102 protein-coding genes and 2 pseudogenes (1 of these 104 cut by a window edge) are annotated in these 113,819 nt (G+C 66.2%); 58 read left to right on the forward strand and 46 right to left on the reverse strand.

Annotated elements, in window-relative coordinates:
- Positions 1 to 235 precede the first annotated feature (235 nt).
- Together rpsT and ACW179_RS04855 are read right to left on the reverse strand one after the other, a co-directional pair.
- Positions 236 to 511, reverse strand: a complete 276-nt coding sequence (gene rpsT, locus ACW179_RS04850) for a 30S ribosomal protein S20 (protein WP_492063171.1) — start codon at positions 509 to 511, stop codon at positions 236 to 238.
- A 149-nt stretch (positions 512 to 660) separates the two neighbouring features.
- Positions 661 to 1,449: an enoyl-CoA hydratase gene (locus ACW179_RS04855; RefSeq protein WP_492063172.1), complete on the reverse strand. Its 789-nt coding sequence runs from the start codon at positions 1,447 to 1,449 to the stop codon at positions 661 to 663.
- Positions 1,450 to 1,666: 217 nt separating this feature from the next.
- On the opposite strand from ACW179_RS04855, the gene ACW179_RS04860 reads away from it, so the two are divergent.
- Positions 1,667 to 2,791, forward strand: coding sequence for an IS481 family transposase (locus tag ACW179_RS04860; RefSeq protein ID WP_492059470.1), 1,125 nt, complete (start codon positions 1,667 to 1,669; stop codon positions 2,789 to 2,791).
- A 438-nt stretch (positions 2,792 to 3,229) separates the two neighbouring features.
- Positions 3,230 to 4,612, forward strand: a complete 1,383-nt coding sequence (locus ACW179_RS04865; protein ID WP_492063173.1) for an ApeA N-terminal domain 1-containing protein — start codon at positions 3,230 to 3,232, stop codon at positions 4,610 to 4,612.
- 21 nt (positions 4,613 to 4,633) lie between these two features.
- On the opposite strand, the gene mutM is transcribed toward ACW179_RS04865, so the two are convergent.
- Complete coding sequence (mutM, locus tag ACW179_RS04870; RefSeq protein WP_492063175.1) at positions 4,634 to 5,497, reverse strand: bifunctional DNA-formamidopyrimidine glycosylase/DNA-(apurinic or apyrimidinic site) lyase; 864 nt, start codon at positions 5,495 to 5,497, stop codon at positions 4,634 to 4,636.
- 82 nt (positions 5,498 to 5,579) lie between these two features.
- Between mutM and ACW179_RS04875 the strand changes: the two genes are divergently transcribed.
- Together ACW179_RS04875 and ubiB are read left to right on the forward strand one after the other, a co-directional pair.
- On the forward strand, positions 5,580 to 6,338 hold the full coding sequence (locus ACW179_RS04875) for a class I SAM-dependent methyltransferase (RefSeq protein WP_492063177.1): 759 nt from the start codon (positions 5,580 to 5,582) through the stop codon (positions 6,336 to 6,338).
- 3 nt (positions 6,339 to 6,341) lie between these two features.
- A complete protein-coding gene (ubiB, locus tag ACW179_RS04880; RefSeq protein ID WP_492063178.1) occupies positions 6,342 to 7,844 on the forward strand; it encodes a 2-polyprenylphenol 6-hydroxylase in 1,503 nt (500 codons plus the stop codon).
- A 49-nt stretch (positions 7,845 to 7,893) separates the two neighbouring features.
- Here the strand turns inward: ubiB and ACW179_RS04885 are convergent, their stop codons facing one another.
- Positions 7,894 to 8,868, reverse strand: coding sequence for an NAD-dependent epimerase/dehydratase family protein (locus ACW179_RS04885; RefSeq protein WP_492063179.1), 975 nt, complete (start codon positions 8,866 to 8,868; stop codon positions 7,894 to 7,896).
- Positions 8,869 to 9,354: 486 nt separating this feature from the next.
- On the opposite strand from ACW179_RS04885, the gene ACW179_RS04890 reads away from it, so the two are divergent.
- From ACW179_RS04890 to ACW179_RS04945, 12 genes are all read left to right on the forward strand, one after another.
- Positions 9,355 to 12,942 carry an FG-GAP-like repeat-containing protein gene (locus tag ACW179_RS04890; protein WP_492063180.1) on the forward strand — a complete coding sequence of 1,196 codons (3,588 nt, stop codon included), beginning with the start codon at positions 9,355 to 9,357 and terminating at the stop codon, positions 12,940 to 12,942.
- 504 nt (positions 12,943 to 13,446) lie between these two features.
- Complete coding sequence (locus ACW179_RS04895; RefSeq protein WP_492063181.1) at positions 13,447 to 13,929, forward strand: hypothetical protein; 483 nt, start codon at positions 13,447 to 13,449, stop codon at positions 13,927 to 13,929.
- 164 nt (positions 13,930 to 14,093) lie between these two features.
- On the forward strand, positions 14,094 to 15,128 hold the full coding sequence (gene gmd / locus ACW179_RS04900; protein ID WP_492063182.1) for a GDP-mannose 4,6-dehydratase: 1,035 nt from the start codon (positions 14,094 to 14,096) through the stop codon (positions 15,126 to 15,128).
- 197 nt (positions 15,129 to 15,325) lie between these two features.
- Positions 15,326 to 16,687: a glycosyltransferase family 4 protein gene (locus tag ACW179_RS04905; RefSeq protein ID WP_492063183.1), complete on the forward strand. Its 1,362-nt coding sequence runs from the start codon at positions 15,326 to 15,328 to the stop codon at positions 16,685 to 16,687.
- 2 nt (positions 16,688 to 16,689) lie between these two features.
- Positions 16,690 to 17,910 carry a glycosyltransferase gene (locus tag ACW179_RS04910; RefSeq protein WP_492063184.1) on the forward strand — a complete coding sequence of 407 codons (1,221 nt, stop codon included), beginning with the start codon at positions 16,690 to 16,692 and terminating at the stop codon, positions 17,908 to 17,910.
- A 65-nt stretch (positions 17,911 to 17,975) separates the two neighbouring features.
- Positions 17,976 to 18,674 (forward strand): class I SAM-dependent methyltransferase, encoded by a 699-nt coding sequence (locus ACW179_RS04915; protein ID WP_492063185.1) that lies wholly within the window; start codon positions 17,976 to 17,978, stop codon positions 18,672 to 18,674.
- Between the two features lie 62 nt (positions 18,675 to 18,736).
- A complete protein-coding gene (locus ACW179_RS04920) occupies positions 18,737 to 19,540 on the forward strand; it encodes an ABC transporter permease (protein ID WP_492063186.1) in 804 nt (267 codons plus the stop codon).
- 56 nt (positions 19,541 to 19,596) lie between these two features.
- Positions 19,597 to 20,271, forward strand: coding sequence for a hypothetical protein (locus tag ACW179_RS04925; protein WP_492063187.1), 675 nt, complete (start codon positions 19,597 to 19,599; stop codon positions 20,269 to 20,271).
- Positions 20,268 to 21,182, forward strand: coding sequence for a hypothetical protein (locus ACW179_RS04930; RefSeq protein WP_492063188.1), 915 nt, complete (start codon positions 20,268 to 20,270; stop codon positions 21,180 to 21,182). The genes ACW179_RS04925 and ACW179_RS04930 overlap by 4 nt, the downstream gene beginning before the upstream one ends.
- A 62-nt stretch (positions 21,183 to 21,244) precedes the next feature.
- On the forward strand, positions 21,245 to 21,961 hold the full coding sequence (locus ACW179_RS04935; RefSeq protein ID WP_492063189.1) for an ABC transporter ATP-binding protein: 717 nt from the start codon (positions 21,245 to 21,247) through the stop codon (positions 21,959 to 21,961).
- Positions 21,962 to 22,138: 177 nt separating this feature from the next.
- On the forward strand, positions 22,139 to 23,344 hold the full coding sequence (locus tag ACW179_RS04940) for a glycosyltransferase (protein WP_492063190.1): 1,206 nt from the start codon (positions 22,139 to 22,141) through the stop codon (positions 23,342 to 23,344).
- A gap of 67 nt (positions 23,345 to 23,411) precedes the next feature.
- Positions 23,412 to 24,614: a threonine ammonia-lyase gene (locus tag ACW179_RS04945; RefSeq protein ID WP_492063191.1), complete on the forward strand. Its 1,203-nt coding sequence runs from the start codon at positions 23,412 to 23,414 to the stop codon at positions 24,612 to 24,614.
- Between the two features lie 377 nt (positions 24,615 to 24,991).
- Here ACW179_RS04945 and ACW179_RS04950 read toward each other — a convergent pair whose 3' ends face one another.
- Complete coding sequence (locus tag ACW179_RS04950; RefSeq protein WP_492063193.1) at positions 24,992 to 25,540, reverse strand: hypothetical protein; 549 nt, start codon at positions 25,538 to 25,540, stop codon at positions 24,992 to 24,994.
- Between the two features lie 147 nt (positions 25,541 to 25,687).
- Here ACW179_RS04950 and coaBC point away from each other — a divergent pair, with 147 nt between their 5' ends.
- Positions 25,688 to 26,884 (forward strand): bifunctional phosphopantothenoylcysteine decarboxylase/phosphopantothenate--cysteine ligase CoaBC, encoded by a 1,197-nt coding sequence (gene coaBC, locus ACW179_RS04955; protein ID WP_492063195.1) that lies wholly within the window; start codon positions 25,688 to 25,690, stop codon positions 26,882 to 26,884.
- A gap of 76 nt (positions 26,885 to 26,960) precedes the next feature.
- Complete coding sequence (dut, locus tag ACW179_RS04960; RefSeq protein WP_492063196.1) at positions 26,961 to 27,428, forward strand: dUTP diphosphatase; 468 nt, start codon at positions 26,961 to 26,963, stop codon at positions 27,426 to 27,428.
- Here the strand turns inward: dut and ACW179_RS04965 are convergent, their stop codons facing one another.
- Positions 27,429 to 27,560, reverse strand: a complete 132-nt coding sequence (locus tag ACW179_RS04965; protein ID WP_492063197.1) for a hypothetical protein — start codon at positions 27,558 to 27,560, stop codon at positions 27,429 to 27,431.
- Between the two features lie 350 nt (positions 27,561 to 27,910).
- On the opposite strand from ACW179_RS04965, the gene ACW179_RS04970 reads away from it, so the two are divergent.
- The 3 genes from ACW179_RS04970 to ACW179_RS04980 are packed head-to-tail and all read left to right on the forward strand — an operon-like array spanning position 27,911 to position 31,230.
- A complete protein-coding gene (locus ACW179_RS04970; protein ID WP_492063198.1) occupies positions 27,911 to 29,020 on the forward strand; it encodes an HlyD family secretion protein in 1,110 nt (369 codons plus the stop codon).
- Between the two features lie 12 nt (positions 29,021 to 29,032).
- Positions 29,033 to 30,622, forward strand: a complete 1,590-nt coding sequence (locus tag ACW179_RS04975; protein ID WP_492063200.1) for a DHA2 family efflux MFS transporter permease subunit — start codon at positions 29,033 to 29,035, stop codon at positions 30,620 to 30,622.
- Positions 30,622 to 31,230 carry a TetR/AcrR family transcriptional regulator gene (locus tag ACW179_RS04980; RefSeq protein WP_492063201.1) on the forward strand — a complete coding sequence of 203 codons (609 nt, stop codon included), beginning with the start codon at positions 30,622 to 30,624 and terminating at the stop codon, positions 31,228 to 31,230. The genes ACW179_RS04975 and ACW179_RS04980 overlap by 1 nt, the downstream gene beginning before the upstream one ends.
- 22 nt (positions 31,231 to 31,252) lie before the next feature.
- Here ACW179_RS04980 and ACW179_RS04985 read toward each other — a convergent pair whose 3' ends face one another.
- From ACW179_RS04985 to ACW179_RS05010, 6 genes are all read right to left on the reverse strand, one after another.
- The gene (locus ACW179_RS04985; protein WP_492063202.1) at positions 31,253 to 32,068 is read right to left on the reverse strand and encodes an enoyl-ACP reductase FabI; all 816 of its coding nucleotides are present in this window, start codon (positions 32,066 to 32,068) and stop codon (positions 31,253 to 31,255) included.
- Positions 32,069 to 32,149: 81 nt separating this feature from the next.
- Positions 32,150 to 33,076, reverse strand: a complete 927-nt coding sequence (locus ACW179_RS04990) for a phytanoyl-CoA dioxygenase family protein (protein WP_492063203.1) — start codon at positions 33,074 to 33,076, stop codon at positions 32,150 to 32,152.
- Positions 33,077 to 33,116: 40 nt separating this feature from the next.
- On the reverse strand, positions 33,117 to 34,010 hold the full coding sequence (locus ACW179_RS04995; RefSeq protein WP_492063204.1) for a hypothetical protein: 894 nt from the start codon (positions 34,008 to 34,010) through the stop codon (positions 33,117 to 33,119).
- Between the two features lie 73 nt (positions 34,011 to 34,083).
- Entirely contained in the window at positions 34,084 to 35,301 is a 1,218-nt protein-coding gene (fabB, locus tag ACW179_RS05000; RefSeq protein ID WP_492063205.1) for a beta-ketoacyl-ACP synthase I, read from the reverse strand.
- A 66-nt stretch (positions 35,302 to 35,367) separates the two neighbouring features.
- The gene (gene fabA / locus ACW179_RS05005) at positions 35,368 to 35,883 is read right to left on the reverse strand and encodes a 3-hydroxyacyl-[acyl-carrier-protein] dehydratase FabA (RefSeq protein WP_492063206.1); all 516 of its coding nucleotides are present in this window, start codon (positions 35,881 to 35,883) and stop codon (positions 35,368 to 35,370) included.
- A gap of 94 nt (positions 35,884 to 35,977) precedes the next feature.
- Positions 35,978 to 36,454: an SH3 domain-containing protein gene (locus ACW179_RS05010; RefSeq protein ID WP_492064253.1), complete on the reverse strand. Its 477-nt coding sequence runs from the start codon at positions 36,452 to 36,454 to the stop codon at positions 35,978 to 35,980.
- Between the two features lie 133 nt (positions 36,455 to 36,587).
- On the opposite strand from ACW179_RS05010, the gene ACW179_RS05015 reads away from it, so the two are divergent.
- A complete protein-coding gene (locus tag ACW179_RS05015; protein WP_492063207.1) occupies positions 36,588 to 37,574 on the forward strand; it encodes a 2-hydroxyacid dehydrogenase in 987 nt (328 codons plus the stop codon).
- Positions 37,575 to 37,695: 121 nt separating this feature from the next.
- Here the strand turns inward: ACW179_RS05015 and ACW179_RS05020 are convergent, their stop codons facing one another.
- Both ACW179_RS05020 and ACW179_RS05025 read right to left on the reverse strand, forming a co-directional pair.
- Positions 37,696 to 38,688, reverse strand: a complete 993-nt coding sequence (locus ACW179_RS05020) for an alpha/beta fold hydrolase (protein WP_492063208.1) — start codon at positions 38,686 to 38,688, stop codon at positions 37,696 to 37,698.
- Between the two features lie 70 nt (positions 38,689 to 38,758).
- The gene (locus tag ACW179_RS05025; RefSeq protein WP_492063209.1) at positions 38,759 to 39,499 is read right to left on the reverse strand and encodes a HesA/MoeB/ThiF family protein; all 741 of its coding nucleotides are present in this window, start codon (positions 39,497 to 39,499) and stop codon (positions 38,759 to 38,761) included.
- A 5-nt stretch (positions 39,500 to 39,504) separates the two neighbouring features.
- On the opposite strand from ACW179_RS05025, the pseudogene hslV reads away from it, so the two are divergent.
- From hslV to trpS, 4 genes and pseudogenes are all read left to right on the forward strand, one after another.
- Positions 39,505 to 40,103 (forward strand): annotated as a pseudogene (gene hslV, locus ACW179_RS05030) (ATP-dependent protease subunit HslV).
- Positions 40,104 to 41,399 carry an ATP-dependent protease ATPase subunit HslU gene (hslU, locus tag ACW179_RS05035; protein ID WP_492063210.1) on the forward strand — a complete coding sequence of 432 codons (1,296 nt, stop codon included), beginning with the start codon at positions 40,104 to 40,106 and terminating at the stop codon, positions 41,397 to 41,399.
- Positions 41,400 to 41,651: 252 nt separating this feature from the next.
- Positions 41,652 to 43,289, forward strand: a complete 1,638-nt coding sequence (gene murJ / locus ACW179_RS05040; RefSeq protein WP_492063211.1) for a murein biosynthesis integral membrane protein MurJ — start codon at positions 41,652 to 41,654, stop codon at positions 43,287 to 43,289.
- A 167-nt stretch (positions 43,290 to 43,456) separates the two neighbouring features.
- Complete coding sequence (trpS, locus tag ACW179_RS05045; protein ID WP_492063212.1) at positions 43,457 to 44,494, forward strand: tryptophan--tRNA ligase; 1,038 nt, start codon at positions 43,457 to 43,459, stop codon at positions 44,492 to 44,494.
- 165 nt (positions 44,495 to 44,659) lie between these two features.
- Here the strand turns inward: trpS and ACW179_RS05050 are convergent, their stop codons facing one another.
- Positions 44,660 to 45,943 carry a cytochrome P450 gene (locus ACW179_RS05050; RefSeq protein WP_492063213.1) on the reverse strand — a complete coding sequence of 428 codons (1,284 nt, stop codon included), beginning with the start codon at positions 45,941 to 45,943 and terminating at the stop codon, positions 44,660 to 44,662.
- A gap of 120 nt (positions 45,944 to 46,063) precedes the next feature.
- Between ACW179_RS05050 and ACW179_RS05055 the strand changes: the two genes are divergently transcribed.
- Positions 46,064 to 46,633 (forward strand): NifU family protein, encoded by a 570-nt coding sequence (locus ACW179_RS05055; RefSeq protein ID WP_492063214.1) that lies wholly within the window; start codon positions 46,064 to 46,066, stop codon positions 46,631 to 46,633.
- Positions 46,634 to 46,697: 64 nt separating this feature from the next.
- Here ACW179_RS05055 and ACW179_RS05060 read toward each other — a convergent pair whose 3' ends face one another.
- Together ACW179_RS05060 and ACW179_RS05065 are read right to left on the reverse strand one after the other, a co-directional pair.
- Positions 46,698 to 48,701 carry a TonB-dependent receptor plug domain-containing protein gene (locus ACW179_RS05060; protein WP_492063215.1) on the reverse strand — a complete coding sequence of 668 codons (2,004 nt, stop codon included), beginning with the start codon at positions 48,699 to 48,701 and terminating at the stop codon, positions 46,698 to 46,700.
- A 24-nt stretch (positions 48,702 to 48,725) separates the two neighbouring features.
- Positions 48,726 to 49,256: a hypothetical protein gene (locus ACW179_RS05065; RefSeq protein ID WP_492063216.1), complete on the reverse strand. Its 531-nt coding sequence runs from the start codon at positions 49,254 to 49,256 to the stop codon at positions 48,726 to 48,728.
- A gap of 443 nt (positions 49,257 to 49,699) precedes the next feature.
- Between ACW179_RS05065 and ACW179_RS05070 the strand changes: the two genes are divergently transcribed.
- On the forward strand, positions 49,700 to 50,287 hold the full coding sequence (locus tag ACW179_RS05070) for a malonic semialdehyde reductase (protein WP_492063217.1): 588 nt from the start codon (positions 49,700 to 49,702) through the stop codon (positions 50,285 to 50,287).
- A gap of 210 nt (positions 50,288 to 50,497) precedes the next feature.
- Here ACW179_RS05070 and ACW179_RS05075 read toward each other — a convergent pair whose 3' ends face one another.
- Both ACW179_RS05075 and ACW179_RS05080 read right to left on the reverse strand, forming a co-directional pair.
- On the reverse strand, positions 50,498 to 51,907 hold the full coding sequence (locus tag ACW179_RS05075) for a sensor histidine kinase (protein ID WP_492063218.1): 1,410 nt from the start codon (positions 51,905 to 51,907) through the stop codon (positions 50,498 to 50,500).
- Positions 51,908 to 52,073: 166 nt separating this feature from the next.
- Positions 52,074 to 53,996, reverse strand: coding sequence for an HWE histidine kinase domain-containing protein (locus ACW179_RS05080; protein WP_492063219.1), 1,923 nt, complete (start codon positions 53,994 to 53,996; stop codon positions 52,074 to 52,076).
- 171 nt (positions 53,997 to 54,167) lie between these two features.
- On the opposite strand from ACW179_RS05080, the gene ACW179_RS05085 reads away from it, so the two are divergent.
- The 4 genes from ACW179_RS05085 (at position 54,168) to ACW179_RS05100 (ending at position 55,849) form a co-directional block, all read left to right on the forward strand.
- Positions 54,168 to 54,518, forward strand: a complete 351-nt coding sequence (locus tag ACW179_RS05085) for a hypothetical protein (RefSeq protein WP_492063220.1) — start codon at positions 54,168 to 54,170, stop codon at positions 54,516 to 54,518.
- A complete protein-coding gene (locus tag ACW179_RS05090) occupies positions 54,515 to 54,913 on the forward strand; it encodes a hypothetical protein (RefSeq protein WP_492063221.1) in 399 nt (132 codons plus the stop codon). The genes ACW179_RS05085 and ACW179_RS05090 overlap by 4 nt, the downstream gene beginning before the upstream one ends.
- Before the next feature lie 58 nt (positions 54,914 to 54,971).
- Positions 54,972 to 55,592: a superoxide dismutase gene (locus tag ACW179_RS05095; RefSeq protein WP_492063222.1), complete on the forward strand. Its 621-nt coding sequence runs from the start codon at positions 54,972 to 54,974 to the stop codon at positions 55,590 to 55,592.
- 86 nt (positions 55,593 to 55,678) lie between these two features.
- The gene (locus tag ACW179_RS05100; protein WP_492063223.1) at positions 55,679 to 55,849 is read left to right on the forward strand and encodes a DUF1328 domain-containing protein; all 171 of its coding nucleotides are present in this window, start codon (positions 55,679 to 55,681) and stop codon (positions 55,847 to 55,849) included.
- 36 nt (positions 55,850 to 55,885) lie between these two features.
- Here the strand turns inward: ACW179_RS05100 and ACW179_RS05105 are convergent, their stop codons facing one another.
- Together ACW179_RS05105 and ACW179_RS05110 are read right to left on the reverse strand one after the other, a co-directional pair.
- Positions 55,886 to 56,680, reverse strand: a complete 795-nt coding sequence (locus ACW179_RS05105; RefSeq protein ID WP_492063224.1) for a metallophosphoesterase family protein — start codon at positions 56,678 to 56,680, stop codon at positions 55,886 to 55,888.
- Entirely contained in the window at positions 56,677 to 57,540 is an 864-nt protein-coding gene (locus tag ACW179_RS05110) for a diacylglycerol/lipid kinase family protein (RefSeq protein WP_492063225.1), read from the reverse strand. Before ACW179_RS05110 ends, ACW179_RS05105 begins: the two co-directional genes overlap by 4 nt.
- 121 nt (positions 57,541 to 57,661) lie before the next feature.
- Here ACW179_RS05110 and ACW179_RS05115 point away from each other — a divergent pair, with 121 nt between their 5' ends.
- The 3 genes from ACW179_RS05115 (at position 57,662) to ACW179_RS05125 (ending at position 59,290) form a co-directional block, all read left to right on the forward strand.
- Complete coding sequence (locus tag ACW179_RS05115; RefSeq protein ID WP_492063226.1) at positions 57,662 to 58,003, forward strand: YMGG-like glycine zipper-containing protein; 342 nt, start codon at positions 57,662 to 57,664, stop codon at positions 58,001 to 58,003.
- An 85-nt stretch (positions 58,004 to 58,088) separates the two neighbouring features.
- Positions 58,089 to 58,550, forward strand: coding sequence for an OmpA family protein (locus ACW179_RS05120; protein WP_492063227.1), 462 nt, complete (start codon positions 58,089 to 58,091; stop codon positions 58,548 to 58,550).
- 482 nt (positions 58,551 to 59,032) lie between these two features.
- On the forward strand, positions 59,033 to 59,290 hold the full coding sequence (locus ACW179_RS05125) for a hypothetical protein (RefSeq protein WP_492063228.1): 258 nt from the start codon (positions 59,033 to 59,035) through the stop codon (positions 59,288 to 59,290).
- A gap of 76 nt (positions 59,291 to 59,366) precedes the next feature.
- On the opposite strand, the gene phyR is transcribed toward ACW179_RS05125, so the two are convergent.
- A complete protein-coding gene (gene phyR / locus ACW179_RS05130; RefSeq protein ID WP_492063229.1) occupies positions 59,367 to 60,167 on the reverse strand; it encodes an anti-anti sigma factor/receiver protein PhyR in 801 nt (266 codons plus the stop codon).
- A 229-nt stretch (positions 60,168 to 60,396) separates the two neighbouring features.
- On the opposite strand from phyR, the gene nepR reads away from it, so the two are divergent.
- The 5 genes from nepR (at position 60,397) to ACW179_RS05155 (ending at position 64,399) form a co-directional block, all read left to right on the forward strand.
- A complete protein-coding gene (gene nepR, locus ACW179_RS05135) occupies positions 60,397 to 60,582 on the forward strand; it encodes an anti-sigma T factor NepR (protein ID WP_492063230.1) in 186 nt (61 codons plus the stop codon).
- Between the two features lie 2 nt (positions 60,583 to 60,584).
- The gene (locus ACW179_RS05140; RefSeq protein ID WP_492064254.1) at positions 60,585 to 61,190 is read left to right on the forward strand and encodes a sigma-70 family RNA polymerase sigma factor; all 606 of its coding nucleotides are present in this window, start codon (positions 60,585 to 60,587) and stop codon (positions 61,188 to 61,190) included.
- Positions 61,187 to 62,881 carry a sensor histidine kinase PhyK gene (gene phyK / locus ACW179_RS05145; RefSeq protein ID WP_492063231.1) on the forward strand — a complete coding sequence of 565 codons (1,695 nt, stop codon included), beginning with the start codon at positions 61,187 to 61,189 and terminating at the stop codon, positions 62,879 to 62,881. Before ACW179_RS05140 ends, phyK begins: the two co-directional genes overlap by 4 nt.
- Positions 62,882 to 62,949: 68 nt before the next feature.
- Complete coding sequence (locus ACW179_RS05150; RefSeq protein WP_492063232.1) at positions 62,950 to 63,087, forward strand: entericidin A/B family lipoprotein; 138 nt, start codon at positions 62,950 to 62,952, stop codon at positions 63,085 to 63,087.
- 229 nt (positions 63,088 to 63,316) lie between these two features.
- Positions 63,317 to 64,399, forward strand: coding sequence for a hypothetical protein (locus tag ACW179_RS05155; RefSeq protein WP_492063233.1), 1,083 nt, complete (start codon positions 63,317 to 63,319; stop codon positions 64,397 to 64,399).
- A 137-nt stretch (positions 64,400 to 64,536) separates the two neighbouring features.
- Here ACW179_RS05155 and ACW179_RS05160 read toward each other — a convergent pair whose 3' ends face one another.
- The 3 genes from ACW179_RS05160 to chpT all read right to left on the reverse strand — a co-directional run bounded on the left by ACW179_RS05160 (position 64,537) and on the right by chpT (position 66,506).
- Entirely contained in the window at positions 64,537 to 65,367 is an 831-nt protein-coding gene (locus ACW179_RS05160; RefSeq protein ID WP_492063234.1) for a CheR family methyltransferase, read from the reverse strand.
- Positions 65,364 to 65,729 carry a response regulator gene (locus ACW179_RS05165; RefSeq protein ID WP_492063235.1) on the reverse strand — a complete coding sequence of 122 codons (366 nt, stop codon included), beginning with the start codon at positions 65,727 to 65,729 and terminating at the stop codon, positions 65,364 to 65,366. Before ACW179_RS05165 ends, ACW179_RS05160 begins: the two co-directional genes overlap by 4 nt.
- Positions 65,730 to 65,822: 93 nt before the next feature.
- Positions 65,823 to 66,506, reverse strand: a complete 684-nt coding sequence (chpT, locus tag ACW179_RS05170; protein ID WP_492063236.1) for a histidine phosphotransferase ChpT — start codon at positions 66,504 to 66,506, stop codon at positions 65,823 to 65,825.
- 61 nt (positions 66,507 to 66,567) lie between these two features.
- On the opposite strand from chpT, the gene ACW179_RS05175 reads away from it, so the two are divergent.
- Together ACW179_RS05175 and cysQ are read left to right on the forward strand one after the other, a co-directional pair.
- Entirely contained in the window at positions 66,568 to 66,756 is a 189-nt protein-coding gene (locus ACW179_RS05175; protein ID WP_492064255.1) for a DUF3553 domain-containing protein, read from the forward strand.
- 13 nt (positions 66,757 to 66,769) lie between these two features.
- A complete protein-coding gene (gene cysQ / locus ACW179_RS05180) occupies positions 66,770 to 67,552 on the forward strand; it encodes a 3'(2'),5'-bisphosphate nucleotidase CysQ (RefSeq protein ID WP_492063237.1) in 783 nt (260 codons plus the stop codon).
- Between the two features lie 8 nt (positions 67,553 to 67,560).
- Here cysQ and ACW179_RS05185 read toward each other — a convergent pair whose 3' ends face one another.
- Both ACW179_RS05185 and ACW179_RS05190 read right to left on the reverse strand, forming a co-directional pair.
- Positions 67,561 to 68,448 carry an EamA family transporter gene (locus ACW179_RS05185; RefSeq protein WP_492063238.1) on the reverse strand — a complete coding sequence of 296 codons (888 nt, stop codon included), beginning with the start codon at positions 68,446 to 68,448 and terminating at the stop codon, positions 67,561 to 67,563.
- Between the two features lie 49 nt (positions 68,449 to 68,497).
- Positions 68,498 to 69,373 carry a bifunctional regulator KidO gene (locus tag ACW179_RS05190; protein WP_492063239.1) on the reverse strand — a complete coding sequence of 292 codons (876 nt, stop codon included), beginning with the start codon at positions 69,371 to 69,373 and terminating at the stop codon, positions 68,498 to 68,500.
- A gap of 99 nt (positions 69,374 to 69,472) precedes the next feature.
- Between ACW179_RS05190 and ACW179_RS05195 the strand changes: the two genes are divergently transcribed.
- Positions 69,473 to 70,459, forward strand: coding sequence for an XdhC family protein (locus ACW179_RS05195; RefSeq protein WP_492063240.1), 987 nt, complete (start codon positions 69,473 to 69,475; stop codon positions 70,457 to 70,459).
- Here the strand turns inward: ACW179_RS05195 and ACW179_RS05200 are convergent.
- Positions 70,456 to 71,652, reverse strand: coding sequence for a CaiB/BaiF CoA transferase family protein (locus ACW179_RS05200; protein ID WP_492063241.1), 1,197 nt, complete (start codon positions 71,650 to 71,652; stop codon positions 70,456 to 70,458). The genes ACW179_RS05195 and ACW179_RS05200 overlap by 4 nt on opposite strands.
- A 124-nt stretch (positions 71,653 to 71,776) precedes the next feature.
- Here ACW179_RS05200 and ACW179_RS05205 point away from each other — a divergent pair, with 124 nt between their 5' ends.
- A complete protein-coding gene (locus ACW179_RS05205; RefSeq protein WP_492063242.1) occupies positions 71,777 to 72,373 on the forward strand; it encodes a DUF4142 domain-containing protein in 597 nt (198 codons plus the stop codon).
- A 172-nt stretch (positions 72,374 to 72,545) separates the two neighbouring features.
- Here ACW179_RS05205 and ACW179_RS05210 read toward each other — a convergent pair whose 3' ends face one another.
- The 3 genes from ACW179_RS05210 to ACW179_RS05220 are packed head-to-tail and all read right to left on the reverse strand — an operon-like array spanning position 72,546 to position 77,489.
- Positions 72,546 to 72,971, reverse strand: coding sequence for a PaaI family thioesterase (locus tag ACW179_RS05210; protein WP_492063243.1), 426 nt, complete (start codon positions 72,969 to 72,971; stop codon positions 72,546 to 72,548).
- A complete protein-coding gene (locus ACW179_RS05215) occupies positions 72,968 to 76,597 on the reverse strand; it encodes an ABC transporter permease/M1 family aminopeptidase (RefSeq protein WP_492063244.1) in 3,630 nt (1,209 codons plus the stop codon). The genes ACW179_RS05210 and ACW179_RS05215 overlap by 4 nt, the downstream gene beginning before the upstream one ends.
- A gap of 13 nt (positions 76,598 to 76,610) precedes the next feature.
- Positions 76,611 to 77,489: an ABC transporter ATP-binding protein gene (locus ACW179_RS05220; RefSeq protein ID WP_492063245.1), complete on the reverse strand. Its 879-nt coding sequence runs from the start codon at positions 77,487 to 77,489 to the stop codon at positions 76,611 to 76,613.
- A 184-nt stretch (positions 77,490 to 77,673) separates the two neighbouring features.
- On the opposite strand from ACW179_RS05220, the gene ACW179_RS05225 reads away from it, so the two are divergent.
- Genes ACW179_RS05225 through ACW179_RS05235 form a run of 3 tightly spaced genes read left to right on the forward strand, consistent with a single transcriptional unit; the run spans position 77,674 to position 79,657 of the window.
- A complete protein-coding gene (locus tag ACW179_RS05225) occupies positions 77,674 to 78,354 on the forward strand; it encodes a fumarylacetoacetate hydrolase family protein (RefSeq protein ID WP_492063246.1) in 681 nt (226 codons plus the stop codon).
- A gap of 10 nt (positions 78,355 to 78,364) precedes the next feature.
- Positions 78,365 to 79,021 (forward strand): maleylacetoacetate isomerase, encoded by a 657-nt coding sequence (maiA, locus tag ACW179_RS05230; protein ID WP_492063247.1) that lies wholly within the window; start codon positions 78,365 to 78,367, stop codon positions 79,019 to 79,021.
- A gap of 9 nt (positions 79,022 to 79,030) precedes the next feature.
- Complete coding sequence (locus ACW179_RS05235) at positions 79,031 to 79,657, forward strand: carbonic anhydrase (protein WP_492063248.1); 627 nt, start codon at positions 79,031 to 79,033, stop codon at positions 79,655 to 79,657.
- A gap of 143 nt (positions 79,658 to 79,800) precedes the next feature.
- On the opposite strand, the gene pbpC is transcribed toward ACW179_RS05235, so the two are convergent.
- The 4 genes from pbpC to ACW179_RS05255 all read right to left on the reverse strand — a co-directional run bounded on the left by pbpC (position 79,801) and on the right by ACW179_RS05255 (position 88,542).
- Positions 79,801 to 81,876, reverse strand: coding sequence for a penicillin-binding protein 1C (pbpC, locus tag ACW179_RS05240; RefSeq protein WP_492063249.1), 2,076 nt, complete (start codon positions 81,874 to 81,876; stop codon positions 79,801 to 79,803).
- Between the two features lie 122 nt (positions 81,877 to 81,998).
- The gene (locus ACW179_RS05245) at positions 81,999 to 87,050 is read right to left on the reverse strand and encodes an alpha-2-macroglobulin family protein (RefSeq protein WP_492063250.1); all 5,052 of its coding nucleotides are present in this window, start codon (positions 87,048 to 87,050) and stop codon (positions 81,999 to 82,001) included.
- Positions 87,051 to 87,177: 127 nt separating this feature from the next.
- Complete coding sequence (locus ACW179_RS05250) at positions 87,178 to 87,987, reverse strand: carbonic anhydrase (RefSeq protein WP_492063251.1); 810 nt, start codon at positions 87,985 to 87,987, stop codon at positions 87,178 to 87,180.
- A gap of 81 nt (positions 87,988 to 88,068) precedes the next feature.
- Entirely contained in the window at positions 88,069 to 88,542 is a 474-nt protein-coding gene (locus tag ACW179_RS05255) for an Lrp/AsnC family transcriptional regulator (protein ID WP_108490277.1), read from the reverse strand.
- A gap of 119 nt (positions 88,543 to 88,661) precedes the next feature.
- Here ACW179_RS05255 and ald point away from each other — a divergent pair, with 119 nt between their 5' ends.
- On the forward strand, positions 88,662 to 89,774 hold the full coding sequence (gene ald, locus ACW179_RS05260) for an alanine dehydrogenase (protein WP_492063252.1): 1,113 nt from the start codon (positions 88,662 to 88,664) through the stop codon (positions 89,772 to 89,774).
- Between the two features lie 165 nt (positions 89,775 to 89,939).
- Here ald and ACW179_RS05265 read toward each other — a convergent pair whose 3' ends face one another.
- The 5 genes from ACW179_RS05265 to dapB all read right to left on the reverse strand — a co-directional run bounded on the left by ACW179_RS05265 (position 89,940) and on the right by dapB (position 95,486).
- Positions 89,940 to 90,644 carry a glycosyltransferase family protein gene (locus tag ACW179_RS05265; RefSeq protein WP_492063253.1) on the reverse strand — a complete coding sequence of 235 codons (705 nt, stop codon included), beginning with the start codon at positions 90,642 to 90,644 and terminating at the stop codon, positions 89,940 to 89,942.
- Between the two features lie 123 nt (positions 90,645 to 90,767).
- A complete protein-coding gene (locus ACW179_RS05270) occupies positions 90,768 to 91,124 on the reverse strand; it encodes a YdbL family probable chaperone protein (RefSeq protein WP_492063254.1) in 357 nt (118 codons plus the stop codon).
- 14 nt (positions 91,125 to 91,138) lie between these two features.
- Positions 91,139 to 91,318, reverse strand: coding sequence for a YnbE family lipoprotein (locus ACW179_RS05275; protein ID WP_492063255.1), 180 nt, complete (start codon positions 91,316 to 91,318; stop codon positions 91,139 to 91,141).
- A gap of 34 nt (positions 91,319 to 91,352) precedes the next feature.
- On the reverse strand, positions 91,353 to 94,640 hold the full coding sequence (locus ACW179_RS05280; protein ID WP_492063256.1) for an intermembrane phospholipid transport protein YdbH family protein: 3,288 nt from the start codon (positions 94,638 to 94,640) through the stop codon (positions 91,353 to 91,355).
- Positions 94,641 to 94,697: 57 nt separating this feature from the next.
- Positions 94,698 to 95,486: a 4-hydroxy-tetrahydrodipicolinate reductase gene (gene dapB, locus ACW179_RS05285; protein ID WP_492063257.1), complete on the reverse strand. Its 789-nt coding sequence runs from the start codon at positions 95,484 to 95,486 to the stop codon at positions 94,698 to 94,700.
- A gap of 245 nt (positions 95,487 to 95,731) precedes the next feature.
- On the opposite strand from dapB, the gene ACW179_RS05290 reads away from it, so the two are divergent.
- From ACW179_RS05290 to ACW179_RS05300, 3 genes and pseudogenes are all read left to right on the forward strand, one after another.
- The gene (locus ACW179_RS05290; RefSeq protein ID WP_492063258.1) at positions 95,732 to 98,008 is read left to right on the forward strand and encodes an NADP-dependent malic enzyme; all 2,277 of its coding nucleotides are present in this window, start codon (positions 95,732 to 95,734) and stop codon (positions 98,006 to 98,008) included.
- Positions 98,009 to 98,062: 54 nt separating this feature from the next.
- Positions 98,063 to 98,202: pseudogene (locus ACW179_RS05295) on the forward strand (hypothetical protein); the annotation flags it as partial.
- Positions 98,203 to 98,245: 43 nt separating this feature from the next.
- Positions 98,246 to 98,572, forward strand: coding sequence for a GIY-YIG nuclease family protein (locus ACW179_RS05300; RefSeq protein ID WP_492063259.1), 327 nt, complete (start codon positions 98,246 to 98,248; stop codon positions 98,570 to 98,572).
- Positions 98,573 to 98,758: 186 nt separating this feature from the next.
- Here ACW179_RS05300 and ACW179_RS05305 read toward each other — a convergent pair whose 3' ends face one another.
- Together ACW179_RS05305 and ACW179_RS05310 are read right to left on the reverse strand one after the other, a co-directional pair.
- The gene (locus tag ACW179_RS05305) at positions 98,759 to 99,628 is read right to left on the reverse strand and encodes a methylated-DNA--[protein]-cysteine S-methyltransferase (protein ID WP_492063260.1); all 870 of its coding nucleotides are present in this window, start codon (positions 99,626 to 99,628) and stop codon (positions 98,759 to 98,761) included.
- Between the two features lie 47 nt (positions 99,629 to 99,675).
- On the reverse strand, positions 99,676 to 100,152 hold the full coding sequence (locus ACW179_RS05310) for a DUF2244 domain-containing protein (RefSeq protein WP_492064256.1): 477 nt from the start codon (positions 100,150 to 100,152) through the stop codon (positions 99,676 to 99,678).
- An 81-nt stretch (positions 100,153 to 100,233) separates the two neighbouring features.
- Between ACW179_RS05310 and nth the strand changes: the two genes are divergently transcribed.
- Entirely contained in the window at positions 100,234 to 100,929 is a 696-nt protein-coding gene (gene nth, locus ACW179_RS05315) for an endonuclease III (RefSeq protein WP_492063261.1), read from the forward strand.
- On the opposite strand, the gene mtaB is transcribed toward nth, so the two are convergent.
- The 3 genes from mtaB to dapF are packed head-to-tail and all read right to left on the reverse strand — an operon-like array spanning position 100,926 to position 103,926.
- On the reverse strand, positions 100,926 to 102,254 hold the full coding sequence (mtaB, locus tag ACW179_RS05320) for a tRNA (N(6)-L-threonylcarbamoyladenosine(37)-C(2))-methylthiotransferase MtaB (RefSeq protein ID WP_492063262.1): 1,329 nt from the start codon (positions 102,252 to 102,254) through the stop codon (positions 100,926 to 100,928). The two genes, nth and mtaB, sit on opposite strands and share 4 nt — an antisense overlap.
- Positions 102,251 to 103,162 (reverse strand): SDR family NAD(P)-dependent oxidoreductase, encoded by a 912-nt coding sequence (locus ACW179_RS05325; protein ID WP_492063263.1) that lies wholly within the window; start codon positions 103,160 to 103,162, stop codon positions 102,251 to 102,253. The genes mtaB and ACW179_RS05325 overlap by 4 nt, the downstream gene beginning before the upstream one ends.
- Positions 103,075 to 103,926, reverse strand: a complete 852-nt coding sequence (dapF, locus tag ACW179_RS05330) for a diaminopimelate epimerase (RefSeq protein ID WP_492063264.1) — start codon at positions 103,924 to 103,926, stop codon at positions 103,075 to 103,077. Before dapF ends, ACW179_RS05325 begins: the two co-directional genes overlap by 88 nt.
- A 139-nt stretch (positions 103,927 to 104,065) precedes the next feature.
- Between dapF and ACW179_RS05335 the strand changes: the two genes are divergently transcribed.
- The 4 genes from ACW179_RS05335 (at position 104,066) to ACW179_RS05350 (ending at position 110,467) form a co-directional block, all read left to right on the forward strand.
- Complete coding sequence (locus ACW179_RS05335; RefSeq protein WP_492063265.1) at positions 104,066 to 104,845, forward strand: hypothetical protein; 780 nt, start codon at positions 104,066 to 104,068, stop codon at positions 104,843 to 104,845.
- A 64-nt stretch (positions 104,846 to 104,909) separates the two neighbouring features.
- Positions 104,910 to 107,105: a prolyl oligopeptidase family serine peptidase gene (locus tag ACW179_RS05340; RefSeq protein WP_492063266.1), complete on the forward strand. Its 2,196-nt coding sequence runs from the start codon at positions 104,910 to 104,912 to the stop codon at positions 107,103 to 107,105.
- Positions 107,106 to 107,108: 3 nt separating this feature from the next.
- On the forward strand, positions 107,109 to 109,259 hold the full coding sequence (locus ACW179_RS05345; RefSeq protein WP_492063267.1) for a prolyl oligopeptidase family serine peptidase: 2,151 nt from the start codon (positions 107,109 to 107,111) through the stop codon (positions 109,257 to 109,259).
- A gap of 113 nt (positions 109,260 to 109,372) precedes the next feature.
- Complete coding sequence (locus ACW179_RS05350) at positions 109,373 to 110,467, forward strand: GNAT family N-acetyltransferase (protein ID WP_492063268.1); 1,095 nt, start codon at positions 109,373 to 109,375, stop codon at positions 110,465 to 110,467.
- A gap of 224 nt (positions 110,468 to 110,691) precedes the next feature.
- Here ACW179_RS05350 and ACW179_RS05355 read toward each other — a convergent pair whose 3' ends face one another.
- A complete protein-coding gene (locus tag ACW179_RS05355; RefSeq protein WP_492063269.1) occupies positions 110,692 to 111,588 on the reverse strand; it encodes a hydrogen peroxide-inducible genes activator in 897 nt (298 codons plus the stop codon).
- A 125-nt stretch (positions 111,589 to 111,713) separates the two neighbouring features.
- On the opposite strand from ACW179_RS05355, the gene ahpC reads away from it, so the two are divergent.
- Both ahpC and ahpF read left to right on the forward strand, forming a co-directional pair.
- Positions 111,714 to 112,277, forward strand: a complete 564-nt coding sequence (ahpC, locus tag ACW179_RS05360; protein ID WP_492063270.1) for an alkyl hydroperoxide reductase subunit C — start codon at positions 111,714 to 111,716, stop codon at positions 112,275 to 112,277.
- Positions 112,278 to 112,430: 153 nt separating this feature from the next.
- Positions 112,431 to 113,819, forward strand: the 5' portion of a protein-coding gene (gene ahpF / locus ACW179_RS05365; RefSeq protein WP_492063271.1) for an alkyl hydroperoxide reductase subunit F. Its footprint extends 201 nt past the window's final position; the window shows 1,389 of its 1,590 coding nt (coding positions 1-1,389); its start codon is at positions 112,431 to 112,433; its stop codon lies beyond the right edge, outside the window.

Consider the following 113,819-nt stretch of genomic DNA (forward strand, 5'->3'; position numbering starts at 1 on the left):
TAGCCAGCAGCCCCTGCTGGTCAAACGGAAAACTTGCGTCCGATCGCGGATATTTCTGTTGACTCGCGAGCGCCCCTCGCCCGGCAAGGGAATAGTTAAGTCCACTAATTTTCGGACGTTGTTATTTCGCCGATGCGTGCATTTCAACGCAAAGCAAAAGCCGGCTGGATCGCTCCAGCCGGCTCCTGTAACCACTTGAAACTATTGAACGAACCGAGTTCGTCCAGAGTTTTGACTAGGCGGCGGCCTTGTCCAGCTTCTTCAGCCGGGCGGCCAGGCGCGACACCTTGCGCGAGCCCGTGTTCGGATGAACCACGCCCTTGGAAACGGCGCGCATCAGTTCCGATTGAGCCTCGATAAAGGCAGCCTTGGCGACGGCGACATCACCGGCCGAGACGGCGTCTTCGAACTTGCGGAGGAAGGTGCGCACGCGCGAACGACGCGCGGTGTTGACCTCGGTGCGACGAGCGATCTTGCGGATCGCCTTCTTGGCGCCGGGATTGTTGGCCATGGAGTTGGACCTCGAAACGGACAGCCGCGCGGGACAGCCGCGAAGCAGGGAAAATCTTGAGCGCGCGGATATACGGGAACCCTGGCCCCGGGTCAACGGGCTGGTGAAACCAATCTCGCGCAGGTGCGACCAGAAGCCGCATCCGGATATCAGCGGCCCTTGAAGTCGGGTTTACGCTTCTCGACGAAGGCGGCCATGCCCTCCTTCTGATCCTCGAAGGCGAACAGCGAGTGGAACAGGCGCCGCTCCAGGGCCACCCCGGTGGTCAGGGTTGTCTCATAGGCGGCGTTGACCAGCTCCTTGTTCATGGCCACGGCCAGGGGCGACTGGGCGGCGATCTTGCCGGCGACGGCCAGGGTTTCGGCCAGCAAGGTGTCGGCCGGGAAGATGCGGCTGACCAGACCCGAGCGCTCGGCCTCCTCGGCGCCCATCATCCGGCCGGTCAGGATCATGTCCATGGCCTTGGACTTGCCGACAAAGCGGGTCAGGCGCTGGGTGCCGCCGATGCCGGGCGCGACGCCCAGATTGATCTCGGGCTGGCCGAACTTGGCCGTATCCGAGGCGAAGATGAAGTCGCACATCATGGCCAGCTCGCAGCCACCGCCCAGGGCATAGCCCGACACCGCCGCGATGATCGGCTTGCGGCACTGCTCGATGGCGCGGGCCCCGGCCGTGAAGAAGTCGGCCTTGAACATCTGGGCATACGACTTTTCCGACATCTCCTTGATATCGGCGCCCGCCGCGAAGGCCTTGGCTGAGCCCGTCAGCACGATGCAGCCCACGGTCTCGTCAGCCTGGGCCGCCTCCAGCGCCTGGGCCAGCTCGCCCAGCAGGGCCGCGTTCAGGGCGTTCAGCGCCTCGGGCCGGTTCAGCCGGATCAGGACGACGCCGGCGGCGCCTTCCGGGGCGGTTTCGACGATCAGGGTTTCGTAGGCCACGCGCGCGCTCCTTGAGGATGTGGCATGTTTATAGAGCGGTGCGCGGCGAAGGGGAGGGGCCTGGATGGTTTGCCCGTCCATCGCCCTTCCAATTCTCGTCATTCCCGCCCTTGTGGCGGGAACCCCTCTATCCACCGCAGTGTTTGGACCGGGGACATCCGTGACAGGTGTTCGGAGACATCCGTGACACATTTTCCGATCTCAGAGGGAGGTCGGGATGCCGTTCACGGGGGTGTCTGCGATGGATCGCAAACGGGAGTTTGTACGGCTGGCCTTGGTTGAAGGCTGTAACAGGCGGGAGCTTTGCCGGCGGTTCGGGGTCAGCGCGACGCTGGGCTACCGGCTCATGGCGCGCTATCGGGAGCAAGGCGATGCGGGCCTTGAGGCGCGATCTCGCCGACCGCGGACCTCGCCCCGGCGCACGGAGACGGCGGTTGAGGATGCGACGCTTCAGGTCCGTGCGGAGCATCCGGCCTGGGGTGGCCGCAAGATCGCGGCGGTGCTGCGGCGTGAGGGGCTTGAGGCTCCAGCCCCCTCGACGGTAACCCAGATCCTGCGCCGGGGTGGTGTGGCGCTGGGCGGTGAAGGCGGCGGCGCTCAGCCTTTCATCCGCTTCGAGCATCCCCAGCCCAACGATCTGTGGCAGATGGACTTCAAGGGCCACGTGGCCCTGGGCTCAGGGCGACTGCATCCCCTGACGGTGCTGGACGACCACTCGAGGTTTGCCGTGGTCTTGGCCGCCTGCGCCAACCAGAAGACCCAGACCGTCAAGGATCAACTGATCCAGGCCTTTACGCGCTATGGTCTGCCCTGGCGCATCGCCACCGACAACGGCTCGCCCTGGGGCAACGGCCCCGGCGATCCCTACACCCCGCTGGGCGTGTGGCTGATCGAGCTGGGCGTGCGCATCAGCCACTCCCGGCCCTATCATCCCCAGACCTTGGGCAAGGACGAGCGCTTCCATCGCACCCTAAAGGCCGAGGCCCTGAGCACCCCCTTCGAGACCCTCGACCATGCGGCCCGCGCGCTCGATCACTGGCGCGACATCTACAATCTGGTCCGGCCTCACCAGGCCCTGGACATGGCGGTTCCCGTCGATCGCTACCGACACAGTCCAAGGCCCTACCAGCCCGTCATCCCGCCCTTCGAGTACGGACCCGACGACCAGGTTCGCCGGGTCCAGCAAGGGGGCCATCTCAGTTTTGCCAACCGTCCGCTCAAGGTCCCAAAAGCCTTCGCTGGAAAAGCTGTCGCCCTGCGAGCCACCCAGACCGATGGCGTCTTCGACGTCTTCTTCCAGACCCAACGTCTCAAAACCATCGACCTGAGGACCGCAAAATAGCATCCTCAACCTGTCACGGATGTCTCCGAACACCTGTCACGGATGTCCCCGGTCCAAACACGCAGGGGCGGGAGGGGCGGGGTGCGCGCGCACCCCGCTGGCGCTTCACGTGACGGCTGAACCAGGGGTTCCCGCCACAAGGGCGGGAATGACGGTGCTTTATTGGAGATGTGCCCCGCCCGCCTTCGCGCCGAAGGGAGCCCTCCTTAAATCTCACGGCGAGACGATCGCCGGTCTGTCCAGGTCACTCAAGGACGGCCCTCCGGGCCGCCGCCGCGCGGCTGGCCTGCAAGGCCAGTCCTTGACTGACCTGGACAGACCGGCACGCTGCAGCCTCCAGGAGATTTAAGGATGAGCGGGACGCGGGGCGTCCGACTTGTTGGATTGAATAGCAAGCATCACCACGGGACATGTCAAAGGTTCACGATGACGACTTGGATGCGCATTGCCGACCCCGACCAAAGCAAGGAAGCATGGACCGGGACAGTGACACCCCCGGCCAAGCCGGGTGACTGCTGGAGGTTCGAGTTAGCCCGGCAGCGCAAATCGCTTACCGAATTTTATGATCAAACGCCGTTTGAATGGGATCAGCCTGTCGTCGGCCTAGTCAACTTTGAACGCGACTGCACGCTCGTCCGCCCTAGAGTGCTGCAGGTCAAGGCTGGCTCCCTTGGCATAAAGACAAGAGGCACGCCCACGATCATCTCTGGTGAGTTCGACGGCTTGCTCAGCGACCTTGCCATCCCGGATCTGGAAGTCCCCACCATCGCTGGCTTTGCCTTCGAATGCGAGGCACTCGGCGTTTGGCTTGGCCATGATACGATAAACACCGACCGATCCACCGAAGGCGTCGTATCGATTTCGACCAATCGGCCGGAAGAAGAATACGTCGGCCTGCCGGGCGGCGGCGAACTGACCGTCAAGTCGCAAGTTAGTGATGCTGGCTCCCGCCGCTCACTGTCCTACAGGCCTAGAACCTTCGTACAGATCAAGTTTCCCAATTTGTCATCGCTCAATGATGTGATGACACTTTTCGTTGATCTGCACCGACTATTCGGCTTCCTCATCGGCCACCAAAGCCGCTTGCCTCCGCTACGGCTTTGGATTGCGGACAGTTACAAGGTCGACGGGCATGAGTTTCCGAAGGATGGGGAATTGGAGCTCAGCGGATACGAATGGCGTGAACGCAGCCTGCCTTACCGTCACGAATGTCTGAGCCTGCGGCAGGAAGATCTAACGCTGAACAACATTCTTGGCCGATTCTTTGCTGCGCGTGAGGATTTGACTGCCCGCATCCATGCTGCAGAGTTCGCCCGCTTGCGTTCTACGAATCTGAACGACAGGTTCTCGATAGTGATGCCGATCTTGGAGCGTTATCTCCAAACACGCTACGCCACCGAGGAGGAGACCTCGTTCTTGGCCCACCAATCGAAGTTTTTCGCTTGGATCGACAGCGCTGAAGACCCAAGTATCCTGCAATTTTCCAACAAGCACATTAGGGTCGTCGATCAAAAGTCACCTGCTTTGCGAAATCTCCTCGACCGGGCAATTCTACACATTAATAGTCGCGGCTTCCGAACTCCGGGCGAAATGGCCAAACGCATTCAGAAACGGCGAGCCAGCCTTTTCCACGCCGCATTTGATCGTGCGATCAATGATGGCGCTGCGTTCGTCGCTGAAGAGGGGGTAGCGACTGCTTTGTTGCTTCTGCACACGCTCGAAGATCTTGGCGTGGATGTTACCCGTTTGGCGGCCGATCCACACCCGATCCGCGATCTCGCACGTTTTCTAGTCCCTTCCGGCGATGCAAGTGTGCCCTGAACCCTGATAAGATCGCCCCTCCTAAACCTGACACACCGGACAGAAAAACGTCGACCGCCCCGCCTGGACCTCCCGCGCGATCACGCCCTTGCACCCGGCCGTCGGGCAAGCCTCGCCCTCGCGGTCGTAAACCCGGAAGCGGTGCTGGAAATAGCCCAGCGCGCCGTCGGCGGCGGCGAAGTCTTTCAGGGTCGAGCCGCCCACCGCGACGGCCTCTGCCAGGACCTCCTTGATGATCGTGGTCAGCGGCCCCAGCCGTTTGCCGGCGATCAGGCCTGAGGGCTTGAACGGAGAGATGCCCGCCCGGTGCAGGGCCTCGCAGACATAGATATTGCCCAGGCCCGCCACGGTGCGCTGGTCGAGCAGCAGGGTCTTGGGGCCCTGTTTGCGACCGGCGAAGGCCTTGATCAGGGTCTGGGCGGTGAAGCCCTCGCCCAGGGGCTCGGGACCCATGGTGGCAAACCACGGGTGCTGTTCGACGGCGTCGGTGGCGATCAGGTCCATAAAGCCGAAGCGCCGGGGGTCATGATAGGTGACCACCGCGCCCTCTTCCGTTTCGAAGACGATGTGGGCGTGCTTGTCGTCGGGCTTGACCTCGCGGGCGAAGTCGCCGGGGCGGATGGTTCCCTCAGGGGCGGCGATCTCGAACCGCCCGGTCATCCCTAAGTGCATCACCAGGGTGTCGCCGCGATCCAGCGGAGCCAGCAGATATTTGGCCCGCCGGTCCAGCCGCAGGATCCGGGCCCCCGTCAGCCGCTGGACGAAGCCCTCGGGCAGGGGGAAGCGCAGGTCGGGGCGGTTGGCGCGCACGCGGCTGAGGCGCGCGCCGCTGAGGGTGGGCTCCAGGCCGCGCCGGACGGTCTCGACTTCGGGCAATTCGGGCAACGGACGACCTCAAGAGGATGACGTGACGCAGGGAGCGGTCTAATAGCGGACGACCCTATATAGAGCCTGGCCGAAAGACGTCATGAGCAAGCCCGCAGCCACATTCGGTTTCAAGGACGTTGATCCTTCGGTGAAGGCCGGCCTGGTGCGGGGGGTCTTCGACCGCGTCGCCAAGAACTACGACCTGATGAACGACCTGATGAGTGGTGGCGTCCACCGCCTCTGGAAGGACGCCGTCGCCGCGCGCCTCAACCCGCAGCCGGGCGAGGTGATCGTCGATTGCGCCGGCGGCACGGGCGACATGGCCCGGCGGTTTGCGAAAATGGCCCGCAAGGCGCAGGAGCGTCGCGGCGGCCCCGACGCGCTGATCAATATCATCGACTACAATGCCGAGATGATCGCGGCCGGCATCGAAAAGGGCGGCGAGCCGGAGATCACCTGGACGGTGGGCGACGCCCAGCGCCTGCCCCTGCCCGACGCCTATGCCGACGCCTATGTCATCTCGTTCGGGATCCGCAATGTCACCGATATCGACGCGGCCCTGCGCGAGGCGCGCCGGGTGCTCAAGCCCGGCGGCCGCTTCATCTGCCTGGAGTTTTCGCGGCCGGTGACCGAGGCGCTGGCGAAAGCCTATGACGCCTACAGCTTCAAGGTCATCCCCCAGGTTGGCGAGTGGGTGGCCAAGGATCGCGAGGCCTATCAGTATCTGGTCGAAAGCATCCGCCGCTTCCCCGATCAGCGCACCTTTGCGTCGATGATGGAAAAGGCCGGATTCAAGCGGGTGACCATCACCAACTTCACCGGCGGCGTCGCGGCCATGCACCAGGGCTGGGCGCTCTAACCCATGAGCCGTTTCTCCGCGTTCCGGCGCCTGATCGGCGCGGGCTGGGTGCTGGTCCGGGCCGATGCCCTGATCCCGCGCGAGATCGACCCCGTCCTGCCGCCCTCGGCGCGGCTGGCGGCGCGAACCCTGCGCCTCTTTGCCGGGCCCCGCGCCCGGCTAGGCCGGCCCGGTCAGCGTCTGGCCACTGCCCTGGAGGGCCTGGGTCCCGCCGCGATCAAGATGGGCCAGTTCCTGTCGACGCGGGCCGACATCTTCGGCACGCCGTTCGCCGACGACCTGTCGCGCCTGAAGGACCGCCTGCCGCCCTTCCCGCTCATCGAGGCCCGCGCCGAGATCGAGCGTAATCTGGGCCGGCCGATCGAGAGCCTGTTTTCACAGCTGGACGAGCCCGTCGCCGCCGCCTCCCTCGCCCAGGCCCATCCGGCCCGGCTGCTGGACGGTACGCCTGTGGCCGTGAAGGTGCTGCGCCCCGGCATCGAACGCCAGGTGGCGCAGGACAGCGCCGTGCTGCGCCTGGCCGCGTCCCTGGCCGAGCGGCTGGTGCCGCAGGCCCGCCGCCTGAAGCCGACCGACTTCGTCGAGGTGGTGATCCGGGCGCTGGACCTGGAGATGGACCTGCGCTTCGAGGCCGCCGGCTGCGCCGAGCTGGGCGAGGTGATGGCCCGCGACGCCTATATGACCGCCCCGGCGGTGATCTGGGACGGAGTCGGCAAGCGGGTCCTGACCCTCACCTGGGCCAATGGCGTTGCCCTGTCAGATCCTCAGTCGCTCGACCTGCCGGGTCTGGACCGCAAGGCCCTGGCCGACAATGTCACCCGCGGCTTCCTGGCCCAGGCCCTGGACCACGGCCTGTTTCACGCCGACCTGCACGAGGGCAATCTGTTCGTCGCAGCCCCCGCCCAGCTGGTGGCCATCGACTATGGCATCATCGGCCGCCTGGGGCCGGGCGAGCGCAAGTATCTGGCCGAGATCCTGTACGGCTTTCTGAACCGCGACTATGCGCGGATCGCCCGCATCCATTTCGACGCCGGCTATGTGCCGGCGCATCACGACGTCGATGCCTTCGCCCAGGCCCTGCGGGCGGTGGGCGAGCCGATCTTCGGCCGCGACGCCCGCGAGGTGTCGATGGGCAAGCTGCTGGCCCAGCTGTTCGAGATCACCGCCCTGTTCGAAATGGCCCTGCGGCCCGAACTGGTGCTGTTGCAAAAGACCATGGTCACGGTCGAGGGCGTGGCCCGCCGCATCGACCCGGCCCACGACATCTGGGCCGCCGCCGATCCGGTGGTCCGCCGCTGGATCACCCGCGAGCTTTCCCCCGCCGCCAAGGTGCGTGACCTTGCCGAAGAGGCCCTGAAAGCCCTGCGCGCCATGGTCCGCCTGGCCGAGACGCCGCCGGTGGCCGTCGCGCCGCCTCAGAAGACGGGGAGCCCTCTGCTGTGGTTTGCGGCCGGGGCCGTGATGGCGGCGCTGGCCTTCACGGCCGGGGCGCTGGCGGTGGGGTAAGCGGGAACAGGATTCCTGCAAAACGCATGGAAAACAAGATGATAGGGCTCTAGGCCTGCTCGGCCAGCCTTTGGCGCCAATAGTTCAGCAGGCCTCGCAACGTATGCTGCAGCGGCGTGCTGGGGGCCCAACCGGTTGCCGCGCAAAGCGCCGCGTTCGAACCGCAGGCCCGCGCAATTGCCGATGGCCTTAGCCGCGCAGGATCGACCTCCACAACGACATTCGCCTCCGTCATCGCCAGAAGCTCATCGAGCACCGACCTGACCGAACGCGTCTGGCCAGAGCAGATATTGAAGGTGGAGTTGCTATCCAGATCACCCGCCCTGCCCAACAGACGCGCGAGTGCATCGATCATGTCGTCGATATCGCAGAAATCCCGTTCTGCCGACAGATCGCCCACCATCAAACTGGCCGGCCCATCGCCCCGCTCGATGCGCGCCAACTGCGCGGCGAAAGACGAGGTGACGAACCGCTCATCCTGACCGGCCCCGATCTGGTTGAACAGACGCAGAATGATGTAGGGGCCTTTGTGGACGTCTCGTATCAGATATTCAGATGATGACTTGGATCGCCCATAGGCATTGTTGGGCTGAAGCGGGGCATCTTCAGCAACGCACATGTTGGTTATAAACGTGTTGCCATAGCACTCGCCACTACTCGCAAACACCAAAAGGGCGTCTTTGGCGTGAAGGCTTAGCCCTTCAACAAGATTGTAAGTCGCCTGGAAATTCCCGCGCCACATCGCCAGCTGATCCGTAGAAGCCAGATGGACACTCGCCTGGGCCGCGAGATGAATCACAATAGTAGGCTTGAACTGCTCAATGATCGGCGTGATCGCCCCCGGCGAGCACAGGTCGACACTTACGGACCTGACGCGATCGCAGACGTCGATCATGCCGCCACCGCGGGTCGTGGCCAGAAACTGCGCCTGCGGCCACAGGACCTTCAACTTTGCGAGCAAGGCGCGACCGATAAAGCCGCCACCTCCTGTCACCAGAACCCGTTGATCTTCTGTCTTAGTCACGCGTCTATCCCAGCCACCATTTACAGCAAAGCACACGGGGAAGCGCCGCCCCGGGGACCTTGCCCTTTGGGCGTAACGAAACCTATGCCTTGCGGTCAACCGCTGCGCCGACCACCGGTCAACCCGCTCAGGCAAACCGCCAGCCACTGCTCGTATCGCATCAATGATCAAGGCGCATCGACAAATTAGGGCGCGCTGGATCAATGTCACGACCCTGGCGAGCATCGCATGCGCTGCATCCAAGCTAACCAAAATCATCGCGCGGACCGGCGCGAAAGATCACAATGAGGGCGTGCTGGCGACGAACGGCCACGCCCTAAACTAGCAATTCCTGTCGGCGGTTAGCCTCTTGGACACCAAGAGCGTTTATAGACACGCGCGTGCAGCCGGTCCGATATCCTCGGGTCGCCGGTTGACCACGCAGGGCGTCGGAAAGGATTTCTGCGCCCCCGGCCGGATCAGTTTCGTTAACGGGAGATGGCACTCTTGGCTCAGGTTACAGGCACAAGCGCCGCCAATTTACTTCTCGGGACCTCCGGTGACGATACGATCTCCGGCCTGGCCGGAAACGACACCCTTGCTGGTTTGGGGGGCGCCGACGACCTTGACGGGGGCACCGGAGAGGACACGATCACCTACCAGGCGGCGATGTCGCATGTGCACGTCTATCTTTCCGGCGTGCCCAGCCAGAACGTCGGCGACGCCTTTGGCGATAAGTTTACCTCCATTGAAAACGTCATTGGTACGAACTTCGATGACGCCATCTATGGGAATGACGGCGACAACAAGCTCTACGGCCTTGCGGGCAGCGACACCCTGTACGGAGGCCCGGGCGTAAACCATCTGGTCGGCGGCGCAGGCGACGACAATCTGGTCGGCGGCTCGGGTGTGGACCATTTCGACGGCGGCGATCACGACGATATTGCGAGCTACCAGCTCGCAACGGGCGCCGTCATAGCGTCCCTCGCCGATATCTCGATCAACACCGGCTGGGCGTCCGGCGACACCTATAGCGCTGACCTCGAGAACCTTACCGGCTCGGACTACAACGACGCGCTGTACGGCAACGAGAAGCCCAATCAGCTCTGGGGACTGGCGGGCGCCGATACGCTGATCGGCGGCGGCGGCTATGACGTGATCATTGGCGACGCCGGCGCAGACTCGATGGATGGGGGCGAGGGCGGCAACTATCTCGACTATGAGACCTCGCCTGTCGGCCTGACCGTTTCCCTGAAAGACCCATCAATCAACACCGGCCACGCCGCCGGTGATGTCTATGTCAACTTCCGTGATCTCGCCGGTTCGTTTTTCAGCAACGACCGCCTCTATGGCGACGACAAGAGCAACAACATTCTGGGTCTGTCAGGCGACGACTTCCTGTACGGCGAGGGCGGCGACGACATCCTCTCGGGAATGGCCGGCGCCGACTTCATGGACGGCGGGGCAGGTTTCGACTGGGTTTCCTATGCCAGGGTGACCCCGGCCGCCGCCCTGGCCGTGACGGTGCTCCTTGACAACCCAGGGCTGAACACCGGCGATGCTGCGGGCGACACCTATGCCAATATCGAAGGCATTCTGGGCAGCGGCTTCGACGATACGCTGGGCGGCAGCGCCAGGGGCACAGTCATCCAGGCCGGCGACGGCGCCGACAAGCTTTACGGCCTTGGCGGTTACGACACGTTCCTCGGCCAGAATGGTGACGACCTTATCGAAGGCGGCGGCGGCGGCGACAATCTCGATGGCGGGCTCGGCTCGGACACGGCCAGCTTCCGACGCGCGACGACGGGCGTCTATGTGGACTTCAACAATCTGGCGTTCAACACGGGCGACGCCAGGGGCGACACCTACACGTCGATCGAGAACCTCGCGGGCTCGGACTTCGCTGACGTGCTGCGGGGCGACGGCGAGTCCAACATCCTCAGCGGCTACGATGGAAGAGACACCCTGTTCGGCGGCGACGGCGCGGATCGGTTCGTGTTCAACCGGCCGGGCGATGCAGTGGATGCGATCCTCGACTTCCAAACGGGAACCGACAAGATCGTTCTGGATCACACCGGCTTCGGTGTGGCCGGGCCTGGTGGCCTGGCGGCTTCGGGCATAGCCTATGTGGTCGGCTCAGCGGCGACCAGCACCGCCCCGACCGTAATCTACACCGCCTCGACGGGCGCGCTGTTGTGGGACGCCGACGGCTCAGGCTCCGGAGCCGCCGTACAGTTCGCGCGGCTCGGTTCGGCCACCCTGCGCGTGGCCGAGACCAATGTTCAAACCTCGCGCTCCATCGGAAGCGATGCGCCCGCGACCCGCGGTCAAGGCTGGAAGGTTGCTGCCACCGGTGACTTCAACAAGGACGGCCATGACGATACCCTGTGGCTCAACACCACGTCGGGCGAGTTGGATCTCTGGCTGATCAACGGGCTGGAGTGGCGGCGCTCGACCAATCCTGGAAACCACGGTGCCAACTGGGACGTCTTGGCGACCAGCGACTTCAACAAGGACGGCACCAGCGACCTCCTGTGGCGCAACAGCAGCACCGGTGAGACCGATATCTGGTTCCTCAATAACGGCGCCTGGGCCGGATCGGTCAATCCGGGCAACCATGGCGCAGGCTGGACAATCGCGGCGGCCACCGACTTCAACAATGACGGTGCCGCCGACATTCTGTGGCGTAACGCCACCACAGGCGCGCTCGATGGCTGGCTGATGAACAACGGCGTCTTCCTCGCCAACTTCAATCCAGGCGACAGCAAGGGGACCGACTGGAAGCTGGCCGGAACCGGGGACTTTAACGGCGACAACAACGCCGACCTGATCTGGCACAACACCTCCAATGGCCAGGTCGAGGCCTGGCTGATGACCAATGGCGTCAAGACCAGTTCATTCATTCCCGGCGCCTACAGCGTGGACTGGAACGTCCAGGGCGTGGGCGACTTCAATAACGACGGGGTCGATGATGTGCTTTGGCGCAATCCCACCACCGGCAAGGTCGATGGCTGGATGCTGAAGAATGGAGCCTGGGCAGGATCATTTTCGCCGGGCTTCTACAACACCGACTGGCAGATAGGCGGGGTTGGCGACTATAATGGTGATGGCAACAGCGACGTGCTGTGGCGCAACGCCGCGACCGGCCAGACCGATGCCTGGCGCCTGCGCAGTGGAAACTGGACGGGCTCCTACGACCCCAAGACCCATGGCTCGGACTGGTCGTTGGCGGCGACCGGCGACTTCAATGGCGACGGCACCCAGGATGTGATCTGGCGCAACAACTATTCCGGCGCGACCGACGGATGGTACATGCGCAACGGCCTGCAGTCGGCCAGTTTCAGCCCGGGCGGACACGGCCTGTTCGAGGTGGTGGCGGTCGGTGACTTCAATGGCGACCGCACCGACGACATCCTCTGGCGAGATCCGGAAACCGGGGCCCTGGATGGCTGGTACATTGCAGCAGGGGGCTATGCCGGCCAGTTCACACCGGCTTCGCCCGGGGCCGAATGGAAGCTGTTTGGGGCCGGCGACTTCAATGCCGACGGTACCAGCGACCTACTGTGGCGTCATCAGACCACCGGCGTCACCCAGGCAACCCTGATCAGCAACGGCCAGCAGACCGGCTCCTATATCCTGGGCGCCTACAATCTCGAGTGGCAAGTGCAGGGGATCGGAGACTTCAACGGTGACGGCACGGCCGATGTCTTGTGGCGCAATCCGCAAACGGGCCAAGTCGACCTTTGGCTGCTGAAAAACGGCACCTGGGCGGGCTCCACCGCGCCGGGATTCTATAATACGGACTGGCAGTTCGCTGGCGTTGGCGACTTCAACGGCGACGCCACCGACGACATCCTGTGGCGTGAGCAGTTCACCGGGCAGATGGATCTCTGGCTGCTCAAGGACGGAAACTGGGCGGGATCGTTCGATCCGGGATCGATGCCGGCCGGCTGGACCGTGGCAGGCGTCGGCGACTTTAATCAGGATGACGTCGACGACGTGATGTGGCTCAACCCCTCCAATGGCGCCGTCACCGAGTGGATCATCTCGGCACCGACCAAACCGCCCACAATCGACGATTTCGCGCTGATCTAGAGCGGGTTGCGATCTGATGGAATCCGATCACCCGCTCTAGCCTCTTGTTTTCACGCGCGTTTCATTCCGAAAACCGGTTCCCACTTTTCGGAACGCGCTCTAGACACCCGCCTCGGGACCCGTGTCCGCACAGGCGTACCGGGAACGGGCGGGTGGATCAAAACTGCGCCCGAGGCGTTGGCGCTTCATGCCTCACGGAAACAAGTTCGACGACCTGCGGTCTCGTCACCCTCATTGGTGGATCATTCTTCTGATCGCCGGCATCACGCTCTGCGTGGCGGGGTGGGTCAGGCTTTATGGCCACCCCGCTCAGGACATGTCGAAATCAGGCCTGGCGCCTCCGGAGAGACATCGCGAAATCACGCGATAGACGACGGGAGACCCGGCGCTGCGGAGGGCGTGGCGAGAGCCTGGGCCAAGGCCTTGGGTCTGGCTGTTGCGCCCACAATGGTGATAGTGGTCAAGGCACGCAGGGAGCGCCCTGGTGGTGCGCAGGAGTGTGGTATGCGTTTGGGAATTGCGTTAGCGGCCCTTGTCGCCCTGACCGCAGTCACGGCCTGCGAAGAGCCCATCAACGTTCCGACCTCGCCAGATAACCTGCCGGCCCCGCCCGCCTGGTCCGCGACGATGATCGGCAAGCCGGTACAGGATCGGTTCTCCGTCGGACTGGACTGCAACGGCTTCATCGATGTCGTGCGCGTCCTCTACCAAGGCGAGCGCCCAGGCACCGGGCTGGAAGGCTGGGGCTGGGATGGCGCAGGCAAGCGCCGCATGGACCACGTGCTCGTGGTTGACAGCAAGGGTATCGTGGTTGGAGCCGGCGAAGGCGGGCGATCAAGGGTGGATGTACCCAAGAACATGCCCACGGTCACGGCGACCGATACAGGGTGGTTCGCAACCAGCCCGATCACGCGCGGCGCAGTTGAAGTCTGGGGACTTCAGAACGGCGACACGCAAGTATGTAAACTTGCAACATTTCGCATCTAGAACGCAAAAATAGCGTTTCGGAGCTAGGGCTGATGAAACTGGGCGCTTCAAACGCATCTCGGTCATTTTGACCGCTGCGGCGGCGAGGTTCAGGCTTGGAATTTTGGCCCGCCTCTTGTAAGCGCTCATCAACACAGAGCTATTCTGCATCGTAAGGGGCTAGTATGAAAACGGCTTTGGTTACCGGGATCACCGGACAAGATGGTGCGTATCTGACCCGGCTCTTGCTGCAGCGAGGCTACAAGGTCTTTGGCACCTATCGCCGGGGCAGCTCCGTGAACTTTTGGCGCCTTTCCGAACTCGGCGTTCTGGACTCCGAAAATCTAGAGCTTGTTGAATACGACTTGCTCGATATCGGTGCCGCGTTCCGTCTGATTGAAAAGTGCAAGCCTGACGAGGTGTACAATCTCGCGGCCCAGAGCTTCGTCGGCGTGTCTTTCGACCAACCGGTTGCGACGGCTCAAATGACCGGCGTCGGCCCGCTCAACCTGCTCGAAGCCATCCGGATGGTCGATCACAAGATCAAATTCTACCAGGCTTCCAGTTCCGAGATCTACGGCCTGGTTCAGGCCGTGCCGCAGAACGAAGACACTCCGTTCTACCCGCGCAGCCCCTATGCCGCCGCAAAACTGTTCGCCCACTGGCTGACGGTGAACTATCGCGAATCCTACGATATGTTCGCCTCGAGCGGCATCCTTTTCAATCACGAGTCCCCCCTGCGTGGACAAGAGTTTGTGACGCGCAAGATCACCAACACCGCTGTAAAGATGGTCTTGGGTCAAGTTGACGTTCTCGAACTTGGCAATCTCGACGCCAAGCGCGACTGGGGCTACGCTGAAGAATACTGCGCTGGCATGCACCTGATGCTGCAGCACGACAAGGCCGACACTTTCGTTCTGGCGACCAACCGTACGGAAACCGTTCGCAGCTTCGTCGAAATGACCTTCAAGGCGCTCGACATTGCGATCGTCTGGAAGGGCGAAGGCATCGACGAGATCGGCGTCGACAGCAAGACCGGCAAAACGCTCATCACGATCAACCCCAAGTTCTTCCGTCCTGCGGAAGTGGAGCTGCTGCTGGGCGACGCCACCAAGGCCCGGGCGACCCTGGGTTGGGAACCCAAGACCACGCTTGAAGAACTGTGCCGCCTGATGGTGGAAGCTGATATGCGCCGCAACAAGGTTGGCGTGTCGTTCTAGTCGATTTGCCCGGTCCCTGGCCCCATAGCGGGCCAGGGACCGGCGCATTGGCTGGCCTAAGCACAAGCGCCCAGAGGGCGCGCAGCTGGGACTGGCATCCCTATTACCGAGCGTGGATGCAAAGCCTGGAGCAGCAGGAGATCTACTCCGTCAGCTGCTACCGGAAAGCCAAGAAAATCAATTGGTAAAGGCCCAGCTTGAACTACTTTTTTGATCTCTCGACTGCGGCGCGCTGGGCGGGCCATGCCGTTGGCATCGTCCGCGTCGAGCGCGAACTGGCCCGACGCGCGGCCCTGATCGACCCCTCGCTTAAATTCTGCGTCTACGTGCCTCGCGAAAACGCGTTCCGTCAGCTGCGGCCGGAAATCATCGACGACATTCTGTCCGGACGCCTGAGCCTGGAGTTCAACGCCGGACCACCCGCACTCCTTCCCGCTGCGCCGCGTACGGCGCGCTATCGGATGCGCGAGGCCGTAATGGCCCATCCTCGACTCTACCAGCTCGTTCAGCGCCTGAAGGGCCGGTCCTTCACCTTGGGGCAGATCGCAGAGATCAAGCGCGACGAGGCCGCCCGCCGCCAGGCCCCCGCAGCGGAGCCAACGGTTGCAAAACAATCCCTATCGGACGCTTCGACCGGTCAGATTGCCCTAGGCCCTGACATCACGATCATCTCCGGCGGTCTTGATTGGGAGTACAAGGATCTACGGGCGATCTACGATCTCAAGCAAACCTACAAGTTTCGCTACGCCGCTGTTGTCTATGATCTCATTCCACAGATGTTCCCACATTTTGTGGTGCCGTCTTACGTCGGCTTGCTGAAGGATTACTTCGGCGAACTTTTCTGGACCGCCGATATATGCATGTGCATTTCGGAATCTACGCGCCGCGACATGCTGGCCTACTGCGCTGAGAATGGCGTTACCCCTCCGCGCTCTGCAGCATTCCCCCTGGGCTGCGACATTCCCGACACCGACACCGACATTGGCACCTTGCCGCTGGAACTGGTCGGCAAACGCTATGCGATTTTCGTCTCGACGATCGAGCCTCGAAAGAACCACCGGACGCTCTATTCGGCCTGGGCGCGCTGCATAGAGCAGGGCCTTGTGGATCCGGATCAATGCCGGCTGGTCTTCGTCGGTCGCACAGGATGGGCCACAGGCGACCTGTTGCAGGAGATCGAGAACAACCCGTTGGTCCAGGACACCATCGTGCGGCTCTCGAACATCTCGGATGCTGATCTCAACGCGCTCTATCGCGGCGCCGCGTTTGGCCTGTTTCCTTCATTTTACGAAGGCTATGGGCTGCCGCTGGCCGAGATGCTCAATCACGGCAAGGCCTGCATCTCCAGCCGTTCCGGGTCGCTGGAAGAGGTTGGCGGCACGTTTGTCGAATATGTCGATCCCATCGACACGATCGCCTGGAGTGCGCAATTGGCGCGCTATTTCAATGATCAGGCGGCGCGGGCCGATCTCGAAAATCGCGTTGCGACGACCTATCGTCCCGTCACCTGGGATGACGCGGCGTCGTTGTTCTTCACGCGACTCAAGGCGCTGAACTAGCCATGCCCCGCATTCTAAGCCTCTCGACCTATCCTATTGTAAAGCCGGTTCACGGCGGTCAGCGGCGGATCAGTGCCTTTGGCGAGCAACTTCAGGCCCAGGGCTGGGAGTTCCACTACGCGTCGGTCTTCGAGGCTCCGCACTATCCCAAGGCTCTCACCACAAAGAACGACATTCCGTTGCACTACATCGGTTCGGAATGGCGAGACATTCCACTGATCGGGGATTTGCAGTCGGGAGCCTTCGCCGCGACTGCGCCCAACGCCTATGAACACTTCATGGCGATCTTCAAGTCGGTCGCTCCAGATGTCATCCAGCTTGAGCAGCCGTTCCTGTGGCCCCTGGTCAAGGCCATTCAGAAAGCCGGCGTCGCGACCACCACGCCGGTGATCTATTCATCGCAAAACTGGGAGCCGCCCCTCAAGTACGACATGCTGAGGAAAAGTGGCGTGTCGGAAGCTTGCGCCCGCAAGGTTCGAGATCATATCGCCGATCTGGAAGCTGAACTGGCCGCCGCTTCGGTCGCTGTCGTGGCGGTTTCGGCCTCTGACGCCACCCACTACAAGGCCTACGCCAAAGGCGCGCCCGTCTTCGTCGTACCCAACGGCGTGGCGCGTCCCACGACGCCCAGCGCCGAAGATGAGCAGACCGTTGCCGATGTCTACAAGGGCGCGAAGTATCTGTTCTTCGTCGGCAGCGCCTATCCGCCCAATATCGATGGCTTCCTGAATCTCGTCTTGAAGAAGGGGCTGTTTTTCCGCCCACCGACCAAGAGTCTGGCGATCTGCGGCGGCGTCTCGCACGGGATCTTCAATTCGTCGCAATACCAGGCGCACATTCACGCCAACAGCCGCAGGGTCCAGTTTTACCCTGAAATCTCCGACGGGGGGCTAGAAGCCCTCAAGCGCGGTGCCCACGCGATAATCCTCCCCATCGAATTCGGCGGCGGAAGCAACCTGAAGACCGCGGAGGCCCTCGCCTCGGGCAAGTGGGTCGTCGCGACCTCCGTCGCCATGCGCGGCTTTGAGCAATTTTTGGATCAGCCTGGCGTGATCATCGCCGATACGCCCGACACGTTTCGCGCCGCCATCATCAAGGTTCTTGCAGAAAAGCCCCTCAAGCTCACCAAATCCGCCGCAAAGCTGCGAGAAGCCGTGTATTGGGATCGTAGTTTCCGGGACAGCGGGTATCTCGAGTTCATTCGCGGCCATGCAAAAGTCTAATATAAATCAAATTCTTAGGCTCTGCGCCAGCGATCGTCCGCCAATGTGGGGGCGTTGATATCGCCATGCCCTTGCCCACCTCCCGCCGCGCTTCGTTCGTCGCGGAATATAGCGCCATTGTCAGGGAACTTGTCGCGCAGCGCACCTACCCGTTGCCAGACGGATTCCTGCACGGGGTAATGGCGGGCTATGATCGAAGCGAGGAGTACGAAACGGCCATCACCTCCGTGCCCATAGATATGGGCCGGCGGGCCATGGAGATCGGCGCGACCGAAAGCTTCTTCAGCCTCTATGCCAGCGCATTCTACCTGGACTTCAAGGTCGTGGATGGCCGGTCAGCGGACAACAGTGGCGACCCCGAGGTGCGGGCGCGCTGGCTGGATGCCTTGCGACAGTTTCCTGACCGGATTGACGTCTTGCCGTCGCTCGAAGCAGCGCCCGACGCCGGCCCGGGAGGAACAGATGTCGTCTTCGCGTTCAGAGTGCTGGAAAACATCCGCGACGACATGGCGGCCGCTGCCCAGATCCGCCGGTTGATCGCCCATGACGGCCATCTGGCGCTTTCGCTTTCCTATTCCCACGGCGGTCCGTTCGAATTTGATGAGGGCGCGGGCTTTCGGGTCTATGACGAGGCACGGGTCCTCAGCCTTCTTGAGGGGTTCGAGATAACCTCATGGCGCCCCTTGGAAAGCGCCGCCGAGGTTGCTAACTCGCCTCGACCGTTCGACCTGACGACGCTGCATGTCAGCGCCAGACGGGCATGATGTTCGCGCTGATGCATATGTTTGAGTATTCGAGCTCCGATAACGGGCTCGCTGGAGGTTAAATGATCGGCGCTGGCCCATACATCCGCTTCAAGAACGGCCTAGCGGATCTGTTTGCAGTTCCCGCAGATCTTCGCGCCATTTTTATAATGGCCTGGGATGATGTTACCGCGAAGTACAAGCGGACCATTCTTGGTCCCTGGTGGCTGGCCCTGGCTCATCTCGTCATGATGCTTGGGATCGGGTTTCTTCTAGGAGCTGTATTCAAACGTCCGTTCCTTGAATACTGTGTCTATGTGGGTCTTGGAATAACAATGTTCACGCCGGTCGTCGGCGCAATCGCCGATGGCCCCAACGTCTTCCTGCGTTACAAGACGTGGATCCTGGGCAGCAGCTTTCCGCTGGCGTCCTATATCCTCAGAAGCATCCTCAACATGCTGGTGACCATGCTTCACCAGTTGCCCGCGATCATGCTGTTCTGGATCCTGGCCAAGTTGCCGATCCACCCCCAGAGCCTGTTGGTGATCCCTGGCCTGGCCTTGATGCTGCTCTTTTCCGCCGGCGTCATGCTGTGTCTTGCGCCCCTGGGTGTGCGCTATCGCGACCTTGCGCCTGCGACCCAGGCCCTGACATCCGTTCTGACGATCCTGACGCCGATCTACTGGGACAAGGGTTCGCTCTCGAGCAGCCCGTTGCTGTTGGTCAATCCCGGCTACCACCTTCTGCAGTTGGTCAGGGGCCCGCTTCTGGGCGACCCCCCCACCATGATCAACTGGGTCATTGGCGGTACATCGGCGGTCGTACTGTTCGTTCTCGGAACCATCATCTTCAACAAGTCCTACTGGCGCATATCGGTCTCGCTCTAGGCTGGCCGATACGACAGGGCGTCCGCGAGTTCGCGCGTCACAGGGAACGACAGAGCATGGGCTCACTGCCAGAAGCCATCTATCGCGAAGACGCGTTTCACGACGCTGCTTTGCGATTGCAGGACGAGCTCATTCAGGGCTCAGAGGCGGCTGTCACCGAACAGCCCAACTACCCCTTTGACGGTCAGGACCTGTGGGACACCTATTTCGTGCGCCAGGCTCTCAGTTGTCTTGATAGCCCGCGCCGACGGATCCTCCTGCACGCACGCCCGAACGTGCCCCTGCGCACCATTCTGGCGAAGACAGGGGCTGAAGTCGTTGACTATGCTCCGGCAATTCCTGGCCGGCTTCTGAGCGTCCTTCCGAAACGCTGGAGTCGCGCTGCGGGCGATATGGTTCTGAGCGCTCGAATCGGTCGGGTCCATCGCGACGATACGGTCGTCATTGATAGCCTGATCAATGAGGTGGCCGACCCCATCGGAGCCCTGCGTGATTTCGGCGAACAGATCGGTCCGGACGGCGCCGTGATTGCGGTGATGCGGCTGGGCATCGACGACGGCCACGATCACTTCGAGGAACTGGGCTTCGTCATTCCGCCAGCTTCTGAAATTCGCAAGCTCCATACAGCGGGTTTCCGCGTGGAAATGGTCCCGAAAACCCGGTTGGATAACGACAACCACACCTGGCCCAGCTTCAAGCTGATGGGCGTGCTCTTGAGGCGTGCCTCGTGATTATCGACGCGGTCACCTTCTACAACGAAATCGGCATGCTCAAGCTACGCATGGCGACCCTGGCTGAATCCGTCGATCAATTCGTCGTCGTGGAGATGGGCGTCACCCACTCAGGCGTCCGCAAGGGCTTTGTCCTTGAGGACCATCTTCACGAAATGCCGGTGGCGCGCGACCGGATCCACTATGTCAAGCTCTGCGACTGGCCGCGCGTGGATCCTCGCCACGAGGCCAACAGGTGGATCCTCGAGAACTTCCAGCGCAATGCGATAACGCGAGGCCTCAAGGCCGCCGGAGCGACCCCCGACGATATGGTCATCATCTCGGACGTGGATGAAATCCCCGACCCTGGGGCTATCCCCGTCGCGCAGCAGGCCCTGCGCTCGAAACCTTTCGCGGTGTTCAGCCAGGTCTATCGGAAGCACTTCCTCAACGGCCTGCCCCGCGACTACGTCAATACCCCACTCTGGCTGGGGTCGGTCGCCTGCAAGGTCGGTGTGCTGGCGACTCTGGACGCGACGGCCTGTCGCCGGGGCGACGGCGACCGGGCTGCGTTTGTGTGGACAAACGGCGCGCTGCGTAGCGACACGGCCTATATCACCCGCGGCGGGTGGCACCTGACCTATCTGGGCGGCCTCGACGCGGTTCGCGTCAAGGCCGAGAGCATCGCCGAAGGCCTCAGCGCCCACGAGCCTTCAGCCTTCTTTGTCCCCCAAAGAAGCCGCCATAACTTCAGCGACGGAAGGACGCCACAGGTCGAGGCCTGGGTCGCTGGAGCGGACATCATAATCGTCCCGCGAAGACCCTTGTGCACGCCTGAATTGGAATACATACCGGCCCCCATCAAGTCGGATCCTGACGAGTGGGAATGGCTTTGGTGGTATTCGGACGTTATCGACTCGTGGCCGGCCTGACCCGGTCGAGAAAATTTTGAGGTAGAATCTTGTCTATCGGAATTAGAGCTCACGGCCTTGAGGTGACGTTTCCTGTCTACGCTTCTGGGCGGGAAATGTCTCTATTCTACACGCTGGCGCGCTCGGGAGCCCAGAGATTCAAGAAAGAGCGCGGGCAGGGCCCGGTTCTTGTCGAAGGTCTGAAGCGTATCTCTTTTTCCCTCGCACAAGGTGATCGTCTCGGCATCATCGGTCGCAATGGCTCGGGCAAGTCCACCTTGCTGCGGACGGCTGCGGGTTATCTGAAGCCCTCGGGTGGACGTCTTGAGGTCGAAGGTAGCGTTGGCACGCTCATCGACCTCGGTATCGGCGTGAACGGCGAGCGCAGCGCCAAGGAAAACGTCCATTTCACAGGCAAGCTGGCCGGTCTGACCAAGGCGGAAATTCAGGCGTTCGACGATGACGTCCAGGAATTCGCCGACATCGGTGCCTTCTACCACCTGCCCTTCGACACCTATTCGTCGGGCATGAAGTTGCGGGTGATGTTCGCCATGATCACTCATTTCAAGCGTGACATTCTGATTGTCGACGAGGTCTTTGGGGTGGGCGACACCCACTTTGCCGAGCGCGCCTATCAACGGATGACGGGCTTCGTGCACACCTCCAAGACCATGATGCTGGCAACCCACTCGGAGTCACTGCTCAAGCAGTTCTGCAACAAGTGCATGTGGCTTGAGGACGGACAGATCCGGGCCCTGGGCGATCCGGACGAAGTGCTGGCGGCTTACCACAAGGGATAGTTTCCGGCGGTCTGTCCGCAAGGATCGTCGCCGTCGGAAGAATTCCAGATCTGAGAGTCACGTCCTGGCACCGGGTGCCCGGTTGGGCTGGACTCTGAAAGAGGTTCGACCTTGGCGAACACCACGGCAGGCAAGCAACCCCTCAGGGCACGTTTCAAACCCTGGCTTGGCGGGCTGTTGAGTCAGGGCCGGACGCGCATCGCCCTTATGGGCCGGAGCCGGCCTTCGCCGACGATCTCGGCGAGGGCCAGCCCGATCGTCGTCTCGATCTTCGTGGGGGGAGCCTTCGGCATAGCGCGCGCTGGCCTGCTGACCGTCCAGGCCCTCAGGCGCGCCGGCTTCGAGGTCCTGGTTCATGATCTCACACCCGTCCTTGGCGCGCCTCTGACGTTCTCCATGGATCTGCCGGGCGAACCCGACAGCCTCTGGATCATCCATTGCAATGCGCCGGAAGCAGAAGCCACCCTGGCGCGAATTCCCCGCCGCCAATGGAAACGTCGCTTCATCATCGGATACTGGGCTTGGGAGCTCCCCAAGGCACCCCCCGCGTGGCTGCGCGCCTCGCGTCATTTCCACGAAATCTGGACGCCCAGCCAGTTTACCCGTGAAAGCCTCGCGGCGGCCAGGACCACCGTTAGGGTCATGGCCCATCCTGTGGCCGTCCCACTCTCGCCTCGCTCAGAAAACCACGCGCGCTTTGGGCTCGACCGGAACCAGCTGCACGTTCTGGCCATGGCTGATTTCAATTCCACTCTGGAACGAAAAAATCCGGCGGGCGCGCTGCACGCCTTCCTGACCCTGTTTCCAGAGCCCCAGTCGAAATGCCGTTTGATCCTCAAGATCCTGTCGTCGGAGATCGCGGCCCCAGCCCTGGTCAAGCTTCGTGAGACGCTGTCCGCCCGTGCCGACATTGCCCTCCTGGAGTCCCGACTGGACGACGACGCCATGGCCAGCCTGGTCGCGACCTGCGATGTCACCATCAGCCTGCATCGCTCGGAAGGCTTTGGTCTCGTCGCCGCCGAGGCTTTGGCGGCCGGCAGGCCCGCGCTCTGCACAGGCTGGTCCGGCGTCATGGACTTCATGAGCGATCTGCCCGAACTGCTGGTCAATTATCGCCTGACGCCGGTGGCCGCATCGGTGCCTTTCTATGGCGACAAGCGCGCGGAGTGGGCCGATCCGGATACCGACGACGCGGCGTCGAAGCTTGGCCTGCTCCTGGCCAGCCAAGGCCTGAGGGACCGACTGGGAGACGCTGGCCGGGAAGCCATCTTCGCCCTGGGTCAGGCCTGGAGCGCCGCCAGACTGCTGGAAAAGCCAGGGTTCGACAGGGCTGCACGCACACCGTCACCCCAGCTTCCGACACCTTCGCCGATCAAGGGCTAAGGGCCACCGTCAGCCGTCTGCGACATCAAGGGTTGCGGCCATTGGAGGCTAGAGGTTACGTGCGCGCATGACCGTCGACATCAACACCATCCGCGCCGCCGCCACTCGCCTTGCCGGCCACATTGAACGGACGCCGTGCCGCTATTCGCGCACCCTCTCGAAGATCACTGGCGCCGAGGTGTGGGTGAAGTTCGAGAACCTGCAGTTCACGGCCGCCTACAAAGAGCGCGGCGCGCTCAACAAGCTGATGCTGCTGTCCGATGTCGAGAAGGCGCGGGGCGTCATCGCGGCCAGCGCCGGCAACCATGCCCAGGGTCTGGCCTACCACGCCGCCCGGCTGGGCGTGCCCGCCACCATCGTCATGCCCAAGACCACCCCCTTCGTGAAGGTGCAGCACACCCGCGACTTCGGGGCCAATGTGGTGATCGAGGGCGAGACCTATGACGACGCCAACGCCCATGCGCGCAAGCTGTGCGACGAACAGGGCCTGACCTTCGTCCATCCGTTCGACGACTACGACATCATGGCGGGCCAGGGCACCATCGCCCTGGAAATGCTGGAAGACGCCCCGGACCTGGAAATCCTGCCGGTGCCGATCGGCGGCGGCGGCCTGATCAGCGGCGTCGCCACGGCGGCCAAGGCGATCAATCCCGACATCCGGATCATCGGCTGCGAGCCGGCCATGTACCCGTCCTTCACGGCCAAGATGCGGGGCATCACCGCCCATTGCGGCGGCCAGACGATTGCCGAAGGCGTGGCGGTCAAGCAGGTGGGCGAGCTGACCTATGGCGTGGCCCGGCCGCTGATCGAGGACGTGCTGCTGCTGGAAGAGCCCCATATCGAACAGGCTGTGGCGCTGTACTGCAATGTCGAGAAGACCATTGCCGAAGGCGCGGGTGCGGCCTCGCTGGCGGCGCTGCTGGCCTATCCCGAGCGTTTCCGGGGCAAGAAGTGCGGTCTGATCCTTTGTGGGGGCAATATCGACACGCGACTTCTGGCTTCGGTGCTGACCCGCGAACTGGTGCGGGCCCAGCGCCTGGTCAGCCTGCGCATCGTCGGCGACGACCGTCCCGGCCTGCTGTCGACCGTCGCCAATGTGATCGGCGTCATGGGCGCCAATATCATCGAGGTGAACCACAACCGTCTGGCGCTCGACGTGCCGGCCAAGGGGGCGGAGTTCGATATCACCATCGAGACCCGCGACGCCCAGCACACCCAGGAGATCATCGACGCCCTGCGCGAGAAGGGCTATCCGCCCCGCGCCGTCTGATAGCGCTCTGCACCCCCGGGACGACCCAAGACGGGCCCCGAAAACAGCGACACCCAAGACCCTGATACGATCATGGATCACAGAGGCGGGCGCGATCTGACAAGGCCGCGTTGCCTTCGCCTGGAGCGCGTTCCGAAAAGTGGGAACCGGTTTTCGGAACGCGCGTGAAAACAGAAGACTAGAGCGGGTGATCTGATTCCCTCAGATCGCAACCCGCTCCTAGTCCGCGCCAAGTTTAAGTGTACGCTGTCGACCCGCCCGGGCGCGCTCTAAGTGTTTAAGGATAGAGCCTTTTTAGACGCCTCACATGCTTCCATGTGAGGTTAAAAGGCTCTGGAGGGCGGCGCGGAGCCTTGTCGGCCTCGCCATGCATTGTCCTACCCGCTGGTCGAAGACTCCCGCTCCTGCGCCGCCGTGGTGCGGCGGGCTTCGCGGGCTTTTTGTACGTCCCAATAGGCCTCGCCGTCGTCGGGCTTGAACAGGGCTCTGGGCACGCCTTCTTTTGAGACCACCGCGAAGACGTTGCCTTTCGGGTCGTAGATCAGCGTGTCGCCATTGGCGCGCTTCAGCGTCTCTGCGCCCTTGGGCGGGGCCGTGGTGAAGCGGTGGGCGACGGCGACATAGTCATCCACCGTGGCCGCGCCAAAGGCTTGGCCGTTGCGATCGAAGGCGCGCTGGGCGTTCTCTTCGGCGGTCCGGGTGCGGTTGGCCGCCCAGAACGGTTTGCCCGCCACCAGCCTGACCGGGGCGTCACGCGGATCGGCGCGGCCCGTATCAGCGGCGACAGGCGGCGCGGTGGTGTCGGCCGTTGCGGCGCGATCTCCCGCCTTGGGCGCGCGAACCGCAGACGCACCGCCGTCGCAGGCGGCCAGGGCCAGCGCTCCGGCGACGAGAAGTGACGCCGTCGCGGCGCGAAAAAGCTTCAACCCCATGATCCCATTGCCTCATTCTTTCAACCTTGACGATTGATGAACGAAAACGGAACAGGAGTCGAGTCCCTTCGACAAGGTTCGGCTTTGGCGGATCGCCGCGCATGGGCCATAAGGACTTCAGGACAGGCGGAGACCACCACCGTGAGCGACAAGCGGGTTCTTCTGATCGTCGGCGGCGGGATCGCCGCCTACAAGGCGCTGGAGCTGACGCGCCTGCTGCGCAAGGCCGGCGTCGGCGTGCGGCCGATCCTGACCCGGGCGGGCTCGGAGTTTGTCACGCCGCTGTCGCTGGGCGGACTGGCCGGCGACAAGGTCTATCAGGAGCTGTTCGACCTGACCGACGAGGCCGAGATGGGTCACATCCAGCTGTCGCGCTCGGCCGACCTGGTGGTGGTGGCGCCGGCGACGGCGGACCTGATCGCCAAGGCCGCCCATGGCCTGGCCGGCGACCTGGCGTCCACCACGCTGCTGGCCACGGACAAGCCGGTGATGATGGCCCCGGCCATGAATGTGCGGATGTGGCAGCACCCGGCCGTGCAGCGCAATGTCGCCGCCCTGAAGGCCGATGGCGTAACCTTTGTCGGCCCCGACGAGGGCGCCATGGCCTGCGGCGAGTTCGGCCCCGGCAGGCTGGCCGAGCCCGAAGTGATCTTTGCCGCGATCATGGAAGCGCTTGACGGCAAGGCTGCCCGGCCGCTGGCCGGAAAACGCGCCCTGGTTACCGCCGGTCCGACATTCGAACCCATCGATCCGGTGCGCGGCATCACCAATCGCTCCAGCGGCAAGCAGGGCTTTGCGATCGCCGGGGCCCTGGCCGAACTGGGCGCGGAGGTTACCCTGATCGCGGGACCGGTGGCGCTGAGCACGCCGCCCGGTGTCACACGGGTCGATGTCGAGACCGCACGCCAGATGCTGGCCGCCAGCCAGGCCGCCCTGCCCGCCGACGTGGGCGTGTTCGTGGCCGCCGTCGCCGACTGGCGCGTGGACGAGGCGTTCGGCACCAAGCTCAAGAAGGAAAAGGGCGGCCCGCCGGCCCTGACCTTCGTCGAGAACCCCGACATCCTGGCCACCGTCTCGGCTACCGGCCCGCTGCGGCCCCGGCTGGTGGTCGGCTTCGCCGCCGAAACCAATGATGTCGAGGCCCATGCCCGGGCCAAGCTGTCGCGCAAGGGGTGCGACTGGATCATCGCCAATGACGTTACAGAGCCCGGCGTGATGGGCGGTGAGGACAATGCCGTGCTGCTGGTCACCCGCGACCAGACCGAGCGCTGGGACCGCGCGCCCAAGGACGCGGTGGCCCGGGCCATTGCCCTGCGCATCGCGCAAGCCCTGGCCTGAAGCGCCCGACTTTCGCGGGGCGGACGAACAGGCTAAAGGCGGCGCGACCCGCCAGACGTGACCAGGATCCTGTTCCATGACCGCCAACGCAGAAACCCGCGCGATCCTGTTCAAGCGCTGGGAAGGCAATGCCGACCTGCCGGTTCCCACCTACGCCACGGCCGGGGCGGCGGGTTTCGACCTGCGGGCCCATGTGCCGGATGACCAGCCGATGGTGCTCAAGCCCGGAGCCCGGGGCATGGTCCCCACCGGCTTCTCGGTGGCGATTCCCGACGGCTACGAGATGCAGGTGCGGCCGCGCTCGGGCCTGGCCGCCAAGAACGGCGTGACCGTCACCAATGCGCCGGGCACAGTCGACAGCGACTATCGCGGCCAGGTCTGCGTGCTGCTGGTCAATCTGGGCGAGGAAGACTTCACGATCCGGCGCGGCGACCGGATCGCCCAGGGCGTGATCGCGGCGGCTCCTCAGTGGGCGCTGGTCGAGACCGACGACCTTTCAGCGACGGATCGCGGCACAGGCGGCTTCGGCTCGACCGGGGTCTGATCAGTTTCCGGCGGCGCGCAGGCCGATCAGCAGATAGCCGCCAAAGCCCACGGCGAAAGCCACGGCGGCAAGCCACAGCACGGGCCGGAACATCCCCAGAGGCGACTGTCCAAGCGGGGGTTGAACGGTCATCGGCGCATCCCTTCAGCGCGGGCTTGGCAAGGGCGACAAACGCTCGCCTGGTACAAATACGCGGACACCGGGACATCGGTTGCGGTGGGGAACGGCTTTTAGTCTCTATCCCCATCCGCGCAAGACGAAATTGCGACGGGTTGTCACACCGCGCCGAGCGCCTTTTGGCCGGGCAAGGCCACATTGACCGACACTGCGACGCCGCCCGGCCCGCCGGGCCGCTCAACAGCGTCTTGCCGACCCGTTCGTGAATGGCGTGTTGATTTTTGGACGAATGCGTCCATTTATCACTTGCCGAGCGCCCCAGTCCCTTCTATCGGGCGCGTCGACGTCTTTCGATTAGCCGGGGTTTGGTCATGGCCGCACCACAAAACAAGAAGCTCGTCCCGATGCTGGTCGGCGGGGTCGCCGCCATCGCCATCGTGGTGGGCGGGACGCTGTGGTTCATCGACAAGCAGCGCTTTGAGGCCACCGACAACGCCTTCGTCCAGGCCGACACCGTGCAGGTCAGCCCGCAGGTCTCGGGCAGCATTGTCGAGGTTCTGGTCGCCGACAACCAGCGGGTCGAGCCCGGCCAGGTGCTGGCCCGCATCGATCCGGCCACCTTCCAGGCGAGACTGGACCAGGCCATCGCCAACGCCCAGGCCCTGGACGCCGCGATCAACGCCGTGGATGACAAGGCCAGCCTGGAACAGGCCCTGATCGCCCAGAAGGCGGCCGGCGTCTCCAGCGCCCAGGCCGACGCCGGCCGCGCCAAGGCCGATCTGGACCGCTATGACAGCCTGGCCCACCAGGGCTGGGTCTCGCAGCAGAAGGTCCAGACCACCCGCGCCGCCGCCACCCAGTCGGCCGCCGCCGTGACCAGCGCCCAGGCCGCCCTCGAGGCCGAGCGCCGCGCCGCCCAGTCGCTGGGCTCGGCCAAGGCCCAGACCATCGCCCAGGCCGCCGCCGCCCATGCCGCCGTGGCCCAGGCCCGGCTGGACCTGGACCGCACTGTGATCCGCGCGCCGGTCGCCGGTGTCGTGGGCGCCCGCGCCGTACGGCCTGGCCAACTGGTTCAGCCCGGCGTCTCGCTGATGTCGGTGGTGCCGCTGGGCCAGAGCTATGTGGTGGCCAACTTCAAGGAAACCCAGGTCGCGCGCCTGCGCGTGGGCCAGCCGGTCGAGATCAAGGCCGACGCCTTTGGCAAGCAAGTCATCCATGGCAAGGTCGACAGCTTTGCCCCCGCCACCGGTCAGGAATTTGCCCTGATCCCCGTCGAGAATGCGGTGGGCAACTTTACCAAGATCACCCAGCGCCTGCCGGTCAAGATCGCCGTCGATAGCTCGCCGCTGGGCGCGGCCCTGCGGCCGGGCCTGTCGGTAGAGGTCAAGGTCGATGTACGCGACCGGTCGGGCCCTTCGTTCGCCGAAGCCGGTCAGGCCTCGCCGCAGGTCGCCCGTCAGGGCGCAGCGCGCTAAGGCGCCGGGGCCATGACCGCCGCAGCTCCACCCGCCAGCAGCGCCGCCAAGACCATGAGCCAGGCCGACTGGAACAAGCTGTTCCTGGGTTTCGGCGCCATGGTGATCGGCCAGTTCATGGCCATTCTCGACATCCAGATCGTCGCGGCCTCGCTGCCGCAGATCCAGGCCGGGGTGGGCGCCAGCGCCGATCAGGTCAGCTGGATCCAGACCGCCTATCTGATCCCTGAAGTCGTGATGATCCCGCTGTCGGGATACCTGTCGCGCCTGTGGGGCACACAGCGCCTGTTCCTGGCCTCGTGCACCGGATTTATCGTGATGAGCGTGCTGACGGGCCTCAGCTCGTCCATCGACATGATGATCCTGACCCGGGCCCTGCAGGGCTTCATCGGCGGCGCGATGATCCCGACGGTGTTCGCCGTGGCCTTCACCGCCTTCCCGCCCGAGCGCCGGATCACCGCCAGCGTCATCATGGGCCTGATCGTCACCCTGGCCCCGACGGTGGGTCCAACCCTGGGCGGACACCTGACCGAATGGCTCAGCTGGCGCTGGCTGTTCTTCATCAATGTGCCCACCGGCCTGATCGTGCTGTTCGGCGTGGCCCGCTGGGGCAAGTTCGATGAGGGCGACCCCAGTCTGTCCAAGGGCTTTGACTGGTTTGGCCTGGCGGTGATGGCCACCTTCCTGATGAGCCTGCAGTTCGTGCTGGAAGAGGGTGCCAAGAACAGCTGGTTCCAGGACGACATCATCCTGGGCCTGGCCGTGCTGGCGGTGGTGACCGGCGTCGTCTTCATCTGGCGACAGCTGACCTATCGCAACCCCATCGTCGAGCTGAAGGCCTTTGCCAACCGCAACTTCTCGATCGGCGTGCTGATGACGGCCGTGTCGGGCGCCAGCCTGTTTGGCGGCACCTTCCTGCTGCCGCAGTTCCTGGGGCGGGTGCGTCACTATTCGGCGTCGGAGGTAGGCACCACCATGGTCATCTCCGGCCTGTCGATGTTTCTGACCGGTCCCATCGCCGGCCGCCTCGTGCGCAAGACCGACCCGCGCATTCCGATGTTCATCGGCTTCCTTCTGGCCGGCTGGGGCATGTACATGGCCCACGGCGTGACCAAGGAGTGGGGATTCTGGGAATTCGCGGGGGTTCAGGCTTGCCGCGGCGTCGGCGTCATGATCGCGATGATCGCAACCCAGCAAATCACGATGAGCACCTTGCCGCCGCACATGGTCAAGAACGCCTCCGGCCTCGTGAATCTCTCGCGCAACACCGGCGGAGCCATGGGCCTGGCCCTGCTCGCCACCAGCATCACCCAGCAGACGGCGCTCTATTACGCCGACCTGTCTTCGCGGATCGCCAGCAGCAACGTCGCGGCCCAGGGCATGATGGCGGGCCTGGCCGAACGCATGACCATGCTGGGCCTGTCCGACCCTGAAGGCGCAGCCCGCAAGGCCTTTTCAGGCATGCTGCAGCAGGAAGCCACGGTGCTGGCCTTCGGCGACAGCTTCACCCTGCTGGCCTATGGCTGCTTCGCCGCTGCGGTGATCTCCCTGCTGGCCAAGCCGGCCAAGAATGCGCCCCCACCGCCCTCGGACGCCCACTGATGCCCAGGATCGCCGGACAGATCGACGTCGCCAAGACCGAAGCCATACTGGACGCCGCCATCGAGGTGATCGGTGAACGCGGCCTGGCCGCGCCGATGGAGGCCATCGCCCGCCGGGCCGGCGTCTCCAAGCAGACCGTCTATAACCACTATGGCTCCAAGGCCGAGCTGGTCACCGCCCTGATCGAGCGGCGGGTGGACAGCATCACCGCCTCGCTGCGCGACCCCAGCGCGGCCGACAATCCCCAGCAGACCCTGGAGGCCTTCGCCCGCTCGATGCTGGAGACCGTCGTCTCGGCCAACGGCTATTCGATCATGCGGGTGATTGTTCAGGGCGCCGGCGAGATGCCGGACGTGGCCCATGACGTGTTCGAGGCCGGCCCGCGCCAGACCCGGGCCCAGCTGGCGGCCTTCCTGCGGACCGAGACCCGGCTGGGCCGGCTGCGGGTCGAGGATTTCGACCAGGCCGCAGAGATCTTTTCGGGCATGGTCATGGGCCAGAGCCAGCTGCGCGCCCTGCTGCGCCTGCCGTCAGACAAGACACCCGCCCAGTTCGACGCGATGGCCAGGGAAGTGGCCAGCCGCTTCCTGCGCGCCTACGCGCCCTGAGGTCAGGGCGCGTAGGTAGGGCCTAGGCTTCAGCTTCGTCAGGCATGCCCATCATGTGGAAGCCGGCGTCCACGTGGACGACTTCGCCGGTGGTCGAGCGCCCAAGGTCCGAGACCAGCCACAGGGCTGCGCCGGCGACGCCTTCCATCGAGGTATCTTCCTTCAGGGCGCTGAACGCCCGGCCCTGGGCGATCATGCCCCGGCCGCCGGCGATGCCGGCCAGGGCCAGGGTGCGCATGGCGCCGGCCGAGATGGCATTGCAGCGAATGCCCTTGGGACCCAGGTCGCGGGCGATATAGCGCGTCGCCGCTTCCAGGGCGGCCTTGGCCACGCCCATGGTGTTGTAGTTGGGGATGGTCCGCTCCGACCCCAGATAGGTCATGGTGATCAGCGACCCGCCATTGGGCATGATCTTCGCGGCGCGCTTGGCCACGTCCACGAAGCTGTAGGCCGAGATGTTCATGGCCAGCAGGAAACCCTCGCGGGTGGTGTTGTCGACGAACGAGCCCTTCAGCTCGTCCTTATTGGCGAAGGCCACCGAGTGGACCACGAAGTCCAGCGTGCCGAACTTGGCTTCGATGGCGGCGAAGGCAGCGTCCATCGAGGCGTCGTCAGTGACGTCGGCCGGGATCAGGGTATCGACCCCGATGCTCTCGGCCAGCGGCCGCACGCGGCGCTCCAGCGTCTCGCCCTGATAGGTGAAAGCCATTTCTGCGCCCTGGGCGGCCAGCTGGCTGGCGATGCCCCAGGCGATGGAGTTGTGATTGGCCACGCCCATGACGAGGCCCTTCTTGCCCCGCATCAGCTCGCCCTTGGGGAATGCGTAATCGTCGGCCATGGGTTGGCTCTCCTGGAATCCTTGAGCGCTGGTTAGCAGGCCCGTCGCCTGTGCGGAACCCTCACGACGCTTTGACCCTGCCTAGTAGGTGGGGCTGTGGCGGGTCAGACGATAGTAGATCGCCGCCGCAAACTGCTTGAACGGCACCGTTACCCGCCGCCCCGCCCGACGCGGCCAGGTCCAGCCGCCCGTAGCAATATTGGCCGGCAGGCGGCGCGCCTGGCGGTCGGGGCGCGACAACATCGGCGTGAAATAGACGCAGTCGTCGAAATAGTAGTGCAGCACCAGCGAGCGTCGGGTGGACTGCGGTTCGAGGATCGGCGAGCCGCCATGGGCCAGATTGGCCGCCCAGACGGCGATCTGCCCTTTCTTGAGCACAGCATGGGTCGGCGTCAGACCGGCCGCGTCCAGTTGTCTCAAGACCGCAGGGCCATAAAGGTCGTTATAGTTGACGGCCGTGGTGGCGCCCGGCGCCGCGCCGGCGGCCTCCATGGTCATCACCGGCAAGCGATGGCTGCCCGGATAGTAGCAAAGGGGGCCCGAGCCCGGCGTCACGTCCTCCAGCGCCAGCCACACCCCGCACATGAAGCCCGCCGGCTCGGCGTGAAAATGCAGGGTGTCGGCGTGGATATCCTGCTGACTGCCGCGCAGGAAGTTCAGGCTCTGGAACGGGAACGGCTTGCGCCCATAGGCCAGCTCAAGGCGCGACAGGATCTCGGGATGGGTCGCAACGGCCCTGATGGCGTCGGAGCGCCGCCAGGCGTCGTGCACCCGCGTCACGCCGGCCTCGAAATGGTGCTCGGTCTCGCGATTGATGCGGTCGCAAAGCCCGACCAGCCCCTCCCCCAGGTCGATGATCGCCAGGCCGTCGCGCGCCAGGTCCCGGGCAAAGGTCTTGTGGGCCTCATCAGCGCCGCTGGCCGCCAGTCGGGCTTCCAGAGCCCCGGACTCGACCCAGGGCGTTTCGGGCCTGGACGAAAGGGCCGGATCGGCCGGCAAAGCGCTCACGGGCATGACGCTGATGGAATCCGTCTGCTGTGCGGCTGGATCATTCGAGGATCGGCCAGAGCTGGTCAAGCGCGGTGCGGCGCGCGGCGTGGAAGTCCAGATGATGGTCACGGCCCGCAGCCTTGCCCCGCCATCGGGTGTGCAGCACGCCCCCGGTGCCCAGATAGGGCGTGAAGTCGTCTCCCCAGCCAAAGCCCTTTTCAGAGACGGCCGCCTGCAGCCGCGCATTCACGGCGGCGTGCAGGGCCGTGCGTTGCGCCAGGTTGGGGATTTCCAGCCGCTCGAGCCGCGCGGTCAGGCCGACGGTATCGGCCGGGCCGTGCACGGCCACCATGTGTGCATTGAGATAGCCAATCCGCCATGCGGCATCGGACAGGGCCGGTGGAAACAACGACATCACCCGCACCCGGCTTCGCTGGGCAAGCGGAACGACCTGCGCCAGAAAGGCGACATACAGCTGGATGGTTTCATCGGCGAAGGCGTCGAAAGCCGGCAGGTCGAACCCGGCCTGTTCCGCCGCCAACCGCTTGAAGACCTGCACGAACTCAATGTCGACCTGTCCGAATTTCAACAGGATCGGCAGGCCCGCAATACCCAGCAGGCGCTCGAGATCGGCCCGAATTCGCAGCCCCGCGCCGGAGCGGCCATCGGATCGACCCAGGCCTCGCGCAGAAGCGCTGCTGGTCAGGGTGGCGATCGGTGCCAGCCAGGCACCGTTGCGGCGGTCGCGACGGATCAGATGGCGGCCATGGCTGTCGCCCAGAACGCCATAGGGCAAAGCGCCGAGGCGCCGGAGGCCCTCCACGCGCTGTTCGAGGGCAGATCCCGGTTCAAGGGCAGCGCGGGCTACATAGGTCCATAGACCCTCCAGCGGACGAACGCCCGCTGACGGGGGGGCTCCGCCCAGTCCTGCCAGGACCGCAAGACCCGCCATGGCCGGCGTCTGTTCCGCCCAGGGAAGTCGGGCAGCGGCCTCGACCAGGGCGAGACTGCGGGCCGAGAGCAGCCTAGTCGGCCTTGCTGATGATCAACGTGCCGTTGGTGCCGCCAAAGCCGAAGCTGTTGGACATCACCGTGGTCATCGGCTTGTCCGAGCGCTGCAGCAGGATCGGCAGGTCGGCGAACTCGGGGTCGAGAGTCTCGATATTGGCGCTCTGGGCGGCAAAATCGTTGTTGAGCATCAGGATCGAATAGATCGCCTCCTGCGCGCCGGCGGCGCCCAGGCTGTGGCCGGTCAACGACTTGGTCGAGGAGATCAGCGGGGCCTTGTCGCCGAACACCTCGCGCACCGCGCCCATCTCCTTGCTGTCGCCGACCGGTGTCGAGGTGCCGTGCGGGTTCAGATAGTCGATGGTCCGGTCGCCGGCCTGGGCCATGGCCAGACGCATGCAGCGGGCCGCGCCCTCGCCCGACGGAGCGACCATGTCGAAACCGTCGGAATTGGCGGCATAGCCGACCACTTCGCCATAGATCTTCGCGCCGCGCGCCTTGGCGTGCTCGTACTCTTCCAGCACCACGATACCGGCGCCGCCGGCGATCACGAAGCCGTCGCGATCCTTGTCATAGGCGCGGCTGGCCACCGTGGGGCGGTCGTTGAAGTTGCTGCTCATCGCGCCCATGGCGTCGAACAGGTTGGACAGGGTCCAGTCCAGTTCTTCGCAGCCGCCGGCGAAGACGATGTCCTGCTTGCCCATCTGGATCTGTTCGGCACCCGCGCCGATACAGTGGGCGCTGGTCGCGCAGGCCGAGCTGATCGAATAGTTGATCCCGCGGATCTTGAACCAGGTCGACAGCACAGCCGAGGGGCCCGAGCTCATGGCCTTGGGCACGGCGAACGGACCGATCCGCTTGGGGCCCTTTTCGCGGGTCGTGGCGGCAGCCTCGACGATCACACGGGTCGATGGGCCGCCCGAACCGACGATCAGGCCGGTGCGCTCATTGGAGATATCGCCCTCTTCCAGCCCGGAATCGGCGATGGCCTGCTCCATGGCGATATGGGCATAGGCCGTGCCGGGCGCGAGAAAGCGCGCCGCACGGCGGTCGACCAGCGACTCCCACGACTCCAGCTTGACGGTGGCGTGCACCTGGCAGCGGAATCCCAGTTCGGCATATTCCGGCGCGGAAACCACGCCCGACTTGGCTTCACGCAGTGAGGCAAGCACCTCATTGGCGTTGTTGCCGATGGACGAGACGATCCCAAGTCCGGTGACGACGACGCGACGCATGAACAATCCTCTTTCTTCCCCACGATCCAGAAGGGGGCGGCTCTGAGCGGCCACCCTACGGCTGGATCACGACGCCATTTGTTCTGCGGTGAACAGGCCGACCTTCAGGTCCTTGGTCTCGTAGATGACCTTGCCGTCAGCTTCCAGAACCCCGTCGGCGATACCCATGACCAGCTTGCGCATGATCACCCGCTTCAGATCGATCTTGTAGGTCACCTTCTTGATGTCCTGGGTGACCTGGCCGGTGAACTTCACTTCGCCGACGCCCAGGGCGCGGCCGCGGCCGGGACCACCCGACCAGCCCAGGAAGAAGCCGACCAGCTGCCACATGGCGTCCAGGCCCAGGCAACCGGGCATGACCGGGTCGCCGATGAAGTGGCAGCCGAAGAACCAGAGGTCGGGATGGATGTCGAACTCGGCCTCGACATAACCCTTGCCGTACTTGCCGCCTTCGGCCTCGATCCGGACGATGCGGTCGAACATCAGCATCGGCGGGGCCGGCAGCTGGGCGTTGCCGGGACCAAACATTTCGCCCCGACCGCAGGCCAGGAGTTCGTCGAAGGTGTAGGAGCTTTGTTGCATGCGCACGCCCTAGCACGACGCAGGGGCGGGCCTCAATGTTACTTTCAGTAACGCTTGTGAACACCCAAGGCTCGCCGGGGCGACGGGCCCGGCGTCACGACTTGCACTGGACGGCCGACGACGCGCCCCAGATCTCGGTTTCCCGCGCCCAGCCCCGCGATCCTTCGGCCTTCAGCCGGCACCAGCCCTTGTCGCACTTGTCGAGATTGGCAGTGGAACGGCTGCGCAGCCAGGCCGTGACCCGCGCACCGTCCTTTGGGCTGGCCAGAAGGGCGAGGGGGGTGGGCTGCACCCGCATGACGGTGCGCCGCCCGTCGGTCACCCGTTTGTGAACCCAGGCCAGACCCCCTTCGGGATCGCAGATCCGCCGCCATTCGCGGGTTTCGGCCACCACCTGCACCGGCATGCCCTTGGCGCGATACACCCAAAGCAGCCGGTGGGCCTCATCGGGGCCGTTGCGGGCGTTGATCTTGGCATATTTCAGCGAGACGTAGCGCGGCACCTCCAGGCCTGACGGTGTGACACGCGGCGCATCGGCAGCTGTCGCCTGCGTGGCGAAGGTGCCGACCATCACGGCGATCACCAGCCCGAGCGCCGATTCCATTGAACGATGTTTGCAATTCGACGGCATCTTGCTTGGCCCCACCGGGCCCCTTTGCTACAGCTTTTCAAACGCCCGTCAGAGAGAGCTTTTCAAACCGCCCATGGCAGCCCGCAAGCTCAAAGTCATCGTCACCCGCAAACTCCCCGATCCGGTGGAGACGCGCATGTGCGAACTGTTCGACACCGAACTCAACGTCACCGACAAACCGTTGACGGCGGATGAACTTGTCGACGCCATGGGTCGGGCCGATGTGCTCGTGCCGACGATCACCGACCGGATCGACTCGCGTCTTCTGTCGCGATCCGGCGACCGGCTCAAGCTCATCGCCAATTTCGGGGCCGGCGTCGACAATATCGACGTGGCCACCGCCAATGCCCGGGGCATCATCGTCACCAATACGCCGGGCGTGCTCACCGAAGACACCGCCGACCTGACCATGACCCTGATCATGGCCACCTCGCGTCGCGTCGTCGAGGGCGCAGAGGTGGTCAAGTCGGGCGGCTTCCATGGCTGGTCGCCGACCTGGATGCTGGGTCGCCGCCTTTGGGGCAAGCGCCTGGGCATCATCGGCATGGGCCGCATCGGCCAGGCCGTGGCCCGCCGCGCCAAGGCCTTCGGCATGCAGGTGCACTATCACAACCGCAAGCCCGTCAGCCCGCGCATCGCCGAAGAACTGGGCTGCACCTACTGGGAAAGCCTGGACCAGATGCTGGCCCGGATGGACTTCGTCTCGGTCAACTGCCCGCACACGCCGGCCACCTATCACCTGCTGTCGGCCCGCCGCCTCAAGCTGCTGCGACCCCAGGCGATCATCGTCAACACCGCGCGGGGCGAGGTGATCGACGAAGGGGCTTTGGCCAACATGCTGGCCCGCGGCGACCTGGCCGGCGCCGGCCTGGACGTCTACGAGCACGAGCCGGCGATCAATCCCAAGCTCTTGAAGCTGCCCAATGTCGTGCTGCTGCCCCACATGGGCTCGGCCACGGTCGAGGGTCGCATCGACATGGGCGAGAAGGTCATCGTCAACGTGAAGACCTTCATGGACGGCCACAGGCCCCCGGACCGGGTCATCCCGTCGATGCTCTAAACCGAGCCCTCGTTTATGCGTTTGTCACTGCAGTTCGGCGGGGGGGCAGACAGGGACATGTGATGGAAATGTGGGCTTAGGACGACGACCGGCTCATTGAGCAAGCCCATCGCCCAGGCCTTCAGCGCATAGCCGGCAGTGGCGTCGGCGCCGCAGGAGGATAGACGCTCGCGGTCAGCCAGGCCTTCAGGTCGGCGGCCGAGCGCTGGGGGATCTGCTCCATCGGCGCATGGCCGACCTGGGGATAGACGATCAGTTTGGCACCCGGAATGGCGTCGGCGAAGCGCTTGCCGTCGGTGGCGGGGATCAGCTTGTCCTGCTCGCCAAACATCACCAGGGTGGGCGTACGGATCTTCGCAAGGCGCGTCGCCGTGGCCTCGTCGCGACGCCCGGTCTGCAGGCCCAGAAGAATGTCGCGATGGCCCGGTGCCCGGGCCAGTTCGGTGTAGCGGTCGATCAGCGCCGGGGTGACCAGGGCGGGATCCAGGTAGCCGGCTTCCAGACCCTGTTTCACCAGCGGCCGGGTTTCGATGTTCTTGAGCACCGCCCGGCCGACCGGGTTCTTCAGGATCGTGAAGATCAGGGCCTCGTTCTTACCCGCAGACGGCCAGCCGGCGGCATCGACCAGCACCAAGCCGTCCAGGCGGTCGGGATGCTTGAGGGCGTAACGCCAGGCGACGCCGCCGCCCATGGAATTGCCGCCCAGGGTGAAGCGCGCAACGCCCAGGCGACGGGTGACCGTGTCGACCACCGCCTCAAAGCCGCCGGGACCCACCTGATAGCCGGCCGGGGCGCTGGTCAGGCCATGGCCAGGGAGGTCCAGAGTGATGATCCGGTAGTCGGACGAGAGGGCTTTCACCCAGGGCTCCCAGGCGTGGAGCGAAGCCGAAAAGCCATGGACCAGCACCAGGGCCGGCGCATCCCGCCGCCCCTCGTCACGATAATGCACGCGCACCCCGTCGGGCAGGTCCATGTATTGCGAGGCCGGGCTGGCATAGCGAACGGCCAGATCCTCGTAGGGGATGTCGGGCCGCTGCATCAGGATCCAGGCGATGCCCAGGATCGCTGCGACCACGGCGACGCCGGTCAGCGGATGGCTCTTCCTGCGCTTCATGCGCTCTCCCCGAACTTTTCTTGTTTCACGACAGCAAATGACGCGACGAGCGCGCGGTCAAGCTGGGCTTTCAGTCCCGTCCGCAGGCCGGGCAGGCCGGATCGGCGCCGATCCGCACGGTGCGGGTCTCGGCCGACAGGGCATCATAGATCAGCAGGCGGCCCGCAAGAGACTGGCCCGCCCCGGTGAGCACCTTCACAGCCTCCAGCGCCATCATCGAGCCGATCACCCCGGCCAGGGCCCCGACGACACCCACCAGGGCGCAGGTGTCGGCGTCGGGCGGAACCTCGGGCACCAGGCAGCGATAGCAGGGCTGGCCCTGGAACACCCCGACCTGACCCGTCCAGCGGCCCAGGGCGCCGCTGACCAGCGCCTTGCCATGAGCCACGCAGGCGTCGCTGACGGCAAAGCGGGTGGAAAAGTCGTCGGTGCCGTCCAGGATCAGGTCGTACCGGGAAACCAGGTCGCCGGCATTGGCGGCGCCCAGCCATACCGGATGGGTTTCGACGACGACGTGCGGGTTGATCGCCATCAGCCGCTCGGCCGCCACCTCGACCTTCGGCCGGCCCACATCGGCGGTCTGGTACAGAACCTGGCGCTGCAGGTTGGACAGCGAGACGGTGTCGGCGTCGGCCAGGCCCAGGGTTCCGACCCCGGCAGCCGCCAGGTAGAGCGCGGCCGGGGCGCCCAGTCCGCCCAGTCCGACCAGCAGAACGCGGGCCGCCTTCAGCCTCTGCTGACCGGACCCGCCCACCTCGCGCAGCACCAGATGGCGGGCGTAGCGTTCGACCTCGCCGTCCGAAAAACTCATGGCGCTTGATCTCCGCAGTCAGCCTCGCCACATGCGAGACATGCAAAACAGCAATTCATTCCCAGACTGGCACGGCACAACCATTCTGGCGGTGCGCAAAAACGGACAGACCGTGATCGCCGGCGACGGACAGGTCTCCATGGGGCCAACCGTCGTCAAGGGCAATGCCCGCAAGGTGCGGCGCCTGGCCGGCGGCAAGGTGGTGGCCGGTTTCGCCGGAGCCACGGCCGACGCCTTCACGCTCATTGAGCGCTTGGAAGCGAAACTGGAACAGTATCCCGACCAGCTGGCCCGCGCCTGCGTCGATCTGGCCAAGGACTGGCGTACCGACCGCTATCTGCGCCGGCTGGAAGCCATGCTGCTCGTGGCCGACGCCACCGCCATCTACACCGTCACCGGCGTGGGCGACGTGCTGGAGCCGGGCGAAAGCGCCGGTGGCGGCTCGGTGGCGGCCATCGGCTCGGGCGGCAACTATGCGCTGGCCGCCGCCAAGGCCCTGATCGACCTGGACCTGACCGCCGAGGAGATTGCCCGCAAGGCCATGGCGATCGCCGCCGAGATCTGCGTCTACACCAACGGCAATCTGACGGTTGAAAGCCTGTAAATGACCGAGTTTTCCCCCCGCGAGATCGTCTCCGAACTCGACCGCTACATCGTCGGCCATACCGAGGCCAAGAAGGCCGTCGCCGTGGCCTTGCGCAACCGCTGGCGCCGCCGCCGCGTGCCCGCCGACCTGCGCGACGAGGTGACGCCCAAGAACATCCTGCTGATCGGCCCCACCGGCGTCGGCAAGACCGAGATCGCCCGCCGCCTGGCCAAGCTGGCCCAGGCCCCGTTCCTGAAGGTGGAAGCCACCAAGTTCACCGAGGTCGGCTATGTCGGCCGCGACGTCGACCAGATCGTCCGCGACCTGGTGGAAAGCGCCTTGGGCATGGTGCGCGACAGGCGCCGGGCCGGGGTGCGGGCCCGCGCCGAGGCTGCCGCCGAGGAGCGCATCCTCGACGCCCTGACCGGCCCCGGCTCGACCGCCGCCCGCGAAAGCTTCCGCAAGAAGCTGCGGGCCGGCGAGCTGGACGACAAGGAAGTCGAGCTGCAACTGGCCGACACCGGTGGCGGCGGCATGTTCGAGATCCCCGGCCAGCCCGGTGCCTCGATGCTGAACCTGTCGGAGATGATGAAGTCGTTCGGCGGCGGGCGCACCAAGACCCACAAGACCACCGTGGCCGGTGCCCATGCGCCGCTGATCGCCGAGGAAAGCGACAAGCTGCTGGATCAGGAGGCCCTGACCCAGGAAGCCCTGGAACTGGCCGAGAACCACGGCATCGTCTTCCTCGACGAGATCGACAAGGTGGCCTCGTCGAGCCAGCGGGGCGGGGCCGATGTGTCGCGCGAAGGCGTGCAGCGCGACCTGCTGCCGCTGATCGAGGGTACGACGGTCTCGACCAAGCACGGCCCGGTGAAAACCGACCACATCCTGTTCATCGCCTCGGGCGCGTTCCACGTGGCCAAGCCGTCGGACCTGCTGCCCGAACTGCAGGGCCGCCTGCCGATCCGGGTAGAGCTGAAGGGTCTGACCCGCGACGACCTGCGGCGCATCCTGACCGAGCCGGAGGCCAATCTGATCCGCCAGCATCAGGCCCTGCTGCTCACCGAGGGCGTCACGGTGATCTTCACCGACGATGCCATCGACGCCCTGGCCGACGCGGCCGTGGCGGTGAACAATTCGGTCGAGAACATCGGCGCGCGGCGGCTGCAGACCATCCTGGAAAAGGTGGTCGAGGAGATCAGCTTCTCGGCGGCCGATCGCTCGGGCGAGACCGTGACCATCGACGCGGCCTATGTCGCCGACCGGATCGGCGCCCTGGCGGCCAATGCCGATCTGAGCCGCTTTATTCTCTGAAGTCATCCGCGCGTGAGTGCGAACTCGCGCGCTCAGAACGCCCCCTCCGTCACGCTGCATATCTGCAGCGCGCACCTCCCCCGTACGCTTCGCTACAGGGTAGGAGAGTTCGGCTGCTTCTTCTCCTGCCCCGTGAAACGGGGGAGGTGGCGCGGCGCGGATACGCGACGTGACGGAGGGGGCCCCGAGCGTTGACCGGGCCATCTGGGCCCCGCCCTTGACGCCCTCCCCGGCGCGTCGCAGAAGCCGCAGGTGACCCAAACCGCGCCCCCGCCGTCCGCCCAGCCCGCATCCTCGCCCGAGGTGCCGCCGAAAAAGGCGCCCGGCATGATCCGCTCGTCGGCGATCTATTCGGGCCTGACCCTGGTCAGCCGGCTGATGGGCTTCGTGCGTGATCTGGTGATCTCGTACTTCCTGGGGGCCAGCGCCAATTTCGCGGCCGACGCCTTCAATACCGCCCAGATGTTCCCCAACCTGTTCCGGCGAATCTTCGCCGAAGGGGCCTTCGCGGCGGCCTTCGTGCCGGCCTATTCCAAGACCCTGGACCGCGACGGGGCCGAGGTGGCCGACAAGCTGGCGGCCGACGCCATGGCCACCATCGCTGCCTTCACGGTCGGCCTGACCCTGATCGCCCAGGCGGCCATGCCGTGGCTGATGATGGTGATCAGCCCGGGCTTCGGCTTTGGCACCGACAAGTACAAGCTGGCCGTGATCCTGACCCAGATCACCATGCCCTATCTGCCCTGTATGGCCATTGTGGCCCTGCTGTCGGGGGTGCTGAACGCCCGGGGCAAGTTCATCGTCTCGGCCGCCGCGCCAATTCTGCTCAACCTGGTGACCCTGATCGCGGTGATCCCGACCCGCAATGCCCACGATGCGGCAGTGGCGGCCTCATGGGGCATTCTGGCCGCCGGGATCGCGCAGGTGCTGCTGCTGGTCTGGGCGGTGCGCAAGGCCGGGGCGACGATCCGCTGGCGGCTTCCGCGCCTGACGCCCGAGATCAAGGGCCTGATCGCCCTGGCCATACCCGGCGCCATCGCCGCCAGCGCCAGCCAGATCAACATCACCATCTCGGGCGTGCTGGCCAGCCATGTAAACGGCGCGCGCACCTGGCTGGCCTATGCCGACCGCCTGTACCAGCTGCCGCTGGGCCTGGTGGGCGTGGCCATCGGGGTGGCTCTGCTGCCGCGCCTGTCGCGGGCCGTGGTGGCCGAGGATCGCCGCGAGGCCCAGACCGCCATGGACCAGGCCATCGTCTTTGCCCTGGCCCTGACCCTGCCGGCCGCCGTGGCGCTGTTCAGCATTCCGTTCTTCCTGATCGACGGCCTGTTCACCCGCGGCGAGTTCACGGTGTTCGATGCCCGTCAGACCGCAAACGCCCTGCTGCACTATGGCTGGGGCACTCCGGCCTTCGTGCTGGCCCGCATCCTGTCGCCGGCCTTCTTCGCCCGGGGCGACACCAAGAGCCCGATGCGCTTCGCCCTGGTTTCGGTGGCCGTGAACATCGGGCTGGGTCTGGCCCTGTTTCCGTTCATGGGCGTACCGGGTCTGGCGGCCGCGACCAGCGCCGCCTCATGGATCAATGTGCTGCAGATGGTGCTGACCCTGGGCAAGCGTGGCGACTACACCCCCAGCACAGCCGCCTGGGGCAAGATCATCCGGGTTCTGGCGGCCAGCGTGGCCCTGGGCATGATCCTGGCGGCGATGTCGCACTGGCGCGCCGCTCTCGAGGCGCCGATCCTGGCCATGGGCCTGGGCTCAGCCAAGGAACTGGCCATCCTGGCGACCTGCGCTGTAGCAGCGGGGCTCTATCCGCTGCTGCTGCTGCTGTCCGGCGGGGTGACGATCGCCGAGGCCAAGACCGTGCTGCGACGCGGGGCGGGCCGCTGAGCCGGCTTGCCCTGGGCTGCGTGGAGCGCTAACCAGCGCTCATGGCCTTGATCGGACCCTTCGCGCCGCGATGGCGCGGCTCCTGCTGACCCTGATCGCCGCGTCTCCGGATGCGGTTTGCGCTACCGCGCTCGCCATTCCAAGTTTCGAGATCCAAGGCTGAAGCCATGACCGACCAAGCTCCCGTCGTCGCCTATGCGGGTCCCGCCCGTGTGCTCTCCGGCGTGCAACCCTCCGGCGCCCTGCATCTGGGCAACTATCTGGGCGCGCTGGTGAAGTTCGCCCGCCTGCAGCACGAGATCGACACCTTCATCTTCGTGGCCGACCTGCATGCCATCACGGTGTGGCAGGAGCCGGCGGCCCTGGCCCAGCAGACCCGCGAGATCGCTGCCGCCTATCTGGCCGCCGGCCTCGACCCGGCCAAGGCGACCATCTTCCCGCAGTCGGCCGTGCCCGAGCATGCCGAACTGGCCTGGATCTTCCAGTGCGTGGCCCGCCTGGGCTGGCTGGACCGGATGACCCAGTTCAAGGAAAAGAGCGGCAAGAACAAGGAGCGCAGTTCGGTCGGGCTCTACACCTATCCGGTGCTGCAGGCCGCCGACATCCTGATCTACAAGGCCACCCACGTGCCGGTCGGCGAGGACCAGAAGCAGCATCTGGAACTGACCCGCGACATCGCCGCCAAGTTCAACCACGACTTTGCCGCGCCGAACTTCTTCCCGCAGCCCGACCCGCTGATCCAGGGCCCCGGCGCGCGGATCATGAGCCTGCGCGACGGCTCGGCCAAGATGAGCAAGTCCGATCCGTCGGACTACAGCCGCATCAACCTGACCGACGACGCCGACGCCATCGCCACCAAGGTGAAAAAGGCCCGCACCGATCCCGAGCCCCTGCCCGAGACCCTGGAAGAGCTGGCCACCCGCCCCGAGGCCGACAACCTGGTCGGCATCTTCGCGGCGCTGGACGGTCGGACCAAGGCGGAAGTCCTGGCCGACTATGCCGGCAAGGGCTTTGGAACCTTCAAGCCGGTCCTGGCCGAGCTGGCGGTGGAAAAGCTGGCCCCGGTCGGCGAGCGCATGCGCTCACTGCTGGCCGACCCGGCCGAGATCGACCGGATTCTCACCAAGGGCGCGGAGCGGGCCCGCGAAGTGGCGGCCCCGACCGTGGCCGAGGTCAAGAAGCTGGTCGGTTTTTGGGGGGCTTAGGAGGCATCCCTCTCCCATAGGGAGAGGGCGGGGCCCATGCGAAGCATGGGAGGGTGAGGGGTTAAGGCGTCTGACGGCGTGCCGGCACTCCGGCTGCCGCTGTAACCCCTCATCCTCCCACGCCTTTCGGCGCGGGCCCCTCCTTCTCCCTATGGGAGAAGGTAATCAGACCCGCTCCGGGATCCTTACCGTCAGGGTCTCGTAGCCCTTCACGAAGCTGGAGAACACGCGGCGCGGTTCGTCCAGCACTTCGATCTTCGGGAAGCGCTTGAGGATCTCTTCCCAGACGATCTTCAGCTGCATTTCCGCCAAGCGGTTGCCCACGCAGCGGTGAATGCCGAAGCCGAACGACAGGTGGCGGCGGGGGTTTTCGCGGTCGATGATGAAGCTGTCGGCGTCTTCGATCACCGTATCGTCGCGGTTGCCCGAGACGTACCACATGATGACCTTGTCACCCTTCTTGATGGTCTTGCCGGCCAGTTCCACGTCTTCGAGCGCCGTGCGGCGCATATGGGCCAGGGGCGTCTGCCAGCGGATGATCTCGGACACCATCGAGGGGATCAGGGCCGGATTGGCGCGCAGCTTGGCTTCCTGCTCCGGGTTCTTGGACAGGGCGTAGAGGCCGCCGGTCAGCGAATTGCGGGTGGTGTCATTGCCGCCGACGATCAGCAGGATGACATTGCCCAGATATTCCATGGGCGGCATGTCGCGCGTGGCCTCGCCATGGGCCAGCATCGAGATCAGGTCGCTGCCCGGCTCGGTGCTGTTGACCCGCTCGTTCCACAGGCCGGTGAAATAGGTCAGGCATTCCAGCAGTTCGGCCCGGCGGGCGTCCTCGCTCTCGACGATACCGCTCTCGGGCGAGGCGGTTGCGACGTCGGACCAGCGGGTCAGCTTGCGGCGCTCTTCCCAGGGGAAGTCGAACAGGGTGGCCAGCATCTGGGTGGTCAGTTCGATCGATACCCGGTCAACCCAGTCGAAGGGCTCCCCGATGGGCAGGCCGTCCAGGATCAGCCCGGCCCGCTCGCGGATCACGCCCTCCAGCTTGGCCAGATTCATCGGCGAGACGATCGGGCTGACCGTCTTGCGCTGGATGTCGTGCTTGGGCGGGTCCATGGCGATGAACATCGGCAGGACGAAGTCCTCGTCGAAGTCGCGAATGGTGATGCCGCCCAGGTGAGCGTCTGACGAGAACACCTGGTGGTTGGTGTCGACGGCCATGATGTCGTTGAAGCGCGTGACTGACCAGTAAGGGCCGGTCTCTTCATTGCCCCTGGACAGATGGACCGGGTCTTCCTTCCGCAGGCGCTCGAAATAGGGCCACATCTCGTCGGCCTGGAACAGCGCCGGATCGGCGACGTGATAGTCTTCGAGCGGTGTCGACCAGGCCCTGGCGCGCGCGTCGGCGCGCAGGTCGGCTCTGCTCAGGTCAGTTGCCCCGTCACTCATGGAGACCCTCCCACGGATCGTTGTTTTCCGCATCACGCCAGAAAATGACGCCTGTGTCACCTTTCTTTCTCAGCGACCTCGCATCTTGCGCCGAAGGGCGCCCGGGTCCATTTGTCGGGCATGTTCATCCAGACCGAAACCACGCCCAATCCCGAGGTGCTGAAGTTCCTGCCCGGCCGTGAAGTGCTCGGCGAAGGCGCACGGGAATTCAAGACGGCAGACGAGGCCGAGTCCTCGCCCCTGGCCCAGGCCCTGTTCAGGCTGGGCGACGTGACCCGGGTGTTCTTTGGCCCCGATTTCCTGACCGTAACCAAGGACCCGGACGCCGAGTGGCCACACCTGAAGGCGCCGATCCTGGCGGCGATCATGGACCACTTCACCAGCGGCCGCGCCCTGCTGCTGGACCAGGTCGAAAGCGGCCATGACGACGACGGCGTCTATGACGCGGAAGCGACCCAGATCGTCGCCGAGATCAAGGAACTGCTCGATACCCGCATCCGCCCGGCCGTAGCCCAGGACGGCGGCGACATCGTGTTTTCGAAGTTCGAGCCCGCGACGGGCGTCGTCTGGCTGCACATGCGCGGCGCCTGCTCGGGCTGTCCATCCTCGTCGGCGACCCTGAAGTCCGGCGTCGAGAACATGCTCAAGCACTATGTGCCTGAAGTGACGCGGGTCGAGCAGACGCTGTAGGGCGTCGCGCAAGGAAAAAGGGCCGCGCCAGGCGCGGCCCTTCCCGTGTCTCAGGCTGTGCTGATCACCAGCGCTTGCTGACGCTGAACAGCACCCTGCGTTCGGCCTTCAGACCCGAAATCCCCTTGGTCTGGGCCTGCCGCTCCTCCAGCAGGTTCTGACCGGCCAGGGCCAGGGTCACGCCGGACTTCATGTCGTAGCCCACACGTCCGGCGACCGTGGTGTAGCCCTTCACCGGTTCCAGGGTCTGGGTCGCGGTGTAGGAATTGAACTTCGACACCGAGCGGACATAGGTGTCTGCGGTCCAGCGGCCATCGGTCCAGCCCAGGCTCAGATTGCTTCTCCATTTCGGCGAGGTGTCCCCGAAGGCGATCAATCGACGAACGGCGCTGTAGCCGGGGATCGTGGTGTCGGTGATGTCGACATAGGTCGTGTCGGCGCTCCAGCGGAAGCCTTTGCCGAACTTGCCGGCTCCCGACACCTCGACACCCTTCATCTCCGACTTGCCGATGTTGAAATAGGTCAAGGCAGCATAGGTCGTGGCCGTGGCCGGGATATCAATCTGCAGCCTCGAGACGCCGCTCTTCACGTCTTCGGTGCGCTGGGCCATGAGCTTGACGGCCATGCTAGCGCCCAGCTGGGGAATGGCACGCTCATAGGCGATCTCGTAGCTGGTGATCATCGCAGGCTTCAGATCGGGATTGGCCAGGGTGGCGATGCCGACCGGCGGAGCTGTGGCCGGGATGACCTGGCGAGACCCCAGTTCGACAAGGGTCGGAGCCTGCACGCCGCGCGCCGCGATCAGGCGGACGGTGTCGAGATCCGTGGCGCTGATCACCGCGCCCAGATTGACGCTGACCTTCCTGATCGAGCGGTCCCAGTCGCTGTTCTGGTTTCGGGTGACGCCAGCCGGGAACGAACCTGTCCGGCTAAGCTCCAGACTGTCCAGACGAGCGGCGGCCGTCAGCGCGACCTTTTCCGAGGTCTGCCAGTTCCACATCGCAGACGGCGCCAGCACGCGATAGCGCACCATGGCGCCCTTGACCGGGGTCGTGTTGACCTCGTTGTCGCGATATTCGAGCGCGACGCGCAAGGTATGGTCCGAGCCGATCTTGATCAGGTCCTGCACCTTGGCGACCATGATCTTGTTTTGATAGTGCAGGGGCAGGGCGGTGGAATCGAGCTGGTTGACATAGATCTGGGCCTGGATGGCACCAAAGCGGGTGTCTGAATCCAGCGTCGCCTTGATCGAGTCAGTCTTCACCTTGTGGCCGACATAGGTGTAGCCCGACAGCATTTCGGACTGACCCGAGTTTGACCATGAGGCCTCGACCCGAAGGTCTGTGGTCGGCGACAGCGCCGCCACCGCGTCGATCGCGGCATGCACCTTCCAGGGATCGGCCAACAGCGAAGAGGCCACCGTTGTGCCGGTATTGCTCCATTCGTCCTGCTGGTCTGCGCTAAGCGACAGTCGGGCTTTCACCGGTCCAAGGCTCATGGTGTTGACCAGGGTCGCGGAGGCATAGCCCAGGCCGCCGGCCTGGACGGTGACGCTGTTGGTCTTGTCGTACTTGGGGTTGAACGTGATGATGTTGATCACGCCCGAGACGGCGTTGAAGCCGAACAGGGCGCTGTTGGGGCCCCGCACCAGTTCGATCTGGCGGATTTCCTCAAGGGCCACCGGCAGGGTGTGCCAGTCGGTATAGCCGAAGTGGTCCAGATAGACCTGACGACCGTTGATCAGCACCAGCATCCGCGGCGAACGCGCCTGATTGTAGCCGCGCACGCTGAGTTCGGCCGCGCCTGCGGCGAAGGGCAGGATATCGACGCCGGCGCTTCGGGACAGGATGGTTGGAATATCCGTCGCGCCTGATCGACGGATGTCCTCAGCCGTGATGATGGTCATGTCGACCGGCGCCTGGGATGCGCGCTGCGGCGAGCCAGTGGCCGATGTGGTGACGGGCTCGTTGAACATCGCTTCCAGCGAGCCATAGTCGATCGATTGGGCGTGGGCGCTGCTTGTGGCGAACGCCAGTCCAGCAGCCGCCATCAGGATGGATTTTTTCATGGCTTTGTCCTCCAGGGGGCTGACCTAGATCTCGCGGATCATCATGCGGAAGGCGGCCTTGAAGGTCGCCCCGACCGCCGCGGCGGCGGCGCGATTGACGACGATCTCGACCTTGGGATCCGCCGACACGCTGATGGCGCAGCCGCCAGAGGTGGCGCACGCGGTGTCCGAGCCGATAGTGATCAGGTTCTTGCTCTTGGCGGCCGCCCCGACGGCGCCATAGGCGACACCGGTCGTCACGAAGAGCGCGGTAACGCCTGAAGCCGAGCCGACGGAGCCGGCTTCGATCGCCTTACCCGTAACGGTCAGGCCGCCGGCGCTATAGCCACCGCCGATGGCGGCCATCACGGCGTTCTTTTCCGCCACCGAGCCTGGCTTTGAGGGGTCAAACACGACGCCCATAACCGCTGTTCCGCTTGGGGCCTTTTCCAGAAAGGTCAGGGCGCGGACCGCGATTTGCAGATCCTTCTGCGTGTCCGCGTGGGCGACAAACGGCGCCGCCAGCACCGCCAGCGCGGCGATAGCCGCAGGGGGCGCATTCCGTATTCTGGTCATATATCCCTCCAAGCCCCTTGTTGCGGCGGGGTTGTGGGGATGTTCGCGAATTTTAGAATGTTTAGTATCAGTCAAATTGTCGCAGCGTTAATGGCCCTTTTGTAAAACAAAGATCAAATATACGACCTGGCCATACAATGAAAAAATCCGGTAATACCATAGACTAAGAAAGCCATACCATTATCACAGATCGCATTAAGACGAAATTTTGTCACTCTATATTTGAAGTATAGAGACAAGTTTTGTGATACAACGATTGCATGGCTTGTGTATGTATCGGCAGTACCGGACGGTGCTATTGAACGAAACCTGAGCTGCGCGGAGCGATCCAAGACCAGGACATCACTTGTCTTTCCGCCCGGCGACGCCGCTGCACCTTGCATTGACGTGGCGCACCGCCATATTGCAACCCATCATGTTGCGGTTTTCGAAGGTTTAGAACCATGACCAAACTGTCCGCCCAGGCGCTCGCCCAGCTGTTCACCGACGCCCGTACCCGCAATGGCTGGAAGACCGACCCACTTCCCGAAAGCCTGCTGCGCGAACTTTATGACCTGGTGAAGTTTGGCCCGACGGCGGCCAACTCGACCCCGGCGCGCTTTGTCTTCGTGACCAGCGATGACGCCAAGGCCAGGCTGGCGGCCCTGTCTTCCGGCTCGAACGGTCCCAAGATCCTGCAGGCCCCGGCCACCGTCATCATCGGCTACGACCTGGACTTCCCCGAAACCCTCGACAAGCTGTTCCCCCACGCCCCCGGCGCCAAAAACTGGTTCGGCGATCCCGTGGCCAAGGAACAGGGCGCGTTCCGCAACAGCTCGCTGCAGGGCGGCTATTTCATCCTGGCGGCGCGGGCCCTGGGCCTGGACGTCGGGGCGATGTCGGGCTTCGACAATGCCGGCGTCGATGCCGCCTTCTTCGAGGGCACGAACATCAAGTCCAACTTCATCGCGTCGATCGGTTACGGCACCGACGAGGGGCTTTTCCCGCGCAGCCCGCGCCTGGACTTCGAAGAAGCCGCCAGCATCGTCTGAGGCTTCAGCCCCAGAGCTCGACATCTGACATCCCGTGATCGTCATCCCGGGACTTGTTCCCGGGACCCATCTGTCCGCCGCAGGTGCGGAACAGAACGGTATTGATCCGTAGAGCTGAACGATGAGCCCCGGGAACAAGTCCCGGGGTGACGAGCTATTTTCAGGTCAGGCATAGTTGAGGTAAGGAGCCAAAACGGCCCACCTGAGGCTTCAGCCCGCCAGCCCCGACCCGGTTTCGACCGGGTCGGACAGGGTGGCGACCATCGCACACACCAGCCCTGCCGGCCGATAGTCCATGCTGGCTGCGCCCTTCAGTTCGCCCCGCAGGCTGCGCTCAATCAGGCGGGAGCCGAAACCGCGTCGGGTAGGCGGCGAAACCGGCGGCCCGCCCTGCTCGGTCCAGGTCAGGCTCAAGATCCGGCCCGCTGTGTCATAGGTCCAGACCAGGGCCACATGCCCCTCTTGAGTCGAAAGCGCGCCGTATTTCAGCGCATTGGTCGCCAGTTCGTGGAAGATCAGCGCCATGGTCAGGGCCCCGCCGGGCGCCAGCCAGACCGGCGGACCGTCAATGGTCATCCGGCCCGCCGCCACGGTGAAGGGTGCCAGGGCCCGCTCGGCGACGTCGCGCAGCCCTGCCCCGTGCCAGCTTTCCCGGGTCAGCACGTCATGGACCTGCGAAAGCCCGAGCAGCCTTGCCTCGAACTTCTCGTAGGCGACGGCGGGATCGGGTTCGGTCTTCAGGGTCTGGGCCGCCATCGACTGTACGGTGGCCAGGGTGTTCTTCACCCGGTGGTTCAGTTCGTTGATCAGCAGCCGCAGCTGGCCCTGATAGTGCCGTTGATCGGCCTCCACCTGCTTGCGAGCGGTGATGTCAGAGATGATCATCACCAGATAGGGCGGCTCGCCGCCCAGTTCCACCCGCGAGGCGGTCAGGTGGATCCAGACCACGCCCTCGCACCCGGCGACGATGCGACGCTCCACTGAATAGGTCTCGACAGCCCCTGACAGCAGGGCCCGGGCCTGAACCATGGCCGCCGCAACGTCATCAGGCTGGACCAGATCGCGAAACCGCCCGGCCAGCAGCCTCTCGCGGCTGGCTCGAACAATGGCGCAGAAGCGGTCGTTCATCTCCAGGAAGCGCCCTTCCAGCGAGACCCTGGCCACGCCCATGGCCGCCTGGTTGAACACGGCTCGATAGCGCGCCTCAGCGGCCTCCAGGCTCGTCCGCGCCGCAACGGCATCAGTCACCACCTCGGTATAGAGCACCAGCCCGGCCACGGCTCCGTCGTCGGCGCGCCACGGCGCCATCGACCAGCGGATCCAGTGAACCTTGCCGTTGCGGTCGACAAAGCGATCACCCTCGCCGCTGCGCAGTTCGACACCCTCCGCCAGCACGCGGGCGTGCAGGTCGCGCCAGTGCTGGGGAACCTCGGGGAACACCTCATAGTGCAGCCGCCCGATCAGCGGGGTGTCGGCCGAAAGGTCCTGGTCGGTCAGATACTGGTTCGACGCGGCCAGATAGCGCATCTGGAGGTCAAATATGGCGATGCCCAACGGCGCATGCCGCAGCGCCGTGGCGATGCTGGGCGACGCCGACCGGAAGGCAGCCCCGTCAGTCATGCTCCCTCGTCGGGACGGCGTGCGCCCATGGCTTGATCATCCATCTTCCGATGCCGGACAAACGCCAGCCCCAGACCTCATGCTGACGGTACGCCCAGGAAGCAAACGAGTCATGACCTGGCAGTCTGGCCGGGGATCACGTCCGCGTTTCGGCTGCGCCGAAGCCTCAGCTTCGTCCGGTTACGTCGGCAATGGCCCGTGCGATCTGGTGCACATTGTAGGGCTTGCGGACGATGGGCGCATCAAAGCCCATCGGCGCGGCCTTGTCGGCATAGCCGGTAGCAAACACGAACGGACGACCCTCGCGGCGCAGCATCTCGGCCACAGGAGCCACCGACTGGCCGTTGAGATCGGCGTCCAGTACCGCGACATCGAACGTCAGTCCCAGCATCGAGAGCGCCTCGCCCAGCTCTGCGGCGCAGCCCACTACCTCGACCCCGGCGTCCTCCAGACCCGCTTCCAGTTCCAGCGCCAGCAAAAGAGAGTCTTCGACGATCAGCACCTTCAGGCCGGCGATGGCGCCGGGGCGGATGGTCTCGTCGGCGGCGATCAGGGTCTCTACGATGCGCTGGGGCGTCGCGGCGGGCTCGGGCTCGGGCGGCGGACCAATGGCCAGGGCCTCGGGCGCGGCCTGGATCAGGGCGCTGAGGCCCCCGCGACGATAGTCCATACGGGCCTTGCCGCCCAGTTCGCGGCCCACCACGTCCTCGATCAGGGTCGCGCCAAAGCCCCGGCGGGTCGGCGGAGAGGCCGGCGGGCCGCCGGTTTCCAGCCATTCCAGCGAAAAGCCGCCATCGGCGCTACGCCGCCAGACCACCTCAACCTTGCCGCTTTCGACCGACAGCGAGCCATACTTGACCGCATTGACCGCCAGTTCGTGCAAGGTTAGCGACAGGGCCGACGCCGCGCGCGGGGTCAGGAACAGCTCAGGGCCATCCCAGCGGGTCTGGGTTGGAGCCAGACCGCCCAGTTCGGCAGCCGCGATCCGCGCCAGGGTGGCGCCGCGCCAGCGGGCGGCGCTGAGCAGGTCATGCGCCGAGCTCATCGATTTGAGCCGCGCCGCGAAGGTCTTGAGGAAAACGTCCAGCGACGAGGATTTGCGGGCTGACTGGGCGGCCACCGACTGAACCACCGCCAGCAGGTTCTTGATCCGGTGATCCAGTTCGGCCAGCAGGCTTTCGCGCTGCTCGTCCTGCTGCTTTCGCCCGGTGATGTCCTGCACCACGCCGATCATCCACGACGGGGCTCTGGCCTCGTCCAGGACCATCACCCCGGCGGCGCGGTTCCACTGGTTGGCCCCCTCGGCTGTGGTCGCACGCCGATATTCCACCTCGTAACGGCCACGCGCCTTGAGCTGGGCCAGGACCGAGGCATGGACCGCATCACGCTCCTCGGGGTGGACAAAGGCATAGAGCGCCATGCCCTTCTCGGCAGGGATCTCGCCCTCGGGCACCCCGGCGATCTTCGCCATGCGCGGGCTGATGCGAAATGTGTCGCCCGCCACGTCCCATTCGAACTCGCCCAGGCTGGCCGCGCCGATCGCGAGGGCCAGGCGTTCGCTTTCGAGATTTCGCGGCGCGCTCTTGCGGCGCTCGCGACCCGACCGTTGCAGCAGGATCGTCATGGCCATGGCGGCCAGATCAGCCAGGGCCTCCTGATCGACGGGATCGACCAGCGCCCGGGGCGCGGGATCCTGCACCAGGAGCAGACCCACCACGTAGCCGGCCGGATCAACCAGCGGAGCACAGGCCAGGAAACGGGCTCCGGGCGGAGCGAGCCCCTTCAGGCAATTGTCATGGGTCACGTCGCCGCACGCCAGCGACTGTCCCGAGGTGATCAGCAGATCAGCAACACTGCCGGCGCGAGGCATTGAGGCCGGCCCCGGTTCGGTTCCGGCCCTTCGACGCAGGGTGTCGCTGTCGATCAGCAGAAGATCCGCGCGCGCAGCGCCGAACAACCGCGCGGCCATGCGCAACAGCCGCAGGGTGGGCGGATCGTCGATCGGCCCGTCAAACGCCTTCAGCGCGTTGCCTGCGCGCAGTCGGTCGGTCTCCTTGTCAGCGTCTCGCGCGGAACGGGAATCCTGCATGTGACGGACCATAGACTCGCTTCCCGCCAGACGCGAGTGCAGATCACGATTCCGCTGTGGTGAAGCTGCAAGGCCCGCGCTATCATGGAACCGGATCTGGAGCCCTTGCGTTGACGGGGCTCAAGCCCAATTGCCCAACCCTGTTGGCTGCGCTGCGAACCGGAGATAACCATGCCCGCAAATGTTCTGAAGACCGCCGCCAAGGACGCCGAGATGGTCAAGGCCGCAGCGGAAACCGTCGTCGATCATGCCGAACACAGCTTCGTCGAAGCTGCGGCTGCCGCAAAGGCCTCGCTCGCCGACGCCGCCAAGCGGGTCGAAAAGTCGGTCGCCGAGGGCCTTGAAACCCTGCGCGCCCAGAGCCGCACCTATACCGACACCGCCGGCCAGCAACTGGACGACGCCCAGCGCTACGTTTCGGAACGGGTTCGCGAACGCCCGCTGACCGCCACCCTCGCCGGTCTCGGCGTCGGGGTGCTGCTGGGCCTGCTGATCGCCGGCAGCCGTAAAAGCGACCGGTGATCTTCGAACGAACCCTGATGACGCTCGCGGCGGCGGCGGCCATAGCGGCCGCGGCCGCCGTTGGCGTATTCGCCGCCGCCTTCGCGCTCTATGCCGTTCTTGAAGCCCATATCGGAGCCGCAGGCGCTGCGGCTGTGGTGGCGGGCGTCGCCGCGCTGATCGTGGCCATCGCCGGCCTTCTGGCCGCTCGCAAGGCCGAGAGCCGCCAGGCGCCCAGCGCCAGCGCTGCTCCGGATTCGTTCGGGCTGGCCGAAAAGCTGGTCGGCGTCGTGCGCGATCGTCCCTTGCTGTCCCTGGGTGCCGCCCTGGCGGCCGGTGTCTTCGCGCTGAAAAATCCGACCTTCACGGCGGCCATGGCCAAAGCCTTCATGGAATCCCGGCAACCGCCGCGCTAAAGCCCAACCGTTCGCGCGTTCCCTCCTCCTCCCTGGGAGCGCCAGTCCAGGAGTCACCATGCCGTACGTTCTCACCGACCTGCCCTACGCGTATGACGCGCTGGAGCCGACCGTGTCGGCCAACACCCTGCACTTCCACCATGACAAGCACCACGCCGCCTATGTCACGGCCCTCAATGGCCTGCTGAACGGCGACGACCAGGGCTCGCTGGAGGCCGTGATCAAGAGCGCCGCGCCCGGCAAGGTGTTCAACAACGCCGCCCAGGCCTGGAACCACGCCTTTTTCTGGGATTGCATGAGCCCGGAAAAGACCGCGCCCGGCACCGATCTGGCCGCCGCGATTACCGAAGCGTTCGGCGATATGGCCGCCCTGAAGGCCGCCTTTGTCACCGAAGGCGTCGGCCACTTTGCCTCGGGCTGGGTGTGGCTGGTCGTCGAAGGTGGCAAGTTGAAGGTGATCTCGACCCACGACGCGGCCACCACCGTCACCCAGGACGGTGTCACGCCGCTGCTGGTCTGCGACGTCTGGGAGCACGCCTATTATCTGGACCACCAGAACAACCGCAAAGGCTTCCTGGAAGCCTGGTTCGACGCCCTGCCCAACTGGACCCTGGCCGACGCTCAGTTCGCCGCCGCCAAGGGCACCGGCGAGGGCTGGTCCTACCCCGCCCCCACCTGATCACCGCATTCCCGGAACGCCTTTATCCAAAGGACGTTGACCTTGGACGGAGCCTGAGCTCCGCCCAAGGCAACCGGGAGACTTCCATGCTCAGATGGGCTCTGATTTTTCTTGTCGTGGCGCTCGCCACCGGCATGCTGGGTTTCACCGGCATTGCTGGGGCCGCCATCGGGATCGCCAAGATCCTGTTCTATGTGTTCGTGGTCCTGTTCCTGGTCTCGATGGTCATACACCTGTTGCGGGCTCGACCGACCTGACGGCGCGACCCCGGTCGCGCCGTTTTCGTTTCGGCTTCAGCCTGCTGAGCGACGCTCGAACGCCCAGCTGCGCCAAACCTGAAACGCGGTGCGCTCCAGCGCCATGGCGGTCACCCGGATGTCAGCGCCGTCGATCTCGATGACATTGAAGCTGGGCGGCACGCCGCGCTCGCGGACCGAAAGCGTGCCCGATCCGACCGCCACTGTCCGGCCGTCGCCGAACGGATAGGGGGCCACGAACGGCGTGTGGATATGGCCCGACAACACCAGATCGGCCCCCGCTTCGACCAGGGTCTCGGCCGCCAGGGTTCCGCCGCGCACCCGGGCGGTCATGGGTCCGCCTGTGATCTCGACCAGAGGGTGGTGGCAAACGACGATGCGGACGTCTCCGGGCGCGGCCGTGCCCAGCCGCCGCTTCAGCCGCCGCGACTGCCCGCTCGATACGGCACCCTTGGACCAGTTCCAGCGGATCTGGGCCCCGCGCGCGGTGTTGAGCGTGAAGGCCGCCGCGCCCGGACCGCGCCAGTCGACACCGTCGGCCGGGCCGAAGCGGGCCTCGTAGCGCCGCCACGGATGCAGCAGCCGCTCGAACAGTTCCAGCGGTCCCATATAGGGGGTGTCATGATTGCCCGGTGCCACCAACTGGGGGCGCGGGGCGCGGTCCAGCCAGGCCCTGGCGGCGTCGAACTCGGGTACAGCGCCATCCCTGGTCAGGTCGCCGGCAGCGATCACCAGGTCGGGCTTCTCCCGGTGGAAGCACTCCAGCGCCGCTTCGGTGGCGAGGGCGTTCTCTCCCCCGAAATGGATGTCCGAGACCTGGATGATCTTCACGCGCCGAGTCTTTCTGGCAGGGCCAGCGCGCGGAACGCCTTGGGCCGGAAGCGGATCTGCACCTCGGGCTCCAGCCGCATGGGCTCGCCGTCGAGGATGGCGGGAATCCGTCCGCCGGCCCAGACCCGGCCCACCCGGCAACGGCCCATGCTGACCGAAGGATCGTCGCGCCATGATCCCGTCAGCGCGCTGACGCCCAGGCGGAACACGTCAATGGCGTTGGCCGGGTCCAGGGCCGCAGCTTCCAGGGCGCGCTCGTCCTCATGCAGGGCGCCGGACACCAGCGGGCACATCAGGGTCAGGGCCTCGGTCTTCTGTCTGGGCCGGCCGTCCAGCGAGAACCGGAGACGACGGGAAAAGGCCTGACGGAAGGCACGTCGGGCCCGCAGGATGGTCAGCTCAAGCTTGCCGGCCCGGGCGGCTTCCCGCGCATCGGCCCACAGGGCGGGGCTTCCGAGAATGGCCGCGACGAAGAACAGCCTGCCCGAGATCTCGCCGCCGGAGACCATTCTGGGCTGACCCTCATCGAGACAGGCGGCCATGGCTTCGGGCCAGCTGCGCTCGCCATAGAGGGCACGGGGCAGCATGTTCATGGTCCCGCCCGGCAGGGGGGCGATGGGCGGGCCATCGGGCCCAGACATCTCGGCGGCCGCCCTGGCGGTGCCATCACCGGCGATCACGAACACCGCGTCGGGGGCCGAGTCGATGAGCGATCGCAGCGTCTTTTCCAGCTGACCGTCACCCGGCGTGTGAACGCTTCCCGAAACGCCATGCTCGGCCAGAAGGCGCTGGGCGATAGCCGGAGCATCGGGTCCGACCGAGCCCGAAGCAATGTTGGCGATGATCTCGACGCGCCGCACTGGCGTTTCCTTCCGTATGGTCCCGACCAGCCAAACGGCGAAGCTTGGCAGGAGTTCCGCCCGGAACCTTGCTGAGATCCTACCCGTTAGTCGAGCGGGACATCGCGATGGGAAGACCACAATGAACAAGATGATGATCGCCCTGCTGGGCGCGGGGCTTTTGGCCTCGGCCTGCACGACAACGGGCAATGTCGAGCGCAACGCCGCAGGCGGCGCGGCCCTGGGCGCCCTGGCCGGCGCGGTGATCGGCAACAATGTCGGCGGCGGCGATGCGGGCGCAGGCGCTGCGGTCGGCGCGGCCATCGGTGCCACCGCCGGCGCCGTCAAGGGCTGTCGGGAAGACGGCGGCTGCGGCGCGACAAACCTCAACCGCCGCCAGTATTATGACGAACGCGCCGGGCGGTACTACTATTACGACGCCCCGAGCGGCCGCTACTTCTGGGAAGACGGCCGCCCGCGCTAAAGCGGTTTCAGGCACCTGAACCACGGGGCGGCGGGCCAGTGTCAGCCGCCCCTTTTCCAACTCCGCGATGCCATGAGGCCACGCCATGCGACGTTCGACTTGGATAGCCGTGGGACTGGTTGCGCTAGGCCTGGCCGGCTGTGCCTCGATCGCCGACCGTGGCCCGCGTGGCATTGTGGCCGCGCCACGCGCCTGTTCAGACTTCAAGGTGTCGATCTATTTCAACCTCCATGAAGACAGGCTGACCCGCGAGGCCCAGGCGGTGCTCAGGAGCGCGGGGGCGATGTCGGAGGGCTGCGCGGTGCTCAAGGCGCGGGTCGTTGGCCTGTCCGACGCCGTGGGAGCCGCCGACGCCAATCTGGACTTGTCCAAGCGACGCGCCGCCGTCGTCACCCGGGCCCTGGGCAAGGTGGGCTTTGAACAGGTCGAGTTCGATGTCGCTGCGGTGGGCGAGGCGGGCTCGGTCAATGCCGAGGGCGAGACTGCGCCGATGCGCCGGCGCGCCGACATCTTCCTGCACCTGGCGGCACCCCGCGCCAGGCCCTGAAGCCGGCTCGCCCGCACGGAACGCGCAGCAAGGCCAAAACACGGCCTGAGCGACTGAAAGAAAGGGGGGTGCGGAGACGGCAGGCTGGTTTGCACCAGCCTCAAGTCGGGGGGGCGTCGCCGCCTCCGCACTCAGTAAACGCGAACCCTGAAACCCGGTTCCAGACCTGAAGAGATTTCTTGGCGAGCGTCCTCAGGCTTCCGGATCGGGGAACACGCCCCCGCCGCAGACGTTGATCTGTGGACGGTCAGGCCGGCCGTCTTCAACCGCGGGGACGCCGACATGGTCAAGACAGAACAGATCAAACCGGGTCAGGCCCTGACTTCAGGCCGCAGCGCTTTCCGGGCCCGGAACCGGCTTCTGGCCCTGATGGCGATAGCCGCTGTCGCGGCGTCAGCCGGTGTCGTCCAGTCGTTCCAGACGCGGCCGCCATCCACAATCGTCCTGACGTCGGGACCCGCAACCCCCTGAAGGAGAGCACCATGCCCGCCGACATTCCTCATCCCCCGAAACGCCTGAACGCCACCCGCGCCCGCCAGGGGCGTTGGGGCCAGCATATTTTCTGGATCCTGGTTGTCTCGACCGTTCTGGCCGCCGTCGCCCTGTTCGGTGCCTGGGGTTTTCGCGCCAACGACCTGGCGGCCGTCGAACACAACAATGGCGTCAAGACCCCTGCCGAAGCGGGCCGCTACGACACCCGGCAAACCCCCGTCCGCCAGACCGCGCCGCCGGCCAGCTGAAACGCCGGACCTTGCGCCCAAGAAAAGGGCCGCCCTTGCCAGGGCGGCCCTGCTCATTTTCATCCGACTGTTTGTCTCAGGCCGCCTGGCGCGTGCGCCGGGGATGGAAGAACAGCGCCTGACCGATCGCCGCCTTGACCGTTTCCGGCTGGAAAGGCTTGGTGATCAGGAAGGTCGGCTCCGGACGCTCGCCGGTCAGCAGGCGCTCGGGGAAGGCGGTGATGAAGATCACCGGCACATCGAGACGCGCCAGGATGTCCTTCACCGCATCGATACCCGACGAGCCGTCGGCCAGCTGGATATCGGCCAGCACCAGGCCAGGCGTACGACGGGCCACGGCCTCAAGGGCCTCGCCGCGCGTGGCGGCGATGTCGGTAACCTCATGACCCAGTTCGCGAACCAGCGCTTCGATATCGGCCGCGATCACCGGTTCGTCCTCGATGATGAGCACGGTGGTGGCCAGTTCGGCGTCGATCTCGGTCTGGGCCTCGGAGATCAGGCGTTCGATATCGCCGAACTCACAATCGAGGATCTGGGCCGCCTCGGTCGGGGTGAACCCTTCCAGGGCGGTCAGCAGGAACGCCTGGCGAGAACGGGGGGCGATCCGCATCAACCTCTGGGAAGCGTCATCGGCAGCGGTGTTGCTGTCATCTCGGCGCGCCTCCAGCTGGGCGCCCGAGGACAGCCAGATGGCGTGAAACACGCGATACAGCGCCACGCGCGGCGAAAGACTGGCGTCCAGCGATCGTTCGCCGGCGGCCAGGGCCTCCAGCGCCACGCGGACATAGTGGTCTCCGGTGTTCTGATCCCCGGTTAGGGCGCGGGCGTAGCGGCGAATATAGGGCAGATGCGGCGCCAGCCGGGCAAGAAGACTCATGACCCCTCCCGATGCGGTGTCTTCGTGAAAAGTACGCGATCCAACAGTCAAGCTAGGCTGTTCAACCAACGTCATAAACGCTGTTTCACGAAGGCGGTTCCGTCGTTGGCAGAATTTTGCCATCCTAAGCTCAAGCTTCGGGAACCGGATACGGAAAACGGCGTTGTCGTCTGGCAGACAAAACATCGGCCAAAGGGGGCGGGCGTCGCGATTCATCGGCGTCGAGGACATGATCGAACACGTACCCATGGAAGATCACCGCAAGGGCGCCGCAGCGCTCGACGAAGCCCGGCTGCGTCAGCAAGCCATCGGCGTGAAACTTCGCCAGATGTTCGACGAGGTCGTCAACGAAGCGGTCCCCGACGAGTTCCTGGACATCCTGCGCAAGGCCGACCGGCCTGCGGGAGACAAATGAGCATGACGGAGACCCAGGTCGGCCGTTCACCGTTCGACCCGCCCCGCGACGATGCTTTCAAGAAAGAGCTCGTCACGCTGATCCCGCACCTGCGCGCCTTTGCCCGAACCCTGACCGGCGACGCCACGGCGGCCGACGATCTGGCGCAGGACGCGATGATGAAGGCCTGGGACGCCCGCGCCAGCTTCCAGCTGGGCACCAATATGAAGGCCTGGACCTTCATGATCCTGCGCAATCAGTTCTATTCCGAAAAACGCCGGTCCTGGCGCCAGAGCCAGCTGGACCAGGAGGCCGCCGAGCGGACCCTGGTCGCGGTCGACAATCCCGAAGCGCCGGTGGCGCTGGACGAGCTTCGCCTGAGCCTGGGCATGTTGCCGGCCGAACAGCGCGAGGCCCTGATCCTGGTCGGCGCGGGCGGCTTTGCCTATGAAGAAGCCGCCGAGATCTGCGGCTGCGCCGTCGGCACCGTCAAGAGCCGGGTCAGCCGCGCCCGTCGCGCCCTGCAGGCCATCCTTGAGGCCGGCTCCTACGACCGGGACGGAGGCTCGGCAGGTGACGCCATGGGATCGATCCTGGCCGACGCGGAGCGCCTGAGCTCGCTGCGGTGAGACCTTTTGCGGGCCAGGGCCCGACCGTCGCCAACTCGATCCGCGTGCGTCTGGCCGCTGCGCTGAGCGTGGCGCTGCTGCCGGTGTTGATCCTGGGTGTGCTGCAATCGGTCTTCGCCTTCCGGGCCGAGGCGGACTCGCGTCGCCAGAGCCTGGAGCTGGCGGCCGGCCGCAGCGCCGCCATCGCCCGGGCGCGGATCGAGTCGGCCGGCGTCCTGCTTCAGACCCTGGGTCCCGGCTCGGTGGGCCTGGAATGCGCCCAGCGCCTGGGCGACGTACGCGAGCGGCTGCCCGGCTATGCCAATCTGATCCGCTTCGACGCGCGGGGTCGGGTTTCCTGCGCCGCTGCCACCACGCCGGCCGACCCTGGCCGGGCCGGCCGGACCTGGTTCCGCGAGCTGGCGGCCGGCCAGAAGCTTGTCGTGGCCAGTACGCCGGGCGTGGTCTATGCCAACGAGCCGGCCATCCTGGCCGCCGTGCGGGCCGAGGGCCCCAACCGGCGTTTCGCGGGTGCCATGGTCGCGGTCCTGACCCTGCGCAGCCTGCGGCTGGAGACCGCCAACCGTTTCATGCCCGAAGGGGCTGAGATCGCGCTCGCCGACTCGTACGGAAAGGTCTTCGCGGCCACCGAGCCCGGGGCCTTCGCCACCCCACCCGCCGGCTGGCGTGAACGAGCCAATGTCCGGGGGGCGGTGCTGTGGTCCGGTGAAGACAGCCTGAAGCGAAAGCGCGCCTATTCAGCGGCACCCCTCGTTGATGACAGGGTGTTCCTGATCCTCTCGGCCCCGGCCCCTGGCCTGATGTCCTGGGCGTGGATCAATCCGATCTCGCGCCTGGTGCTGCCGCTTCTGGCTTTTGGCCTGGCCCTGGGCGCGGTGTTGTATGCGGCCGAGCGGGCCGTGATCCGCTGGATCGTCTATCTGCAGCGGGTCGCGGCGATCTACGCCAAGGGTCGTTTCACCGTGCGGCCCCTGCAGGCCGAGCGCGCGCCCCCGGAAATCCGCGAACTGGCCGCCACCCTCGACGACATGGCCGGCGCCATCGTGGCGCGCGACGCTTCGCTGATGGAATCCCTGGCGGAAAAGGACGCGCTGATGCGCGAGATCCACCACCGCGTGAAGAACAACCTGCAGATCATCACCTCGCTGATCAACATGCAGCAGCGCGCCCTGACCGATCCAGCAGCCAAGGCGGCGATGAATGACACCCGCCAGCGCATCACCGCACTGGCCCAGATCTATCGCGCCCTCTACCAGGGTCCCGACCTGAAACGGGTGGACCTGCGCCCCTTTCTGGAAGAGCTGACCGCCCTGCTGCTGGTCGGCGACATGTCGGGAAACAGCGCTGTGCGAACCGAGGTCCATGCCGACCCCCTGGTTATCGATCCTGACCGCCTTGCCCCCATCGCCCTGTTCGCCGTCGAGGCGATCACCAACGCCCAGAAGCACGCCTTTGGGGCCCGGGGAGGGGTATTGTCGGTCAATTTCTCGGTGCGCGGCGAGGAAGCCGAACTATCGATCGGCGATGATGGCCCCGGCGCCTCCACCGGCCCCGGCGACGGGGTGGGTCGCACCCTGATGAATGCCTTCGCCCGCCAGTTGCGCGGAAAGCTGTTTTTCGAAACCCCGCCCGCCGGCCACGGACTTCTGGTGCGACTTGTGTTTCCAACCCCCCAGGCACCCGGAACCTAGCTTCGCCGGGGGCGTTCTCCTCCCGCACGCTTTCATGCCCATTCGGGCCACGTTCCGGAGAACCTCACATGCGCAAGCTCATCGTCCTGGCCGTCCTGGCCGCCACACTGTCCGTCGCCGCCTGCAATACCGTGGAAGGTGCCGGCAAGGACGTCTCGTCGGCCGGCAAGGCCGTCACCGACACAGCCAAGGACGCCAAGAACTAGGCCCTTTCTTCATGAAGAGAACAGCCCGCTGGCGTCTCGTCAGCGGGCTTTTTCTTGCACGCCCACGACGCTCCGTTGCGAGACTATAGGTATTTTGCGGCTGGAAATGGCATCCCTGCAATACTGTGTCCAACCCGGAAAGGTTTGCTCGATCGCGTAATACAATCTGAGATAAGCCTGACAATCAGCGTCCGGATAATCCGACCTCCCGCCTGCCGGAGGTCGCCGCATGTCATCACCATTCCCCCCCACGGTCTTCGTCCATAGCGGTTGGCGCTGTTCCAGCACCTATGTCTGGACCTGCTTTCGCAAGCTGGCCGGCGTGCGGGCCTATTACGAGCCCTGGCACGAACAACTCGCGCGACTGGATCCGGCGATGATCGCCAGCCAGACCCCCGCCGGAAATGGCCTGCGCCATCCGGGCGGCGCAGAGCCCTATCTCAGCGAGTTTGCCCCCCTGCTCGACCCTGCCGGCGGGGTCAGGGGCTACAAGACCCGCTTTGCCCTGGATGACTATCTGCTCGACGCCGCCGACGACGACCCCGCCCAGCAGGCCTATGTGGCCGACCTGATCGACACGGCCCGCCAGGCGGGCGAGGCCCCGGTGCTGGCCTGCTGTCGTACCCTGGGCCGGATCGACTGGCTAAGGCGCCGGTTCGATGGCTTTCACATCGTGCTGATCCGCAACCCGGTGCAGCAGTGGCTGTCGTTTCACACCCTCCGCAAGCGCCCGCGCCCTACCTATTTCGAGCTTTGCCAGTATGTGATCCTGTCCGAGTTGCCGAGTAGTCGGGGCGTGGCCGAGGCCTTGCTGGGTCATCGGCTGAACGGCGGCGGGAGCCTGGCGCAACGGATCGCCGCCGCGCGCCGCCAGCTGAAGCGCGCGCCCATCGCCGTCTCGTTCGCGGCCTTCATGGCGGTCTATCTGGTGTCGTATCTCCGGGCCCTGCCTCAGGCCGACCTGGTGATCGATGTTGATCGGCTGGCGCGCGACGCCGCCTATGCCCGCTGGGTGGAGGCGGCGGTGCAGGCCGGAAGCGGGCTGTCGCCCGACTTCTCCGGGTGCCGGACACCAGCCCCCCACGCGTGCAGGGCGCAAATCCTCTTTCGCCCGGTCGCGCGCAAGGCGGTGGCTGCCCTGGACAACCTCGCGGAGATCATGGGGCCAGGCGGTCGCCTGCTGCACGCCAAGCTCTCGGAGGCCTTCGAAGGTCTGCCGCTGGACGAACCGCCCGGACGGCTGGCAAGGCTGGCCGCCTGGTGCGCGGGCCTGATGCGAAGCCGTGGACCGCTGGTTCCCAGCCGGACCTAGAGCCTCACGTGAAAAGGGCATGCCGGGTTTCCGCAAAACGACGCGAAAACAATAATCTAGAGCGAAAAATACTCTAAACTTTTGATTTAGAGCCCTTTTTGTCCGACCCTGATGAATCCATCAGGTCGGAAAGGGCTCTAGGCGACGGCGCGCCGCAGTTCGGCGCTTGGCGCGAAGACGCCGGGGCGGCCGTCGACGGCGACCAGGGCGTCGGTCACCTCTTCGGGGCGGTCGCCGGGGCTCAGCACCAGCAATCCGTCGTCGAGCAGGCGCGCGGCCAGGTTCTCGAGGATGCGGCCGTGCAGCGACGGGTCCAGACCATCCAGCACGTGCCGCAGAAGGATCACGTCAAAGCGACCCAACGGCGACAGGTCGCTGAGCAGGTTGATCCGCTTCCACCGCACGCTCTGGCGAATGCGCGGCGAGATTTCCCAGGTTTCATCCTGGTTGGCGAAATGCTTGACCAGCAGCCGGATCGGCAGGCCGCGCTGCACCTCGAACTGGGTGTAGAGGCCGCTCTGGGCCTTTTCCAGGCAACGTTCCGACAGGTCGGAGCCGAAGAACTCAAACCGCGTCCCCGCCTCGATGTCGCGCCCCTCGGCGGCGGTCATGGCCAGGGAATAGACCTCCTGACCGGTTGAGCAGGCGGCGCTCCAGATGCGCACGGGCTGATCGCGACGAAGTCGTGAAACGGCGGGCAGCACCTGGTCGCGCAGGTGGGCGAACACCTCGCGGTCGCGGAAGAAGCGGGTCTCGCTTGAGGTCAGGGCTTCAACGACGGCCCAGATCAGCCGCTCCTCGCGCTTGGCGCGCAGAACCACCAGCATGGCCTCGATCGACTCGAAACCTTCGCGCCGGGCCAGAGGGCCCAGACGGCTTTCAACCAGATAGGTTTTCTCGACCTCGACCTTCAGGCCGGCGCGGGCGCGGGCGAGGGCGGCCAGCAGATCCATGTCTTCGGGGGTCAAAGCAGGCCCGCCTCGGCGAACTTCGCCGCGATGATCTCGCCGTCAAACGGCTTCATGATGTATTCGTCGGCGCCGGCGTCGAGCGCCAAGCGGATGCGGTCGATGCTGTTCTCGGCGGTGCAGAACACCACCACAGGCTCGCTACCGCCGGGCTCGGTCCGCAGCTGGCGCAGGAATTCGATCCCGTCCATCACCGGCATGTTCCAGTCCAGCAGTACGGCGTCGGGCATGGCCGCCCGGCACCAGGCGAGCGCCTCCATGCCGTCGCCGGCCTCGGCAATCTCAAAGCCGATGTCTTCGAGGACGCGGCGTGCGACCTTGCGGATCACCCGGCTGTCATCGACTACGAGGCAGGTCTTCACGGCACGCTCCCATCCAGGCCCCTATCGTCGGGCCCCGAGGTTAAGGAGCGATGACGTCGGGCGGCGAGGCGAGCCTTTTTAACCCGGATCGGGTCAGGCCGGAACCCAGACGGCCAGGCTGACCCGGTCTTCGACGATCTCGACACCCACCTGCCCGCCTGCGGCGCGCACCAGGGCGTGAAGATAGGCGGCCTGCACCCAGGGTCCGCCAAGGCCCTCGACCAGGGGTTCGCCCTTAAGCCCGGCCAGCACTTCAGGCCGCAGGCGGGCCCGGGGCCCGACCGAGTCGGCGGTGATGCAGAAACGGCCATCCGCCGTAACACCCTTCAGGGTCGCCACGCCACCGGCCGGCAGGGCGCTGGCGGCCAGCTGGGCGATGTTGAGTATGGCCCGGGCCGAGGGCTTGTTCATCGCCTGAGCGGGGATATCCCAGACCATCTTGGGCCGAACATGATCGAACACGCCCTGGGCCAGCTTTTCCAGCTCGCGGGAGTCGAAGGCTTCGGCCGAGGCCGAGGCGCCGAAGGCCACGCGGCAGAACTGCAGCAGATCGGCCAGCTTACGCGCCGATGAGGCGATCAGCCCCATGGCGTCCTCGCGCATGTCCTGGGCGGCGGGATCCTCCAGCAGGTCGAGGCCCGAAACGATGGCGCTGGCCGGACTGATGAAGTCGTGACAGAGGCGCGCGGCCAGCATGGCGGCGAAGTCAGGCCCGTTGACGTCCACTGCGGGAGCGACGGCGGCGGAGGTGGTGGCGGAAACGTCGGTCTCGGTCATGACTGAACTCTGGCGTGATTTGAGGCTTTGGCAAACTGGACGGTACGCCTATCAGAAGCGGATTATGGATCCGTTTCTCGAGCCTGGCGTCCTGGTGCGCCATCCCGACCAACCCGACTGGGGTCTGGGTCAGGTGCAGTCCGTGATCGGCCATCGCGTCACCGTCACTTTCGAGGACGCTGGCAAGCAGACCATCGACGCCCGGCGCGTAAGACTGGTCTTTGTCGGCGACGATCCGAGGGGATCGTAAAATGGAGTTCCTGATGAGCGTTTCCGACCTGCCCGTATCCGAATGGGGCCGCGCCCTGGCCGCGATCACAGAAGAGGCCGCCGTGGTCATCCTTCCATTCTGGCGCACCGAGCTGGACGTCACCCAGAAGGCCGACGCCAGCCCCGTCACCGAGGCCGACCGGGCCGGAGAGCGCCTGATCCTGCAGCGGCTTTCGGCGATGTTTCCCGACGTCCCGACCGTCTCGGAGGAATATGCCAGCGAGTTTGGCGCGCCCGAGGATATCGGACCGCGCTTCTTCCTGGTCGACCCGGTGGACGGCACCAAGGCCTTCGTGCGCGGCGATCCCAATTTCACGGTCAATATCGGCCTGATCGACAACGGCGTTCCGGTGGCCGGCGCCATCTGCGCCCCCGCGACCGGGGAAGTCTGGTTCACCACGGCCGACGGCGTGCTCAAGCGTACCGGTCCGGACGGCGCAGAGGCCCCGGTGAGCGCGCGCGCCTGGCCCAAGGGCGAGGCCGTCGCCCTGATCAGCCACACGATGAAGGAAGAGCGCGCTACCGAGCTGGCGACCGAATACGGCTTTGACCTGCGCACCCCGATGGACAGCTCCATCAAGATGTGCCGGATCGCCGAAGGCTCGGCCGACATCTATCCGCGCCATGGCCCGACCATGGAATGGGACACCGCCGCCGGTCACGCCATCCTGATCGCCGCCGGTGGACGCTTCACCCAGCCTGATGGCGGTGCCTTCACCTATGGCAAGGCCGACCAGGGGTTCCGCAACGGCTGGTTCGTGGCCCGGGGGGCCTGAGGTCCCCGCTACGGAACGACCTCGCCGGCCGTTTCCGCAGGTGTCGTCAGGATCGTGCCCGCCGACGCCGCGATGATGGCGGCGATGGCCAGCCATTGCAGGGGTGCCAGCCGCTCGCCCAGCACCAGCAGGCCCGCCAGCGCGCCGGCGGCGGGTTCGGCGCTGAGCATGACCCCGAAACTGCGCTTGGGAATGCCCTTCAGGGCGATCATCTCCAGGGAATAGGGGATGGCGCTGGACAGCATCGCCACCACCAGACCCAGGGCCAGCAGCTTGGGCTGGAACAGGGCCGCGCCGGCCGACACCAGGCCAAACGGCACCACGATCACGGCGGCCACGCTCATGCCCAGCGCCACCGAACGGCCGGCGTGCAGGTGTCCGGTCCGCTTGCCCAGAACGATATAGAGCGCCCACAGCAGGGCGGCGACGCAGGCAAAGCCCACCCCGACCGGGTCAAGCCCGTGGGCGCCGCCCCGCAGCGGCAACAACAGGACAAGCCCCAGAGCCGCCAGGCCGATCCAGACGAAATGGATCGGCTTGCGCGCATGGATCAGGCCCAGGCCCAGCGGCCCCATGAACTCGATGGCGATGGCCGGGCCCAGCGGAATGGTCCGCAGAGACATGTAGAAGCACAGGTTCATCAGCCCCATGACCGCGCCGTACAGGGCCACGGCGGTCAGGTCGGCGCGGCCCAGCCGATACCGCCAGGGCCGCCAGACCAGCAGCAGCACCAGGGCTGAAAATCCCACGCGATAGGCGGTCGTGCCCTGGGCCCCGACCAGGGGAAACAGCTGCTTGGCGAAGGAGGTCCCCACGCACAGCGTGACGATGGCCGCCAGCAGAGCGCCATAGGGGGTGAGGGACGCCAGGGAAACAGGAGCGCGCGGAGAAGCCATGGTCTCTCCATGACCTCAGGCGGCGCGCGGCATCAAGGGCGATATAAGGTCAGGCGACCCAGCGACGGGGGTCAAGCGCCACCGGATCATCGATGGCCATCTCGTCCCAGTCCAGATCCGGCGGCGGGCTGGAGGCGGCGGCGACCACCGCCGACAGCTCGGCAGCCGAGGTGACGCCCACCAGGACAGCGCTGGCCTCAGGGCGCGACAGAGCGAAACCCAGGGCGGCTTGAAGCGGATCGGAACGGCCCTCGGCGATCATCCGACGCACGCGCGACAGACGGCCCGAGGCCCCCTTCAACTGGGCCGGCACGCGGTCGGGCGGCAGGAACAGCAGGCCGTTGAGGAAGATCGAGCGCAGCTGCACCTCGACGCCCAGGCCGGCGATGCGGGCCAGGGAGCCGTCGGCCAGCAGGCGCTGGTCCAGCAGGCTGGCAGGGGCCTGGAGAATATCGGGCTTGAAGCGGCGGGCCACGCCCACCGGGTCGTCGCTGGCATGGGCCGAGACGCCGATCTTGGCGAACAGACCCTCGTCGCGCAGCTTGCTCAGGCGATCCCACAGGGCGGCGCCATGCGGGCCGAACAGCTCGGACGGCGATTGCACGATGATCGCGTCGGCACGCTCGACGCCCAGGCGGCGCAGCGAGGCACGAGCTTCGGACTCGACGAAATCAGCGCCCCGGTCGGCGCGCGCCGATGACAGGGTGACGCGGAACGGGACGGGACGCGGAATCAGGTCGCCCACGATGGACTCGGCGCGACCATAGACGCCAGAAACGTCCAGAACCGACAGGCTGGAACGGGCGGCAATGTTCAGGATATCGCGGGCTTCGGCTTCAGGCGAGCGCCCGCGCGGCGACGACGTCATACCGTCGAGACCGAACTGGGCGGCCGAAAGGCCAAGCTTTGAAACCGATAAAGGCATGGGAGTCCGTGCCGGCTAAACATCAACTGTCCGGGGACTCTACGCGCCAAGGTTTGAAGAAGGCGTTTCTGGAACCTTGCCGAGGGGTTAATATCGCCGATGATGGAAAGCTTTCGCACGGCCACCGATTGGCCCCTCTACGGCATGGCCGACGACGTCCGACCAGCCCTGCGCGCGGCCCTGCGCAAGGGCCCGGCGGCCCTGGCGACCATCGTCGCCCTGGGCGGCGGCGGGCCAAGGCCGGTGGGAACCCAGATGGTGTTCGGCGAAGATCTGGTCGCTGGATTTCTGTCGGGTGGCTGCATCGAGTCTGACGTCGAAAGTCACGCCCTGGCCTGTCTTGCCGACGGCCAGCCCCGCCGGCTGGTCTATGGCGAGGGCAGTCCCTGGCCCGATATCCGCCTGCTGTGCGGCGCCCGCATCGAGATCCTGGTCGAGCGCCTGGCACAGGATGATCCGGCGGCGGCGACCCTGCTGGCCCTGACCGATGCGCGCTCGCCGTCCTACTGGGTCACGGACGGCCATCGGCGGCACTGCGGCGCCGAGGGGCCGGCCGGCTGGAGCGGTGCCATGACGCGCGCCTATGACCCCATCCCGCGGCTGATCGTACTGGGCTCCGATCCGGTGGCCCTGGCCATTGCCGGACTGGGCGCCCAGAGCGGGTTTGAGACCACCCTGGTGCGCCCCAAGGGCCCGGAGACGGCCCCGCCCCTGGCCGGTGTCGCCTATCGTCGGGACGCGGCGGATATCGCGCTGGCCGGGATCGGTCTGGACGCCTGGACCGCCGTGGCGATCTGCGGTCACGACCTGGACCTGGACCATGCCGGCCTGCTGGCCGCCCTGCCCTCGCCTGCGCCCTATGTGGGCCTGCTGGGCGCGCGACGACGCCTGGGCGAGCGCGTGGAGCGGCTGAAGGCCGCCGGCCTGACGGATCGCGACCTGGCCAAGCTGCGCGCGCCGATCGGCCTGGACCTGGGCGGCAAGGCGCCGTTCGAGGTGGCGGTGGCGGTGATCGGCGAGATCATGGCCACCCGCCACGGCCAGCCCGCCCTGGCGCGCCGGACGGCGGCCGAAAAGATCGACTAAAGCACCTTGCGGGTCCGCAGCCCGGCGATGGCCTCGTCGGTATAGCCGGCGACGTCGCGCAGCACCTCGTCGGTGTGCTCCCCCAGGGTCGGACCCGTCCAGCGGACCCCGCCGGGGGTTTCCGACAGGCGCGGAAAAGCGTTCTGCATCTTCACCTGGCCAAACACCGGATGGGGCACGCTGACGATCGACTGGCGGGCGATGAACTGCGGATCGGTCAGCATGTCGGGCGCGCGATAGATGCGACCCGTGGCGATGCCGGCCTCTTCCAGGCGGGGCAGCAGGTCCTCGATCAGATGGTCGGCGGTCCAGGCGGCGATACGGGCGTCCAGCTCGCCCTGGTGCGCGCCCCGGGCGGCGTGGTCACAATAGCGCGCGTCATCGGCCAGGTCGGGGCGGCCCATCAACTCGCAAAGCCGCCGGAACAGGGTGTCCTGATTGGCGCCGATCAGGACAAGCTCGCCGCTCTTGGTCGGATAGACGTTCGACGGCGCGATGCCGGGCAGCACCGCCCCCGACCGCTCGCGCACATAGCCGGTCAGGTCGTATTCGGTGATCAGGTTCTCCATCACCGTCAGCACGCTTTCATAGATGGCCGTATCGACCACCTGGCCGCGGCCGGTGTGCTGGCGGGCATGCAGGGCCATCATGACGCCCAGCGCCGCGTTCAGGCCCGACAGGCTGTCGCCGATCGAGATTCCGGCCCGGGCGGGGTTGCGGTCGGGTTCGCCTGTGATGTGGCGCAGGCCGCCCATGGCCTCGCCGACCAGGGCATAGCCGGCCCGGTGCGAATAGGGGCCCGTCTGGCCAAAGCCCGAGACCCGGGCCATCACCAGACCCGGATTGAGCTTTGACAGGGCCTCATAGCCCAGGCCCCAGCCCTCCAGCGTGCCGGGGCGAAAGTTCTCGACGACCACATCGGCCTTGGCGATCAGGGCGCGGGCCAGGTCGCGGCCCTCGTCGGTACGCAGATCGACCGTGACGGATTTCTTGTTGCGACCGATCACCGGCCACCAGGGCGACAGGCCCTGGGGCTTGGAGCGCCCCCACTGGCGCATGGGGTCACCGGCCCTGGGATCTTCCAGCTTGATGACCTCGGCGCCGAAGTCGCCCAACACCTGACCGCAGAAGGGCCCGGCGATCAGCGAGCCCATTTCGATCACGCGCAGTCCGGCCAAGGGCGCTGTCGCCATCTGGTTATTCTCCCTGCTGCACGGAACCGTTCACGGCCCCGTGATGTTCTTCTCGGCACGACGGCGAACCGCGGCGCCGGAGCTTTACCCACCCCTACAAAAAAACATCCAGGGAAAGACAGCCATGACCCGTCAGATCCTCATCATCGGCGCGGCATTCGCCGCGCTGAGCCTCGCCGCTTGCGGCGAAAAGACCGAAACCAAGGGTGCCGCCACGCCCACCGAGCAGGCGATGACTCCCGACGCCAACCCCGCCGCCACCGTTCCGACCCTGGCCGACGAGACCAAGGCCGACGTCTTCGCCATGAAGGCCGCCGATATCGACATGTTCCAGATCGAAGCCGCCAAGCTGGCCGCCACGCGCTCGACCAATGTCCAGGTCAAGGCCTTCGCCAAGACTATGGAAGCGGCCCACACCAAGACCGGTGAAAGCCTGCAGGCCGCCATCACCGCATCAGGCGCCGCGATCAGCCTGCCGATGACCCTGTCCAAGGACATGCAGGACGATCTGGACGCGCTGACCAAGGCCAGCAACGAAGACTTCGACAAGAAGTACGCCGACAGCCAGGTCGACGCGCATCAGGCGATGTTGAACCTGCTGCAGCGCTACGCCCAGGACGGCGATACGCCGGCGATCAAGACCTTCGCCGCCGCCACAGCCCCGACCGTTCAGGAGCACCTGAACATGGCTGAGGGTCTCAAGAAGGGCTTCGTGAACTAGCCACTAGAGCGCGTTCCGAAAAGTGGAAACCGGTTTTCGGAACGAAACGCGCGTGAAAACAGAAGACTAGAGCGGGTGATCTGATTCCATCAGATCGCAACCCGCTCTAGACCTTCGTCCTCGCCACGAGCCCCGCCGCCCCGGTCACACCGGAGCGGTGGGGTTTTGCGTATCAGGGAATGGCGTAAGCGACCGTCGCCTTGGCGGCGGCCCGCTCGCGCGATTCCGTCCACATCAGGATATCGGCCGTCGCAATGCGGCGGCCAAGCTTGAGCAGGGTCGCCTCGGCGTAAAGGTCGCCCGGTTTGCAGCCCCGCAGGAAATGGATCGTCAGCGACGTCGTGACCGCCAGCGGCACCTCACCGATATGGGTCAGGATCACCGCATAGGTGGCGGTGTCGGCCATGGCCATCAAGGTCGGCCCCGAAATCACGCCCCCAGGACGAAGCTGCCGCGGCGAGAAGGCCTGACGCAGCAGGACGCGCCCCTCCGAAACCTCGGTTACCTCGGGCAGCGAAGCTGGGTCGTTGTCGGGGAAGGCGCCCTTCAGGAAGGTGTTGAACCCCGCCGCATCCAGCTTCAGCCAACCCTCGCTCATCCGCCGACTTTCAGCGTGTTGTCATCGCCATTGCGGTCGATGACGGTGTTGTAGGGATCCACCCCCGCAAACTTCGGCGCCCTGGTCACGATGAAGGTCAGGGTCTGCACGCCCGAGCGGATCGCACGGCGCTCGTACAGCAGCACATTGTCGGCCTTGAAGCCCTTCTTGCCCGGCTCGGCGGTGAACAGGCCGATGTCCATGGCCTCGTTCAGGGGAGCGGCCGTTTCCTTGCCCTTGCCGTCGGCATACATCTTCTTGGCCTCGACCGTCAGGGTCACGTCGAACCGGCCGTCGGCCCGCTTCTTGACCGTCGCGGACTTGGTCTTGAGGTCATAGAGGGTGATTTTCTCGAACAGGTCGGTGATCAGGGCCTGCTTGTCGGCCGGCGCCTCGGCCCGGATCGCTGTCATGAAGTCCAGCGTCGTGGGATAGGGCGCGCCCTTGAAGGCGTAGGCCTTGATCAGCCTGCGCAGGGCCCGGTTGACCGCCGCCTCGCCGATCTCGTCCTGCAGCCGGTACATGACCAGCGAGCCCTTGTTGTAATGAATATAGGGCTGGTTCTCGACCTTGTAGAGCGGCTGCTCGTCCAGGGCGTCGCCGCCGCGCGAGCGCAGATAGCGGTCCAGCTCGAACTTCAGGAACTTGCGGATCTGGCTCTCGCCGTGCATCCGCTTCATCACCATCAGGGCCGAATACTGGGCGAAGGTTTCGCTCAGCATCGTGCTGCCCTGCTGGTTTGCGCCGATCACCTGGTACGCCCACCACTGGTGGCCGATCTCGTGCGCCCCGACATAGGTGACCATGTCGATCTTCTCGGGATTACGGTAGTCGGCGATGAAGAACAGGCCCTCTGACCACGGCATGGTCCCGGCATAGGCCTGGGCGAACTGGGCGTAGTCGGGGAACTCCTGGAAGCGCAGCTGGCGGAATTGATAGGGGCTGAATTCGGTCCCCATATAGTCCAGCGAGGCCTTCATCGCCCCCTTCATGCGCGCGATGTTCCAGGGGTGCTGGGCGTCGTAATAGACCTCCAGGTCGACGCCCTTGTAGGTTTCGCGCGCGATCTGGTAGCGGGCCGACTGGATCGACATGAAGGCCTGGACCGGCGCCTCGGTGACGAAGCGGGCGGTGCGTCGGTCTCCGGCGCCCTGCACGGGCCCCTTCAGATCCGCGCTCTGGAACCAGGTCTTGTCGGACACCTTGCGGCCGGGCGCGATGGGCGTCTGGTCGGCGTCAGTGGTGACGGTGATGTCGGACGTCACCCAGTCAGCGTCTTTGCGCAGACCGTTGAACTGCCGCGACGGGCCATCGCCCAGCCTGGCCATCCGAAGTTCGGGCGGCAGGCCGTATTTGCGACGCTTGGCCCGGTCGACCAGCAGGCCGTCGCGCGCCATGCCCAGGATCGGCGCGATCTCGAGATTGTTGATGAAGGTCCCGTTGTCGACGACGCGGCTTTCCGCCCCGCTGTTGGGGAAGCCCTTTTGAGCGCGCTCGGTGATGAAGCTCATCTTGCGGCGCTCGCCCGGCGCCATCGGCGTGTCGAAGGCGAAGATCCGGTAGTTGAACCGGTCATAGGTCCTGGTCGAGCGCCCGCCCTCAATGGACAGGCCCTTGACCTCCAGGTCGCGGTCAAAACGCACATGGATCTCGCGCAGCGGCGCGCCCGTGCGGTTCTCCAGAACGTAGGAGCCCTTGGTGCTCACGCGCGGCTGATGCGGATAGAGGTCCACATCCAGCATCATCGAGACGATCTTGGGCTGGGGGGTGTTTTCAAACGGAAGCAGGGTCTTTTCGTAATCGGCCTGCCATTTCTCGCCGTCGATCCTGGTCCGGTAGTCGTTCCAAATGTTGGTATTGACGTAGATGAACGCTCCCGAGGCGGCAAAGACCGTCAGGGCCACCGCCAGGGTCGCGCCGGCCTTGCCGGTCATGCGACGCGGCAGGCGCTTGAGGCGCGGCCAAAGGCGCGTCTCGGTTCCGCGCCGCCACAGGCCATAGGCCAGCAGCACCAGCACGACGGCAAAGGCGCTCCAGTACAGGCGCAGCCACCAGGCCCCGATCCAGAACTTGCCCTGGCCGTTCATGTCGGAGAACGGCGTTTCCGTTACAGCTCTATAGAGATAGAGCCGGTGTTCGAAGCCGAGGCTCGACAGCGTGATGGTGGCGACCAGATAGATCACCATCAGGCCCCAACCGATGAACTTGTGCGGGCTGATCGCCTGCAGGAACACGGCCAGGACCGCCAGCAGGATCCAGCTAACGGACTGGGGCAGCACATACCACAGCAGGTACTTGCCCAGTTCCAGATGGGTATAGCCGTGGGCCAGCTGGCTGATGATGGCGGCCAGGACGCTGACCAGCAGGGTCGAGATCAGAACCAGCGCAATGGCCAGGGTCTTGGGCGCAACAAAGGCCCAGTCCGGCACGGGGGTGGCGTCGATGATCTCGTGGGTCTTGCGCTCGCGTTCGCGCCAGACCAGTTCGCCGGAATAGTAGATTGCGATGATCATCGGGATCAGGCCGAACGACCCCATCAGCGGCATCAGCAGGACCCGGGTTACGGGATAGATCACCCCGCCATAGCCGGCGGCCTCGGTCGCGAACCATAACGACCCCCCGGCATTGAACAGGCCCAGGGCCAGCAGAACGAAATAGGCCGGGCTCTTGAACACCTGACCCATGTCGAGGCGGGTCCGGGCCACCAGCTGGGCCCAGGCGGCCTGACCATCATGGCGCGGCGTGGGCAGGGGCACCGTCAGCACCGGCGGCGGGTCAGACTCGGCCGCACTGCCCTTCAGGGCCTTGGCCTTCTTGTTTCCGGCCAGTTCCGCCGATTGGCGCTCGAACAGCCAGTAGGCGGCCGCCAGGAAAACAGCGCCCAGCGCCAGGCAGAAGACCCGGTTGAACAGCAGGACGCCGGCCAGGGGAGGGGTCAGGGTGTTACGCTCGCTCGCCGTCCAGTATTTGGTGGCCAGGCTGAAAGCACCCGTGCCCAGGGGCTCCCACAAGGCCGCAGCCTGCTCGAACCCCGGGCGGTCCAGGGCGATGCCGGCGATGATCCAGATAACCAGGAAGGCGATGACGCCGACATAGGTCCACATCATCGAACGGGTGACGGTTGCCAGGGCAAAGAAGATCGCCGAGGTCAGGAAGATCGCCGGCAGGGCCAGGGCGAAATACGAGAAGAGATAGGTCTGGAGGATGTTCGGGCCGAGCCGCTCAGGGTCGATCCAGGGCATGAACGACCCGATGAAGATCGCCAGCGGAACCACCAGGAACGAGATCGACGCCGCCAGGAAGGCCCCGACGAACCGCCCGTAGAGATAGTCGAACTTGCGGATCCGGGTGGAGCGCAGGATCGGGCCAAAGCCGGTCTCGTCGTCACGGACCACCACATTGGCCACAAAGGCCGTGGTCACGAACATGTAGAAGATCGACAGGACCAGATGGGTCTGGGCGATGGCGAACGGGGCGTTCTTGTGGATCGAGCCCCCGCCGCCGATGGAGATCTGGTCAACCGTGGCCGCCCCGAAGGTCAGCAGGAAAAACACCACCGCCACCACCCAGAACACGGGCGACTTCAGCTGGTAGCGGAGCTCGAAGCCCGCGATCTTGGCAAACATCCGGCTGCCCTCCCTACGCCGCGCGGCGGGTGGTGGACAGGGTCGAGAAATAGACATCCTCCAGCCCGCCCTCGACGGCGGCGAAGCCGTCGCCCGGATCGCTGTCGCAGAGGATGTGGATCACCGTGCGGCCGCCCAGCAGGCGGGTGGAGATGACCTGATACTGGCCCTTGGCGGCGTCGAGATCAGCCTTGTCGATGGTCTTGCGCCAGATGCGACCGCCCAGTTGGGTGACAAAGTCGCCCGGCGCGCCTTCCTTGACGATGCGGCCGTCGCAGATGATCGCCATGGCCGGGCACAGGTCCGAAACGTCCTCGACGATATGGGTCGAGAGGATCACCACCACGTTCTCGCCGATCTCGGCCAGCAGGTTGAGAAAACGATTGCGTTCTTCGGGGTCAAGACCGGCGGTAGGCTCGTCGACAATGATCAGGCGCGGATCGCCGATCAGGGCCTGGGCGATGCCGAAGCGCTGGCGCATGCCGCCCGAGAAGCCGGCGATGGCCTTCTTGCGCACGTTCCACAGATTGACCTGGGCCAGCAGGCTCTCGACGGTTTCCTTGCGCTCTTTCGCGCCGGAAATGCCCTTGAGCACCGCCATGTGGTCGAGCATGTCGTAGGCCGAGACGCGCGGATAGACGCCGAAGTCCTGCGGCAGATAGCCCAGGGTCCGGCGCAGAAGTTCCGGCGTCTTGAGCACGTCGATGCCGTCGAAACGGATATGGCCCGAGGTCGGGGCCTGCAGGGTGGCGATGGTCCGCATCAGGGTTGACTTGCCCGCGCCATTGGGCCCCAGCAGGCCATACATGCCGCGCGGTATGGTCAGGCTGACCTCGTCAAGGGCGCGAACGCCGTTGCCGTAGACGTGAGTCAGGTTCTCGATGATCAACATTCGCGCGCTCACAGCCCCCGCATGAAAAGACGCCCAAAAAAATCCACAATCGTCATGGCCCGACGCGGCGCCTGTGGGCAAGTGAAAGAACGTTTAGGCCTGACATGTCGTCCCTTTGTGTCCAACGCGCGATAAGCGGGGCGGGGTGCTTTCGACGCCGACGGTTTGGCGCTAATCAGGCGGTATGACATCGTTTGCCGTTCCCCCGCCCGCCCTTCCCACGGTCCCGGTCGAGGGATCATCCGCTGTTTTTCCGGTCCGCCGGATCCTGTGCGTGGGGCGAAACTATGCCGCCCACGCCCGCGAAATGGGCGCGGACACCCGCGATCCACCCTTCTTTTTCGCCAAGCCGGCCGACGCCGTGGCTCCCCTGGCGACCGCCGTGCCCTATCCGCCGGCGACATCGGATCTGCACTACGAGATCGAACTGGTGGCGGCCCTGAAGGGCGGCGGCCAGAACCTGACCCCCGAACAGGCCATCGACCTGGTGTTCGGCTACGCGGTCGGCGTCGATCTGACCCGGCGCGACCTGCAAAACGCCGCCAAGGCCAAGGGCCACCCCTGGGAGGCCGGCAAGGCCTTCGACGCCAGTGCCCCGATCAGCGCCATCCGCCCGATGAGCGGCCTGCCGCCTGAGGGCGCGATCTTCCTGAGCGTCAACGGCGCCGAAAAGCAGCGCGGCCAGATCGCCGACATGATCTGGAACGTCGCCGAGGTGATCGCCCAGGCCAGCCAGCTGTGGAGGCTGGAAGCCGGCGACCTGATCTTCACCGGCACGCCCGAAGGCGTGGGCCCCATCGTCCGTGGCGACCTGATCGAGGGCGAGGTCGAGGGCGTGGGCAAACTGTCCTTCACCCTGGTCTAGGAGCCGCCCCATGAAACTGACCCTGCACAGCGCCTGGCGGGCCAGCGCGCCCTATCGGGTGCGCATCGGCCTGAACCTCAAGGGCCTGGACTATGACATCGCGCCGGTGGACCTGGTCACGAGCCAGCATCACGGCGAGGCCTATCGCGCCCTCAATGCCCAGGCGCTGGTGCCGACCCTGGAGGTCGCCATGGCAGGAGAAGCGGGTCGAAAGCTGACCCAGAGCCTGGCCATCCTGGAATGGCTGGACGAAACGGTTCCAGAGCCGCGTCTGCTGCCCGCTGATCCGTTCGACCGGGCGGTGGTCCGGGCCATGGCCGAGGTCGTCGCCTGCGACATCCATCCGGTGAACAATCTGCGCATCCTGCGCGCCCTGACCGGCCTGGGCGTCGATCAGGACGGCCGCGACGCCTGGGCCCAGCGCTGGATCGGTGAAGGCTTCGCCGCGCTTGAACCGATGATCGCCGAACACGGCAAGGGCTATGCCTTTGGCGATACGCCGGGCCTGGCCGATTGCTGTCTGGTGCCACAAGTCTATAACGCCGCCCGGTTCCACGTGGACATGGCACCGTTCCCTGCGATCCGCGCCGCCGTGGCGCAGGCGCTGGAGCATCCCGCCATCGCCGCCGCCCACCCCAACCTTCAACCGGACGCCCAAAAGGCGTGAGGAAAAAGCATGCTTGAAGATTTGAAGGCCAACAACGCCGCCTGGTCCAAGGGCAAGACCCAGGTCGATCCCAACTTCTTCAAGCGGCTCGAGAACCAGCAGAGCCCGGAATATCTCTGGATCGGCTGCAGCGACAGCCGCGTGCCGGCCAATGAGATCGTGGGCCTGGATCCCGGCGAGCTGTTCGTCCACCGCAATGTCGCCAATCTCGCCCCGCCACAGGACGCCAACTATCTGAGCGTGCTGCAGTTCGCGATCGACGTGATCAAGGTCAAGCATGTGATGGTCGTCGGCCACTATGGCTGTGGCGGCGTGGCGGCGGCGATCGACGGCAAACGGCGCGGCCTCGTCGATCACTGGCTGCACCCGATCCGCGAAGTGCATGCCGAGCACCGCCACGAACTGGACGCCCTGCCCAGCGAGAAGGAAAAACTCAATCGCCTGTGCGAGCTGAACGTCATCCGCCAGGTGCGCAACGTGGCCTCCGACGTCTTCGTGCAGGACGCCTGGGCGCGCGGCCAGTCGCTGGCCGTGCATGGCTGGGTCTATTCGCTGGCCAACGGGCTGGTGAACGACCTCAATGTCGGGATTTCGTGCCTGGAAGACTATGAGCGGGTGGCCGGCGGAACGGTTTAGATCCTCCATAAAGTTTGTCATCCCGGCCGGACCCCGGCGAAGGCCGGGGGGAGAGCCGGGACCCAGGGGCCAAGGCAGTGCGGTCGCCCCTGGGTCCCGGATAGCCTCTGCAAGGCTTCCGGGATGACAAGGTTTGGTGAGCCCTACCCGCCCCGGATCCGCACCCGAGCCGTGACCTTGCGGCCCTGCCCGTCCACCACTGACAGGCGATAGAACCCAGGCGCGGCAGGCTTCCACACCACCCGGCCGCTCACCGGATCCGCCGCCAGCGGCGTCCCGCCGACATACCAGGTCAGGTCCTCGCCACCGGCCGCCAGCACCAGCCCCCGCGACTTGGGCCCAAGCGCCTCGACCTGCACCGCCGCACCATCGGGCGGGAAGATCAGGCGCGGACCCGCATCGACAGCCTCCAGCCGCTGCAGCGCCTGGGGCGCGGCCTTCGGCGCAAGCGGACGCGGCGCGGCGGCCGGAGCGCCCACCACGTCGGCGACATCAAACAGCAGCGGCAGGGCGGCGTCGCGACCGGTCAGGCCGCCGCGCGCGCCGCCGTCGGCCCGGCCCGTCCAGACGATGATCGCATAGCCCCCGACCACCCCGGCCGCCACCGCGTCGCGAAAGCCGTAGGACGTGCCGGTCTTGAAGGCCATGGCCGGTCCGCCCCGGGTCAGGGCCGAGGGCGCGCGCCCGCGCGGCGCGGGGGCCTCTCGCAGGATGTCCAGCACCTGCCCGGCCGCCTCGGGCCGGACCAGCCGGGTCCCGCCGGAGCTTTCCCGCAGCTTCGCGTCAGCCTCCGTCCAGGCCAGCGGTTTGGCGAGGCCGCCATCGCCGAGAGCGGCATAGAGCAGGGCCAGGTCGCGCAGGGTAATCCCCTCCCCGCCCAGGGCCAGGGCCAGACCGGCCGGCTTCAACTGCGACTTGGGCCGCGCCAGATGGGCACCGGCCGCCTCGATCCGACCGGCGAAGGCTTCGGGACCCAGCCGCTCCAGTGTGGCGACGGCGGGCACGTTCAGAGAGTGCGACAGGGCCTCGCGCACCGTGACCTTGTCGTGAAACACCCGGTCGAAATTTTCGGGCTGATAGTCGGCAAAGCGGGTGGCCGAGTCGGTCAGCTGGGTGTCGGCGGCGACCAGGCCGTCATCCATGGCCATGGCATAGATGAACGGCTTCAGGGCTGAGCCGGGCGAGCGCAGGGCGCGCGTCATGTCCACCCAGCCGCCGGCCCGCTCGCGGCCGGCCGAGCCGACGGCGGCGCGCACCGCCCGGCCCTTGATTTCCACCACCAGGATCGCAGCGGTGGCATCAGCCCCCTGCGAAGCGGCGATGGCGGCGGCCATCGGCTCCAGCCGCGCCTGCAAGCCCGCATCGAGCGTGGTGACGACGCTGGCCTGCTTGACCGGCGCAGAACGAGCCAGCTGGCCGGCGGCGTGCCAGGCCAGGGCCGGAAAGGGCGCCCGAGGCGGCAGGGCTTCAGCCTCGGCTTCCAGGGCGGCGGCTTCGGTCAGGGTTCCAGTCCGGACCAGCTTGTCCAGCACCGCTCGCCGGGCCAGCCGCGCCGCCTCGGGCCGCCGGTCCGGCCGCCGGGCCTCGGGCGCCTGCGGCAGGGCGATCAGCAGGGCCTGTTCGGCGTCGGTCAGGCTGCTCGGCTCGTGGCCGAAATAGGCCAGGCTGGCGGCCCGCACCCCCTCCAGATTGCCGCCATAGGGGGCCAGGGTCAGGTAGAGAGCCAGGATCTCGTCCTTGGTCAGCCGCGATTCCAGCTGGGCGGCCCGGACCATCTCGATCAGCTTTGCGCCAAGGGTGCGGGGACGCGGCTCCAGCAGCCTTGCGGTCTGCATGGTCAGGGTCGAGGCCCCGGAGGTGGCCCGGCCATGGATCACCGCCGAGCCGAACGCCCGGACCACCGCCAGCGGATCAACGCCCAGATGGCTATGGAACCGCCCGTCCTCGACCGCGATCAGCCGGCGCTGGAAGGTCGCGTCAGTCCGATCCAGGTCCGCGCGGATCCGCCAGCGCCCGTCCTCAACCGGCAGGGCCCGCAACCAAGCGCCGCGCCGGTCCAGTGCCACCGGCGACGACTGCCGGGCGCGGGTCATGTCCGGCGGGAAGACAGCGCTGAGGGTTGCGAGGATGACCTGGACGCCCAGCAGAGCGACGAGGGCCTTGGTCAGACGGGGGACGTACTTGCCTCGCCCTTCCCCCAAAAAACTCAATCTTGTCATCCCGACCGCAGCGAAGCGGAGAGCCGGGACCCAGGGGCAACCGCAGTGCGCCGGCCCCTGGGTCCCGGGTCGGCCGAAGGCCGCCCGGGATGACAAGATATGTTACTCGAGACCATCTTAGCTCACGGCCCCGGCGCGATCACCGCGCGGCCGGCGTCCGAGCGGGCGGTGATGGCCGGGCGATACATGTCCTTGGCCACCGCGCCGGGCAGGAAAAACTCGCCCGGCGTCACGGCCCGCGCCACATAGGCCAGGGCGAAGGGCTTGTTGCCCTCCAGGTCCATGGCCGCGATGAAGCGGTCGTCGCGGCTCTCCTGCACGTCGGCGCCGGTCAGTTCGCCCAGGAACCTGTAAGGCCCGTTCTGGGCGTCGTCAGCGCCCAGCGTCGCCTCGATCTCGAAGCCGGCCGGCAGGGCGTCGTCGACCACCAGGGCGGTCGAGCGGGCCTGCATCGAGCGACCGGAAACCAGAACGATGATCCGGTCGCCCTGGCGGATCGTGGCCGGGTCAACCGCGCCGCCGCTCATCGACAGCAGGCGCTTGCTGACAAACAGACCGCTGGACACCGCCCCCGGCGCCGCCGTCGGGGTGCCGCGGACGCTGACCGTCCGCCACAGCACGCCCTTGCCGGTGTTGGTGAAGCGGCTGTCGGCCAGCTTGCCCACGGCCCAGCGCGGCGCGCCGCCGGCCGGCGGCAGGGCCGTGGCCCCCTGGGCGTCGATCGAGATCGGACCGGCCGCCTTCAGCAAGGCATAGGCGGCGTGCAGGACGGCCGCCTGTTCCTGGGTGTTGAGGGCGTCAGGGTCCTTGACCACATTTTCCAGCCGGCTCTGCAGCTGGCGGGCAATGTCACCCTGGCCAGACTCGACCGCCAGGGCCGTCAGTCCCGCCACGTCGCGCAGCGGGCTCTGGTACCAGTCCTGCTCATCACGATAGCCCAGCGATTTCACCGCCTGGCGCATGGCCGAGCGGGCCCGGGCCTGGTCGCCCATCCGGGCCAGACCGGCCGCGACATAGGCCTTGGCCATCGGCTGGTCCTCGTCCTTCATCTGCACGTCGTGCCACCAGCGCAGGCGAGCCAGATCACCCTTGCCCCCCTTGGCCATCACATAGAGAGCATAGGCGCTGGCCCGGCGGCGCATGCGCTGGGTGGCCTTGGTCGACAGCTCCGGCGTCTGGGCCCACCACTGCGGATATTCCATGCGATAGGCCACGGAAGCCCAACCGTCGGGGCGGCTGATCTGGCGCATGGCGTTCATGGCCTTGTCGATGGCGGCGTCGGGTACCGGGATGCCCTGGGCCCTGGCCTCCAGCAGGAAGTCGGTGGCATAGGCCCCCAGCCACGGATCGGCCTCGCCGTCACCCACCCGCCACAGACCGAAGGCCCCGTCCAGGGTCTGGCGATCCAGCAGCTTGCCCACCGCGCCGGCCAGGGCAGCCGGGGTGCGTTTGAGCTTGGGATCACTGCTCAGGCTCTGGGCGTAGAGCAGCGGATAGGCGGTCGAGACCAGCTGTTCGGTGCAGCCATAGGGATAGCGTTGCAGGGCCACCGCAATGGCCGCCGGGTCAAAGCCCTTGAACGGCGAATAGCTGACCTGCAGCGTCACATCCCCCGCTGCCAGCCCCGACATCAGGCCGTAGGACGGGGTGTAGCTCTGCCCCGGCAGCTGTTGCTCGGTGGTGGTGCGCACCACATCGCCCCAGCCCAGCCGGGTCTGGATCGGATAGTCCTTGGCTGTCGCAAAGCCGGGGCCGGCCACCTTGAAGCCGATCTTGCCGATGCCGGTGACCTCCGGCGCCAGGAAGGGGATCTTTTCGGCGATGCGCTGACCCAGGATCAGCTGGAACACCTTGCGGAAGGTCACCTTCAGGCCATTGGTCGAGAAGGCCTCGGCGGTATAGGCGCCGGGCTTGCCCTCGACATTGTGCAGTTCCAGCGTCGCCATGGCCTTGTCGCCCGGTGCCAGGAAGCGCGGCAGGTTGAGGTCGGCCACCATCGGCTGGCGCACGGTCAGGGGCTTGGAGCCCGAGCCGACGGCGGTGTCGGTCCAGGCCACAGCCATCAGGCGCAACTCGCCATTGAAGTCGGCGGCCGGCAGCTTGACCACCGCCTTGCCATCCAGCCCCGTCTCGACGATGCCCGACCACAGGGCCACAGTCTTGATCGGCGTCACCGTCAGGCCCTCGCCGCCGATCTCGTCGCCGCCGAAATTGACATTGGCCGGCGCGCCCAGATTGGGATCCAGCAGACGGCCATAGTCGTCGCGATAGTCGACGCCCAGGGCGCGCTTGCCGAAGTACCACTTCACCGGATCAGGACTGTCCTGGCGGGTCAGACGCAAAATGCCCTCGTCGACGGCCGCAATAGTCACCTTGGCCCTCTGGCCAAAGCCCAGCCCCTTGACCGTCACCGGGATCTCGACCGGCGCCTTGGAGTCGATCTTTTTGGCCGTGCCCAGATCCACCGTCAGCTTGCGGTCCTTCGGGTCCAGCGGAACATAGACCAGACCCAGGGCCCGGCGCGGCTTGGGCGAGGCGACCGGATCGCGAGGTTGGATGACACTGACCATCACATAGGCCCCGCCACCCCAGGCGGCCGAGGTCTTCAGACGGACCGTCGTGCCCTTCTCGCCGACAGAAACGGTCTTCAGGTCGATCAGGCGGTCGGTGGCCACGGCCACCTGGGCCTGGCCGGCATAGGGCGGCTTGATCGTGATCTCGACGGTGTCGCCCTGGCTGTAGGCCTTGGTCCCGGCGCTGACCCGCACGAAGTCGGGTGCCTCGGCGTCCTTGGCGGGCGAGCCCCAGCCGGCGGCGAAGCGGATAACGGTGCGCGACCCGTCCGCCCCCTCGACCAGCAGGCGATAATCGCCCCAGCCCAGGCGGCGGGTGAAGCGGGCGGGCAGAACCGCGCCGATGTTCACCGTGGCCTTGGCCACCACCGCGTCGCGGCTGGTGCGCCGCCACTGCCAGCGGCCGTCCTGCTGGAACCAGTCATAGTTCCAGTTCTCACTGATCAGGGTGTAGGTGGCGGTCGCCCCCACCCGCTTGCCGGCGGCGTTGACGGCGATCATCTCCAGACTGATCGGCGGATCGCCCCTGGCGCTGTCGCCCTGATCGATCTTGACTCCGAAATACAGCGGCTTGGCGCGGACTTTGAGGTCGAGACCCTCGCGCACCGGTCGGCCGCCGGGCTCGAACACCGAGGTCGTCACGGCGGCCAGCAGGGGCTGGGCCGTGTCGCCGGCCAGATCGGTTCCCACCGACAGCACCGCACGGCCTTCGCCGTCGGTGATCGTGGTCCCCAGATCCAGATACTTTTCGTCGAACGGCTTGTCGGCGTCGCCCCAGCGATAGTCCTTGAAGGCGGGGAAGGGATCGGGGTCGGCACGCAGCCGCGCCTCGCCTTGAGTCTGCAGACCCGAACCCGGCGCGCCATAAAGGAAGCGGGCCGAGACATCGACCTTGCGGGTCTCGCCCACGCCCAGCGGCACGGCTTCCTGGCCCGTGGTGGTGACGGCCAGGCGTTGCGGCGCGAAGTCCTCAACGCTGAAACTGAGCGTGCCGGACGCCGCCTCGACGCCCTCGATCTTCAGCTCGGCGGTCCAGCGGCCACGGGGGGCCGAGCGCGGCAGGGCGATCTGCGTCAGCACGGCACCGGCGTCGGCGCGGCTGAACGGATAGCGCTTGAACTCGACGCCAGACGGCCGCTTGACCACGATCTCGCCCTTGCGATCGTTGACGGCTTTGGCCATCCGGTCGCGGACCATGGCCGTCAGATGCACGGTTTCACCGGGCCGGTAGATCCCCCGGTCGGCATAGAGATAGCCGTCAATATCGGTGCGGGTGGTACGGCCGGCCGTGGCGTCCTCACGCCCGCCGACGCCCTGTTTCGACAGATCCACCGGCGAGCGGTCCAGATCCAGCACCGCCAGGTCGCCCTGGGGTCCATAGGCCATGACCATCTTGGCGCGCTCGGACCCTTCGCCCTCCAGCAGGGGACGCAGGAACCGCACCCGGCCGTCGGCGTCGCTTTTCGCCTCGGCCAGATCTTCGCCGTCGCGGGCGACCAGCGCCACGCGCACGCCCGACAGGGTCTTGGCCGTTTTCAGCGAGCGGACGACAACGTCGAGGGATTCCGAGCCGTCATAGGCCAGCATGGCCATGTCAGTGAACACGATCCAGCGGCGAGCCTGGGCGGGGGGCGTGTCGCCTTCAGTATCCGGATCACGGCCGCCCGAGGCGTCGCGCGCCTTGATCAGATAGCCGCCGGCCTTCATGTCCTTCAGCACCGCGCCCAGCGGGAAGACGGTGGTCGCCTTCTGGCCAGTGGCCGAGCCCGTGACCTGCACGACACCCTTCCAGACCCGGCGGCCATCCTCACCGGCGCTGTCTTCGCCATAGTCGCCGGCCCAGTCGCCCTCGCCGGTCGGATCGGGCGCACTGATCGACTTGCGCACCAGATTGCGATCCGACACCCGCCAGACCTCGACGGCCAGGGTCTGGACATTGATGGTCTCGATGCCCACGCCGTCGGCGTCCTCGCGCGGCAGGATCACGCCGTCGCCGGCGAAACCGACGTAAGGAGGCTTTTCCCCGAACGTGAAATCGACATCGGCATTGGCGCCGAGCGTCTCGCCGCCCTTGGCGGGCAGACCCTTGAGCAGGGTGACGCGGTGGTCGGTGAAGCCCACCCCGCCGACGCAGATCTCGTCGCCCTTGACCCGGATGGCCGGCTGGCGGCCGAGATCGGGCGAGAGCAGCACATAGTCGGCATAGGGCTTCGACGGATCGAGCGCCCGGCTCATCTGGACGCAGGCCATCGGGTCGGGGCCGCTGCTGTCGATCCGGCTCTGCCAGACCGCAAAACCCTCGGGCTTGGGGATGCCGCGCCGGGGCGCCTTGGCCGAACGGGGCTTGCCAAACAGCGACCAGGCCTCGCCCTTGGCCGGGGCGGCGGCCGTCGCCGTCGATGCGCCGCCCAGCTGGATAACGTCCGAGACCTTGCCGGCCACGACCCCGCCGCCGAAGCCGACGACCAGGGCTCCCACCGCGACAGCGATCAGGCGGGTACGTGGATCCTGAGGCAGGCGTTCGCGCAGCCGCTCAAGCCATGGGAAACGCGCAGTCGGTTGATCCGCGCTGCCGTCCGGCTGCGTCCCGTCCGTGGACATGCCGCGTCCCTTCCCACTCGACCTCAAGGTGATCGATGTGAGCCGATGCGGGGTCTGCGGTCAACGGCCAGACCATGAAGGTTTTCAAAGTTCTGCGGCGGTAGCCTCACGCCGCCGCCGCCGGGGCTCAGCCCATGAATTCCACCTGGCCGGTCTGCAGGCTGTAGACGGCCGAAACCACCTTGAGCCGACCGGCGGCAATGCGGCTGCTGAAGGCCTCATCGGCGGTCTTCAGGCGCTGGGCGATATTGATGGCATTGCGGCGGATTGCGGCGTCCTGCAGGTCGGCAGGCTGACTATCCTGGGCCTCGAGTACCGCCGGGACGATCGGCAGGGCCATGTCGAACAGGGCGCCGTGCAGGTGGGCGTGCTTGGTGGCGACATCCACGGCCGCGCCGACAGCGCCGCACTTGGTGTGACCCAGCACCACGATCAGCGGCGCGCCCAGATGCTCGACGGCATAGAGGATCGAGCCCAGGCCCTCGCGGCTGACCGTTGAACCCGCCGTGCGGACCACGAACAGCTCGCCCAGGGTGCAGTCAAAAACCAGCTCCGGCGGCACGCGGCTGTCGGAGCAGCCCACGACGATGGCGAAGGGCTTCTGACCGTTGGAGAGCTCATTGATCCTCGCCCAGCTGGGCAGGGCCATGCTGGCGCCCCCACGGGCGAAGATGGCGTTGCCATGCTTGAGGCGACCCAGGGCTTCGTCGGGATTGATCAAGACTTCGGGCGCATGGGTTTCAGCGGGCTTGGGATATTCAGCGACCGTCGAACGCACCGGCGCGGGCGCGGCTTGCACAGGTGCGGCGGCCCGCGGCCTTGGCGCCGCCTTGCGCGGCGCGGGCGCGTGATGATCGTCGCCCTCGGCCAAGGCCGCCAGCGGCACGCTGGCCAGTCCCGACGCCAGGGCGCCCAGCAGAATTCGTCTCGAAACCATGTCGTCCCCCGACGCGGATTGTATGTCAGGCCACAGGACTAGAGAGACAAGGTTAACCGACAGTAGGTTTTGCCGCTGTCGTCACAGCGGCAATTCAGCGCGCTTGACCACGGTGCGCATGGCGATGCTGGAGCTGACCCGCACCACGCCGGGGATGCGGGTCAGTTCCTGGGCATGGACCCGCTCCAGATCATCGACATCCCGCACCACCAGCCGCAGCAGATAGTCGGAGCCGCCGGTCATCAGGTAGCACTCTGCCACCTCGCGGACATTGGCCACCGCCTTCTCAAAGGCGCTGAGCGTCGCCTCGGCCTGGGACGACAGGGTGACCGTGACAAAAACGCTGAGCGGCAGGCCGGCGATGCGCTCGTCGATGACGGCGGCATAGCGGGCAATGACGCCGGTTTCCTCCAGGGCCCGAACCCGTCGCAGGCAGGCCGACTCCGAAAGATTCACGGCCTGGGCCAGCTCGACATAGCTGGACCGGCCCCGCCTTTGCAGCAGGTTGAGAAGCTTCCGGTCGAAGCTGTCAAGCTGGACGACGGGTTTCTTCACGGATCACTCTCCAGACGCAGGAATCCTGCATAACACGGTTCCAGACACATGAAATAGCCCGGGAACTTGCGAAAGGAGAGGCGCAGACTGGCGTCAAAATCCCCTTGGAGGAAATCATCATGCGCGTCGGCGTCCCTTCAGAGATCAAACCGGGCGAACACCGCGTGGGCCTGACGCCCACCGCCGTCCGCGAATATGTCGGACACGGTCACAGCGTTCTGGTTCAGACCGGCGCGGGCCTCGGGGCCGGCCATGCCGACGAGGCCTATGTGAAGGCCGGTGCCACCATCGCCCCGGACGCGGCGGCCGTCTTCGCCGGCGCCGACATGATCATCAAGGTCAAGGAACCCCAGAAGGTCGAGTGGGAAAAGCTGGAACCCCGCCACATCCTGTTCACCTATCTGCACCTGGCCCCTGATCCCGCCCAGACCGAAGGCCTGCTGAACAGCGGCTGCGCGGCCATCGCCTATGAGACCGTCACCGACGCACGCGGCGGCCTGCCGCTGCTGGCTCCGATGTCGGAAGTCGCCGGCCGGATCGCCGTGTTCTCGGCGGCCGAGAGCCTGCTCAAGCACAAGGGCGGCATGGGCCTTTTGCTGTGCGGCGTGCCCGGCGTGCCCCCGGCCCGCGTGGTGGTGCTGGGCGGCGGCGTCGTCGGCTCTAACGCCGCGCGCATGGCCGCCGGCCTCGGGGCCGAGGTCGTGGTCCTGGAACGCTCGATCCCGCGCATGCGCGAGCTGGACGACCTCTATCAGGGACGCATCCTGACCCGCTACTCGACCTTCGCGGCCGTCGAAGAAGAGATCCTGAAAGCCGACGTGATCATCGGCGCCGTGCTGACCGCCGGGGCCGCCGCGCCCAAGCTGGTGCGTCGCGAGCATCTTTCACAGATGAAGCCGGGCTCGGTGCTGGTCGACGTGTCGATCGACCAGGGCGGCTGTTTCGAGACCAGCAAGCCGACCACCCACGCCGAGCCGACCTATACCGTTGACGGCGTGGTTCACTATTGCGTGGCCAACATGCCGGGGGCCGCGCCGCGCACCTCGTCCGAAGCCCTGGGCAACGCCACCCTGCCGTTCGGCCTGGCCCTGGCCGACCATGGCCTGGACGCCCTGAAGACCAATGTCCATCTGGCGCGTGGGCTCAACGTGCTGAACGGCGAACTGACCCATCCGGCCGTCGCCCAGGCCCTGGGCAAGGCCTCGGTGGATCCCTACGGGGCCTGGAAGTAGCTTTCTTACCCGCTCTCCCCGGCGAAAGCCGGGGTCCAGATGCGAAAGCGCCCGCGTTCCGGAAGGGATCGCGGGCGTCTTTGCATGCGCCTCACAACTTTACGATCTGGGTCCCGGCGTTGGCTTCGCCGCCCTTCGGGTCGCCGGGAAGAGCGGATTGAGATGCTAGGCCGCGAACCGCGCCAGGTCCTGGCGGTTCTCGACCAGGTCGAGCACGTCGTTCATGCAGAAATCGGGATCGGCCGGGTGCAGGGCGTCATAGATCGACCGGGCAAAGGCCAGGTCAGCGGCGGTCTTCACCCGCCAGTCCAGCCGCGACCAGTCGCGAGGGGCGGTGAGGTTGGCCTGACTGAAACGCACTGGATCGTTGCGGATGGCGGCCGTGGGCGAGATGCGCTCCATTGGGTCGCGGACCTCGGCAGCCGCAACACGCAGGGCGTTGGCGGTGATGACCTCGACCTCCAGGCCAGCCGGGAAAGTGCGGGGCGTGCGGTTTGAGGTATAGGCCGCGCCGCTGAGCTGAGCCAGGCGCACGGCTTCGTCCACGATGCCGGCGTCGACAAAGGGCGCGTCGCCCTTGATGCGCACCACATGGGTGACGGCGCTGATCGCCTCAGCGCAGCGGGCGATGCGGTCCAGAATGTCGGAGCCCGCCCCGCGATGCACGGCATAGCCGCGCGAGACCAGGAAGCCGGCCAGGGCATCATCGGAAGCGTCGGTGCTGGTGGAGACGATGATCTTGTCCAGCCGCCGCGCGCCGCGCAGGCGCTCCAGCTGGCGAACGATCATCGGCTCGCCACGAAGCGTGGCCATCGCCTTGCCGGGAAGGCGGCCGGCGGCCATGCGGGCCTGCAGCACGGCGAGGATCATGGCGTTCTTCCCTTGGCGTCTATCGTTGCCGTCACCCTGCGGGAGAAACATCAAAGGCCGATGAATCAAACCCTTACGAGCCGTAAACGCCGCGCTCCCAAGCGGGAGCGCGGCGCGACGTCGCTACTTCTTCATCCAGCCGCCATCCAGCGGCTTCCAGTACTGGCCGGGTGCCAGGCGCGCATAAAGCTGCTTGGCAGTGGCCTGGCCTGCGGCTTCAGGCGTCACGCCGGTCTTGGCGGCGATGTCCTTGTAGACGGCCGCGCGGCCGGTGTTGATCTCGGCGACCGAAGCGCGCAGGTCGGCGTCGCCTCCAGCCACGATGCCCAGGAAGCCGTCGGCCTGTTCGCCCACGGTCCCGGCGACCTTGGCGGCGTCGACGGCGGCCTTGGCGGCGGCCGTCTGGGCATAGGCGGCACCCGCGCCGGCGGCGGCCAGGGAAAGGCCCAGGGCGAGAACGGTTATCGTCTTGCGAAACATGTCGGAGCCTTTCCTTAGAAGAGGTTGGGGTTTTGCTGGATCAGCGTCTGGACTTCCTTGTCCAGCCGCACGCGGACGTCGGCGTCCAGCTTGGCGTAGATGTTGATCGGATCCACCTTCACGCGGATCGTCGGGGTGCAGGCTCCCAGCGCTCCCATCGCGACTAGGGCGGTCAAAAGGGCGCGCTTTCTCATGCGGGTCTCTCCAGTTGGGGGAAATAGTGGGCGGTCACGGCTGAACCGGAGCTGAACGCGCCTCGACTTGGCTCTGGGCCTTGTAGGCGTTGCGCCAGGCGGCCAGAAGCTCGTCGAAGTTCAGAGAGGTGTCCAGGGTCAGGTCGACCGGGGTCTTGGCGGGCAGGGCGATGCGCTTGTTGAAGGCCTTGCCCCGGATCAGGTCCAGCAAACCGATACGGGCCTTTTCGGCCACCTTGGGATCGTGCTCGCCCTTGATGTGGAACAGGATGGCCAGGCGGCCCTGGTCGGTACTGTTGACGCCGGCCTCCAGCGTGTCGAACGACAGGTTTTCCATGGCCTGATAGGCGAAGTCCTGGATGGCGTTGACCGGCGCATCGGGACCAGCGGTCGGAGCGGGCGCGCCGGGACTATCGCTGTCAGCCCCCTGCACCCCGGCCTGCACGCCCGTCAGGGCCGCGCGCGAAATCGCCAGCCGCCCGGGCTGGATGGCCCGGACCTTGCCGTCCAGGAACCGGAAACCCTTGGCGCTCAGCTCGAACGGCAGGCGACCGTCAACCACCGCCTGCAGCTGGATCTTCTCGACCAGCGACGAGGCGGCGATCAGCTCACCCAGGTCCAGGTGCTCGACCACGATGACGCCCCGGATCGGCTTTTCCGGATCGAACGACACATCGGTGGGTTCGATGGAGACGCGGCCCTTGGCGGCCTCGAAGGCAGCGGACGAGATGTGCAGACGATCGGCACCCAGATTGAACAGCGCCGCGAAGGCCTGCAGCGGCACGATGGAATCGATCCGCGTGATCTTCAGGCTCTGGTCCGGCGCGCTGACCACGGGCGTCAGGCTGGTAAAGTCGATGGTCCCGTCCAGGGTGGCGACAAAACCGATCGGGCTGGTGAAGTCGATCCGCTCGGCCGCCAGCCGGCCCTTGCTGGTCATGCCGTCGGCGTCCCAGGCGAAGAGACCGGTAAAGCCGGCGGGTCCTGACGCGTTCTTGGCGAAGGCGGCCATCGGCGACAGATCTGCGGGTTGCAGCCCCCCGTCCTTGGCGAAGACCAGTTTCGAGGCGTCGATCTCGGCCCGGCCGCGGGCGCGGGCCACGTCATGGCGTAGCACGATGCGGCCCAGCGGCTGACCGGCCGGAGTGGCGGCGTCGAGGGTCCCGGTCCAGATCCCGCCCGACAGGGCCAGGCGGCCGCTGGTCTTGACCGGGTTGAAGCGGCGGGTTTCGGCGGCGTCGGTCAGGGTTCCCTGCTCAAGGGTCACCTGGGCCCGGTCGAGGCCGCCCGCGCCGCCGGCCGTCAGCAGGCCCGACACCCCGGCGATCCTGGCTTGCGCCTCATCAAGACCCGAGCTGAGATCGCGGAAGCGGGCCGAGGCGCTCCAGCCTTCTTCGCCGGAGACGAAAAGCGGCGCGGGACCCGGGCAAAGGCTCAGCGCCTGGCCGCTGAGCGGGGTCTCGCCGACCAGCACGCGGCGCGCGGTCAGGGGCGTGCAACCGCTCAGGACAAAACGGGAGCCAGAGGCCGAGGCCGTCGCGACACCCTCGATCCGGCCTTTCAATCCCTCCAGCGGCGGCAGGTCGATCGCTTCGCCCGCCACAGCCAGGCGGCTGGTCAGAACACCGCCGGCCATGCGCCAGTCGGGCGCATCAAGCCGCAGCGCCGGCAGGCCGCCGCCTGACAGGTTGGCGGTCAGCCCGCCGCGCGCCAGGCCGTCAGCCGCCAGATCGGCCAGCAGCCCGCCCCGCGCCGCGACCTGGGCCTTCACGCCATTGGCGGCCGACAGGCTCAGGGGCTCGGGCAGGGTCAGGACGGTGCGGCCGTCGCGCAGCGCCAGACGCAGGGCGGGGACACGCAGGTCGAAGCCTTGCAGGGCCTGGCTAGCGGCCCTGGCATAGGCGGGATTGGGCAGGACGGCGGCCAGGCGATCGGCATCGGGCTGGGCAATACCGCTGTCGGCCCCGGCCGATCCGTCCAGCGTCAGGGCGGGACGAGCCATGGGTCCCGACACTCGCCCCTGGGCCTTGGCGGCCAGGCTGGTCAGGGCCAGGGCGCCGCTGGCCAGTCGCCCGGCACCCAGCTGAATTGACAGGGGGCCGGAGACCGACCCCCCGGCGCTGTCGGTCGACAGGATCAGGCCGGCGGACTCGACCCGGCCCGACACGTCGCGCAGGGCCGCGCCGCCCGCCAGGGCCTGATCCAGACTGGCAGAGACCTCGCCGCCTGCGCTCAGGGCCAGCCGGTCGTCCTGCAGGGCGGCGGTCAGCCGGGGCAGATCAAGATCCAGGCCCAGGCCCCGCGCTTTGAGACCCGGCGCCTCCAGCCCCTCGCCGGTGGCACGGCCCGAAAGGTGTCCGTCGAAACGGGCCCGGGACAGGACCCCGTCCAGCCGACCGGCCAGGGTGAAGGCGGCGGCGGCGTCCGTGGCGCGGCTGTCGCCCAGCCTGAACCCGGCGGCCTTCAGGGCCAGACGCAGTTGCGCCGGGCCGGGCGCGGCCAGCTTGGCGAGGTCAGGATAGGCGAGCTCGGCGTCGATCTCGCCCTGGACGTCTTCCAGCTCCAGGTCCTGACCGACCAGGGCGGCCAAATCAAACCGCGCCACCACCGTCAGACGCTCGCCGCGCTTGCGGGCCGAAACTAGGGCGCCGCGCGCCTCGACCACCAGGTCGGCCGTGTCATAGCGCATCCGCGCCAGCCGACCGTCGAAGCGCAGCAGCTTGCCGTCGTCCAGGCTGGCGTCGCCCGTGATCCGGGCCAGGCCGCCGGGCGTGCGCAGGTCGAGCCGCGCATTCTCGACCAGGATCGCCGGCCCGATGGCCTTGGGATCGCCCGGCGACGCCATCGCCTGGTCGATCAGGGGCTGGAGGGCGCCGAAATCCAGACCCTTGTCGGTCAGGCTGGCCTTCAGGCGCGGACGAACCAGCCGCACGGCGCGGGTGTCGATGGCGAAGGGCCCCCCCGACCCCATCTGGCTTGTCCACGGTGCCTGGAGGTCATAAGCCACCTCGATGCGGTCGGCCGCGAAGATCGGATCGGATTTGGGCCCCAGCCGGATCGCGCCGGAAAAGCCGCTGGCGTCCAGGTCGTCGACCTCGACCACCGCATCGATGCCGCGCTCGGACAACCAGGCCTGGGCCAGCTCGCGGCTGATCTCGCGGCGGCCGCAATAGACCAGCAGACCCGTCGCAACGAAGGCCAGCATCGACAGCGAGACTGCTTCCAGCCCGATCTGCGCCAACCGCTCGCGGCGGCGCGCGGCGCGCGGCGTGGCCTGGCGTTCAGGGTTTTGGGGCACGGAATCGGGCGTCGGCTCGGCCATCAGGTCCTAGGTCTAGCGGCAAGCCCCCCGGCTTTGCTATTTTGTAGTTTGCGCCGTTCAGCCGCGAAAGCCCAGAACGTCCTGCATGTCATAGAGGCCCGGCGGCCGGCCCACGGCCCAGATCGCCGCTGCGACGGCGCCGCGCGCGAACAGGCCGCGATCGGTTGCCGAGTGCGACAGCGTCAGAACCTCTTCCTCGCCGGCAAAGATCACACTGTGCTCGCCGATGATGCCGCCGCCGCGCACCACTGAAAAGCCGATGGAGCCTTCGCGCCGGGCACCAGTGACACCGTCGCGGGCCCGCTCTTCGACGTCGGACAGCGCCACGCCGCGCCCGTCGGCGGCGGCCTGACCCAGCATCAGGGCCGTGCCTGACGGCGCATCGATCTTGCGCTTGTGGTGGGCCTCGAAGACCTCGATGTCCCACTCAGCCGCCGGCAGGGCGGCGGCGGCCTGTTTCACCAGCCCCATCAGCATGTTGACGCCCAGCGAATAGTTGCCCGACCGGACGATGGCGACCCTGGTCGCCGCCGCGTCGATGCGGGCGATCTGCTCGGCGGAAAAGCCGGTGGAGCCGATCACCACGGCGGGGCCACCGGTGCCCTCGGCCTGGAGCGCCGCGCAGGCCTCGGCCAGCAGAACGGACGCCTCGGGCAGGGTGAAATCGATCACCGCATCGGCCTCGCCCAACGCCACGTCGCGCTCGACCAGGCCCTCGCCCGTCGCGCCCGGACGGTCAAAACGGGCGACAGCCTGCGCGCCCGCATGGCCGTCCAGCGTGCGGGCCACGGCCTGACCCATGCGGCCCAGGGCGCCGGCTATGGCGATCTTCACGGTGGCGGTCATGGTGATCTCCGGCCTGCGACAGGCGTCCTAGTCGCCCATTGAGCGGCGCAGGGTCAATGGCCGATGATCCCGAACAGCGGTCGTCGGATTGACGCAACGCCAAGCCAAACAAGCGTTTGCGGGGATTTTATCGAATCGGCGAGGTTGTGAGCGCCACGCCCCGCCGCTACGGTGAGCGCATATAAGGGCGCGTCGCATTGTCCGGCTCGCCCCATCAACTTGCACGCAGGACGGGGAACGCCAGCATGAGCGACTCTGAGAAGAAGACCTTCACCGACGCCGAGGCCCTGGCTTTTCACCGCTATCCGACGCCCGGCAAGATCGCCATCGTCCCCACCAAGCCGATGGCCACCCAGCGCGACCTGTCGCTGGCCTACTCGCCCGGCGTCGCCGTGCCGGTCCATGCGATCGCCGCCGATCCCGACATGGCTTACGAGTACACCTCCAAGGGCAACCTGGTGGCGGTGATCAGCAACGGCACCGCCATTCTTGGTTTAGGTGATCTCGGCGCGCTGGCCTCCAAGCCGGTGATGGAAGGCAAGAGCGTCCTCTTCAAGCGCTTCGGCGACGTCGACAGCATCGACATCGAGATCAGCTCCAAGGACGCCGACGAGATCATCACGGTGGTCAAGAACATCGGCGTCACCTTCGGCGGCATCAATCTGGAAGACATCAAGAGCCCCGAGTGTTTCCGCATCGAGACCGAGCTGCAGGAGCTGCTCGACATCCCGGTGTTCCACGACGACCAGCACGGCACGGCGATCATCTGCGCCGCCGGCCTGATCAATGCCTGCTTCATCACCGGCAAGAAGCTGGAAGACGTCAAGGTGGTGCTCAACGGCCCCGGCGCGGCGGGCATCGCCTCGATGGAGCTGATCAAGGCCATGGGCGTGAAGGCCGAGAACGTCATCGCGGTCGACTCCAAGGGCGTGCTCTATCGCGGCCGCACAGAGGGCATGAACCAGTGGAAGAGCGCCCACGCGGTCGACACTGACAAAAGGACGCTCGCTGAAGCCGTGGCCGGCGCCGACGTGCTTCTCGGACTCTCAGCCAAGGGGGCGTTCACGCCCGAGATGATTGCCAGCATGGCGCCCAATCCCGTCATCTTCGCCATGGCCAATCCCGACCCGGAGATCACGCCCGAAGAGGTCCATGCCGTGCGCAAGGACGCCATCATGGGCACCGGCCGCAGCGACTATCCCAACCAGGTCAACAACGTCCTGGGCTTCCCCTATATCTTCCGCGGCGCGCTGGATGTGCGGGCCCGCCGCGTGAACCATGAGATGAAGATCGCCTGCGCCAACGCCCTGGCCATGCTGGCCCGCGAGGACGTGCCCGACGAGGTCGCCGCCGCCTATCACGGCCGCCAGCTGAAGTTTGGCCCGCAATACATCATCCCCTCGGCCTTCGATCCGCGCCTGATCTGGTACGTGCCGCCCTTCGTCGCCCAGGCGGCGATGGACACCGGCGTGGCCCGCAAGCCCATCGAAGACATGGATGCCTATCGCGCCGGCCTGGCCCAGCGCCTGGATCCCACCGCCGGCTTCCTGCAAAAGGTCTCGGGCGCGGTGCTGGCCAATCCCAAGAGCATCGTCTTTGCTGAAGGCGAGGACCCCAGCGTCATCCGCGCCGCCTATGCCTATCAGACCGGCGGCTACGGCAAGGCCATCCTGTGCGGCCGCGAAAACCTGGTCACCGAGAACATGCGCGTCGTTGGCCTTGACCCCGACACGGCGGGCCTGGAAATCATCAATGCCCGCCTCAGCGACCGCAATCCCGACTATGTCGACACTCTCTATATGCGCCTGCAGCGCCAGGGCTATCTGAAGCGCGACGTTCAGCGGCTGATCAACCAGGACCGCAACAGCTTCGCCGCCTCGATGGTCACCCTGGGCGAGGCCGACGGCATGGTCACCGGCGTTACCCGCAGCTTCGACCAGGCCCTGGAAGAGGTGCTGCGCGTCGTCGATCCCGCCCCCGGTGGCCGGATCATGGGCATGTCGGTGGTGCTGGCCAAGGGCCGGACCATCTTCGTGGCCGACACCAATGTCACCGAGCTGCCCGAGGCCGACGAGCTGGTCGAGATCGCCTGCGAAGCCGCCCGCGCCGTCGCCCGCCTGGGCTTCAAGCCCCGCGTCGCCTTCATGAGCTATTCCACCTTCGGCAACCCGATGGGCCTGCGTTCGGAAAAGGTCCGCGAAGCCGTGGCCATGCTCGACGAGATGGACGTCGACTTCGAATATGAGGGCGAAATGCCGCCCGAACTGGCGCTGGACCCCGAAAAGCGCGCCAACTACCCCTTCATGCGCCTGACCGACAGCGCCAACATCCTGATCATGCCGGCCATCCACGCCGCCTCGATCTCGACCAAGCTGGTCCAGAGCCTGGGCGGGGCGACGGTGATTGGGCCGGTGCTGCTGGGCTTGAGCAAGCCGGTGCAGATCGCGCCGTTGAGCGCGTCGGTGTCGCGGATTCTGAATATGGCGCTGATGGCGGCTTATGACGGGACGGTGGAGGGGTAACCCTCCACCCGCGTAGCAAGCCCGGCGGGCGTCCATTCTCAGCCCCCCTCTCAACCGTCATTCCCGCCCTTGTGGCGGGAACCCCTCTGTCCGCCGCAGGTGCATGAGGGGCGAAGTGCGCGCGCACTTCGCTGGCGCGTCACGTAGCAGCTGAACCAGGGGTTCCCGCCACAAGGGCGGGAATGACGGAAGGTTTCTGTTCTGGTATTGTTCCAAATATCGAGATGGAGCAAAACCATGGTTCCGCGCGAGGCCTGGATCGCCGTCTACATCATGACCGACCAATACCGGGGCACGCTCTACACCGGCGTCACGGGGCAGTTCTTCTCGAGGATCGTGCAGCATCGCGAAGGACAGCTGCCCGGGTTCACCCGGACTTACGGCCTCAAGCGTCTGGTCTGGTACGAGATCCACGACCTGATGACCGAAGCTATCCAGCGTGAAACCTCGATCAAGCGCTGGCCGCGACAGTGGAAGATCAACCTGATCGAGCGTGACAATCCGCGCTGGGATGATCTCTATTCCGGAGTCTTCGAGTGGACGCCTGTTCAGCGTCAGGTTTGAAGCCGTCGCTAGTGAAACTCCGTCATTCCCGCCCTTGTGGCGGGAACCCCTGTTTCAGCGGGCATGTGAGACCTAAGCGAAGGGCGCGCGCCCTTCGCCCCTACCGCACATGCGGCGGTACGAGGGGTTCCCGCCACAAGGGCGGGAATGACGAACGATTTTGAGGTGGCGCGAAAGGGTGCCCCCCTACCCCGCCGCCGCGACCGCCTCCATGCCCAGCATCGCCGCCTTGCGCGCCAACCCCCAGTGATATCCGGTCAGCCGGCCGTCCTTGGCGATGGCGCGGTGGCAGGGGATGAGCAGGGAGATGGGGTTGGCGCCGATGGCGCCGCCGGTGGCCTGGTAGGCGCGGGGCTTGCCGGCCCAGTCGGCGACCTGGCCATAGGTGCTGGTCGACCCGGCCGGGATGCGCAGCAGGGCCTTCCAGACCTGGATGTGGAACGGCGAGCCGATCAGCACGATGGGCAAGGGCCCCTGCCCGCCCGCAAAGGCGTGGACGGCCATGGCGGCGGCGGCCTCGTCGTCGGCCAGCCAGTCGGCGGCGGGAAAGCGGCGGTGCATGTCGGCGAAGGTCGCCGCGTCCTCGCCGTCGGAAAAGGCCAGGCCCGCCAGGCCGCGCGGGGCCATCACGAACAGTCCCCGGCCAAACGGGGTGGGCGCCCAGCCGTAACGCAGGGTCATGCCGGCCCCGCGACGGCGCACCTCTCCCGGCGTGGCGGCCTCCTGGGCGATGAACAGGTCATGCAGGCGCGAGGGGCCAGACAGGCCGGCGTCATAGGCGGCGTCGAGCACGCTGGCCCCGGCCTCCAGCGACCGCCGGGCCTCGGCATGGGCGATGGCTGCGACGAAGGTCTTGGGGCTGACCCCGGCCCAGCGCGTGAAGACCCGCTGGAAGTGGAACGGCGACAGGCCGACAGCTTCGGCGGCTTCGTCCAGCGAGGGCCGCGTCTGCCAGCGCTGGGCCAGCCAGTCGAGGGCCACCGCCATGCGGTGATAGTCGGCCGAGCGTTCGGTCAGCCGGGCGAGGTTTTGCGAGGGGTGCAGGTCGAGGGCCATGACCAGACCCTAGGCCCGCGCCGGCAGACTGTCCGCCCGGTTCTTGCTCAAGAATAGCGCTCGGCCCGGGCGGCGCGGATCGCCTGGCGCAGGGCGTCGGCGAACTGCACCCGCTCGGGCGGACTGAGCGCCCGGCCCAGGGTCAGGCGCTTGCGATGGATGCGCAGCCGCACCCGCGCCTCGTGCTCGCCGGGCTGGTCGACATCGACGCCGGTAAAGGCGGTGGGCGAGGTCCAGACGATGCGCGTCCCGGCCTCGTCCTCGCGGCTGACGGTGACGGCCTCAGCGCTGACCCGCACCCGCTCCTTGCGCTCGGCGGCGCGGAAGCTTGCGCGCAGGGCCAGCCAGATGGCCAGGACGTCCAGCCCCAGGAACGGCAGCACCGGCGGCGCGCCCAGCACCAGCAGGAAGACGGCGATCAGCAGGTTGAAGGCGATCACCACGCCCAGCACGATGTGCAGGCCCTGCCGGCTCAGCGACCGGTTGGGGGTGATCACGGCATCCATGTAGAGCGGCGCGGCCATGTCGGCCATTTAGGCACGCCTTTCTGGTTTGGCGAGGGGGCGGCTTGGCGCGGGGAACGCATCACGCCATGGTCGTCGATCATGGCCCTGCTGAAAAAACCCACCCGCAAACGCCCCGCCGCCAAGCGGATCTCGCCCGCCGAGCGCCAGCGCGTGGCCGTGCTGTTCGACCGCTTCGAGAGCCTGGACCTGCATCCCAAGACCGAGCTGCACTATTCCAACCCCTATACCCTGGTCACCGCCGTGGCCCTGTCGGCCCAGGCCACCGATGTGCAGGTCAACAAGGCCACCGGGCCGCTGTTCGCCGTGGCCGACAGCGCGGAAAAGATGCTTGAGTTGGGCGAGGCGGAGCTGACCCGCTACATCAGCTCCATCGGCCTGTTCCGCAGCAAGGCCAGGAACGTGATGGCGGCCGCGAAGATCCTGGTCGAGCAGCATGGCGGCCAGGTGCCCCTGAACCGCGCCGATCTGGAAAACCTGCCGGGCGTGGGTCGCAAGACCGCCAGCGTGGTGCTCAACGAACTGGACATCGAACCGGCCATCGCCGTCGACACCCATGTGTTCCGGGTCGCCCACCGCCTGAAACTGTCGGCCGGCAAGGTGCCTGACCGGGTCGAGGAAGACCTGATGCGCATCGTCCCCGGCCCCTATCAGACCCGGGCTCACCACTGGATGATCCTGCACGGCCGCTATGTCTGCCTGGCGCGCCGGCCCAAGTGCGAGATCTGCAAGATCGCTGACCTCTGCCCCTCGCGGGAGTTGTTTGTCGGGGGTTAGGCCACCCGCTCGGCGATCACCCGCGCGCCGTCGTGGCCGGTGACGCGGAAGGCCAGGATCTGGCCGGAGGGCGCCTCGCCGGCAAAGGCGATCTCGGTGAAATCCTCGGCCCGGGCCACGCCGTCGCGCTCGACCAGGCCCGACAGCACCCGGCCGATCTGACGCTGCAGATGGCGTTCAAGACCCGCCTGCCCCGCTTCGCGCAGACGGCGGGCGCGGTCCTTGATCACGCCGCCTTTGACCGGCGGCATCCGCGCGGCCGGCGTGCCGGGGCGGGCGCTGTAGGGGAAGACGTGCAGGAAGGCCAGGCCCGCTTCTTCCACCAGCTTCAGGGTGTTTTCGAAGGCCTCTTCGGTCTCGGTCGGGAAGCCGGCGATCAGGTCGGCGCCGAAGGCGGTGTCGGGGCGCACGCGGCGCACCTCGGCCACCAGCTTCAGGGCGTCCTCGCGGCTATGGCGGCGCTTCATGCGCTTGAGGATCATGTTGTCGCCGGCCTGCAACGACAGATGCAGATAGGGCATCAGGCGCGGCTCGGTTTCCAGCAGCTTGAACAGGTCCGGATCGATCTCGGCCGCGTCGATCGACGACAGGCGCAGGCGGGGCAGGTCGGGCACCAGCTTGAGGATCCGGCCCACGAGCTGGCCAAGCGTCGGTTGGCCCGGCAGGTCGGTGCCCCACGAGGTGACGTCCACCCCGGTCAGCACCACCTCGTTATAGCCTTCGGCCGCCAGGCGGCGGATCTGCTCGACCACCTCGCCGGCCGGCGCCGAGCGCGAATTGCCGCGTCCGAACGGGATGATGCAGAAGGTGCAGCGGTGGTCGCAGCCGTTCTGGACCTCGACATAGGCCCGGGCGCGGTCCTTGAGGCCGGCGATCAGGTGACCGGCGGTCTCCTTGATCGACATGATGTCATTGACCCGCACGCGGGTGGAGGTGTCGAGCAGGGCTCCCGGCGCGGCCTTCTCGGCATTGCCCAGCACCAGATCGACTTCCGGCATGGCGGCGAAGGCGGCGGGATCGATCTGGGCGGCGCAGCCAGTGACGATCAGCCGGGCGTCGGGCCGCTCGCGCCGCGCCTTGCGGATCGCCTGCCGGGCCTGACGCACGGCCTCATTGGTGACGGCGCAGGTGTTGAACACCACTGCGTCCGAAAGGCCGTCAGCGGAAGCGCGGGCCCGGATGGCCTCGGACTCATAGGCGTTCAGCCGGCAGCCGAAGGTGACGACGTCGACGCCGTCGGGGCCGGAGGAGACCACAGCTGGTCCGCCTTCCTCGCCAATGGCTGGAGATTTCGGCTTTGACGCTATGACGGTGTAGGTCGTCACGGCTTTTCGACGAACGCCGCGAAGGCGTCCTTCCAGTCGGGGTGCCAGCGCGACAGGGCCGGGCGGTTCTCGATGATGTCGCCCATGGCCCAGGCCATGCGCTTTTCGTCGACGGCGCGGGTGACGTCGTTGTCGGGGCACAGGATGTAGAAGTCGCCGGCCTCGATGCGGGCCAGCATGAAGTGCACGACCTGCTCGGGCGTCCAGGCCGCGTCGGGCTTGCCGCCCGGACCGCGCTTGGTCATGCCGGTAAAGGTGTAGCCGGGGATCAGCAGGTGGGCGGTGACCTGGCAGTCTTCCGTCTGACGCAGGGTGTGGGCCAGGCCCTCGGTCAGAGCCTTCACCGCCGACTTTGACACGTTATAGGCCGTGTCGCCGGGCGGCTGGGTGATGCCCTGCTTGCTGCCGGTATTGATGATCAGGCCGGGACGACCCGACAGGGCCATCTCTTCGCCGAACACCTGGACGCCATTGATCACGCCCCACAGATTGACGTCGAGGATGCGGCTCCAGGCGTCGTCACCGGCAAAGGCGTCGCCACCACCGCCGACCCCGGCATTGTTCATCAGCACATCGACCGCACCGAACTTTTCCAGGGCGAGCGCCTTCAGGGCCTCGACGGCCGCGCGGTCGGCCACGTCGGTGGGCACGGCAAGGGCACCGATGGCCTCGGCCTCTTGCTTGAGCTTGCGGCCGGTGACGTCGGCCATGACCACATTGAGGCCCAGCGCGCGGAAGATCTTCGCGGCGGCCAGGCCGATGCCGTCGGCGGCGCCGGTGATGACGGCGGTCTTGCCGGCTTCAAGCGCGGGGTGAAGGCTCATGCGGCGGTCCTTTCCGGCAGCTTGCCGGCATAGTCCATGGTGATGGGGCCGGTCATGATCACGTGACCGTCGGCCTCGCGCCATTCGATGACCAGAGAGCCGCTCTCGAACTCGACGGTGGCGACCCGGTCGGTCAGGCCCCGGCGCACGGCCGCCACCTGGGCCGCGCAGGCGCCGGTGCCGCAGGCCAGGGTCAGGCCCGCGCCGCGCTCCCAGACCTTCAGCTGGATGTGATCGCGCGCCGCGATGTGCGCAAAGCCGACATTGACGCCCTCCGGGAACAGCGGGTGATGCTCGACCAGCGAACCGGTCCCGGTGGCGAAGGCGTCGCTGACCGGCGCATCGACGAAGAACACCACATGCGGATTGCCCATCGAGACGCAGACCGGCGTGTGGACCAGCGGCGCGTCGATGGGGCCGACCTGCAGCTCGACCCGCTCGGTGTTCATCTCTTCGGACAGCGGGATCTCTTTCCAGTCCAGGCCCGGCCGGCCCATGTCGACCGTGACCCGCTTGTCGCCGGCCATCTGGCCCGACAGGCGGCCGCCGTCGGTGTCGAAGGCCACGCTGTCCTTGCCGGCCGACTGCATCAGCAGCCAAGCCACGCAGCGCGTGCCGTTGCCACAGGCCCCGACGGCGTCGCCATCGGAATTCCAGAACCGCACATAGGCCGACGCGCCTTCGCTGCGCGGCGGATCGATGGCGATGACCTGATCGCAGCCAATCCCACCATCCCGTTTAGCGATGGCACGGATCTCCTCGGGCGTGGGCTCGAAGGACTGGCTGGCGGTCTCGATCACGACGAAGTCGTTGCCGAGGCCGTTCATCTTGAGAAAGGTGCGGCTCATGGTGGGGTTTATATAGGGGAAAAGTGGCGATAGCGTCAGGGGATGCGGCATTTGGCGAGTGGCGCCAGGCTACAGGTCTCAACCTGGTTGAATATCAAGTCAAAGCTCGGCATGGCTGTGGGGTAGAGCGAGGTGGACCTTGGACGTTTCTCATTTCTCAATGGTCGGCTTCGGGCTCGATATTCGCAGCGAAGCCAAAATGATGAAATCAGCGAGCGCCTTTCTCGCCGATTGCCCCCTTACCGAGCTTGGGCCGACGGATTCCCTCTGCCTGATCAAGGACAAATCCGGCGGTGAGCTAAGGCTGGCCCTGCGAAAAACGGCGGCCGGACCCTCTGAACTTGTCACACTGAATCCCGGCTTCGATGGCGAGGGCCGGGTAGACGTCGATCTCGTGGCTGACGCTTCCGACCCCGACTGGAAACCGTTCGAGATCGCGATCTCGGCAAGGTTCGCGGGCGAGGAAACGCCCCTGGTCTTTGATCTGGCCGATCCCGCCGAGGCCGCCCGCCTGAAGCCTGGCGGCAAGGTCACGATGGAAATCGCCGCATTCAGTTACGAACCAACGGTGCACCCTGACGAGGCCGCCTACTATAGGGCTCAGGAGGGCAGCCAAGTCCGGTACGCTGCGAACTTCTTCATCCCAAGCGGGTTGTTCAAAGCTAGCATGGGCGGCGTTATCCCTGAAAACTCCAACCTGCCCCAAGCCTATGCCGATTTCGCCGGGACGGTTTTGAAGTCCGAGTTCCGAATGAACGGCGTCGGCAAGGGGCGTTTCTGGTGGGCGCTGGTCCGCACCTATGGCGGCGCAACGTTTGATGTCGTCATTGATCCCAAGACAATTCGTGGCGAGCTCAAGGCCGGATCCATTGTCAGTGGGCGCTTCTGGTTGAGCGCGCGTCTGGCGCCGGCGCGCTGACCCCCAGGCTGAGGGCGCTGGATGGTCTTCGCAGAGACCTTCTGATTATTCGCGCCAACGGGGTATGAAACTACCTTTCAAGCTCTGGCGCAGGTCGGTTTTTCCGATACCGTCCCGGCCCATGATGTTGCTTCGCACCTGCTCCGCCGGGGCCCTGGCCCTCTCCCTGCTCGCCCACGGCGCCGTCCTGGCGCAGGACAGCGATCCGCATCTGGCGCTGGAGGCGGTAGAAAGCCCTGACAGCCTGGCCTGGGTGAAGGCGGAGAACGCCGGGACCCTGCCTTTGCTGTCGGGCGATCCGCGTTTCGCCGGGCTGCAGGCGCAGGCCCTGACCATCCTGTCGGCGAAAGACCGCATCGCTGCGCCCAATTTCATCGGCACCGACGTCTTCAACTTCTGGCAGGACGCCACCCATGTGCGCGGCATCTGGCGGCGCACCTCTCTGGCCTCCTACAAGACCGCGACGCCGGTCTGGGAGACGGTGCTGGATCTGGACGCGCTCGCGAAAGCCGAGGGCAAGAACTGGATCTGGAAGGGCGCCGACTGCCGGCCGAAAACCCATGATCGCTGCCTGATCAACCTGTCGAACGGCGGCAAGGACGCCGTCGAGGTTCGCGAGTTCGACCTGGCGACCAGGACCTTCGTGGAGGGTGGCTTTGTCCTGCCGGAGGGCAAGCAGACCGTCGAGTGGCTGGATGCCGACACCCTGATCCTGACCCGCGACTGGGGCCCGGGCACCACCACCGACAGCGGCTATGGCATGGTCATCAAGACCCTGAAGCGTGGCCAGGCGCTGAGCGACGCGGTCGAAGTGTTCCGGGGTCAGAAGAGCGACGTCTCGGCCCGGCCCAATGTACTGCGCGACGCGGCCGGCAACCGGGTGGTGTTGATCTCGCGGGCCACCGACTTTTTCCATGACGAGACCTATCTCTGGGACGGCGGCAAGGTCGTTCCCCTGCCCCTGCCCCAGAAGCTGAGCGTGCGCGGCCTTCTGGCCGGCAAGCTGATCATCAAGACCGAAGAGTCCTGGACCCTCACGGTGGCCAACACGCCCCGAACCTATCCGGCCGGTTCGATTGTCGCCGTGTCACTGCAGACGCTTGATCCGCCAGCCGGCAACCCGCTGACGATCAGCAATGACTGCGACCCCTGCCAGCTGCTGGCCCCCGGACCGCGCCAGTCGATCGACCAGGTGGCCGTGACCGACAACCGCGTCGTCGCCGTGGTCTATGACAATGTGCGCGGCAGCCTGGTCAGCCTGCGGCTGCGCGGCGAATTCGGCGTCACCTCCCAGGCCCTGCCGGTGGTCGCCAACGGCTCGGTCTCCCTGGGCTCGACCGCCGACGAGGGCGACCAGATCTTCTACAGCGTCGAGGGTTTCACCACCCCGACCCAGCTGAAACTGGCCGACGCGGCCAGCGGCACGGCCGAGACCGTCAAGGCCCTGCCCGCCCAGTTTGACGCCGGCAATCTGGAGGTCGAACAGAAGGTGGCCACCAGCAAGGACGGGACCAAGGTTCCCTACTTCCTGATCCATCCCAAGGGCCACAAGCACGACGGCAGCAACCCGACGCTGCTGCATGCCTATGGCGGCTTCAACCTGTCGAAACTGCCGGTCTATGATCCGCTGATCGGCAAGCTGTGGCTGGAGAAGGGCGGCAGCTATGCGGTGGCCAATATCCGCGGCGGCGGCGAGTTTGGTCCCGGCTGGCATGAGGCGGCGCTGAAGGCCAACCGCCAGAGGGCCTTTGACGACTATTACGCCGTGGCTGAGGACATGATCGCCAAGAAGATCACCTCGCCCCGCCATCTGGGGGCCTATGGCCGGTCGAACGGTGGTTTGCTGATGGGCGTGGCCCTGACCCAGCGGCCCGACCTGTGGAACGCGGTGGTGGTGGAAAGCCCGTTGCTGGACATGATCCGCTATACCAAGCTGCCGGCCGGGGCCTCGTGGATCGGCGAGTATGGCGACCCCGACATCCCCGCCGAACGGGCCTGGATCGAGGCCTATTCGCCCTATCAGAACCTGAAGGCCGGGGTGAAATACCCGCTGGCCTATATCACCACCTCGACCAAGGATGACCGGGTCCACCCCGGCCATGCCCGAAAATTCGCCGCAAAGCTCGACGATCTGAAAGTCGACAACCTCTATTTCGAAAATACCGACGGCGGCCACGCCAATGGCGCGGACCCCAGGTCCAATGCCCGCCGGTGGGCCCTGCACTACACCTACCTGTCGCGCCAGCTGATGGATCACTAACTGATGCGTAGCCTTGTCCTCGCCCTCATCGCCTCCACGAGCCTCATGACCGCTTCCCACGCCGCCCAACCCGCCGCCCCGGCCACCGAGGTGCGCACGCCGCTGTCGGAGCTGGGCAAGTCCGATCCCTATCTGTGGATGGAAGAGATCGAGGGGACCCGGGCCATGGACTGGGCCAAGGCCCGCAACGCCAAGACGATGCCCGTCCTGCAGGGCGACGCTCGCTATGCCGGTCTGGAAAGCCAGGCCCTGGCCATCCTCAATGCCAAGGACCGGGTGCCGGGCGTGTCGTTCGCCGGCGACGGCAGCTTGCGCAACTTCTGGCAGGACGCCACCCATGTGCGCGGGCTGTGGCGCAAGACCACGCTGGAGAGCTATCGCACCGCCGAGCCGGTCTGGGAGACCATTCTCGACATCGACGCCCTGACCAAGGCCGAGAACGCCAACTGGGTGTTCAAGGGGGCCAACTGCCTGCCGCCGGAAGACACCCGCTGCCTGATCACGCTGTCGAACGGCGGCAAGGACGCCGTCACGGTCCGCGAGTTCGACACCACGACCAAGAGCTTCGTGGATTCAAAGAACGGGGGTGGCTTCGAACTGCCGGAAGGCAAGCAGAACTATAGCTGGCTGGACAAGGACACCCTGCTGGTGGCCCGCGAGTGGGAACCGGGCCAGGTGACCAAGTCGGGCTATGCCTATGTGCTGAAGACCGTCAAACGCGGCCAACCGCTGAGCGCGGCCACTGAGCTCTATCGCGGCACCGAGACCGACGTATCGGTCAGCCCGTTCGTGCTGCGCGACGCCGACGGCAAGACCGTGGCGGTGATGGCCGCGCGAGGCGTGACCTTCTTCGAGAGCGAGTACTACCTCCTGTCCGACAAGGGTCCGGTGAAGCTCGATTTGCCGCTGAAGGCCTCGATCCAGGGCTATGTCGCCGGCCAGATGGTCGTGCTGATGGAGCAGGACTGGCCGGAAAAGGGCTTCAAGACAGGTGACCTGATCAGCTTTGACCTCGCCGCCCTCAAGGCCGCGCCGGCGACGGCCAAGGCCACGCTCGTGCTGCGCCCCACCGCCCGCCAGTCGGTCGAGAGCGTCATCACCACCCGCACCAAGCTGGTCGTGGCCCTGCTGGACAACGTCAAGGGCGCGGCCCGGGTGCTGACCCACAGCGCCAAGGGCTGGACGTCACAGGATCTGGCCCTGCCGGCCAATTCCAGCATCAGCCTGGGCTCGACCTCGGAAAAGGACGAGCGGCTGTTCGTCACTGTCACCGGCTATCTGACGCCCTCGACCTTCTGGCTGGCCGATGCCGGCTCGCTGAAGCTGGAACAGGTCAAGGCCTCGCCGGCCCGCTTTGACGCCTCCACCCATGTGGTCGAACAGTTCGAGGCGACCAGCACCGACGGCGTGAAGATCCCCTACTTCGTCGTGCGCCCCAAGGGCCTGAAGTATGACGGCTCCAACCCGACCCTGCTCTATGCCTATGGCGGCTTCCAGGTGCCGATGACCCCGGGCTATTCGGGCGTGATGGGCAAGCTGTGGCTGGAGCGCGGCGGCACCTATGTGGTGGCCAATATCCGTGGCGGCGGCGAGTTTGGTCCGGCCTGGCACACGGCCGGCCTGAAAGAGAACCGCCAGAAGGTCTATGACGACTTCTTCGCGGTCAGCCAGGACCTGATCACCCGCAAGATCACCTCGCCCCGCCGGCTGGGCATCATGGGCGGGTCAAACGGCGGCCTGCTGATGGGCGTGGCCCTGACCCAGCGGCCCGAGCTCTACAATGCCATCGTCGTGCAGGTGCCGCTGTTCGACATGATCCGTTACAGCCAGATCGGAGCCGGGGCCTCGTGGGTGGGCGAGTACGGCGACCCGGCCATACCGTCCGAGCGGGCCGTGATCGAGAAGTACGACCCCTATTCCAACCTCAAGGCCGGCCAGAAGTATCCCGAGGTGTTCATCGAGACCTCGACCAAGGATGACCGCGTCCACCCCGCCCACGCCCGCAAGGCCGCCGCGCGGCTCGAGGAACTGGGCTATCCGGTGCTCTTTTACGAGAACATCGACGGGGGTCACGCTGGGGCCGCCAATCTGGCCGAAACCGCCCGGCGGCAGGCGATGGAATACATCTACCTGTCGCGCAAGCTGATGGATTGATCCAGACGATCGCTGTTACCCGGAGTTGATCGGCGTCAACACTGGGGAAATCTATCTGGGCGAGGATCGCGGCTGCTTAAGCCCTCCATGATCCTCGCCCAGAGCACCCTGCCTTGAAGATCGATGTCGTTTCCGCGCTGGAACTGGCCCCTGCCGACGCCGACCGCTGGTCGCGTCTGCAGGCGGGGGTTGCGCGCCTGGACTCGCCCTTCCTGTCACCGCTGTGGACCACCACCGTCGCCCGCGCCCGCGCGGCGACCGGCGAGGATCCCCGGGACATCAAGGTGGCCATCCTGCGCAGCGATGACGGCTGCGCCATCGGCTTTCTGCCCGTCCGCCTGCGCCAGGGCGTGGCCATGCCGGTGGGCGCGCCGATGTGCGACTATCAGGCCCTGGTTGGTGCCGCCGGCGTAGCCATCGATCCGCGCAAGCTATTGTCGGCGCTGGGGGTTTCGCGCCTGGACTTCTGCCACATGCAGGCCGACGACGAGACCCTGGCCCGCCACGGCCGGGGCCATACCGACTCCTGGATCGTCGAGGTTCCGGACGGCTACGCCGCCTATGAAGCCCAGCGCAAGGCGGCCGGGTCAGGCGTCCTCAAGGATATCGACAAGAAGCGCCGCAAGGCCGAGCGCGAGGTCGGCCCCGCCGTCTTCACCGCGCTGTCGAACGACCGCGCCGCCTTCGACCAGCTGATCGCCTGGAAGCGCGCCCAGCTGATCGCCACCGGCCAGACCGACTATTTCAAGACGCCCTGGGTGATGAAACTGGTCGAGGACCTGTTTGCCACGCGCGATCCGTTGTTCGGCGGGGGGCTCTACACCCTGCATCTGGGCGGCCAGCTGGTTGCCGTCCACCTGCACCTGCGGGGCGTGCATACGATCCATGGCTGGCTGATCGCCCACAACCCCGCCTTCGAGCGCTATTCCCCCGGCCTGATGCTGTTCCAGGACATCCTGAAAAGCATGGACGGCGGGCCCTATACGCATCTGGACCTCGGGGCCGGCGACTACAGGTTCAAGCGCGAGCTCTCCAATGCCCGCCAGACCGTGGTGTTCGGCTTCTTCGGCTCACCCTCGCCGGCCACCTTCGTGCGTAGCGCCGCCTATGGCGTGCGCCAAATGGCCGAGGCCCTGCCGCTGGGCCGGGTTTCCGAACTGCCCGGCAAGGCCATGCGCCGCATCGACCTGCTGCGTGGCCTGCACTGAGTTCGATTGCTGATTTTTGAAGCCGCTCTCCCCGGCGAAAGCCGGGGCCCAGATTCAGCCTGAGCGTCTGGGGATGACGCGCCTTCCGACCTAGCCAAACCGATATCCGCTCTGGGTTCGATCTAGACCCCGGCTTTCGCCGGGGAGAGCGGAAGAGGGCACCGGCCACGTCGTCCAGGGCCTTGGCGATCTGTTCGACCGCTCGCCCAGCCCTGACGCCGCGATCAGGCCGCCCGCAGGGTCTCAGCGAGCAGCCGCCCCTCGGGCGCGCGGGTCGAGCCGGCCCGCCAGGCGACGACAATCTCGCGGCTGGATTGCTCGGAGGCCAGGGGTCGCACCGTAACGGCGGCGTTGTCGGTCAGGCCCGCCTGCACGGCCATGGCCGGCAGGAACGAGACGCCCAGACCCGAGCCGATCATCTGCACCAGGGTGGGCAAGGAGGTGGCTGCGAAGCTCTCCTCATCGCCGACCCCTCTGGGGGGTTCCAGCCCGCAGGCGGCCAGGGCGTGGTCGCGCAGGCAGTGGCCGTCCTCCAGCAGGATCAGGTCGTCGCCCTTCAGGCTGTCGGGATCGACCCGGGCGAAGGCCGACATCGGATGGTTGGCCGGCGCGGCGGCCAGCAGTTCGTCATCCTCGACATGGGCCCAGTCCAGGCCGGTCATGTCGTAGGGCAGAGCGATCAAGGCCGCGTCCAGCGCGCCGGCCTTCAGCGAGGCGATCAGGCGCTGGGTCAGGTCCTCGCGCAGGAACAGCCGCAGCTTGGGGAAGCGGTCGCGCAGCAGCGGCAGGGCCCGGGGCAGCAGATAGGGCGCCACGGTCGGGATCACCCCCAGCCGGAACCGGCCCGCCAGCGGCAGGCCCGCCCCGCGCGCCGCCTGCACCAGGTCTTCGGTCCGGGTCAGAATGTCCTGGGCGCGGCGCACGGCTTCCTGGCCGGCGGCGGTGAGGATCACACCCGAACGGGCCCGGTCCACAACCGGCGCGCCGAGAATCTTCTCCAGCTCCTGGATGCCGGCCGACAGGGTGGGCTGGGTGACGTGGGCGCTCTCGGCCGCCCGGCTGAACGAGCCGTGTTCGGACAGAAGCTTCAGATATTGCAGCTGGCGCAGGGTGGGGAGCATGGGCGTCCTATAGCGGCGAACGCGGCCGACGTATAGATCCAGCCTATTCACAGGAATGATTTAATCGATTGGACCTATCGACCGCCACTGCGTAGAGGTGCGCACACCTTTTACGGGAGCCCCTCATGGCCTTGATCAACACCACCATCAAACCCTTCACCGCCACGGCCTTCAAGGCCGGCAAGTTCATCGAGGTCAGCGACGCCGACCTGAAGGGCAAGTGGTCCGTCGTGTTCTTCTACCCCGCCGACTTCACCTTCGTCTGCCCGACGGAGCTTGAAGATCTGGCCGACAACTATCCCGAGCTGCAGAAGATGGGCGTGGAGGTCTATTCGGTCTCGACCGACACCCACTTCTCGCACAAGGCCTGGCACGACAGCTCGCCGGCCATCGGCAAGATCCAGTACACCATGATCGGCGACCCGTCGGGCCTGGTGACCAACAACTTCGAAGTCATGCGCGAAGGCGTGGGCCTGGCCGACCGCGGCACCTTCCTGGTCGACCCGCAAGGCGTGATCCAGTTCATGGAAATCACCGCCGAAGGCATCGGCCGCAACGCCGCCGAGCTGCTGCGCAAGATCAAGGCCGCCCAGTACGTCGCCGCTCACCCCGGCGAAGTCTGCCCGGCCAAGTGGGAAGAAGGCGAAAAGACCCTGGCGCCGTCGCTCGACCTCGTCGGCAAGATCTAAGCTCTTAGTCTACCCGCTAGCCCGTCAGGGTTGGTGATACGGCGCCGTCGCCCGCTGACCGTCTCCCCACGGAGCCGGCGGCGGCGCCACCTCCCCAAAATTTCGCGCGTTTCCTGATCACAGGACAATTGCGCCTCGCATTCGGAGCCCGCCATGTTGGACGAAGGTCTGAAGACCCAGCTGAAAGCCTATCTGCAGAACCTGCGCCAGCCGATCACGCTGGTGGCGTCGCTGGACGACAGCGCCGGCGCCCAGGAGATGCGGGCCCTGCTGGAAGACGTGGCCGGGACCTCTGACAAGGTCAGCCTCCGCTTGGACGGCACCGACGCCCGCAAGCCGTCCTTCGCCATCACCCGTGCGGCGGGCGACGCTGACGTGCGCTTCGCCGGCCTGCCGCTGGGCCACGAGTTCACCTCACTGGTGCTGGCCCTGCTGCATGTGGGCGGCCACCCACCCAAGGTCGACGCCGAGGTGCTGGACCAGGCCCGCGCCCTGGAGGGTCCGTTCCACTTCGAGACCTATTTCTCCCAGAGCTGCCAGAACTGCCCGGACGTGGTCCAGGCGCTCAACACCATGGCCGCCCTGAACCCCAACATCACCCACGTCGCCATCGACGGTGCCCTGTTCAAGGACGAGGTCGAGCAGCGCCAGGTCATGGCCGTGCCGACCGTCCTGCTGAACGGCCAGCCCTTCGGCCAGGGCCGCATGGAGATGGAACAGATCCTCGCCAAGCTGGACACCGGGGCCGTCGCCCGCGCCGCCGAGAAGATCAAGACCAAGGACGCCTTCGATGTTCTGGTGATCGGTGGCGGTCCGGCCGGCGCGGCCGCAGCCATCTATGCCGCCCGCAAGGGCATCCGGACGGGCGTCGCCGCCGAGCGCTTCGGCGGCCAGGTCCTGGACACCATGGCCATCGAGAACTTCATCTCGGTCTCGCACACCGAAGGCCCCAAGCTGGTTTCGGGCCTGGAACAGCACGTCAAGGACTACGACGTCGACATCATGAACCTGCAAAAGGCCGTGGGCCTGGTTCCGGCCCAGGTTCCTGGCGGCCTGATCGAAGTGAAACTCGAGAACGGCGCCAGCCTGAAGTCGCGCACGGTGATCCTGTCCACCGGGGCCCGCTGGCGCAATGTCAACGTGCCCGGCGAGAACGAATACAAGAACCGGGGCGTGGCCTATTGCCCGCACTGCGACGGCCCGCTCTACAAGGGCAAGCGCGTGGCGGTGATCGGCGGCGGCAACAGCGGCGTCGAGGCGGCTATCGACCTGGCGGGCATCGTGGCCCATGTCACCCTGATCGAGTTTGACAGCCAGCTGCGCGCTGACGCCGTTCTGCAACGCAAGCTGGCCAGCCTGCCAAACGTCAGGATCATCACCTCGGCCATGACAACCGAGATCCACGGCGACGGGGCCAAGGTGAACGGCCTGTCCTACAAGGACCGCAATCACGACACGACCCACCGCGTCGATCTGGAAGGGGTGTTCGTGCAGATCGGCCTGGTGCCCAATACCGAGTGGCTGAAGGACAGCGGTGTGGCC

It is taken from the genome of Caulobacter sp. AVps18, assembly GCF_058681425.1.

Excerpts from the sequence above, each read along its gene's own strand:
- rpsT (WP_492063171.1), bottom strand. The coding sequence starts at position 511 with ATGGCCAACAATCCCGGCGCCAAGAAGGCGATCCGCAAGATCGCTCGT.
- ACW179_RS04860 (WP_492059470.1), top strand. The coding sequence starts at position 1,667 with ATGCCGTTCACGGGGGTGTCTGCGATGGATCGCAAACGGGAGTTTGTA.
- ACW179_RS04865 (WP_492063173.1), top strand. The coding sequence starts at position 3,230 with ATGCGCATTGCCGACCCCGACCAAAGCAAGGAAGCATGGACCGGGACA.
- ACW179_RS04875 (WP_492063177.1), top strand. The coding sequence starts at position 5,580 with ATGAGCAAGCCCGCAGCCACATTCGGTTTCAAGGACGTTGATCCTTCG.
- ubiB (WP_492063178.1), top strand. The coding sequence starts at position 6,342 with ATGAGCCGTTTCTCCGCGTTCCGGCGCCTGATCGGCGCGGGCTGGGTG.
- ACW179_RS04895 (WP_492063181.1), top strand. The coding sequence starts at position 13,447 with ATGCGTTTGGGAATTGCGTTAGCGGCCCTTGTCGCCCTGACCGCAGTC.
- gmd (WP_492063182.1), top strand. The coding sequence starts at position 14,094 with ATGAAAACGGCTTTGGTTACCGGGATCACCGGACAAGATGGTGCGTAT.
- ACW179_RS04910 (WP_492063184.1), top strand. The coding sequence starts at position 16,690 with ATGCCCCGCATTCTAAGCCTCTCGACCTATCCTATTGTAAAGCCGGTT.
- ACW179_RS04915 (WP_492063185.1), top strand. The coding sequence starts at position 17,976 with ATGCCCTTGCCCACCTCCCGCCGCGCTTCGTTCGTCGCGGAATATAGC.
- ACW179_RS04920 (WP_492063186.1), top strand. The coding sequence starts at position 18,737 with ATGATCGGCGCTGGCCCATACATCCGCTTCAAGAACGGCCTAGCGGAT.
- ACW179_RS04925 (WP_492063187.1), top strand. The coding sequence starts at position 19,597 with ATGGGCTCACTGCCAGAAGCCATCTATCGCGAAGACGCGTTTCACGAC.
- ACW179_RS04945 (WP_492063191.1), top strand. The coding sequence starts at position 23,412 with ATGACCGTCGACATCAACACCATCCGCGCCGCCGCCACTCGCCTTGCC.
- dut (WP_492063196.1), top strand. The coding sequence starts at position 26,961 with ATGACCGCCAACGCAGAAACCCGCGCGATCCTGTTCAAGCGCTGGGAA.
- ACW179_RS04965 (WP_492063197.1), bottom strand. The coding sequence starts at position 27,560 with ATGACCGTTCAACCCCCGCTTGGACAGTCGCCTCTGGGGATGTTCCGG.
- ACW179_RS04975 (WP_492063200.1), top strand. The coding sequence starts at position 29,033 with ATGACCGCCGCAGCTCCACCCGCCAGCAGCGCCGCCAAGACCATGAGC.
- ACW179_RS04980 (WP_492063201.1), top strand. The coding sequence starts at position 30,622 with ATGCCCAGGATCGCCGGACAGATCGACGTCGCCAAGACCGAAGCCATA.
- ACW179_RS04985 (WP_492063202.1), bottom strand. The coding sequence starts at position 32,068 with ATGGCCGACGATTACGCATTCCCCAAGGGCGAGCTGATGCGGGGCAAG.
- ACW179_RS04995 (WP_492063204.1), bottom strand. The coding sequence starts at position 34,010 with ATGGCGGGTCTTGCGGTCCTGGCAGGACTGGGCGGAGCCCCCCCGTCA.
- fabB (WP_492063205.1), bottom strand. The coding sequence starts at position 35,301 with ATGCGTCGCGTCGTCGTCACCGGACTTGGGATCGTCTCGTCCATCGGC.
- fabA (WP_492063206.1), bottom strand. The coding sequence starts at position 35,883 with ATGCAACAAAGCTCCTACACCTTCGACGAACTCCTGGCCTGCGGTCGG.
- ACW179_RS05010 (WP_492064253.1), bottom strand. The coding sequence starts at position 36,454 with ATGGTCGGCACCTTCGCCACGCAGGCGACAGCTGCCGATGCGCCGCGT.
- ACW179_RS05015 (WP_492063207.1), top strand. The coding sequence starts at position 36,588 with ATGGCAGCCCGCAAGCTCAAAGTCATCGTCACCCGCAAACTCCCCGAT.
- ACW179_RS05020 (WP_492063208.1), bottom strand. The coding sequence starts at position 38,688 with ATGAAGCGCAGGAAGAGCCATCCGCTGACCGGCGTCGCCGTGGTCGCA.
- ACW179_RS05025 (WP_492063209.1), bottom strand. The coding sequence starts at position 39,499 with ATGAGTTTTTCGGACGGCGAGGTCGAACGCTACGCCCGCCATCTGGTG.
- hslU (WP_492063210.1), top strand. The coding sequence starts at position 40,104 with ATGACCGAGTTTTCCCCCCGCGAGATCGTCTCCGAACTCGACCGCTAC.
- trpS (WP_492063212.1), top strand. The coding sequence starts at position 43,457 with ATGACCGACCAAGCTCCCGTCGTCGCCTATGCGGGTCCCGCCCGTGTG.
- ACW179_RS05050 (WP_492063213.1), bottom strand. The coding sequence starts at position 45,943 with ATGAGTGACGGGGCAACTGACCTGAGCAGAGCCGACCTGCGCGCCGAC.
- ACW179_RS05055 (WP_492063214.1), top strand. The coding sequence starts at position 46,064 with ATGTTCATCCAGACCGAAACCACGCCCAATCCCGAGGTGCTGAAGTTC.
- ACW179_RS05060 (WP_492063215.1), bottom strand. The coding sequence starts at position 48,701 with ATGAAAAAATCCATCCTGATGGCGGCTGCTGGACTGGCGTTCGCCACA.
- ACW179_RS05065 (WP_492063216.1), bottom strand. The coding sequence starts at position 49,256 with ATGACCAGAATACGGAATGCGCCCCCTGCGGCTATCGCCGCGCTGGCG.
- ACW179_RS05070 (WP_492063217.1), top strand. The coding sequence starts at position 49,700 with ATGACCAAACTGTCCGCCCAGGCGCTCGCCCAGCTGTTCACCGACGCC.
- ACW179_RS05075 (WP_492063218.1), bottom strand. The coding sequence starts at position 51,907 with ATGACTGACGGGGCTGCCTTCCGGTCGGCGTCGCCCAGCATCGCCACG.
- ACW179_RS05080 (WP_492063219.1), bottom strand. The coding sequence starts at position 53,996 with ATGCAGGATTCCCGTTCCGCGCGAGACGCTGACAAGGAGACCGACCGA.
- ACW179_RS05085 (WP_492063220.1), top strand. The coding sequence starts at position 54,168 with ATGCCCGCAAATGTTCTGAAGACCGCCGCCAAGGACGCCGAGATGGTC.
- ACW179_RS05095 (WP_492063222.1), top strand. The coding sequence starts at position 54,972 with ATGCCGTACGTTCTCACCGACCTGCCCTACGCGTATGACGCGCTGGAG.
- ACW179_RS05100 (WP_492063223.1), top strand. The coding sequence starts at position 55,679 with ATGCTCAGATGGGCTCTGATTTTTCTTGTCGTGGCGCTCGCCACCGGC.
- ACW179_RS05115 (WP_492063226.1), top strand. The coding sequence starts at position 57,662 with ATGAACAAGATGATGATCGCCCTGCTGGGCGCGGGGCTTTTGGCCTCG.
- ACW179_RS05120 (WP_492063227.1), top strand. The coding sequence starts at position 58,089 with ATGCGACGTTCGACTTGGATAGCCGTGGGACTGGTTGCGCTAGGCCTG.
- ACW179_RS05125 (WP_492063228.1), top strand. The coding sequence starts at position 59,033 with ATGCCCGCCGACATTCCTCATCCCCCGAAACGCCTGAACGCCACCCGC.
- phyR (WP_492063229.1), bottom strand. The coding sequence starts at position 60,167 with ATGAGTCTTCTTGCCCGGCTGGCGCCGCATCTGCCCTATATTCGCCGC.
- nepR (WP_492063230.1), top strand. The coding sequence starts at position 60,397 with ATGATCGAACACGTACCCATGGAAGATCACCGCAAGGGCGCCGCAGCG.
- ACW179_RS05140 (WP_492064254.1), top strand. The coding sequence starts at position 60,585 with ATGACGGAGACCCAGGTCGGCCGTTCACCGTTCGACCCGCCCCGCGAC.
- ACW179_RS05150 (WP_492063232.1), top strand. The coding sequence starts at position 62,950 with ATGCGCAAGCTCATCGTCCTGGCCGTCCTGGCCGCCACACTGTCCGTC.
- ACW179_RS05155 (WP_492063233.1), top strand. The coding sequence starts at position 63,317 with ATGTCATCACCATTCCCCCCCACGGTCTTCGTCCATAGCGGTTGGCGC.
- chpT (WP_492063236.1), bottom strand. The coding sequence starts at position 66,506 with ATGACCGAGACCGACGTTTCCGCCACCACCTCCGCCGCCGTCGCTCCC.
- cysQ (WP_492063237.1), top strand. The coding sequence starts at position 66,770 with ATGAGCGTTTCCGACCTGCCCGTATCCGAATGGGGCCGCGCCCTGGCC.
- ACW179_RS05185 (WP_492063238.1), bottom strand. The coding sequence starts at position 68,448 with ATGGCTTCTCCGCGCGCTCCTGTTTCCCTGGCGTCCCTCACCCCCTAT.
- ACW179_RS05190 (WP_492063239.1), bottom strand. The coding sequence starts at position 69,373 with ATGCCTTTATCGGTTTCAAAGCTTGGCCTTTCGGCCGCCCAGTTCGGT.
- ACW179_RS05195 (WP_492063240.1), top strand. The coding sequence starts at position 69,473 with ATGATGGAAAGCTTTCGCACGGCCACCGATTGGCCCCTCTACGGCATG.
- ACW179_RS05200 (WP_492063241.1), bottom strand. The coding sequence starts at position 71,652 with ATGGCGACAGCGCCCTTGGCCGGACTGCGCGTGATCGAAATGGGCTCG.
- ACW179_RS05205 (WP_492063242.1), top strand. The coding sequence starts at position 71,777 with ATGACCCGTCAGATCCTCATCATCGGCGCGGCATTCGCCGCGCTGAGC.
- ACW179_RS05210 (WP_492063243.1), bottom strand. The coding sequence starts at position 72,971 with ATGAGCGAGGGTTGGCTGAAGCTGGATGCGGCGGGGTTCAACACCTTC.
- ACW179_RS05215 (WP_492063244.1), bottom strand. The coding sequence starts at position 76,597 with ATGTTTGCCAAGATCGCGGGCTTCGAGCTCCGCTACCAGCTGAAGTCG.
- ACW179_RS05220 (WP_492063245.1), bottom strand. The coding sequence starts at position 77,489 with ATGTTGATCATCGAGAACCTGACTCACGTCTACGGCAACGGCGTTCGC.
- ACW179_RS05225 (WP_492063246.1), top strand. The coding sequence starts at position 77,674 with ATGACATCGTTTGCCGTTCCCCCGCCCGCCCTTCCCACGGTCCCGGTC.
- maiA (WP_492063247.1), top strand. The coding sequence starts at position 78,365 with ATGAAACTGACCCTGCACAGCGCCTGGCGGGCCAGCGCGCCCTATCGG.
- ACW179_RS05235 (WP_492063248.1), top strand. The coding sequence starts at position 79,031 with ATGCTTGAAGATTTGAAGGCCAACAACGCCGCCTGGTCCAAGGGCAAG.
- pbpC (WP_492063249.1), bottom strand. The coding sequence starts at position 81,876 with ATGACAAGATTGAGTTTTTTGGGGGAAGGGCGAGGCAAGTACGTCCCC.
- ACW179_RS05245 (WP_492063250.1), bottom strand. The coding sequence starts at position 87,050 with ATGTCCACGGACGGGACGCAGCCGGACGGCAGCGCGGATCAACCGACT.
- ACW179_RS05250 (WP_492063251.1), bottom strand. The coding sequence starts at position 87,987 with ATGGTTTCGAGACGAATTCTGCTGGGCGCCCTGGCGTCGGGACTGGCC.
- ald (WP_492063252.1), top strand. The coding sequence starts at position 88,662 with ATGCGCGTCGGCGTCCCTTCAGAGATCAAACCGGGCGAACACCGCGTG.
- ACW179_RS05265 (WP_492063253.1), bottom strand. The coding sequence starts at position 90,644 with ATGATCCTCGCCGTGCTGCAGGCCCGCATGGCCGCCGGCCGCCTTCCC.
- ACW179_RS05270 (WP_492063254.1), bottom strand. The coding sequence starts at position 91,124 with ATGTTTCGCAAGACGATAACCGTTCTCGCCCTGGGCCTTTCCCTGGCC.
- ACW179_RS05275 (WP_492063255.1), bottom strand. The coding sequence starts at position 91,318 with ATGAGAAAGCGCGCCCTTTTGACCGCCCTAGTCGCGATGGGAGCGCTG.
- ACW179_RS05280 (WP_492063256.1), bottom strand. The coding sequence starts at position 94,640 with ATGGCCGAGCCGACGCCCGATTCCGTGCCCCAAAACCCTGAACGCCAG.
- dapB (WP_492063257.1), bottom strand. The coding sequence starts at position 95,486 with ATGACCGCCACCGTGAAGATCGCCATAGCCGGCGCCCTGGGCCGCATG.
- ACW179_RS05290 (WP_492063258.1), top strand. The coding sequence starts at position 95,732 with ATGAGCGACTCTGAGAAGAAGACCTTCACCGACGCCGAGGCCCTGGCT.
- ACW179_RS05300 (WP_492063259.1), top strand. The coding sequence starts at position 98,246 with ATGGTTCCGCGCGAGGCCTGGATCGCCGTCTACATCATGACCGACCAA.
- ACW179_RS05305 (WP_492063260.1), bottom strand. The coding sequence starts at position 99,628 with ATGGCCCTCGACCTGCACCCCTCGCAAAACCTCGCCCGGCTGACCGAA.
- ACW179_RS05310 (WP_492064256.1), bottom strand. The coding sequence starts at position 100,152 with ATGGCCGCGCCGCTCTACATGGATGCCGTGATCACCCCCAACCGGTCG.
- nth (WP_492063261.1), top strand. The coding sequence starts at position 100,234 with ATGGCCCTGCTGAAAAAACCCACCCGCAAACGCCCCGCCGCCAAGCGG.
- ACW179_RS05325 (WP_492063263.1), bottom strand. The coding sequence starts at position 103,162 with ATGGCGCGAGGCCGACGGTCACGTGATCATGACCGGCCCCATCACCAT.
- dapF (WP_492063264.1), bottom strand. The coding sequence starts at position 103,926 with ATGAGCCGCACCTTTCTCAAGATGAACGGCCTCGGCAACGACTTCGTC.
- ACW179_RS05340 (WP_492063266.1), top strand. The coding sequence starts at position 104,910 with ATGAAACTACCTTTCAAGCTCTGGCGCAGGTCGGTTTTTCCGATACCG.
- ACW179_RS05345 (WP_492063267.1), top strand. The coding sequence starts at position 107,109 with ATGCGTAGCCTTGTCCTCGCCCTCATCGCCTCCACGAGCCTCATGACC.
- ACW179_RS05355 (WP_492063269.1), bottom strand. The coding sequence starts at position 111,588 with ATGCTCCCCACCCTGCGCCAGCTGCAATATCTGAAGCTTCTGTCCGAA.
- ahpC (WP_492063270.1), top strand. The coding sequence starts at position 111,714 with ATGGCCTTGATCAACACCACCATCAAACCCTTCACCGCCACGGCCTTC.